Origin of the sequence: Floridaenema fluviatile BLCC-F154, assembly GCF_041929135.1 — a bacterium.
Lineage (GTDB): Bacteria > Cyanobacteriota > Cyanobacteriia > Cyanobacteriales > Aerosakkonemataceae > Floridanema > Floridanema fluviatile.
In genome coordinates, this window is the sequence record NZ_JBHFNS010000092.1 from 1 (window position 1) to 115,343 (window position 115,343).

A 115,343-nucleotide genomic window follows, 5' to 3' on the forward strand; every position below is an offset into this window, starting at 1 on the left:
AGTACCCAGTACCCAGTACCCAGTACCCAGTACCCAGTACCCAGTACCCAGTACCCAGTACCCAGTACCCAGTACCCAGTACCCAGTACCCAGTACCCAGTACCCAGTACCCAGTACCCAGTACCCAGTACCCAGTCCCGAAACTTTGTTAAGGTTTTTTATCAAGAATCAGTCTAGGATGAAAATATCGACAAAAGCACATACTAACCCGATCTAGCAAATGAGGTCTTAAGTGATGGAACTAACAGCAGATAACGTGGAAACTGTTTTAGACGAATTACGCCCTTACTTGATGTCTGATGGCGGAAATGTACAATTAGTTGAACTGGATGGCCCGATTGTAAAATTGCGGCTACAAGGTGCTTGTGGTTCTTGCCCTAGTTCTACTATGACTCTGAGAATGGGAATTGAACGGCGATTGCGGGAAGCTATCCCAGAAATTGCGGAAGTCGAACAAGTTCTCTAAAGGCAATTCGATCGTACCCTGGCAATTCTAAAAGAAAAAGGCAATCATGTACATTTTTGCATCGATGATTGCCTTTTTATTTTAATTACTGTTGATAGCCTGGACTAAAGCTTATGCCTCATCCTTTATATGTCGCCTTCTTATGGCACCAACATCAACCTTTGTACAAAAGTAGAGTTAAGGAAGAGTTTTTGGAAACAGGAGATCCAACTTTTTCTGCTTCTCTTTCTTTAGCTTCGGAGTACCGTTTACCTTGGGTGCGTTTGCATGGTACCAAGGATTATTTGGATTTAGTTTTGTTGTTAGAACGTTATCCGAAACTGCGGCAAACTGTTAATTTGGTTCCTTCTTTGATTCTGCAATTAGAAGATTATATTGCGGGAGTAGCTTTCGATCCTTACTTAGCTGTAGCTTTGTCACCAGTAGAAAGTCTGACGGAACAACAGCGGTTATTTATTATTGAGCATTTCTTTGATGCTAATCACCACACTTTGATCGATCCTAATCCTCGTTATAGCGAACTTTACGAGCAGCGTCAGGAGAATGGACGGGCGTGGTGTAAGGAAAATTGGCAAGCGCAGGATTACAGCGATCTTTTAGCTTGGCATAATTTAGCTTGGTTCGATCCTTTGTTTTGGGACGATCGAGAAATTGCTTATTGGTTGGAAAAGGGGCGAAATTTTAGTTTAGCCGATCGCCAAAACATCTATGCTAAACAACAAGAAATTATGAGCCGCATCGTTCCCCAACATCGGAAGATGCAGGAAACTGGACAGTTGGAAGTAATTACTTCTCCTTATACTCACCCAATTTTGCCATTGTTAGCAGATAGTGATGTTGGTAGAGTGGCAGTTCCTAATATGAATTTGCCGCAAAATCGCTTTCAATGGGAAGAGGATATTCCGCGACATTTGCGAAAAGCTTGGGAAATGTATGAGGAACGTTTCGGTTGCGAACCTCGTGGTTTGTGGCCCTCGGAACAAGCTGTTAGTCCGCAAATTTTGCCTTATGTTGTGAAACAGGGTTTTAAGTGGATTTGTTCGGATGAGGCGGTTTTAGGTTGGACGATCGATCATTTCTTCCACAGAGACGCATCGGGAAATGTTAGCGAACCAGAGTTACTTTATCAACCTTATCGATTAGAAACTCCTGCCGGAGATTTGTCAATTGTATTCCGCGATCACCGTTTATCCGATTTAATTGGTTTTACTTACGGGGCGATGGAACCGAAGAAAGCGGCAGCTGATTTAGTAGGACATTTGGAAGCAATTTCTCGAATTTTAAAACATCGTCAACTAGATGATACTACCACTTTAGAAAATCCTTGGTTAGTTACAATTGCCTTAGATGGAGAGAACTGTTGGGAACATTATCAATTAGATGGCAAACCGTTTTTGGAAGCTTTGTATCAAACTCTCAGCAGTCACCGAGAAATTGAATTAGTTACTGTTTCCGAGTACTTGGAAAAATTCCCCACTACTGCCACTATTCCCGCAGAAAAATTACATACGGGTTCTTGGGTTGATGGTAATTTAACTACTTGGGTAGGAGATACTGTAAAAAATAAGGCTTGGGATTTGTTAACTGATGCGAGAAAGTTTTTAGCTTCTCATCCTGAAGCAACTCCAGAAACTAACCCGGAAGCTTGGGAAGCTTTATATGCGGCAGAAGGTTCGGATTGGTTTTGGTGGTTTGGTGAGGGACATTCTTCTAATCAAGATGCAATTTTTGATCGGCTATTTCGGGAACATTTGTGTGCAATTTATCAAGCTTTAAATGCACCTGTTCCTGATAATTTGCTCAAACCTTTAGAAATTCATGAAGCGAGGGGAGATCATCGTCCAGAGAGTTTTATTCACCCAGTAATTGATGGTATTGGTGATGAACAAGATTGGGATAAAGCGGGGAGAATAGAAATTGGTGGTGCAAGGGGAACTATGCACCAAAGCAGCACCGTACAAAGACTTTGGTATGGTGTAGATCACTTGAATTTCTATTTGCGATTGGATTTTAAAACTGGAATTTTGCCGGGGAAAGGTTGTCCGCCAGAGTTGAATTTATTGTGGTTTTATCCCGATCGCCAAATGCACAACAGCCCGATTCCCTTGCGAAATTTACCTGATGAAGCACCATTAAATTACTTGTTTCATCATCATTTAGGAGTGAATTTGCTTACCATGAGTACGCAATTTCAAGAAGCAGGAGAACATCATAAATGGCATCCTCGCTTTAGTCGGGTGCAAGTGGCATTTGAGGAATGTCTAGAATTAGCCGTACCTTGGGCAGATTTGCAAATCGAACCGGATTATCCTTTGCGTTTGACGATCGTTTTATCCGATAATGAACGTTATTGCAATTATCTGCCGGAAAATGCTTTGATTCCGATCGAAGTACCATAGGGCAGGGGGGCAGAGGGGACAAGGGGAGAATTTTTATCTTCTGCTTTCTTGCTTTCTGCCTTCTGCCTTCTGCCTTCTGCTTTCTGCCTTTAACAGATTACTATAAAGACCAATGACAACAATCTGGGAATTAGATTTTTATTCGCGTCCAATTGTGGATGAAAACAAGAAAAAAGTTTGGGAAGTTTTGATTTGTGAAAGTTCCTTGGATGTCAACCAATCTGGGGAAGATATATTTCGTTATTCCCAGTATTGTTCTAATCAAGAAGTGAATTCGGTTTGGTTGGGAAATGCAATTAAAGAAGCAATGGAAAAATCTGGGCAAACACCCCAAAAAATTCGCTTCTTCCGCACCCAAATGAATAACATGATTAGTAAAGCTTGCAAAGATTTGGAAATTTCCTCTGCACCAAGTCGGCGAACTTTTAATCTAAATCAATGGTTAGCAAAAAGAATGGCAGAAGTTTATTCAACTCATCCGGGATACACTCCTGCTACTACTAATCCTTCGGTGTTAATGCCTAGTGGCGAACCGCAAAATTTGCCGGAGGCTTTGTTAGCAGAAAAGTGGGCATTTGTGACTTTAGAAGCAGCTGCTTTTGCGGAAATGCCGGAATGGGAAATTGGATTTCAGGAAGCTTTTCCGTTAAAAAGTCGGGGAGTAAATCCTGATACCCGTATTCCAGGGATGATCTTTTTCTCATCAAGGGCTTTACCTTTAGCGGCTTGGATATCTGGTTTAGAATTAGCTAGCTTAAAATTTGAATCGCTTCCCCAAACAAGTCTGTTATTAGAAACTGGGGTAAATGACAGCTGGATTCTTGCTAATATCAAGGACGCAGGGACGATCGCCGAAGCCCAAAACTTTGAAGCTGCAAAACAAAAAGCCAATGGAGTACATTTTTTAGCTGTTCAGACTGATCCCCAAGCAGAATCCTTTGCAGGTTTTTGGTTATTGCAAGAATCGGGTTCAATTTAAAGTAATTTAGAATTTAGGTTTTGAATTGAATTTAAAACCTAAATTCTAAATTAAAAAATTTGGTTTTATGGGTTCGGAAATTTGGCAGTCAGAGGCACTAGCAGAACAATTGCTGGAACTAGCAGCAAAAAGTGGAGCACAAGCAGCTGAAGTTTATCAGTCGCGATCGCTCTCAAAACCCGTATTTTTTGAGGCTAATCGTCTCAAACAATTAGAAACAGCAGAATCAGAAGGTACAACACTGCGGCTGTGGAAAAATGGTCGTCCCGGTTTAGCAGTGGCTTACGGTACAGTGGAACCAGCGGCTTTAGTGGAAAGAGCGATCGCGCTTTCTGTACTCAATCACTCAGAACCAGTAGAACTAGTCAGAGGTTCCCAGCAAACCTACCCTGATGAAGGTAGCACAGTTCCAGTAGAAAAGTTAGTCAGTTGGGGCAAAGAAGCGATCGCCTACATCCGCAAAAGTTATCCAGAAGTGCTGATAAGTAGCGAGTGGGAATGCGAAATCGAAAGTACCCGAATCGTCAACTCCCAAGGACTTGACTGTTCTCACTCAGATACTACCCTCAGTTGTTACTTAGCCGCTGAATGGATTAGAGGCGATGATTTTCTCAGCGTTTCCGATGGTCAAACTCAGCGTAACACGCTCACTCCTATCCCGTTAGCCCAACAAATCATCGAACGCTTGCAATGGGCACAGGAAAATGTTGCCCCACCCACAGGTCGAGTACCTGTATTATTTACGGCTAAAGCTGCTGATATGCTTTGGGGGACAGTTTCCGCTGCTTTAAATGGTAAACGAGTCTTGGAAGCTGCTTCTCCTTGGAGCGATCGACTTTGCCAACCCGTTACTCATCACAGTATCACCCTTTACCAACAACCAGATGTTGGCCCCTTTAGCTGTCCCTTTGATGATGAAGGTACAATCACCCAACCGATCACTTTCATCAAAGATGGCATTCTGCAACTGTTTTACACCGACATAACCACAGGTCGCTATCTAACTTCAGGAACTACTGGAAACGGCTTTCGCCCCGGTTTAGGCAGCTATCCCACCCCTAGCTTATATAACCTCCTAATCAAACCGGGAACTGGGACAATGTTAGACCTAATTGAAATCATGGAAGATGGCTTAATCGTAGACCAAATGTTAGGTGGTAGTGCTGGCATTTCTGGCGAATTCTCCATCAATGTCGAACTTGGTTATCGAGTGAAACAAGGCAAAGTAATCGGTCGCGTCAAAGATACAATGGTCGCAGGCAACGTTTACACCGCACTTAAGCAAGTCGTCGCATTAGGTGGCGATGCTGAGTGGAACGGCTACTGCTACACTCCTTCATTAATTGTGGAAGGATTATCTGTGACAGGTAAAGCAGAATAATGTTGAGTTCCAGTTCGTAGTAGCGACTTCAGTCGTTACTTTGTCAAAAAGGAACACTGAAGTGTTCACAACGAACTTTCAAAAAAGCTCTTTTTAATGCGTCAACTACTGCGTCCTACAAGACGGTTAGCAATCATTGAAGCTTCTTTAATTGGATTAGTTGCTGCTTTAGCATCAGTCTTACTTAAAGTTAGCTCAGGATGGCTGGGGGGATGGCGAGTCAGTGCTTCCTACGATTCATCTCCCTGGATTGCTTTGCCCATAATTGGTTTTTGTTTCGGATTTTTAGCTGGTGTTTTAGTGGAAAAATTTGCCCCAGAAGCTTCTGGTTCTGGGATTCCTCAAGTTAAGGCTGCCCTTGCTGGATTTCCAATTTCTTTATCATGGCGTGTGGCTTTGGTCAAGTTATTGGGCAGTATTTTAGCTTTAGGTTCGGGGATGACTGTAGGGCGACAGGGGCCAACTGTGCAAGTGGGTGCAGCTTTAGCCGCCCAGATGAGTAAATGGGTACCCACATCTCCCGAACATAGGAAACAGTTGATTGCTTGTGGTGCCGGTGCCGGATTAGCTGCTGCTTTCAATGCTCCCTTAGCGGGGGTTTTGTTTGTCGTGGAAGAACTTTTGCATGATGTTTCAGGTTTTACTTTAGGAACGGCAATTCTTGCTTCTTTTATTGGTGGTGTAGTGTCGCGACTTTTAGGGGGAGGAAGTTTAGAATTAACTACAGAATTAGCGGCAAGTAGTAGTACTTTTTCCTTTCCTGAAATTCCTTGTTTCTTGTTTTTAGGTGTTTTAGCTGGGCTGTTTTCTGCGCTATTTTGTCAAGGAATTTTTCTGGGTTTGCGGTTTTGGCGTTATAAGTTGAAATTAAGTTTGCCTTGGCGAATTGGTATTGCTGGGTTAATTTCTGGATTAGTGATTGCTACGTTACCAATTTTCTTTCGCGATAATGCAGGATTGCGGGAATTTGTGTTAACTGGTAGTGCTAATTGGTCTATTGCTACTCAAGTATTTTTAGCACATTTTGTTTTAACTATTATTGCTTTTAGTTCGGGAACGCCGGGAGGTTTATTTGCACCTTCATTGATTTTAGGTTCGACTTTAGGTTATTTGGTGGGATTAGGAACTAACCATTTTTTAGATTTGGGTACACCAACAACTTACGCCTTCGCTGGAATGGGGGCGTTTTTTAGCGCGGTGTCTAAGGTACCAATCACAGCAATTGTGATTGTGTTTGAAATGACAACGGATTTTAATTTGGTGCTACCTTTGATGATTGCGGCTTGTACTTCTTTTTGGGTAGCAGAAGTGTTGATGCCGCGATCGTTCTACGATCGCATCTTACAATGGAACGGTATTGATTTAGATAAATATAAAGAAACCCCAAAAGAAGGACTTTTAGAACAACTTACCGCTGAAGATGTGATGCAAAGGCGGGTAGAAACTCTCACGAGTAAAATGACTTTAGATGAGGTGGTGCAGGCATTTTCTAAATCTCATCATCGGGGTTTTCCCGTAGTTGATAATGGTAAATTACTGGGGATTATTACCCAAAGTGATTTAGCAAAAATTGGTCAGCGATTACTAGATTTTAATACTACTTTAGATAAAATTATGACTCCTCAGCCTATTTCTGTGGAGCCAAATACTTCTCTTGCTGATGTTTTGTTTCTACTAAATCGTTATGAGTTAAGTCGTTTACCTGTGGTAGAAGGGCGCAGATTAGTCGGAATTATTACTAGGGCTGATATTATTCGAGCAGAAGCAGATCATTTGGTGGGAGTGCAAACAGGGCCACAACCAGAACCTACTTATATAGTTTATCAGACGCGATCGCCAAGTATAGGTAAAGGGCGCTTGCTTGTCCCTTTAGCTAATCCCCAAACTGCACAATCATTGTTACAAATAGCTGCGGCAATTGCTCGCGATCGGGATTATGAATTAGACTGTTTGCAAGTTATCATTGCTCCTCGTCATACCACCCCTTCAGAAGCAAAAGTCAGAACTACAAAAAGTCGTCGTTTGTTGCGTCAAGCAGAAATTACCGCAAAAAAATGGGGAGTTCCTATACATACTCAAATTCGTGTTGCTCACGATCCCGCACAAGCAATTTTAGAAACAATTAAGACCGAACATATAGATTTAATTGTTATGGGTTGGAATCCTACTCCACCTACCAGAGGACGCATTTTTGGTCATGTAGTCGATACGGTAATTCGTCAAGCTGCTTGTGAAGTAATAGTTGTAAAACTAGGTCATTTAACTTCTGTTAATGGCTTTTTATCATTTAAAAATAAAGCTAAACTCACGCAAGACCAAGTAACATTTAATCGTTGGTTATTACCTATGGCAGGGGGGCCAAATGCTGAAGAAGCAATTCAACTTTTACCTGCTTTATGTAAACTCTCTGATGATTGCGAAGTAAGAATAACTCAGGTGTTTTCTAAATCGAAATCCTTACCCGATACCAAAGGTTTAGAAAAAGCTGCTAAATTCTTATCTAATCAAATTAATCATCCCGTAATTACAATTCCTGTCTGTGCAACTTCTGTATCGGAAGCTGTGATTGATATTGCTTGTAAAGATCAATGTGATGCAATTATTTTAGGGGCGAGTCGTGATGGTTTATTGCAACAAGTGATTAAGGGGAATATTCCAGAAGCGATCGCTCGTGGTTGTGATTGTACCGTAATTTTAGTCCGTGGTGTTTAACCCAGATTCCGCACCCAAAACTGTCGTAAACTTAATTGTTAATTACCTATGAAGTTATCTTTACTTTATTTAATCACACTTACTTAATCTTTATTTAATTTTTACATATATATTATAAATTTAACTAATTATTTATAAATTAAACTAGCAAATTCACTAAAAATAGATTAATGTATTAAATAAGAATTCACCATTGAAAGAATAAAAAATTCAGTAATTATGCAGTTGACAATTGGTAAATATTAAGCGAATGAGACCATTATTAAAGTATAGGTAAACTATCATTCTCTTACTCTTGCCAATTCAACTTTATGGGAGTGTGACACACTATACAATTTGTTGATTTCAAAGACGGAGAATGGGGTAAGTAGTAAATTAGACAAGACCTAGTTCAAATGGTGATTATTGAATCTAGGAAAAAAGTTTTTGATTTAGGGGCGCTAACACCAGATTATCATTACACCGCATAAACAGGCATTATGAAAAAGCAAAAAGTGATTATGGTTGGTCCTTCTTTAGATGAAAAAGGAGGTATGGGAGCCGTAGAAATGGCAATAATGAATACTCTCTCGGACAATTTGGAAATTCGCCATATTTCTACATGGGATGGAGAAGCTAGCCAAAAATCAAAGTTAAATATGTTGAAGGTTTTTGCTAGAGGGATACTGATATTTCTCTGGACTATATTTATACATGGTGTTGATGTAGTTCATCTCCACGTTTCTGAAAGAGGTAGTGTAATCCGCAAAAGTTTATTCCTATTAATAGCTTGGCTATTAAATAAACCTGTAATCATGCACACTCATGGTTCTGAGTTTCATATATTTCACTCCCGATTACCCAAAATAGGCAAATTAATGGTTAACTGGGTAATGCAGAACAGTGCAATATTAATTGTCCTGTCGGAAAACTGGAAAAATTTTTACATTCAAACCTGCCAAGTTAAGCCAGAAAAAGTTCTGGTACTACCTAATCCTGTGACTGTTCCTCTAGAAGTTCCCGAGCGAAAAAATAATGGAGAAATCAAAATTTCTTTTTTAGGTAAAATTAATGATCGTAAAGGAGTATTTGATTTACTATCTGCTTTCGCTTTACTTCCTCCTGAATTCAAACAAAAATCACGTTTGATCGTTGCTGGGTCTGGAGAAGAGGAAAAAGCTGACAAATTGATTAAATTGTTGAGCCTAGAAGAAAATGTAGAACTTACTGGCTGGTTGAATTCTGTGCAGCGCGATCGTTTACTAGCGGAAACAGACATATTCGTATTACCTTCTTATAATGAAGGATTACCAATGGCGCTTTTAGAAGCGATGAGTTGGGGAATTCCCGTAATCACCACACCAGTAGGTGGAATTCCTGAAGTAGTCACCCACAAACAGAATGGTTTATTAGTTGACCCTGGAGACACAGAACAACTGAAAGTAGCGTTAGAGCTATTGGTGAAAGATCGTACTTTGAGATTGTTATTAGGAAATGCAGCTAGACAAAGAGTGCTACCATTAGATATAAAAAATTACCAGTTCTCTTTGTTGACAATGTACTCCTCATTACTCCAGCAGAATAGAGCGAAAAAGCTCATGTTAGGTAGTTCAGAAACACTTTTTTGACATCTTCCTCTGAACTCAATTTAGATAATTACAGGGTAGAAAAGTAATTGTAGGTATAATTTGTCTGAGAATACCTAACCTAACAGTACAGAAATAAGGTAGTTCCGAAAATCTAGAAAGCCCATATCAACTACCTTACCTCTATTTTTTTGTATGTCATGGTACAACTTTTAGAGATGACAGAGGTAAAAATTTTGAATTTAGATAGAATAGTCCAACATAAGTAAATTATGCGGCTATAATTTAGAGAATAGCCAGTTAGTAATTTAAAGCTATTCTCTGGCAATGCGGTAAATACAAATTCAAGGTTACCAAAATTTAAAATTTAGCTATATGGAAGTTCAAGAATACACCGAAGATATTGATTTTCAGAAGTATTGGCTAATACTTAAGCGTCATTGGTTGCCAGGAACTGTTCTTTGGTCTTTAGTAGTAATGGGTTCGATATTCTCCGCTATGTCGGCAGAAAAAAGTTTTGAAGCATACGGTAAACTGAGATTTAAGAGGCAAAATACTGTTTCAGCTTTAGTGACAGAAGCAGGAGAAAAAATTGGGAAATTAGATCCATTAAATACTAAAGATACGCCTTTGGACACAGAAGCAGAAGTAATTCGTTCCGAGCCAATTATTGAGCAAACCATAAAAGCAGCAAATCTAAGAAATAAGAAGGGTAAGTTAGAAAGTTACGAAGGCTTCTTGAAAAATTTGGATGTCAAAAACATTCGAGGTACAGATATATTACTAATTTCTTATAAAAATGTAGATCCTCAAGTTGCCAAGTTGGTAGTAGATAAATTAATGGAGACATATATTAAAAATAATATATTAGTTAACCGGGCAGAAGCAGCAGCAGCAAAAAAATTTATTAATAAACAATTACCTGAGAGCCGAGAAAAGCTTCTCCAAACTGAACTGGCACTAAGAAAATTTAAGGAGAAGTTTAATATTATAGATTTGGATCAAGAGGCTAAATTAACAGTGAGCCGACTGAGCGATTTAAATAATCAAATCCAGCAAACTAAAGCTGATATTCAAAAAATTACGGGGCAAACAGTAGAATTACAAAAAAAGATAGGTGTAACTTCAGAGCAAGCAGTTTTACAAAGTAACATTACTAATTCTTCTGGTATTCAGCAAGCTTTAGCTAAGTTGCAAGAAGTAGAAAATCAGTTGGCTATTGAACGCAGTCGTTTTCTGGAAGATAGCCCAGTAATTTCTGATTTAAAAAGTAAAAAAGCTGATTTAGAAGCTCTAGTAAATCAAAGATTAAGTGAGGTTTCTGGGCAGCAGGAAGTTTCTGGGAAGATTGTGCAGAGCCAAGCAGGTAACTTACAAAACACTTTAGTTGCGAGTTTAGTTAATTATGAGTCAGAACGTAGGGGGTTAGTAACGAAATTAAGCTCTCTGGAACAACAACAAATCGATCTACAAACTCGGGCAAACTTCATCCCCAAGTTACAACAGTTATTATTAGACTTGGAGCGGCAACAAAAATCGGCTCAAAGCACTTATGAAAGTTTGATTAATAATTTACAACAAGTAGAAATTATAGAGAATCAAAATTTAGGGAATGCGGAAATTGTCAACCAAGGTCTTGCTTCAAAGTATCCAATTAATAAAAGTTCTAAAGCTGTGGTAGGAATGGGTGTAGCTTTAGGAGGAATGATTTATGTAGTGGTAGCTTTTGGACTTGAATTAATGGATAAATCACTAAAAACTACTAAAGAAATTAGGAGTATTTTTGCATATACATTACTGGGAATGATTCCTGGTCTAAAACGCAAAAATATGTTTCCTGGTATGAAAGCAGTAGAACAAGTTCCCGCGGAATATCAAGTTAGAGATCACTCCCATTCCCTAACGACTGAAACTTATAAAATGCTGCAAGCTAACTTAAGATTTTTGAACCCCGATCGAGATTTAAAAGTAATAGTTGTAACTAGTTCTGTACCTAAAGAAGGTAAATCTACTGTAAGTGCGAATTTAGCAGTAGCGATCGCTCAGTTAGATCAAAGGGTTTTGTTGATTGATGCTGATTTACATCATCCTCAACAACATCACATTTGGGACTTAACAAATGAAGCTGGACTTACAGAAGTGATAGTTAATCGTACTGAGTCAAAAAAAGTGATTAAAGAAGTAATGCCTAATTTAGATGTGCTTCCTTCAGGAGTTATTCCACCTAACTCTTTAGCTTTATTAAATTCGCAACGAATGAATTCGTTAATCAGTGATTTTCGGAAAAATTATGACTTCATTATTATAGATACTCCTCCTTTACTTTTAGTAGCCGATGCGATCACAGTCAACAAAATGACTGATGGTATTTTATTAGTTGCTAGACCAGGAGTAATTGACAAACCTAGTGCGATTGCTGCTAAAGATGTTTTAACGCAATCTCGTCAAAATGTTTTAGGTCTAGTTGTTAACGGAATATTGATAGAAAATGAACCTGATAGCTACTTCCATCATGCAAAATCATACTCAGGCATTAACGCCAATCAAAATTTAAATTTCCGATTTAAGTCCAAAGTCTAGTAATTATTATTACTTATAACCAAGAGAAGCAAAATGCTAAATAAAATTATCAAGGTAATTTCAGAGAAAATTAACCCTGGTAGAAGAAAAGTCTTTACTAATATTAGCTGGTTACTTGGGGAAAGAGTTTTCCGTATGGCGGTCAGCTTTTTGTTACTAGCCTGGACAGCACGTTATTTGGGTGTGAATGACTTTGGGTTATTGAATTATGCTATAGCCTTCAGTGATATGTTCTCTCCCTTATTTCAATTAGCATCTAGTCAAATTGTTTTTCGAGATTTAGTTACCCATCCATCAGAAAAAGAAGAAATTTTAGGTACAGCTGCTCTCCTAAAATTTATTATTGGAATTTTCGTTTTTATCTTAGCAGTAGGAACAATTTTCTTTTTACAACCCAATGATAGTTTAACAATTAAGTTAGTATTTATTATTTCGATTCCCTCCTTAATATCAGGGTTTTCTATTATTGAATCCTGGTTTCAATCCCAAGTAGAAATGAAGTATACAATTTGGGCAAGAAACAGCGTTTTTATAATCACTACCCTGATGCGAATAGTTTTACTTGAATTACAAGCGCCTCTGATATTTTTTGCTTGGCTAGTCGTTATTGAAAGTGTTTTAAATACGCTCGGGTTTATATCTATTTATCATTTAACTAAACAAAGTATTTTGGCTTGGCGTGCTAATTGGGAGCGAGCTAAAAATTTAATGAGAATTAGCTGGCCTTTAATTTTATCAAGTTTATCTATTATTGTTTATTTGCGAATCGATCAAGTAATGTTAGGACAGTTAGCTGATGCTAAAGCTGTAGGGATTTATGCAATTGCAGTGCGATTATCAGAAGTCTGGCCTTTCGCTTCTACAGCAATTGTTAAGTCGGTTTCTCCGTCAATCATAGCAGCGAGAAAAGACAGCGAAGAAGTTTACTATAAGAAAATCCAAAAGCTTTGCAATTTGCAAGCTGCTTTAGTTTATTGCATAGCAATTCCCATGACTTTCTTATCCACACCTTTAGTTACTCTACTCTTTGGTAAAGATTTTGCTCCGGCTGGAATAGTTTTGTCGATTCACATTTGGTCTGCCATGTTTCTGTTTTTAGGATATGTGAAAGAAGTATGGATTATTACAGAAGGATTAACAGGATTTGCCTTTGCTTTTAGTTTTGCGGGGGCGATTATGAATCTCATTTTAAACTTTTTGTTAATTCCGAAGTATAGAGAGGTAGGAGCAGCAATAGCTACTGTTATTTCTTATGGTTTCGCTGATTATATAATGTGCTTTTTATACCCACCTGCACGGAAGTTTGGTTTGATTATGACTCAAGCAATGACTCTGAATCTTGTCAAAGTTAGTAAAGTATAATGGGTTGAAAGTAATTTTGTAGATTAAAACTTGATTAAGAGGTCTTCGTTGTGAACAATCAACCTTTAGTGAGTATCTTAATTAATAATTATAATTATGGTCATTTTCTCGGAGAAGCGATCGATAGCGCCTTGAACCAAACTTACTCCAATATAGAAGTTATTGTAGTTGATGACGGCTCAACCGATAATTCCCGAGAGATAATTCAATCTTATAACTCGAAAGTTATTCCCATTTTCAAAGCAAATGGTGGTCAAGCTTCCGCTTTTAATGAGGGTTTTGCCACCTCTTCAGGAGAGATAATTTGTTTTTTAGATTCTGACGATATTTTTCAGCCAGAAAAAGTAACTGAAATTGTTCAGGTATTTGCCCAATACCCAAAAATAGGATGGTGTTTTCATCCTTTAAAATTTTTGAGTACCAACAGGGAAGATTTGCCTAAAGAAAATTATAGTGGCTCATCAGAAATATATGATTTAAGAACTTTTATTCAGCAAGGAAAACTTAAAGGCAAACTTCCTTTTGGTACAGCAACTTCTGGTCTTTGTTTTAATCGCTCTCTCTTAAAGCAAATATTGCCTATGCCAGAAGCAATTAGAATTACTAGCGATGATTATATTAAATATTTAGCACTTGGGTTAGAACCAGGTGCTATTTTACTCAAAGAAATAGCTATTCAAAGAATTCATGGAAATAACGCTTACACTTTCAGAAAGGATAAAGTTAACTTGAAAATTCAAATTCAAATCTTAACTGCTTATTGGATCAAAACCAATTTTCCTCAGTTGCAGAAATTCAGCAATAATATCCTAGCTCTAGGATTATACTTAGATTGGCGCTATGGAGGCAATCAGGAAGCAAATAATCAACTTGTAAAAACTTATCTAAGCTCTACTAGCCTTACAGAAATAATAGAAATTTATTTGAGAGCCATATATTACTCTATCAAGCAATGAACAAGTTATTAAATTTATTTGAAACTAAATTTACTCTTTTTTCACTTCTGTTTTTAACAGGAATGCTGCGGTTCGCGAGTTTCTATACTAGCCCAGATGCTAAAGCAGATGCAGAACCCACTTACAATCCTTTTGATAGCATTTCTTCATTAATCCAGCAATTTGTTTATTTAACTTCTCTATTTTTTCTCATAGCTAGAGGGAAAACTTCAGTTCGAGTAGCACTTAGAGATCCACTTGTTTGGACTTTACCTATATTGACGATGCTATCATTCCTTTGGTCTGATTTCCCTGATATCTCTTTACGTAAAGGTATTACAACTCTACAAACTACCTATTTTGGATTATATGTTGCCAGTCGTTTCACCATTAAACAGCAACTACAAATGTTAGGCTGGGTACTCGGAATAACCGCAGTGTTTTCTTTCTTCTTTACCTTAGCATTTCCGGGAGTGGCGATCGAAGCAGGTGCAAATGCTGGCTCTTGGCGCGGACCTTTTACCCAAAAAAATCTGTTAGCAAGATTAATGGTTTTAGGAGCAATTGTTTTCTTACTCTTAGCTCTCGATCGTCCCAAGTCTCCGAAACTTCTTTGGGGAGGATTTGGGATTTGTGTATTGATGGTTATTTTGACAGGCTCAAAAACCGCACTTTTGCTGTTATTTACAATTATAATTCTTCTACCTTTTTATAAACTTTTACGTGCTAAGGATACAATTATTATACCAGCAATTGTAGGACTTATTATTATCGGGTCTAGTGTAATTACTTTTGTTACTGAAAATTGGCTAACTATTTTGGCTGCATTAGGAAGAGATGCAACACTCAGCGGTCGAACAACATTATGGGAAGTAGCATTAGAAAAAATTTCTGAACGTTTTTGGTTAGGTTACGGTTATCAAAGTTTTTGGCTCGATGGTGGTGGAGCCATGATTATTTGGAAAATAGAAGGCTATAAACCACCTCATGCTCATAATGGATTTATTAATATGGCTCTTGATTTAGGTGTTATAGGTTTATTTTTATTTTTAACCATTCTCTTAGTCAACTATATACGCAGTATTATTTGGTTACGTATTGGAAAAACGGTTACCGATCTCTGGCCTATTTTTTATATAACTTTCTTCTTTATGTATAACCATAGTGAAAATACTATTATTGAACATAATTCAATTTTTTGGTCTTTATTAGTTACAGTTTCTTTATCAATGCGACGAGTTAAGCTTGTTAAACGCCAAATAACTGCGCCCGAATTGCTAAATAGTCAACCCCCAATTAATTCTGGATAAAATTTAATTCCACACTTAGTTTAGTTAGGCAAATTTAGACTATTTCAAAAAAGAAAGATGGTAGACTTGGCAATTTTTTTAATGGATTTAGGTGGTGGTGGTGCGGAACGGGTGATGATTAACCTGGCTCATGGTTTTGCTGAATGTAAACTAAACGTCGATCTGGTATTAGTAAAACCGGAAGGCCCCTATCTTTCCCAAATTTCGCCTCAAATTAACTTGGTTCATTTAAAAAGCTCTCGGTTAATTTTGAGCCTTCCTAGTTTAGTTAGATATTTAGAAGAAAACCAACCAAAGGTTTTACTTTCTGCTTTAGAAGATACAAATTTTGTTGCTCTATGGGCGAGAAAATTAGCGAATGTCTCTACTAAAGTAGTAGTGACTGTTCATAATCATCTTTCTCAAGAAGCAGAAAATGCTACAAGCTTTAAGCGGCGGATGACTCCAACTTTAGTTAAATGGTTTTATCCCCTAGCCGATCGCGTTATTGCTGTCTCAGAAGGTGTGGCTAAAAACTTGATTGAACTCGGTGTACCCTCAGAAAAAACTACTTGGATTTATAATCCAATCGTTAGTAAAGAAATGTTAGAAAAACTCCAAGAACCTGTTAGTCATCCTTGGTTGTTACCAAATCAACCTCCGGTGATTTTAGGAGTTGGACGGTTGACTAAACAAAAAGATTTCGCAACTTTGATCCGAGCATTTGCTCAAGTTAAACAAGAGTATCCAGCTAAATTAATAATTTTGGGAGAGGGTAACGAACAGAAAAATCTAACAAATTTAGTTCTTGAGCTAAATTTAACTGAAGATGTAGTTTTTCCTGGGTTTGTAGCCAATCCCTATTCCTATATGGCTCACGCATCAGTGCTGGTTTTATCTTCAGCTTGGGAAGGATTTGGTAATGTTTTAGTTGAGGCAATGGCTGCTGGTACACCTGTAGTTTCTACTGACTGCGAAAGCGGACCTGCTGAAATTTTAGCTCAGGGAAAATATGGGAAATTAGTTCCGGTAGGTAATGTGGAGAGTATGGCACAGGCAATCTTAACAACGTTAAAAAATCCTCCTAATTCCAATATCCTGAAACAACGATCTGAAGATTTTTCCCTAACAAATGCAATAATTAAATATCAAGAAGTGTTAAAAATCAGGTAGAAGTTAGACGAAATATTCATTAGTCAAAAAAGTTGGTTTAGAAGATGAAATTGAAAATTTTTGCTGATAAAAAGTATTTGCTTAACCAACCAAATGTTCGTCCAAATCCTATGCTTCTTCCCTTCTGGGCAGATTTTGCTGAAACAGGCTACTATTCTTGGATGAAAAATTACGATCGCTACTCAAATATTGCTAACACTTTATTTGAAATGGTATCTTTAGAGGAAGCTGATATTGCTGTTATGCCTGATGACTGGCGAACTGTGGTTGGGGAATTATGGTACGCTAATCAAAACAAATTAGCTGATAGTTTATATCGGCAATTTGCGGAAAAAGTTGCACAAGCTAATAAGAAATTGGTGGTGTTTTTTGGTGGCGATCGGTCTGATGAACCAGTGAATTTGCCTAATAAAGATATGTTAGTATTTCGCTATTCCTACTACCGTTCTCAACAGAAAGAAAATAATTTTGTTTGGCCTGTTTTTTGTGAAGATTTAGTAGAACATTACTTAGCAAATCAGCTTTCTATTCGGCAAAAATCTGCTAAGCCAGTAGTAGGATTTTGTGGGTTAGTTAAACCAAGTAACTGGAAAACAAATTTAAAAAAGCTTTCTTACTACGGATATATGCTCAGTCGCTACCGAAGACTAGGATATCCTCCTATCCAAGGTCATATTTTACGAGAAAAAGTCATCAAAAATTTTAAAAAAAGTAATTTAGTAACTACAAATTTTTTGGTTCGAGAAAGTATGGTTTTCTTGGGTCAAAAAAATCTAGTGGACATGGCAAAGCTAAGGGTCGAGTTCATTGATAATATGATAAATAGCGATTATATTGTCTGTTGTCGGGGAGCAGGAAACTACTCTAATCGCTTATTTGAAACTCTTTGTTTGGGTCGTATACCTATCTTTATTGACACGGATTGTGTACTACCTTATAATTTTACTATAGATTGGAAAAAATACTGTGTATGGATTGAAGAAAAAGAAATCGATCGCATTGCAGAAAAAGTAGCTGAATTTCATCAAAATCTTTCCGAAGAAGATTTCGTTAATCTCCAACACGAATGCAGAAGATTTTGGAAAGAGTGGTTATCAGCTGAAGGGTTTTACTCAAATTTTAATTTACATTTGCCATAAATTTAGAGAGTTTATAGGAAGGCAGTAAATGATAGTATTTATTATTCCAGTCAAGAGTCAAAAAGTAGCAACTTCTTGGCCCGATCTCTGTAAACTGTTCGATCGTTCTTTGCGTGCGGTTTGTAACCAAACTTCACCCGATTTTAAAGTTATTGTAGTTTGTAATGAAAAACCAACTACTTCTTTTGAACATCCAAGCGTTGAATATTTATGTGTTAATTTTCCGCCTCCTGGGGAAGGATATGGAGTAAAAGTAGACGATCGAGCGAAAAGAGTTGTCGCCGGACTTTTTGCAGTTAAAGACTTACAGCCTTCTCATGTCATGTCTGTAGATGCAGATGATTGTATTAGTAAACATATTGCAGAGTTTGTTAATCAAAATCCCAACAAAAATGGTTGGTATGTGGATCGAGGCTATGAATATGACGAAGGTAGTTCTAAAATAGCAGTTAGAAAAGAGGGATTTTATCGCATTTGTGGCACTTGTAATATTATTAATTATCGCCTGTTTCAACTGCCTCCACAAATGCTTCCCTACGATCAATTAACAGGTTACGATCGCTTTTTAGGCGGACATCCTTTAGCCAAGGGAGATTTAGCAGAAAGAGGTACTCCTCTGGAACCATTACCCTTTCCTGGGGTAGTTTTTGTCCGAGATCAAGCGGGAGAGAGTGTATCCATGCAAGAATCATTTTTGGAAAAATGGAAGCGAAATCCCAAAGAAACTTTAAGAGGAGTGAAAAAAAGATTATTGGCTCCATTTAACGAACAGATTTTAACAGACAATATCCGAGAAGAGTTTAGTCTTTATCCCTTGTCCAAATGAACACTTTTCAGTTTCCCAAAGTTTTCGATCGATTACCAATAGCCAATTTTTTATATCCCTAAGACTAAACTGGAGATTACAGAAATGGTGATTTTTATTATTCCTTTAAAAAGTGCTCAGCTTTCCAGTTCTTGGGAAAGAGTTTGCCAGTTATTAGAACGGACTCTTAAATCTGTGTGCAATCAAACTTCCGACAATTTTGAAGTGATTATTGTTTGTCATGAAAAACCAGAATTATCTTTTTCTCATCCTAAAGTTCATTGTTTGAGTGTTGATTTACCACTTCCCGGTGATGATTATGTGAGTAAGGAAAAAGACAAAATGTGTAAAATGCTGCTTGGAATGATCGAAGCTTGCAGCATGAATCCTTCTCATATTATGTTTGTAGATGCTGATGATTGTGTGAGCAACCGTTTAGTGGAATTTGTGGAGCAGAATATTCATAAAAATGGTTGGTTTATTGGTAAAGGTTATGAATATCGGGAAGATATTCAGCAACTTAAATATAGAAATAAAGACCTACATTTAAGAACTAATACTAGCCATATTATTAGAATTGACTTACTCAAACCCGATCTGACCATTCCCTTAGAAGAAGTTCGACGGGAAAAGTTTATTTTGTACCATCGAGATACGGCTGATATCTTAAAAAATCGGGGAACTCCCCTAGAAGAATTACCCTTTCCAGGGATGGTTTACATTACAGATAATGGGGAAAATATGTGGTGGAGTCAATCCCAAATTTCCAGTGGTAAAAAAGAGTTTAACTTGAAAAATAAGTTACAATCTTATCTGAAAAAAGTTTATCAAAGTATGATTACTCGTCCTTTAACTCCAGAAATTAAACAAGAATTTTACCTGTATTAAAAGTATAGAGATAATGTTAGAAGATTATAAAGCAGACATCGATCGGTATGTTGTGACTCAAGGCGGATCGTGGATATCGCATATATTAACAAAACAAGGATTGTGGGCTTTAGCTGAATATCGCTTTAGTCATTGGGTGAGAACGAAAGTTCATATTCCCGTTGTTCGACCTGTTCTAAAAACTTTGGGTTTTGTTTGGCACAAAATTATTGAGATTATGACCGGAATTGATATCCCGGCTAATACCAAAATTGGTAAAGGTTTTTATATTGGTCATTTTGGAGGGATTATTATTAGTTATGATGCGAAAATCGGAGAAAATTGTAATATTAGTCAAGGAGTAACAATTGGTTTCGGGGGTAGAGGAGAAAATTCCGGTTGTCCTATAATTGGCGATCGGGTATTCATCGGCCCCGGAGCAAAAATATTTGGCAAAATTAAAATTGGCAATGATGTAGCTATTGGAGCTAATGCCGTTGTTACCAAAGACTTACCCGACAAGGCTGTAGCTGTGGGCATTCCCGCTAAAATTATTAGTTATAAAGGGTCACAAGATTTTATTATATATAGGAATTTGTCAGAGATACAATCCAGAGAAAACAATCTAACAAACAACACAAATAAGACTTCCAAGGAGCCTAACTAAAAATTTTAACAAGCAATTTTATTGCTAAATATATAAATTCAAATGCTGAATTGAGCCATAAAAATTATGTAAAAGCGCATCAATCTCATACCTCCAATAGTTAAATACTTTTTAGTGAAGTCGAGGATCGCGCCGAGAAAATGGTTTTTTCAACACTGAAATAACCAACTGAGAAACACTATCCGGTAATACTCGCTTGACTAATAATTTAGTAATTAAATTTTGCGCGTATCTTTCTCGCAAAATTGGCGGATAAAGTTTCACAGCTATCCATAATTTTTCCTGAGCATATTTAAGTAACTTGGCATCTATGTTATTAGCTAAACAAAGTCCCGCACAATACCGATAAAGAAAAGCAAGACTCTTATTTCTTAGATATTGTATTTCCAGTGGGGCTGCTTGATATGCTCGTTCAATTGCACGCAAACCTTCTTTTTCCATCACATCTACTTTGGAACTCATAGATTGGGATGTTTGGCGATAAAGAATTTGCGGTTTAGGAACAACCACAAACTCACACTTAGCTGCTGCACGTAAATAAAAATCCCAGTCTTCAAAACTTTTCATAGTGGGTTCAAACTCACCAATCATTTCAATTACCGATCGACGAATCAAAATATTTGAACCACTACCAATGAAGTTACCGAGCAATAAATCTTGATAAACATTTCCTTCAAGAGTAGATGAAGCTCCTTGTGCAAAAGATACGGATTGTCCCTCATCACGCATATTCAATGTCCAGCTATAAGCAACACCAGCATTGGGATTTTGTTGCAATGCCATCAACTGTGATTCCAATTTATCAGCTGTCCATAAATCATCAGCATCAATGAAGGAAATAAATTCACCGCTAGCATTACTAATACCTCGATTTCGTGCCGTTGGCAGTCCCCCATTGTTATATGAGAATACCTTGAGTCGCGGCTCATTGATCTGATTCAGAATCTCTAAAGTTCTGTCTGTAGAACCATCATTGATTACAATTAACTCAAAATCTTGGAAAGTTTGTTGCTGAATCGACTGGATTGTTTCTAAAATTGTCCGTTCGGCATTATACGCTGGAATTATAACTGAGATTGTAGGCATTACCATTTCTCATTCATGAATTTTTATAGACTCAGAATCCAATTTCCTATGGCTTTAGTCGTTCGTTTTTTTAATCCTATTGCTCGGTATAACATAACTTTTGCCATTGACGGAGAAGCTAATGCTGATTTGTCCAGTGATTCTTCACGCCAAATCCTACTAGCAGATAAAGAATTAGAATTTAGAGATGAAATAAACTCTTCTCGCACTTCTTCAACAGCTTTAGCAGCACGAACTCGACACTCTTTGGCTTCTTGTTTTGCTGCCTCTGTCTGACAATAGTCAAAGGCTCGATCCAATTCTTGAGCGGACAGTCGATCCACAGAAAATACTATAGGCCAGCCAATAGTTTTTGTTTGACGTAAAACTTTAGCTCCTCCAGAGATTGCATCAATCGCAATTACAGGAACTCCATTTTTTAACGCTAAAACTGTTCCATGTAAACGAGTTGTAATTACCAAATCCATCCGACCAATCAAGGAATCTATTTCGGCGGCTGTGCGGAGATTACTTGTATTTGGATCTAAACCCGTATCAATTCTAACTGCCACCATTTCTCTTGATTGAATCAAGTCTTCAATTGCTTGGTTAGCAATTTCATGCTTACACTTTTCTTTATATTCTTGTTGAGGATGAACTAAAATAATTCCCACTACAGGAACTTTCGGTTGTGATGACAGAAAGGTAATATCAGGATGGTTTTGTTCAGAACTGTCTCTAGCAATAAGTACATCAAAAGGATTCCAGATGTTTACTGGCTCGATCATCGACAAATCAATGCCAATCAAACGACACTTTTTGAAGCGTTCGAGAAAATCAACTGTTAAATTCATGTAGGGGAAAGGCCCACAAACAAAAACAGCATGGGAGTAATCATCAGGATTAACCAACTGCCAATCTACACCACCCATAAGCGGAGGCGCTAATGCAACATCGTAAGGATAACCTGCGCCTTCTATCCATTCGCAGACCAAATCCTTTGCCATCAAATCCCCTGCTGTGACATTACATTTTTTATAACTAAACCACCCAGCAACCAGAATTTTCATCACTTAACTCTTCCTTTACTTTACTAATCTACTTATTTTAGTATTAAAAAATTCTCTTAGTTCATCATGAAGATGATCTTTGCTACTACCGGAATTTCGAGAAACTTCCACCTTCAATACAGATCTACAAATTATGTTTGCTGCTACCAAAATCTCTGGAAACTTGAACCTTCAATATAGATCTGTATTGTTCTATACATTAGTTATGGGTAACTTCTACTTTACCTTCATTTTCCACACACTCGGTAGCTTCCAAAGATGCCAAAGATTGACAAGGACTAGCACCCCCTTTTAAGTTGAAAGGTAAACTATGCCAGGGACAAACAACACACCCGTCTCTGAGATAACCACTAGCTAAATCTGCTCCTTCATGAGAACAGTATCGACTAAAAGCGATGACTCGTTGATCGGGTAATCGTGCGACGCACATCTTATTTGAGATTGGACGAATTGAACCTACAGGTAACTCCTTTGAATCAAATATCGTTTTGGTTTTGTTTTCTGATGGAATTTTGATAGATTCCACTGGAATATTAGTTGGAAAAGAATCGGAATTATCATTAAAAGCAACAGATTTTAAATTAGATAGTATATAGGATCTTTCACCTCTATTTAGTTTTTTCCTAAGATTACGCCCTAGATTCGCAGCAATTTCTGAAAATCTTGCTCCTATACCTTTTCTAGTGTCACCAAAGATATAGTTATCTTTATAGGGAGAGTCTTCTAAGAAATGAGGTGTTCCTATAACCATCCTCATGCTAATTACAAATCTTGTAAAATCTGTGCTATTTAATTCAGAACTATGAAGATGCTCACCATGAAAAATTAAAGCATCACCTGGTTGCAAATTAAAACTTAGGACTGGCCCGAAAGATTGTCCGGGGACTATTTTACCTTCCTGAGTACAAGGTAGTTTCTTACCATAAATTGTCGGATAGATGTTCAACCCATTTCCTACCTTGACTGGGCCAATTGCAATCCATACATTAACACAGTTAGTAGGACATTGATACCAACTATCATGATGGGGGCCGTGAGGCGTTATTTTACCATTGTACTTAAATTGGTTGAGTTCCTTTCTTCTCGATAAGGTTAAATCATAGGGAATATGAAACCTTACATTAGGTGATTCCTCAAAATAGTAATGAGTTTTTTCTTGAAATATTTCTCTTACCAATGCTTTAGCTAATTTAGATGCCAGCGGACGAATAGTTTTGTAAGTTTGATCGCTAACAGAGGTTATGTCATCGACATCAATTACTGTATGAATTTCTTCTAATCCTTTGCGACGAACTTGAGCAGCTTTTTCATCATTAGTAGCTTGTCTTATTCCTGCTAGGCTAGCTTCTTTTATTTCTTCAAAGTATCCAATCCTTTGAAGACATTCAGGAACCACTATAATTTCGCCTCGCAATAGACGCTGAGTAATCTCATTAAATGGTATTAACTCAGTACGATCAAGTCCAACACTCTTGGCAGTTTGTTTCATAAAACTCTAATAAAACCAGTTGTTTTACAATTTATTTGATGATATCATTTGGTTTGCCTGATAATTTTAATGTTATTGTAAATATTTAAGCTAAAATTCCCTGAAATATTTACAAATTATTAATAAATCAGAAACTTTTGCGATCGCTCCTCTGACATCAAACTATACTAGCTCCTACCCGCCAGAAAATTTACCTATCCATCAATTCTCCATAAATAAACCCATTGCCATCTGTCCCAAGAAAAACTCTACCAAACACATTCATATCGCCTACTAACGTTAGTGTTCCCGAAAAGTTACCATCAGGATAATCAACAATTTTCACCCAACTAGTCCCCAAATCTGTAGAACGGAAAACCCCAACCCCACCCTTAACTTTACCTTGAACAAAAATTGTTGGATTACTCACATTTGGCGCTGCTTTACCAAAACCTAAAACATTAGCTTCCTCAACCGAATCAACCTTGGTAAAATCTTGCCCAAAATTGCTAGAACGGTACAATCCCCGATCTTTGAGACTTAGCCAAATCTCACCTTTCATATTAGGTGCAGATCTTAAATTAGCTCCCCGCCATACCTCCGCAGGCAATTTTTCATTGACAATCTGCCAAGTTTCCCCGCCGTCATCGGTACGGATTAACTGCCCACGTCGATGATGATAAATGTAAAAAGTACCATCTTTAACTGAATCAGCAGCTAAAGCTTTTTGGGGATTCCATAAATCAGTGTGAACACCTCCGCCGATTTTTTCATCACTAAAAAAGTCAATTTTTTGCCAATTTCTTCCTCCATCTTTTGTAAAATAAGGTAATTTCCCTTTGGTAGGTTGCCAGACAATATTTTTCGTATTACTCGCAGATACGGCGACATTCCCAAACACTAATTCTTCAGGATGGGTTTTCTGTTCAATTGAAGGGAAGTTTTGCCAATTTTTACCATTATCTACAGAAAAGCCTGCTCTTATTTTCCAAGATTCATGATGATTGGCTCCTACGGAAACTATAAAATTAGGATTATTGCTACTATAAGCTAAGCTAGTTGTGGTGTTAAAAATCCCATTACCATGACTTTTGATTGGGATAGCATTTAAACAATCATGACGAAATCCGTCAAAATCTGCTATTGCGGTAATTAAACTCGCTCCTTTTGGCGTACTAATAGCATCAAAACTAACTGTTTCTTCAATTCCATTAACGGCAGCTGACCATTTAACATTCTGTTGATTAGCATTTTCTGTTTGCCAAACTCCAATTCCATTAGTTAGCCAAATTTGCTCTGGATGAGATCGGGAAATAGCTATCCCTCCAGTTAAGGTATAAAAACTCCAATTAGGCCACCAGTTAATGCCATTAAGAGTATTTTTTAACACTACCCAGGTTTTTCCGCCATCATCTGAGCGATAAATATCTTCTGGAGTCATGGGATAAGTAACGACAAAAATAGTATTTGGTTTATTTGGATCTACGGTGATTGCCGAATAGTTTCGCTCTTTTTTGGGTGTAATATCTTGCCAACCTGATGGTGTAAATTTCCAAACTCCTCCATCTAATTTGTTTTTGATGCCATAAAAACTGGTGATTAATTCTCCTTGATTGTTGACCACAGCTTGTTGCGGTACTAAGTCTTTTGCTGGGCCATTTGTTAATAATTCCCAAGTTGTACCTGCGTCATTACTGCGATAAATGCCTTCACCAGATACACCAGCGTAAATTACTTTTGTTTTGCCATTAATTGTGCCTGAATTAGCATCGAAAACTACGTAAGTAATACCTGCTAATTGATTAGTTTCTGGGTGGGAATTGCCAGTAGGTACTAGAGATGGATTAACCTGATTCCAAGTTTTTCCTCCATCTTCTGTTTTCCATAATCCATTCAGCCGAGAACCGAAATATACCAGATTGCTGTTATTTGGATCGATCGCTAATCGTTCTCCCGTCCAACGCCAAAATTCGTTACCTCCCATTGGTAAACTTAAGTTGAGTACTTGCCAAGAATTACCTCGATCGCTAGATTTCAGTAAATTCCCTGGATTTAAATTTTTATTTTTCTTTGTGTAAGCACCTGTGGCAATGTAAAGAATATTGGGATCTTGGGGAGCGATCGCCATACTCTCAATAGAATAAGAAATATTATTTGGCAACCGATCGGCTTTAATTAACTGCGTCCAATTTCGTTCTTCAACATTCCAACGAAAAACTCCTCCCACATCAGTCCGCACGTAAACAATATCTGGTGAATTAGGGTGAACTATCACACCAGTAACAAAACCACCTCCGCCCATTTTTACACTACTCCATTGATACTTTTCTCCTGTAGCAGTAGTAAATACACTTTTGTCTTTTGCCACTGGACATAAATCCGATTGAAGGGGAGTACTAAAAAGACTTTGGGTAAAAATAGCTAACAAGGCAAAGCTTAATGTTAAAGCTAAATAAAATAAAGTTTTCCGCCTCTTTTTAATGAATTTCATCCAAAAATTTACTAATATTTTAGCCGTTAATCTTAATTTAACAGGTTTCGATCGCACTGGAATGTTGGCTGACCGCTTCCTCAATTGATTTTCCGGGAAAAAACGGGAACAATCTCGATAAATTTTAATAAATTGCTCAAAAATTCATAGAAATTTTAAAATTTGGCTCTTCCGTACTTGAGGTGATAAAAAAATTAATCGATGCTTTGTAAAGCTGACACAAAAACAAATCGATTAGCAAAATTTATCAACCTTAGTAAGGAACAGCCAAATCTCATATCTAAAATTCCTTATTCCCCATAAGTTCCACCAGTAATTTTGCCTCGAAAGACGACATACTGATAGATGTTATAAAATAACATCACTGGAATTAAAGCACCGATGAAAATGATCATTACTACTAAAGAACTGGGATCGGCAGCAGCTTCGTAAATGGTGATTTCTGTTGGGATAATGTAAGGGAAAACTACCAAAGCTAAGCCGATGAAAGTTAAAAGGAATAGGAGAATTGTCCAGACAATCGGAGATCTTTCTTCCTTCCGCCCTAAACTTCTCAGCAACAACCCAATTAACACAACTCCCAAAACTGGAATTAAGGAAAAGATGTAAATTTGTGGTTGCTGAAACAATCTTTCCCTAGCGTATTCGTAAAATATGGGAGTTGCGATCGTAATCAAAATTGCCCCAATTAAAGTTGTAATTGCTGCAAGTCTTGCCGTTTTATAGTGAGTTTCTTGTAACTCTCCGGTAGTTTTCCAAATTAGATAAGTTGAACCAATCAAAACATAACCTTGAATCAAAGTCAAAGCTACTACTATTGATTGCCAAGTTAACCAATCCCAAGTTCCACCAATAAAATGACCCGCTGCATCTACTTTAATTCCAGCTAACACGCCACCAAGGGAAAAACCTTGACCAAGTGCAGCTAAAAAACTTCCGGCACCAAAGGCATAATTCCAAAAGAATTTGCGGGTTGCTTGTTCGCGAAATTCAAACGCTACCGCCCGAAAAATAAAGCCGAAAACCATCAACAAAATGGGAATATATAGGGCGTTGAGAATAGTTCCATAAGCGAGGGGAAATGCACCGAAAAGACCGCCACCCATGAGAACTAACCAAGTTTCGTTCGCATCCCAAATGTTGCTTAAACTGGTCATTAAAATGCTGCGCCGTTCTTCGGAAGAAGCGGTAACAGATAAGATTCCTACTCCTAAGTCAAAGCCATCTAGCATAACGTAAAGGAAGAGGAATAATGCTAATATTCCAAACCAAACTTGTGGGAGAAAATAACTGAGAGTTTCCATTTTTTACTCCGGTTTTCCAGTGAATCCTAATTCATGTAGAGACGTTGTATATAACGTCTCTACAAAGTCTCTACAAAGTTTTTTTGAACCGCAGAGACGCAGAGGACACAGAGAGAAGAAGAAGAGGAGGATTGCTATATTTCATCTGTGTTCATCTGTGTTTATCTGTGGATATCTGTGGTAAAAAAACTCTATTGTTGTGCTTCTACAGGACGTTCGTCGGGAACAAATTCTCCGGGTGTGGTTTCGATCGCAGGACGAGTAACTTCTACTCCGGGTATTGGTAAATCTAATCTTGGGCCTCGGCGGATAATTCGACTACCAAAATACAGAACTGCGACAAACAAAAAGCTATAAACTACAGCAAAACCGAGAAAAGAAGTTAATACATTACTAGCAGGAAGTTGCGAAGCTGCGTCAACTGTGCGAATTTGTCCGTAAAGTATCCAAGGTTGTCTTCCCACACAACGCACGATCCAACCAGATTCTACGGCAATGTATCCTAAAGGTGCGGCGAAAATCCAAGCGAACATTAACCATTTTTGTTTGGCTATGTTTTCTGTTGAAAGTTTACCTAACAACCAATGCAAAGTGGTAATTAACATTAGTCCAGCTAGGAAAAATCCAATTCCTACCATTGCACGGAAGGAATAATAAATTAAGCCAATTAAATGAGGACGATTTTCGGGTTGCCATTCTTTCAAACCTTTTACAGGTGCGGAGAGATTTTTCTTCAATTCCAAAATGTAACCTAAGCCATTGGGAATGGAAATTTCCCAATCATTTTTTTCGGCTTTTTGATTAGGAATTGCTAACAAACTCCAATCAGCAGGTTGTCCAGCAGGTACAGTTTCCCACTGTGCTTCCATTGCGGCTAATTTGGCAGGTTGATAGTGGAGAACTTGTTCGCCGCTTAAGTGTCCGACGTAGATTTGTAGGGGTGCAACGGCGATCGCAGCTGCTAAAGCAATCTTAAAAGCTTTGCTAAAAAAAGCAGGTTGCCGATTATTGAAAATGTACCAAGCACTAATTCCCCCAATTACAAACAGTGAAGTTTCCAAAGTAGCGAGAAACATATGGGAAACACTCACCGCCATGAAAGGATTTAAAATTGCTTTAAAGTAATCGTTGACAATAAATTTGCCATCAATTATTTCTCCACCAGCAGGAGTTTGCATCCAAGAATTAGCAGTTAAAATCCACAAAGTTGAAAGATTTGCACCAACTGCTACCAAAATTGTCGATAAATAATGAACGATCGGATTGACTCTTTCCCAACCAAACACCATTATTCCTAAAAAAGCCGCTTCCAGCATGAATGCCCAAGAAGCTTCAAAACCAATTACACTGCCGAAAAAATTACCCACAGCTTCCGAAAAAGGTGCCCAATTTGTGCCAAACTGAAATTCCATTGGAATTCCTGTGGCTACACCAATACCAAAATTGAGAATGTAAAGCTTTGACCAAAAACGAGCATGGTAATAGTAGTCAGGGTTGCGAGTTTTTAGCCACAGTCCCTCGACAACGACCAAGTATATCACCATGCCTGTAGACAGCACAGGCCAGAGCATGTGGAAAATTGCAGTCAGCGCAAACTGGGCGCGTGATAATGCAACGGTATTCGAGAAAAATTCCATCAATAGCTCCCTATTTAGTCGTTAACTTTGAGGGTTGTTACCTTTAGATTAGAATAGTTAACTTTTGATACTTGTCGTTACATTTCTTAGAAAGTCTTAAGATAGGGACTGGGAAAGTTCTGAGTTTTGAGTTTTGAATTGTAGGGCGGGTTTTGCCTTGATATTATTTGTCAGTAGCAAAAGTTGTCTACTAAACCCGCCCCTACAGAATCCCTTGTCCTCACCTACCTATATGTAAACGAATAAACTCAACTATTTTAGTTAGTCCTGCTTGGGTTTTTAAATTGGTGAATACAAAAGGTTTATCGCCGCGCATTTTTTTGGCATCGCGTTCCATTACTCCCAAGTCTGCGCCTACCATTGGGGCGAGGTCAATTTTATTGATTACCATTAAGTCAGATTTGGTAATTCCGGGGCCACCTTTGCGGGGAATTTTATCACCTGCGGCAACATCAATGACGTAAATTGTCAAGTCTACTAATTCGGGGCTAAATGTTGAGGCTAAGTTATCTCCGCCACTTTCGACAAAGATTAAATCTAGGTTAATGAATTTTTGTTCTAGTTGTTCGATCGCTACCAAATTGATCGAAGCATCTTCGCGGATAGCTGTGTGGGGACAACCGCCTGTTTCTACGCCTAAAATGCGATCGCTAGATAAAGCTTGAGAACGTACTAAAAACTGAGCATCTTCCTGAGTATAGATATCATTTGTAACTACAGCAATGCTGTAATTTTCTCGTAAATTTTTACACAAAGCATCGACTAAAGCAGTTTTTCCTGACCCTACAGGGCCAGCAATTCCTACACGAAATACAGTCATATTTATGTTCTCAATTATTGTTCAGGAGTGAAAGTTACTTGTGCTACTTTACCTGCTTCTCCGAGAGGTTTTGCTTCCTGATTATTCCTAGAAACTAACACAACCCCCGCATTACCCGCACGAATTACAATTCTTTCTTTTCCAGACCAAGATTGTTGGGTTCCCTTAGATATAATTCCTTCAAATTCTACTTTACCGTCAACGGTTACGCGCATCCACGAATCGTCTTGGAATTGGGCGGTTACTTGGAAAGGGGTATTAAGTGTGGTATTTTCAGGTGTGGCTGCAACTGGTTGTGTCGAGGTGGGAGATAGTGTAGAACTAGTAGGCGAATTAGGATTACTTTTTGGCGTGACTGATGCTACAGTATTTTCTACTTTCTTTTGTTCGGTAGTTGATGATGGTTTATTTTGAACAACAGATGGCGATGTTTGCGGACGATTTAGTAAGTATAAAATGCCCCCCAGTGCTATTAGTGTTGTTGCCAAAATGTAAGGTAAGTAGGGAATAGAAGGAATTGTCAGTTTTTCGGGTAAAGAGGGTAAAGAAAACTTTTCTGCTAATGAAGCTGACTCTTCTTTGGAACGTTCCCCATCATTATTTGCATCATATTTTTTACCGCCAATTACTTCTGCATCTAATAATTGATCGCTTAAGTCTATAGGTGGTAATTCGATCGGAAAAGTCATTGCTAAAGCGTTACCATCTAAGCCGAGAGAATCTGCATAGCGGCGGATAAACCCTTGAATGTAAACTGGTTCTGGCAGACTTTCTTCTTTTGCTTCTTCGATCGCCCTTAAAAGACTGGCACGAATGTAGGTGTTAGCAGCTACTTGTTCTAAAGAAATTGACTGCTCTTTTCTTAAACTGCGGAGATAGGTTCCTATTTCTCTGAGTTTTTCTCCTTGCTCAGTAGTTAAAATGTTCACGTTGTTACCCTAGATTTGAACTATAGTTGAGATCTTCAATAAAAGATACCATATCATCTGACTTGACCACGCGGTAAAAAATTCATGTTGTCGAAATTTGTTTTTCCTCTTCCTCCGACGTTAAATGAAATTATTGGGACTGCTAGAACCAATGTTTATGCCAGTGCTAAAGAAAAGCGGGCGTGGACAAATAGAATTGCGGTAGAATGTTTTGGTCGGAGGCAGTTTCCCGATCGAGTTTGGATTGAGTTCATTTGGAAAATTAAAAATTTTCGCCGCGATCCTGATAATATTTCGGCGGCGGCTAAGTTTGTTATGGATGGATTAGTGGAAGGCGGGATTATTCAAGATGATAGTTTAAAATTTATTATGTCTCCGGTATTACATTGGTATGAAAAAGGTGAGGATTTAGTAGAGATTCATCTTGCTGACCATCCAATTTGGAATGGGCGGATAATCGATCTGGAAAATCCGGGATTTCGGGAGACTAAGAAACAAGCGATCGCTATTTATCCAGAAGTTTTATTACCTACTAAAAGGGCGGAAGTCACGGAAATTGAGTCAGTATCAATGAAGTCGATCGCCCCAGAAACAATCGCAGAAACGCCAACGGTAACAACAGTTGTGGAAGTTCTTAAAGAAGAGGTTTCTGACTCTCAGGAGTTGTTAGAATTAGCGGAATTAATTAATCAGGAATATCAGCGATCGAAAGCTGCGCCAGCTACCGCCATGTTACACGCAAGAAATGCTGGAGAATTTTTGTTGCAAGCTCACAGTTTACTACCTGAGTCGGAATGGTTAACTTGGTTAAGTACTCATTGTCAAATTTCAGAACAGTCGGCGAAAACTTATATGGCGATCGCTAAAAGTTGGCTCAATCTCCAGAAGTCTTCTCAATTGTCACGCATTTAAGAGGTAGGGGGGCAGGGGGGCAGGGGGGCAGGGGAGGATGAGAGGAAATTTTTCCTATTGACAGATTAAAGGATTTGAATATAAAAGAAATGTTAGTTTTTAATTATCTCTAGAGTTCGCTATTTACGAGTCAGCTGTAACCATTAAAGATGAGTTGAAAAAAATACTGAGATAGAAAAAACCAGAGCAGTGGGTGTTTCCAGGGCTGAGGTTAATGAAAAGTTATGTATGCAAGCCTTGACAAATAGCAGTTATTACTGAGTTTTTTGGATATAAGTAAGTGATATGATTTCGGATGAATATCTGAACGAAGAGTGATTTAAATATGGCCCAAGTGCCCGTCTCTCCAGTGGTACTAATAATTCTAGATGGCTGGGGATTTCGTGAAGAAACTGACGGCAACGCCATTGCTGTTGCAAATACACCCGTAATGGATAGCCTGTGGGCAGCTTATCCCCACACCCTAATCAGTGCTTCTGGAAAAGCAGTGGGACTACCAGAAGGGCAAATGGGTAATTCCGAAGTGGGGCATCTGAACATTGGCGCTGGGCGGGTAGTACCGCAAGAATTAGTTCGCATTTCTGATGCGGTAGAAGATGGTTCTTTGCTGAGAAATCCAGCTTTGGTAAAAGTTTGTCAGGAAGTACAAAGTCGCAAAGGCAAGCTGCATTTAATGGGCTTGTGTTCCGATGGTGGCGTACATTCTCATATCAGCCATTTATTAGGACTGCTAGACCTGGCGAAAGTCCAAGGTATTTCTGATGTTTGTGTTCATGCGATCGCTGATGGTCGGGATACTAACCCGAAAGAGGGTGTAGAAGTAATTAAACAAATTCAAAGCCACATCGATCGCATAGGTGTGGGACGCATTGTTACCATCACCGGGCGTTACTACGCGATGGATCGAGATAAGCGTTGGGATCGAGTGCAAAAAGCCTACGAGATTATGACCCAAGATGGTCAAGGCGATGGGCGAAGTGCTGTGGAAGTAATGCTTAATTCCTACGCCGCAGACTTAACCGATGAATTTATCCTCCCAACTCGGATTGCTCCGGGAGCCGTAGAATCTGGAGATGGGATTATTTTCTTTAACTTCCGTCCTGACAGGGCGAGAGAAATTACCAGTGCTTTTGTGAGTCCAGATTTTGACGGTTTTCCCCGAAAGCAAATCACGCCGTTAAGTTATGCGACTTTTACGCAGTATGACCCGGAATTTCCGGTTTTGGTGGCGTTTGAACCGCAAAACTTGACTAACTTGTTGGGTGAAGTGGTTGCCAAACGTGGTTTAAAGCAGCTTCGCACGGCGGAAACGGAGAAGTATGCTCATGTAACTTACTTCTTTAATGGTGGTTTGGAAGAACCTTTTCCAGGTGAAGATCGGGAATTGGTACAAAGTCCAATGGTAGCGACTTACGATCGCGCCCCCGCAATGTCAGCAGCAGCGGTGACGGAAGTGGCGATCGGTGGAGTGGAAAAACGCATCTACTCGATGATCGTGATTAACTACGCTAATCCAGACATGGTAGGACATACCGGAAAAATGGAAGCAGCGATCGAAGCTGTGGAAACGGTAGATAAATGTTTGGGAAAACTGCTGGAAAGCATTAACAAAGCTGGCGGTACAGCAATTATTATTGCTGACCACGGTAATGCGGAATTAATGCGGGACGAAAAAGGCAACCCTTGGACTGCTCACACAACTAACGTTGTTCCCTTTATATTGGTGGAAGGTGAAGGGTTGAAAATTCCCGGACATGGAACTGAGGTTCCGCTGCGCGAAGATGGTCGGTTATCAGATATTGCGCCAACAATTTTGGAAATCTTGAAGATTCCGCAACCACCGGAAATGACAGGTCGATCGATGATTCTTCCGGCTGAATATCAAACGAAACCTAATCGCACCCCTGTCCGAGTTTCCTTATAATTGGGTAATGAGCAATTTTAAATTAGAGATTTTGAGTTTTGGATTGAGTTTCCGTCTTTAAAATTTGAAGTCTCGAAATTTGAGGTTCGCTGCTCACTAAATAACTCATTACCCATCACCAAATTACCAATGACCGTCATTAATGTTTTAGAAGCGATCTGGGCATTTTCCGCTTTAGGTCTGATTGTATTAGTCTTGCTGCATAGCCCCAAAGGAGATGGAATTGGGGCTATTGGTGGACAGGCTCAACTTTTTAGCAGCACCAAGAGTGCAGAAACCACTCTCAATCGCGTGACTTGGGCGCTGACTATCATTTTTATGGGGATAACCGTGGTTTTAAGTGCCAATTGGTTAGCTCCTCGTCCTCCGATCGGTTAGTAAGGCGAATTAGGATGCGTCAACTCTGGGCGATCGGCTTAGCAGTTTGTACCTGCATCCTCGTCTTAACTTTTGCGGTTTGGGGGGAAACAACCGAGAAATTACCCCCTCTGCAAGCTCATCCTCTACCACCATCTCTGGCGCAATGGCAAGATAACAGCAATAGCGGTGATTATTTTACGGAAATTAAACCAACGCCAGCAGGTTATTTAGTGTGGTCAGAATTTCCGATTAAAGTGTTTGTAGAACCGGAAAAAAATGCTGAGGAGGTTTCTTTTGATGCCGAAAAAGCGAAAAAATGGGTAAGTGCGGCATTAGAAGCTATTAAAGAATGGAATGTTTATTTACCTTTAGAAGTTGTCGAAGATTCTACTATTGCTGATATTTTAATTTGGCGTTCTGCACCAGCTTGGAAACCGAGTTTTGATAGAAACACAGGTAGGTTTCAGTTACCTCGCGCCCGGACTGCTGAGGCACGTTATGAATTTTATCGTCGTCAATCTGCCAAGGGCGAAACAGTTTTATCTCACAAGTTTACAATTAACGTAAATCCTAATAAAGTCAGCGATTACATTTTACCAACTATCCGCCATGAACTCGGTCATGCGTTAGGTATTTGGGGTCACAGTCCTGTAGAAACGGATGCGTTATATTTTTCTCAAGTTCGTGATTCACCGCCAATTTCTTCGCGAGATGTTAACACTTTGAAAAGGATTTATCAACAGCCTACTCGCTTGGGATGGAAGTTAGCCCCCATATCTTATGGCGATTGAAATCGCTGCTACACAAACAAAGTCCGCCTACGCGGACTAAAGAGTAATATCAGACTATTAAATAATCAGCTAGAAAAAAGACAGATTAAAGTGTTACTTTCTCCGTTTCGTTATCAAGTGGACATTTTAAGGAGTAATATTAAGGAAGTTAAGCATGAATTATTAACCAAAATTTCTCAACCTGATTGAGTGTATTAATCTTGGGGTTTGACAATGACTGCCAAAACTTTACCTTACCTAGCAGGGTTTACTACAATAATATTGATATTAATGGGAGTCTGGTTTTTAGCGAAAGCTGAACAAAAACAATACCGCCAAAGCCAACGTAGCGAGGTATTAAATAAACTGGATGCTGTCAGGGCAAATTTGGAAAATGCTTTGAATACCCAACTAGCGACAAAAAGTGGTTTAGCTGCTTATATCTCAGTTAATCCTGATGTGACTGCGGCTGAATTTAATCAAATTGCTAAAGTAGTTTCCGAACAAGAAGAAGATATTTATTCGATCGGTGCAATTAAAGGTAGTGTAATAGCTTTTGGCTATCCCCCGGAATTAGCTAAATCTTTAGTTGGGATCGATCTAAAGAAAATTCCCGGACGTTGGGAAGCAATGCAGCGAATTATTGATACTAAAAAAACTATGATTACTGGCCCGGTTAAATTAATAGAAGGAGGTACGGGATTAATTAGTTATACTCCAGTGTTTGTAACTCCGCCAAATGGTAAACCTGCTAGCGGCGAATTTTGGGGATTTATAGGAATTGTAATTAAGCCAGAAGATTTATATAAGAAATCGGGAATTTTAGCGGAAAAAATTACTTTAAAATATGGTTTGCGGGGGAGAGATGGATTGGGAGAAAAAGGGGAGGTATTTTTCGGAGATGCGGCAATTTTTCAAGAAAATCCGGCGATCGTAAAAGTTAGTTTGCCTAATGGTTATTGGCAGTTGGCTGGGATTCCGAAACAGGGATGGGAGACGATCGCACCAAACAATGTTTTAATTAGTATAATTGGTGGAGTTTTGGCAGTAGTTAGTGGAATTCAAGTGTTTATTTTAATGCGCGATCCGAGTCGGTTGCGAGAAGCGATCGCCAAAACTAAAGAAACAAATGCGATGTTGCAATCAGAAATTGAAGATCGCAAAAGAATCGAAGCAGAATTGCGACTTTCGGAAGAGAAGTTTTCTAAGGCTTTTTTAGCTTGTCCTGATGTAATGGTGATTACTAATCCTAGCAATGGATTAATGATTGAAGTTAATGATGCTTTTCCCAAGATTATGGGTTATTCTAGACAAGAAGCTTTGGGTAAAACTTCATTAGAATTAAACATTTGGGTAAATCCTGAACAACGTTCTCCGTTAATTAAAAAAGTCCAAAGTGGCGAGTCAGTTCGCGATCGAGAGGTGTTATTTCGGCGGAAATCTGGGGAAATTTTTACGGCATTAATTTCGATCGAACTAATTGATATTGGAGATTGGCAGCGATCGATTTTTGTGATTCGGGATATTAGCGATCGCAAACGCGCCGAAGCTGCCTTAAAAGAATCAGAAAGAAAATATCACAGTATTTTCGATCATGCCACTGAGGGAATTTTTCAAACTACAATTGATGGAGTTTTTATTAGTGCTAACCCAGCATTAGCCCAAATTTATGGTTATGATTCACCGGAATCGTTAATGGAAGATCTCAGTGCAAAAAGGCTTTATGTTGATTTAAAAAGTCGAAAAGATTTTATTGAAAATTTAGAAAAACATGGAATCTTATTAGAGTTTGAAGCGGAAATTTATCGCCAAGATGGTAGCATAATTTGGATTTCGGAAAACGCTCGTGCTGTCAGAGACAAAAAAGGCAATTTACTTTACTATGAAGGCACCGTTAAAGATATAACTCTTCGCAAAGAAACAGAAGAAGCATTGCGAAAATCAGAAATGCAACTTCAGCAAGCAAAAGATGCCGCAGAAGCTGCAAATCGAGCCAAAAGCCTGTTTCTTGCTAACATGAGTCACGAACTAAGAACGCCATTAAATGCGATTTTAGGTTTTACACAGTTGATGGCAAAAAATCCGGCTTTTGCTTCAGGAACTAAAGAATTAGACATCATTAGTCGTAGTGGCGAACATTTATTATCATTGATTAATGATGTTTTAGATATGTCAAAAATTGAAGCTGGAAGAATTATTCTTAATGAAAATTGGTTCGATTTATATTATTTACTGGATACTTTAGAAGGGATGTTGCGATTGAAAGCGAAAGCTAAAGGTTTGCAGGTAATATTCGATCGCTCTCCTGAAGTTCCCCAATACATAAGAACCGACGAAAATAAATTACGCCAAGTTCTAATTAATCTTTTAGGAAATGCGATCAAATTCACCGAAGAAGGCGGTGTTACTTTACGAATTAGTAGCAAAAAACCTGTTAATTATTCAAGTTTAATAACTTTTGAAATTGAAGATACTGGTACGGGAATTGCAGAAAATGAAATAGAAAAATTGTTCGATCCATTTGTGCAAACTGAAACCGGAAGAAAATGCCAACAAGGTACAGGTTTAGGACTAGCGATTAGCCGAAAATTTGTGCAATTAATGGAGGGAGATATTATTGTTAAAAGTAGATTAAATGAAGGTAGTATTTTTAGATTTGATATTCGCGTAAAACTTGGCAGTGCTACAGATATTCCCACAGATAAACCTATTCCTAGAGTAATTGATTTAGCACCAAATCAACCCAAATATCGCATTTTAATAGTTGATGAAGTAGAGGATAATCGGTTACTCCTGCATCAATTATTGGCACCTTTGAAATGGGAGATTAAAGAATCAGAAAATGGGTTGGAAGCTGTAAAAGAATGGGAAATTTGGCAACCTCATTTAATTTGGATGGATATGCGAATGCCTGTAATGGATGGTTACGAAGCAACTAAAATAATTAAAAGCAAACCAAAAGGAAAAAATACAATTATTATTGCCGTTACTGCTAGCGCCTTAGAAGAAGATCGTTCTTTAGTTTTAGCAGCAGGATGCGATGATTTTGTCAGGAAACCTTTTCGAGAAGCAACAATTTGGGAAACGATGGCGAAACATTTAGGATTACGCTACATTTATGAAAATGAAAAAGTAAATAACAAAAATGAAATCTCAAATCCCCAATTTAATTTAACTTCTGAAGCTCTACAAGTCATGCCATTAGCATGGATTTCACAATTACACCAAGCATCTGTCAGCGGTGATGATACTGTCGCTGATGAGTTAATTAAACAAATTCCTGAAAATTATGCTAGTTTGGCAAATGCTTTATCAAGTTTAATTGATAAATATCGCTTAGATACAATTAGCGATCTTACTAAGGCTGCACTTATTTCATAGTAGAAAGCTTGCACCAGATTTAGTTTTTAAGGATAAACTGGTTAGTAGTTAGTTGAATTTCACCTACAGCTAACCTTTAGCTAATTGTTAAAACAGTTATACTCTGTGCTGATGAATACATCTCAAGCTGTCTCTGCCGATCTTTTATTAGTTGATGATACCCCGGATAACTTGCGTCTGTTATCTCTGATGTTAACTGAAAATGGATATAAGACGAGAAAGGTGATTAATGGAGAAAGAGCATTACAAGCTGTAGAGATAGTGACACCGGATTTAATTTTACTTGATATTAATATGCCAGATATGAATGGCTATGAAGTTTGTCGTCGCTTGAAAAAAATAGATAGAACTCGCGACATTCCGGTGATTTTTATTAGTGCTTTAGATGATGTGTTTGATAAAGTCAAAGCTTTTCAAGTTGGAGGAGTTGATTATATTGCCAAACCTTTTCAGGTAGAAGAGGTTTTAGCTAGAGTTAATACTCACGTAAATATTAGGAAGTTACAAAAACAATTACAACAACAAAATTCTCAATTGCAAGAAGAAATCCGCCACCGCTTATCAACAGAAGAAGCAAATGCTCAATTAAAAGCTTTGGAAACTCAATTACGCCAACAACTAAATGTATTTCTCCATGCAGTTTCTCATGATTTAAGAAATCCGGTAATTGGGACGAAAATGGTGTTAAATAATTTAACTAATCAAGTTGGAGAAACAATTCAACTTCCACGTAAAATTTTAGAAAGAATGCAAGAGAGTAATGAGCGACAGTTAGGGTTAATTAATTCCTTAATTGAAACTCATGCAGCAGAACTTTGGGGACTTAAGTTAAATTACAAACCTACAGAATTACACAGTTTGGTAAAGTCGGCATTGGTAGATTTGCAGCCAATGTTAGAGAAGGAACAAGTGGTATTGTCCGATCGCATTTCCCCCAACTTACCCTTAGTTAAAACCGACACACTCCACTTAGTTAGAGTTTATCAAAACTTAATCGGCAACGCCTTAAAACACAATCCACCAGGATTTCGTTTAACTTTAGATGCTACAGTAGAAAATGGATGGTTACGTTGCACAGTTGCAGATAATGGCGTAGGTATCAGTCAAGAACAATGTAAAAATATCTTCGATCTCTACTTTCAAGGAAGCCAAAAACGCCAATCAGTAGGTTTAGGTTTAGGACTGTATCTTTGCCAGCACATTATTCAAGCACATGGCGGTGCTATTGGAGTCGAGAGTGAATTAGGAGTAGGAACTACCTTTTGGTTTACTTTACCATTAGCTTGAACTCCGAAAAATTAATTTTGATTGAGCTTGATACAAAACTAAATACTTATGCTAAGACTCATTACCTATTTAGAGGTTATTCACTTTAATTTGCTAAATTAAGTTGTGAGTCAAAGTATTGAGTGTTTTTACTCAGAATTGTTGAGCCAACCTGGAGACAAACTTATGATTACGACAATTCGCTATGATATAAATCTGATTCAAGAAGAAGCAAGAGAACTAGTCAGAAAAGGAACAGTTAGCCGTAATCAGCCAATTTATACCCTTTGTCAATTTATTCCAGTGCGGGAATGGGTTTATGTAGAACGAGAGTTAGAATTAAATGGGTATTTGTTGCGCGATCGCATCATTGATTTACTAGGTCGAGAAGATTGGTCAGAAGATTAATAACCACCAAAAAAACTAACGCTATAAAAGTAAAATCTAGTTAGCGAGGTAAAAGAAATCACAATGGAACTGAAAGCAATCCCAGTGGAAATTCCTGAAGGAAGTAACATCATTATTGGTCACAGTCATTTTATTAAAACCGTAGAAGATTTGTATGAAATAATGGTGGGAACTTCGCCACAGGTGAAATTTGGTATTGCTTTTTCTGAAGCCTCTGGGCCATGTTTAATTCGAGTAGCGGGAAACGAAAAAACTTTAGAAGAAACTGCTACTAAAAATGCACAGGATATTGCCGCCGGACACAGTTTCGTCATTCTTTTAAAAGAAGCTTTTCCGATCAATTTTTTAAATGCAATTAAACAGTGTCAGGAAGTTTGTACGATTTATTGTGCCACCGCAAATCCTGTGCAAGTAATTATTGCGGAAACCGAACAAGGAAGAGGAATTTTAGGGGTTGTGGATGGCTTTTCACCCAAAGGTGTGGAAAGTGCAGATGATGTAACTGCAAGGAAAGAGTTTTTGCGAAAGATTGGGTATAAGCTTTAATTGGTGATTTGTTATTTGTGTCAGAAATCGGATTTGTTAGCAATTAATCAAGGTTTTTTGTTAATAAATCCGGTTTTTTAAATATTGCTAACGAAGATATGACTGATAATTTTACAGCAGAATTAGAATTTGCGACTAAGCTTATCAAAACATCTGCTTGCTTGCATATAAAAGTGCGATCGACACCAACGAATGTCTATCAAAAAGGCGAATTCGATCAGGTAACTTCTACGGACTATGCAATTGAAAAATTTCTGGTTGATGAGTTATTGAAGGAATTCCCCAACGATCGAATTATTTCGGAAGAAACATATATAACCGAAATTACTGATGAGAGAACTTGGGTAATCGATCCTTTGGATGGAACTAGTAATTATGCGCGAAAGATTCCGATTTATGGAATTCAAATGGCGCTGTTAATTAACAAAAAACCTGTGGTTGCTGTTATTTATTTACCGGAACTTGAGGAGATATATTATGCTGCGGTGAATCAAGGGAGTTATTTAAATGGTGAGAGAATTTATGTTAGTTCTTGTGGGGAATTGAGTCAGGCGATCGCATCGATGGGAGATTTTAGTAAGGGAAGCGATCGCACTGAGAAAAACCGAGTTAGATTGGGGGGAGTTTGTGCGATCGTAAATCACATAAATCGATTAAAAATGTGGGGTGCAGCTTGTTACGATTTAGCTGCTCTCGCCTCTGGAAAAACCGATATTTACCTGGTTTATTCCTATGATATTTGGGATATTATGCCAGGATATTTAATCGCCAAAGAAGCGGGAGCAGTATTTCAACAACTAACAGGTGAAGCTTTTGATTATACTGCTACCACTTTAATTGGTGCGGCTAATGTTAAATTGATGAATGAGTTATTGGAAATAATTAATTCCCGTTAATTTCCATATAACTCAACAACCAATTAGCCGCCGTTGCTCTCCTAGTTTGTTCTGGGCCAAATTCCCCAATTTTATAGCCTTTAAAACCCAATTTTTGCTTTAACAACTGTTTATTTTCTTGGGGAATAGAACGAGTTAATTTTACTGTTGGGGGACGACAACCGATAAAATCTGGGGGGTTAGGATACTCGCTTTTCCAGTCATCAGCGACAGCGGAATTATCCCATTTTCCGGTTGCTTCGTCGTAGCGGTATCCTAAGTAATACCAAAGTAATTGGTTAACTGTTTGGGTGTCAATTTCTTCTTTGACGATCGACCAAATTGTGTCTGTATTTAATGGTGGGAGGTTGGACATTTTTTTATAAACCGCAGATGAACGCAGATGAACGCAGATGTTTATGAGAGTTTTTGGCTTCGGTTTTAATCTTGGTTTTTCAACGCAGATGATTTGTTTAGAGGAATTCGCCTTTGGCTATCATAATGGATTTTCCGCCGACAAATACTTCAATTCCTGTGGTACTTCTTTGTGATTTTAATAGTAGCAAAGAAGGTCTACCAATTTCATAACCTTGCTCAACTCTTAAGTCAACTGGTTTTTCACCAAAGTAATTATACTCTACTAAGTACCCAGCTAAACAACCATTTGCGCTACCTGTTGCGGGGTCTTCTGGTACACCCATATAATCAGCAAACATTCGCACACTCAAATCATTTTCCGGTTTGTTCGTTTCAGGACAAAAGACCAAAATTGCCTTCGCTATTGTATTATTTACTAACTGAAAGTACTTATCTTTATTGACCTTAATACGTTTCAAAGCGGCGTGACTTTTCAAAGGTACAATAATAAAAGGTACACCTGTAGAAACTTCTTCGATCGGATACCGAGAATCAATTTCCTCAACTTCTAAATTCAACACAGGTGCAAGCTGATTAGGCGAAAAACCCTGACCAAAAGTAGGAGTTTTTTGCTGCATCCATAACCATTCTACCGCCTCACCCTGATAATTCAGTGTAACCGGAATTTGTCCCACCTTTAAATTTAAAACTACCCTTTCCACCGAACCTTTAATGATTTCCTGCTGTAAAATAAACGCAGTTCCCAAAGTCGGATGACCAGCAAAAGGTAACTCTTGTCCCGGCGTAAAAATCCTCACATTGTAACCACCATTTATCGCCTCATTAGAAGTAATAAAAGTAGTTTCCGAAAAATTCATTTCCTTAGCAATCTTCTGCATTTCCGCATCAGAAAGACGCGCCACCCCATCACCAGTAAAAACAGCCAACTGATTACCAGCGTACCTTTCCTCAGCAAACACATCAACAATATAAAACCGTAACATCACACCCTCTCTTTCTTCTCTTTCCTTCGTGTCCTTCGTGTCTTCGTGGTTCAAAAAAAACTTACCGCAAACAACGAATAGCCTCCAACAAACCCCGCGCCTTATTCAAAGTTTCCTCAAATTCTTTTTCCGGGACAGAATCAGCAACTAAACCCGCGCCTGCTTGCACAGAAACCGAATGTTTACCATTTCCCTCACTACGAACAACCATAGTTCTGATTGCGATCGCACTATTCAGTTGACCCTCAAAATCATAATAACCATAAACCCCAGAATAAGGCCCCCGACGACAACCTTCCAACTCATAAATAATCTCCATCGCCCGAATTTTCGGCGCACCACTAACAGTTCCCGCCGGAAAACAAGCCTTCAACAAATCCCAAGCCGTCTTATTATTCCCCAATTTTCCGATCGCATTACTAACGATGTGCATCACATGAGAATAACGCTCAATTACCATCAATTGATCGACAGTAACCGTCCCACTTGTACAAACCCTACCTAAATCATTTCTTCCCAAATCCACCAACATAACGTGCTCGGCAACTTCCTTGGGATCTTGCAGTAGTTCTTCCGCCAAAGCCACATCCTCAGCAACAGTTTTTCCCCGCTTTCTCGTCCCTGCAATTGGTCTTAAAGTTGCCACTAATGCACCTTCGGCATCAAGTTCCGCCTTCACCATTACTTCAGGACTCGACCCAATAATTTGCCAATCACCAAAGTTAAAATAAGCCATATAAGGCGAAGGATTAATTAACCTTAAAGACCGATAAAGTGCAAAAGGATCGCCTGAATATTCCGCCGTTAATCGCTGAGAAAGTACTACTTGAAAAATATCTCCCGCTTTAATGTAATCCTTAGCTTTTTGCACATTCGCACAGAAATCTGCTTGAGAAATATTGCTAGTATAAGTAATTTCTCCCTCGCCAGTTCCGGGAGGTTTCCAAGCAATTAAAGTGCTTTGCTGGGATAAAGGAGATTGTAATTTATTGACTAGCTGGGAAACGCGATCGCAAGCCTGTTGATAAGCACTTTCTAAATTTACATTAGGATCTCTTAAATCAGCATAAGCGATCGCCCAAATCTTTCGTTTCACCTGATCGAAAATTAACAGATTATCGACCTGCATAAACAACCCATCAGGCAAATCTTTTTCCGAAGCAGCATACACCGGAACCCGCGGTTCAATCCACTTAATTAACTCATAACCCCAAAAACCAAACAACCCACCAATTCCCGGAGGTAACTGCGGTAATTTTACCGGACGAACTTGTTTTAAACAATAAGTTAAAGCTTGAAAAGGATCGCCTTCAAAAACTACACTTCTCCCATCTCGATAAGTTTGCGTAGTTTTTTCTCCCTTAGCTTCCAAAATCCACAAAGGATCGCAACCTAACAAACTATAGCGACCAATATTTTCGCCACCTTCCACAGATTCCAACAAAAAACTATAATTTTGTCCCGCACAAACACGATACCAAGCGGAAACCGGAGTATCTAAATCAGCCACCCATTCTTGATAAACCGGGACAAAATTTCCTTGTTTAGCTAATTCGGAAAACTGTTGAAAATCTGGAAATATCATAACTTTTAAACAACTCGACAATTTTACCTTTTGGATGGTAAACCATCTCGACAACCTGAAGCCTTAAATTTTTGTACCATCACCGCTATATCTGGTCGATTCATACTAGCCCTACTCATAAATTCACTCATTGCCAGAGTAATTCTGGGATTCATAAAAGGAGGTGTAACAAAGATATCTGGTTGATTATTTCTCACACTAGCTACTGCTAAATAATCTCCCTCTTTAATAATTGTTTGTTTTTCGTCGGTGCGAATTTCTCCATTCACGACATTGCCAAAATATAATTCATTTTCCCCTAAACCTTCATAAATTATACAAACACGACCTTTAGTATTTGCCGGATAGATTAATAAACTTTCCTCATATCCTGACCAATATCCCAAGAAAGGTGCAACAATTGGATCGACTTTTGCCCATGCGGAAACCAAAGAAGCGAGACGTTGCTTATCAGCTGAACTGCGAAAATCTTTGAATTCATTCTCATTTTCTAACTTGCGAATTTGCGATCGCAACTTTTCCCGCAATCTCACTAATTCCGTAGTTGTAGGGTATCTTTCCGAAGCTGATTGGGCAAGAACTTGCAGAGAGCATACCTTTAACGCAATTATACTCAACCCCAAGCCAATTATTACTTTCCCATTTACCAACTTTTTTTTCATGTCCGTCATCAAATCCCCTCACAGCCATTAATCAAATATTAATCACCAATGACTAATGACCATTGACCAATCACACTAATAACTCAAGCCTTGGAAAGAATTTCCCCTCCAAGACTTGAGTAAATTAAGGGTAATGGACTATTGCCAATTTATTTGGACATTCCTCACAGAAAAACTCCTGCAAGATTCTTGGTTCTTCAGGTTTGTCAACCTAATTTCCCAGCATTAACCAGATTAAAAACCTGGAGGTTTCCGTTTGTCCTCCGGCACCTTTTCCTAAAGCAGTTTTAGCCCAACTAGGCGTTGTAAGGAGTTACACCGCTAAATTTCAGTTTTGCAGGTTCGGGATTTTCACCGATACTGCGGTCTTTCTTCCCGTTGTATGGACGACCTGCATTCACTTTTTCTGGGAACACGCCATCCGCAGGATGTAGGTACTCGATTTCACCGTTGGGGAAAACGCGGTAAATCTTGTAGTTGTTGATTTTAAATTTAGCGCGGAGTTGCTGACCGCCCAAAGCGATACATTGTTCCTTGCGAGACAAGTAAAGCAAGTTATCGCCTTCACGCATTACAGCAGCGCCACCAGTAGGCATTTCAAATACCTGTTCCTTGGGGCTAGTCCAAGTGATGGCGTACTTTTCTTCGGTTTCTGCTTTGCTCAGTAAGCCGCCAGTGCAGCCACCGAACAGGGGTGCTTGTCCTTTAAGCTCTTCTGCCATAGGTTCCTTTCTGAACGTTTTAGGGAATCCTATCACTCACTTAGGTCTACTATTGCTACTCCGATACGAACTGTAACAGTTCTTTAGGGTTGGGGACTGGGGACTGGGGACTGGGAGGTGGGGAGGTAGGGAGGTGGGGAGTTTTAAAAACCTTAATTTTTGAATTAATATTCTTTCTCTGCTCCTAGTCCCTAATCCCCAGTCCCCAGTCCGCAGTCCCTAGTCCCCTGTCCCTCTAGCCTGGTTCTGCGATCGGCACTGTAAAATGAAACTGACTGCCTTGGTCTTTACCTGCGGACTCGGCCCAAATTTGACCGCCCCAAGCGGTGACGATTTGGCGGCAAATGGCTAGTCCTAAGCCTGTACCGCCTGTGCTGCGCCGTAATGCGCCTTCTTCTTGGTAAAAGCGATCGAACACCCTCTCCAATCGATTTGGTTCAATCCCCCTTCCGGTATCTGCTACTGTCACTTCCAGCATTTGATTACCGTTCCTTTTGGCTTGAATTGTTACTTCTCCTTCGGCAGAGGTAAATTTACAAGCGTTGTCTAACAGTTTGGCAAGTACCTCCACTAACCATTCCCCGTCAGCTTGCACCAAGGGCAATTCTGGCGATACTTCGGCAGTAATTTGCGGTAATTGTTCGCTGCTACTGCGGACGCGAGTACTGCTGAGGGCTAAATCTACGCATTCTTGGACTTGTAAGGCTTCGGGATGCCATTGTATGCGACCGCTTTCTAATTGGGAAAGGGTGAGAAAGTCTTGAATTAGTTTCCGCATTCTCTCGCCGTCAGATAATGCTGTGTTCAACATTACCTGTCGCAGTTCGGGGGGCATATCTGGTTCGCTGGCTAAACTTTCTAGGCAAACTTGAATCGTAGATAATGGTGTTCGCAGTTCATGTCCGGTAATGGCAATTAAGTTGCTGCGGGTACGTTCTAATGCTTCTAGTTGTTCGTTGAGGTCTTCTAAGTTAGCGTAAGCTTCGGCTTGAATTAAGGCAACTCCTAGTTGTGATGCGATCGCTTCTGTTAACTCTAACGCCTCTTCTTCCCATTCATGCGGCACTACCCCGCAATGATGTAATTCCACCATTCCCAATAACCTACCTTTATCCAACACTGGCACCAACAACCAAGAAATAATCCCAAAGCGTTGCACCAAATTTTGCAGCACTAACGAATTTTGTACTCTCTCATCTGTCTGGGTATTTACTATATAAACTCGTTCTTGCTTGGCTACTACTTCCTGAAACAAAGGATTATTTTGTAATGGCCAGTTTTCTCCCGATAAAGAACAAACATCATGACTTAAAAATTCATGCTGATTTGTGGCAAATTTGTCTGTCTGTTTACAGCGATAAATCAAACACCGACAAACCTGCATTGCTTGCCCCAACTCCTCTGCGGCTTTTTTTAATATTTCATGGGTGTTCAATGATTGGCGAATTGCCGCTGTAATGGAATTAACTAAGCGTTCTTTGCGTTCCTGCTCAGTAATTGACTTATAAGCTTTCAATAATTTGTATTGACCTGCTTGCAAATAGGTAACTAAACGCTGCACAAAAGGATCGGGATTAAGAATTGGACATTCAGGTGCTTCATTGGATTTCAATGTTGCTTCTTTAACCTGTAAAAATTGTTTTTGTGCCCGCTTAATTTTACTTTTTAACTCCGGTCGGTAAGCTAAAATCCGCTTTAGCAGTATTTCCGCAGCTTTCCGCGTCACTTGGCGATCGAACGTCCAGATCCCTTCAAATCGGCGAGAAGTATCTATATCTATTAAATTTTCCTCCGATTCCGGCAAAGTTGACATTAGGCGTTCCCGACAGACTAAACAGCTGGCGTACTGCTGTCCTATCACTACCAAATGCCACTCTTCAGTTAAGCTATCCTCTGGCTCAAAAGCTATCATCTCATAGCGATCGTAACCACTAGTAAAGCTGGTTTCCGGTGCCGCTAGCACGTAAATTTGATCGCTTTTTTGGGCGATTCTCTGATAACGGTGCGCTTCCTGACGGTAAAAGCGTTCTCGCTGAAAACTGGCAATCACTAAAGGTGGGTCTGCACTCGCTAATACTTGGTCTTCCATTGCGTGCGAAAGCGCCGTTAAGGAAGACTTAAAGTACATTTGAGGCCGCAAATCGGGTAGTTCTTGCAGCAAATCTGCTAGTACAGAATTTTTAATTATCATGGATTTTTTCGCTCAAATCCTAGCGAAGTCAGTTGCTTCCGGTTGCGGAAATCGTCTCCACCTAGAGATGCTTTCAGATTTTAACTCAAAAGAAATATCGGTTTGCACAATTTTTTCGCTCGGTAACACTAACTGACTCATCTCTATTTTGAGTCAGAAGCGCCCCTCTGTGAAGTTGACAACCAGGAATTAAACTTGCTATCTTAAATGTAGTCATAACGAGTATGAGTTAGCAACAATCAATCTGGGGACTGATTAAGTGAAGTGAAGTATTGTTGCTTTTGTTAAAGAGTGTCTTGACAAATAAGAGAGAACAGTATGGTAAAAATAGTTGGCATCGGTGGTAGTTTACGAGAAGACTCTTACAGTCAGCTAGCGTTAAAATTAGCCGCCCAAAGAATCGAAGCTTTAGGTGCAGAAGTGGAAATTCTTGATTTAAGGGAAATGCAATTACCTTTCTGCAATGGAGAGGATAAATATCCAGACTATCCCGATGTGGAAAAATTGCGGAATGCGGTGCAACAAGCTGATGGTTTAATATTAGCAACACCGGAATATCATGGCAGTGTTAGTGGTGTGATTAAAAACGCCTTAGATTTGATGAGTTTCGATCAACTTAGTGACAAAGTTACTGGCTTAATTAGTGTTTTGGGTGGTCAATCCAATAGTAATGCTTTGAATGATTTAAGGGTAATTATGCGTTGGGTTCATGCTTGGGTGATTCCTGAACAAATTGCGATCGGACAAGCCTGGAAAGCTTTTACTAAAGATGGCAAAATTGTCGATGAAAAACTCTCACAGCGATTCGATAAATTTGCTGAAAGTTTAGTCGAAAATACACGCAGACTCAGAGCAATTACCTAACCTTTGCCTGAAACTATCGTAATTTCAGTAAAAAGACGTAGAGCTTTGTTTTATGCTCTGCGTCTTTTTTAGCGATCAATACATAAAAACATTTAAATTAACAAGTAACTAGTATGTATAAACCGAAAAAACCAAATACCCTGTATAAATAAGTTATGATATTTTCGGTAATCAAAAAATACTAAAAATCCGCACAAGCATTGCTATGCAGAGATTTTAAAGATTAAAATTATTATTTCTTTATTAAGTAGTTACAGGTTTTAAGATTGCATGAAGTTTAGCATTTTAGTCTTGCAATCAAACTGAAAACCCAATAAAGTAGTCGAAATGAGCAAAGTTTAAACCCTAAATTACTGAGTAAAATGAATATGAAAATTAAACAATTGATCCCAAAAATGCAGTTAGTATTTCCTCTAGCAGCTAGTTTAGCAATAGGAATTTCAACACAAGCAACAGCCGCGAGTTTAGGCGTAGCCTCTGATTACAACGTCTTTACTTTAGGAGATTACAACCAAGTAAGTACCGATGTTGAAGGTAAATTAGCTGTTGGAGGTAACGCCACTTTTACAGGCGGCTTTGGTGTTGGTTCAAGGCTGAGTTCTGGTAGCGGTAATGTACTAGTAACAGGGGGTAATTTGACTCTGAATAACGGTCAAGTTAGCAACGGTAATACTGTCTATGGTGGAACTGCTAATGTATCAGGAGTAGGTTTTCCTAATGGTACACTTAGCCAAGGTAATCCGATCGATTTTAATGCTGCCGGAACTTACCTCAAAGACTTATCCTCTTACTTGGCAGATTTAACTCCCACTGGTAACACCACAGTTCATTCTTGGGGTGGCATTAATCTTTTTGGCAACAGTTCTTCCCTAAACATTTTTAATCTTTCAGGAGCAGATTTATCAAAGACAAACTACTTCGAGCTTAATGCAAATAATAGTTCAACTGTAGTAGTAAATGTCAGCGGTCAAGAAGTCTCAATGAAGAACTTTGGCTTCAACCTGATGAGTACCAACAGACAAAAAGTTCTCTATAACTTCTATGAAGCAACAAGCTTAGATATTAGCGGAATTGGCATTGAAGGTAGCATTCTTGCTCCTCTAGCTAATGTCAAATTTAACAACGGTCAGATCAACGGTAATTTAATAGCAGGTTCATTAGTTGGAACAGGTGAGTCTCACAATTATTTATTTAACGGTACTTTGCCAGATATGCCTGCTAAGGAAGATATTAGCAATATCCCAGAGAAAAGTGTTCCAGAACCATCAACTTTGGTAGGTTTAGGTTTAGTTGGAACGCTGTTAGGAATGTCGCGCCGTCAACGCAAGCAACAAAAAAATTGTGAATGCTAATATAAGCTTTGTAATTGCTGCAAATACAAGAATGATTCTCTCGTTAGTGCTAGCACTAAAAAGCGTTACTCTAAGTAAATAGAATCTCCCGTCAAGCTAACGCTGTGACGGGAGATTGTCAATGTAGGGTTCGTTGTAGGGACTTAAGTCATTAAAAACGAACTTTTGTTTCAATGATGATGATGGTGATGATGTCCATCATGATGGTGATGATGAGCGTGATTGTGATGATGATGGGTAGCTGAATGCAAATTCACTGCTAATGCTTGTTCTGATAACAAAGCTTCAATTTGGGGATTTGCCCATTCTGCTGCCATTTGTAAAAACTCTGGATGGTCGTTGACACAAGCCATTTGGACAAAGTTAACCTCTGAGTTTTGACTTTGTAAACCATGAATAATATGATCTACATCTAGTAGAGTTTCGTGGTTTTCAGTAGCAAAACCAATGGGCATAAATACGATCGCCTTAGCACCCAAATCAATTAAGTTTTGCGCCGCTACAGTAGCATTCGGTTGTGTCCATTCAATTAATGGCGTGTCATGGTTTAACCAACCCACAGAAATTAAAGGATAGCGGTTAATTAATTTCTCCCGGACTAATTCATAAAGTGCCTCACTTTCCATAATTCCCGAAGTGAAACCTTTGGCTTTATGGGGACAACCATGATTCATTAATACAATGCCAATTTGCGAAGGCAAATAAGCGTTTGCTAACTCTTGAGCAATTTTTTCTTCTACTAATTTAGCCATCAAATCAATGTAAGCTGGCTCATTGTAAAAAGAGGGAATGTAACGCTGTCCTTTTACCCAATGTTCCTCGCCATCTGTTAATTTTGCCAGAGCTTTGTTAACTTGCTCAACAGCAATCCCACTGGTAAAGATAGAATCAACTACTAATAAAGGATAAATCAGAATTTTGTCGAATCCTTCCTCTTTAATTTGGGCGATTACTTGTTCTGGTAAGAAGGGAGCGCAAAAGTTAAAAGCTTTAAAAACTTTGATTTTGTCGCCCCATTTTTCTTGTAAATGTTTTTCAATTCCGGCTCTTTGTTGCTCAAAAATCGCGTTGTGGGGAGAAATAAATTGGTCGTGTTGATGTCCCCATTCATGGCGATCGAAAATTGCCAACAATTTAGCTAATGGCGGATAAATCCAGGTTGGTACCGGAGCAAATTTAGCCGTAAGTAAATTTAATGCTTGTTCGTTGTAGTTAGCAAAGTCTTCGTAACTTTCGACTTCACCGTAACCCATCAATAATACAGCAACCCGATCGTTAGCATTTGACTGTAAAGATGAGTCTTGAAGCTTTTCCGGGGTAGCAACCATGTTGGATTCCTCTAGAAAAATGATGTAAATCAGAGTGCGATTTGGTTCTAGCCTTTTTCTGTGGCTAATATGCCAATCAAACACCTCTCATCTCTCTAGGTTAACATCCCCTCCCCCAGGATAGGATATGCGATCGTTTTTTAAGACAGCAGGGAACTCTCCGAGATGGGGAATTTTACCTTTTGCTTAACTGGCGACAATGACGCGATCGCGTCCTTGCGCCTTAGCTTGATACAAAGCTGAGTCAGCTGCTTGAATTACCATTTCACCTGTCATTCCATTTTCCGGAAAAATTGCTACTCCTAAAGATAGAGTTATTGTCCCCAATTGTTGTTGACGACTGTGTAAATTGATATGCTTAATTCCTTCGCGAATTTGTTCGGCTCTTTGCATAGTAACTTCTAAAGAAGCTTCTGGTAAAATTACTAAAAATTCCTCTCCACCAAAGCGACAAGCTATGTCAGAACCGCGAATATTTTTCTTAATAAAAATTCCCAGTTCTCTGAGTAAAGTATCTCCAGCATCATGACCAAAAGTATCATTAAAGCGTTTAAAGTGATCGACATCTAACATGATGATACCTACACTTTGTTGCTTGCGTTGGGCACGACTCATTTCTCGTTCTAAAGATTCTTCTAGATAACGCCGATTAAACAAACTGGTGAGAGGATCGCGAATACTTTGTTGTTGCAAAGCTTCGTGTAATTTTAAATTAGCAAAGGCTAAAGCAATTTGTTCGGCTACGGTAATAGCTAATTGTTGTTTAGCTTGGGTAATAACTCCGGTTTCAGTTGCACTTAAATATAATACGCCTAATGCTTCTCCTTGTGCCATCATTGGTACACAAAGAGATTCAACATTTGGGCTATTGTGGTGGCTATGTTTGCAGTTAATTGGATTATGAGAAGATTCCATTAAATGCGATCGTCCCCGGCGCAATCCCCAGCATTCATTAGGTGTAAATAACATTTCAGTAGTGGCGCTAGCATCTCCCCAACTAGCAACAGCAGAAACTAGTTGTTTAGAGTTGCTAATCACAAATACTGCTCCTGACATATTAGGAAATAACGGTTCAATTAACTGAGCGACAGTATTGTAAGCTTCTTCTGTTGTTAAACAAGCTTGTAAAATATTACTCATTTCACCTAAGAGAATTATTTCTTGGTTACGAGCTTCAAGTTCTTTGACCCAACGAGTTAGTTTTTCATTAGTTTTTTCCAGATTTTCTTGGGATTTCTTGCGATCGGTAATATCCTCAATCAGGTAACAAAATAAACGTTTATTCACCGAAGATTCAGAAAATTTAGAAGTCAACTTAGCTACAGAAAGAATTAATTCATAGTGTTTATTTCTGACTAGTTTACTAGTTTCTTTTTGAATCGGACAAACAGTAACAGAAACCCATCTTAAGCCTATACTAGTATTTTGTTGATATTCAAAACAAGCTGGGTTCCCAGTTTTTTCGCTTTCATAACAATGCTGAATCCATGTATTAATATGTTGGCTGGAGATGGAAACATCACTCGCCAACTGATTTTGCATTGCTTCAGGTGTCGTACCAAAAAACTCTGCTGTAGCTGCATTATCAGAAATATGCAAAATATTATCATCCACAATTTCGATAATTCCCATCATCATCGGCGCACTATGATAGAAACTGCGGAGAATCAATTCATCTTCATGTAAAGCTGCTTCTGTTTGCTTGCGCTCTGTAATATCATGAATTACCGAATAAACTAATTCTTGTCCTTGCCTAGTAATTGGACTGGAATAAATTTCTACATCACGAATTTTTCCAGAAGCAATTCTATGACGCGAATAAAAGCAATCTTGTTTTTCTGAATTATTTTGGGGACTATGAGCAAAAAGTTTTTCTGGTGGTAGTAAAGCTAAGTCTGTAACCTTCATTTGCTTCAATTTATCTGGATGATATCCATAAAAACTGTAAGCAGCTGAATTAGCATCAACTATTAAACCTGTAACAGGTTCAATTATTAACATAATTGCTTGATTTGCCTGAAACATTTGACGGTAAATTTCTTCACTTTGCCGCAATGCTTCTTCTGCTTGTACGCGCTGAGTAATATCTCGCAAAATTAAGGTAAATACTTTTCCGGTGACTAACTCTATCTGAGAGACTGAAGCTTCGATCGGAAATTTGCTACCATTTTTATGCTTCCCAAAAACCAAGCCATTTTCTAGTAACTTTTTTGTTAATTGAATAAAGTTATAAAAATTATTGCTTGACTGATATTTTTCTAATGATTCAAAAGAAATTAGTAAGTCAATTGATTTACGCAGAACTTCTGCTGCACTATAGCCGAAAATCTTCTCGGCGCTTTGATTAAATAAAGTGATTTTACCCTGTTCATCTATAGAAACGATCGCATCTTTAGCACTATCTAAAATTCCTGCCAACCTCACGCCAACAGCAAATAATGCTTCTTCTGTGTCTTTAGTGACTGTAATATCTTTATTAATTTCGATAATTTCTTGCGGTTGATTTTTTGCATCTTTCCTCAAGATCCAACGACTACAAACTGCTATTTGTGTACCGTCAGATTTGGTATGAATTACTTCTCCTTCCCAACACCCTTTTTGGAAAACTTCGGCTTGAATTTCGGATAAAGGTCTAGAATATTGAACTCTTAGAAGACTATGATAAGATTTAGCTAATGCTTCATATTTTGGGAAACCATACATTCTTTCTGCACCCTGATTCCAAAAGCTAATTATGTTATTAAGGTCTCGAATCAAGATAGCATCATGAACTAAATTGAGTAATTCTGCCTGCTCTTCAATTAGTTTTTGGGTACGCTCATTTTCAATAATTTGTAATTGAATTTCTTGATAAGCTTGCCGCAATTCTAGAATACTATGAGCAAGTTGTGTTTCTAGCTGATTTTTAGCTGCTAGCAATTTCGGTTTTACTTTTCCCTGGGCAACCAAGGTTTCTTTTACTGATAATTGTTGATTTAGTTCGCCAGATTGAATAACAATTTTTTCCAATAATTGCAGTTCTTCTGGTTGGTGATTGTAGTTAGGTTCCATTTGATTTGTACGGGTGCTGTTTACTAGATGCCATCTTCTAAGAGAATCTTGATAAAGCAGTTTAGGAAGCATATCTCAGTTATGGTAAGGTTAAGTTCCACCAATTTGTCAATCAGTATTGTTAACTGATTTTAATGCTGATTTAATTGAGTAATTATTTGGCAAATAACGTAAACTTATTAACTGGATAGAACTGAGAGTAAAGTAAAATATTGCTTCAGGCAGGACTGATTAATATTTTATTTTTATCGCTGAACTACCCATGAGGATCGCTATTAAATTGCCAATTTCATTGTTACTACCTATGACTAGTTAATGCGAGAGGAAACTTTTTAAGGTTAGCTTCTGGTATTTATGTTAATTTTAAAATTATCTGGCATCACCAAGCTTAGGTAAATATAATTTAGCAAAAACGATCGACATATTTGACAAATAAAAGAATAATTTAAGAGTTTTAAAAAGAATTTTTTAGTTGTAAAATAAGTTAAAAAAAAGTAAAGAAAATCAATCTTTTGCCTATTGCCCAAGAGCAAGTTTCTGGTAGATTTTACCAGAGAATATTTACGATAATCTTAGTAACATAACTAACTCAATGGCTGATACTAACGCGATCGCGCCCTTGCTTCTTCGCTATATATAAAGCAGCATCAGCCGCTTGAATTAATTCTTCTCCAGTAATTCCATGTTCTGGATAAATTGCCACTCCGATCGAAAGAGTAATCCCACCTAAATACTGGCTATGATATTGCAAATTCAAACATTTTACGCCTTGACGCAAATTTTCGCTTCGTTCCTGAAGATCTGCCAAGCTAACATCTAGCATAATCAAGGTAAACTCTTCACCACCGTAACGACAAGTAATATCACTCACCCGGGTATTTTTCTGCAAAAATATGCCCAACTCCCTTAATACTAAATCGCCTGCATCGTGACCAAAAGTATCATTAAATTTTTTAAAATGATCGACATCTAACATCATTACACCTAAATTTTGTCGGGCTTTAGCCGATCGATGTAACTCTCTTTCTAAAGATTCTTCTAAATAACGACGATTAAACAAACCTGTTAAGGGATCGCGAATACTTTGATTTTGTAACGTTTCGCGTAACCGCAAATTTGCTAAAGCCAAAGCAATATGTTCGGCAACTGTTGCGGCTAATATTTGTTTAGCTTCAGTAATTTTATTCGGCTGTTGCGTACTTAAGTAAAGTATTCCTAAAGCTTCTCCTTGCGCCATCATTGGAACACACAAAGATTCTGCTGGGCGAGTATGGATATGCTTGCAAACTAAGCCACTATTTTTGCTACTCGTAAAATGCGATCTACCACGCCTTAAAGACCAACATTCATGAGGTGAAAATAGTTGCTGACTGGGAAAAGAATCAGGAAAGGAAATTTGTCTATAATCAAGAGAATAATCTATTTTTCTTACTGTTTCGATCGAGAAATTCTCCGATTCTTGCTCCCAAACAGCCACAGCTTCCACTAACTTGCGAGAGGAACTAGTAATAAAAATCCCCCCAGACATATTAGGAAACAAAGGTTGTAGCATTTGAGCAATTACTTTGTAAGCTTCTTCAACTGTTAAACAAGCTTGTAAAACATCACTAAGTTCCCCCAACCTAATAATCTCTTGATTACGTTGTTCTAATTCATTTACCCAACCTTTAAATTCTTCATTGGCTTGATACAATGCTTCTTCCATTTGCTTACGCTTAGTAATATCAGTAGCCGTACCTAAAATTTGCCAAGGTTTTCCCTCTGGACTCCGAGAGAAAATGGTATCACGACTGTAAAACCAACGCCATTCACCCCAGCGATGTTTTAAACGATATTCAGTTTCAATTACTTCGCCATCTTTAGCTTTGTCAAACCGTTTTATTCGTTCCGATAAAGCTGCTAAGTCATCTGGATGCCAGAGTTTTTCAAATAACGATTCCTTTGTGTTTTGAATTTCTTCCGGTGTGTAACCAAGAATTACGGAAATTTCGTTATTAACATAAACATTCCGGTTTTCTTTCAAATCGTAAATATACAAAATACTGGGAGTTGCGTCGGCAATTCTTTGAATAAAATGTTGGCTTTCTTGTAAAGCTTTTTCGGAATGTTTGCGATCGGTAATATCAGTATGAGAACCTGCCATTCTAATCGGATGACCCTTTTCATCCCAAAGTACTTGACCTCGATCTAAAATCCACTTGTAATTTCCGTCTTTACAAAGAACTCGGTGTTCCGAAATATAAAACGGTGCTTCTTTAGCAAAATGCGCTTGAATTAGTTCCTTAACTTCAACCAAATCATCCGGGTGTACTCGCTTTTCCCACTCACTCAAATGGTTAGAAATTTCATCATCTGCATAACCTAACATTTCTTTCCAACGGCTAGAAAAGAACACTTCATTAGTTTTAATATTCCAATCCCAAATTCCATCATTATTACCTCGTAATGCTAATTGCCAACGTTCTTCGCTTTCTTGAAGTGCGCTTTGAGCTTGTTTGTAGGCAGTAATATCAATCATTACTCCCCGGAGTTTTACTAATTTATTATCTTTGATAACTACATTGACAATATCTCGCAACCAAACAATTCTACCATCAATTGCAATCATGCGATATTCAAATTCGTAATCTCGCTTTTGTTGGGAATTAATTAGACAAAATTCTACTGCCCATTCTCGATCGTCTGGATGGATATGATTATTCCAAAAATTTGGTTCTTTAATCCATTTTTCTAGGGGATAGCCTAGCAATCGCTCGGCTTTTTGGCTGACAAAAGTAAACTGAAAAGTCTCTGCATCAACTTCCCAAACAATTCCCTCAATCCAATTTACTAAAGATTCATACTGTTTTTGAGATTGCAGAATTTTTTCACTAGACTTTAGTCGTTCAGTAATTTGCTGTTTTAGCTGCTGATTAATTTGTTCTAGTTGTCGCTTTCTAGTTTGGGTTTTCTGAGCTAAATAAACAGTAATTGCCAATAGGAAAGCGGTTAACATTCCAGCAATTAAAGCTACTTCAGGCAGCGAGGATTGTTCTGTAGCTAATAAATTATTGCTGGGTCGAACTTGCACATCTAAGGTTAAACCACTTAAATTAATTATCTCTTGTTTTATCCACTTATTATTGACAGATCTCCATTGGGATAAAAATTCCTGCTTGGCTTTTTTATCTCGATCGGATCGCCAGTAAATTAGTTCCTCGTTGTCGAAAATAGCAACTTCATAACCTTGAGTAATATTCGGATGTAAAATCTTATCGAAAAGCTTTTGGTTATGAAAAACTCCCACAATAAATCCTTCAAATTTCTCCTCTCGGAAGAGTGGTACACAAACTAAAAAACCCTTACCACCTTGTACTAGAGTTACTGTACCTGTAATTTTTGCTTGGCGCATTTGTAAGGCTGTTAAAACCACCAAATGTCTGTGCTTGTCAAAGGTAAATTTAAGATTTTGTGCAGCTTCATTCCCCGATTTTGGTACTATCCAACGAACAACAAATTCAGAGTCTACCCACTCTATTGCCTGATAACTACCAAAATGTCTAATATAAAGTTCTGTGTCTTTTTCCCATTCCTCTTGAGTTGGCTTTTCTCTACTTTCCCAACGTTTTCCAGTGCGAACTAATGCTAATATTCGCTCTTGAATTTCATTGTTGAGTTCAAACTTAATCGTTGATGCTTCTAATTCGGTTTTTCTGTGTATTTGATTCTGTTCATGTAATTTTAGTTGATGCCAGAGTAATAATGCCGCTAAAGAAAAAGTCAGACTAATCAATAAGGGCATCTTCTGCAATAGGAAGGAAATTCCTCTGCTCAAAAAGATGTCGATCGATTGATGATTGTGTTTCAATAGCTTAGCTTTACTCATGATCTCGTGACATCACCGTTTGTTATAAAAACTTGATTATTTGCAACAAAGCTCTATTCCCCAATAATTTGAGTATCTATTGTAGCTAAATGTATTCAGATATACAAATTATCAACCAACTAGAGGCAAAATGTCTAATAATATTTGCTTTTAGAAACATCTAAAGAGATTTTAGTTAAATTTTGTAATTAGTAAGATGATTTTCTTAACAACTGATGAGCTTAATTATTTGTCCGGGGATTCACGAACCAAATTTAACAGAGAGTTTTTTGGCGGGACTAAGATCGTTACCCACGAATCAAAAACCAGAAAATATCCTGATTTTCCCAACTCAAGATTATCCTGCTTACTCATCTGGAGATATTTTGCAGTTTTTGCGGCAAAATCATTCTCTATCTGTACCGATCGCATTCATTAGCTTCAGTGCTGGAGTAGTAGGAGCAATAGCAGCAGCTTGGGGATGGCAACTTTTAGGCGGTCAAATCACAGCTTTTATCGCCTTAGATGGTTGGGGTGTACCTCTCATAGGCAACTTTCCCATTCATCGACTTAGCCATGATTACTTTACCCATTGGAGTTCCGCTTTACTCGGAAGTGGCGAAGACAGTTTCTATGCAGCACCGTCAGTGGAACATTTAGAACTTTGGCGACAACCACAAATAGTTTCCGGGTGGTGGATACATTCGTTAAACGGGAAAACTGAACAGAAAACTAGGATAACAGCCGCCCAATTTTTAACTATTCTATTAGAGAGATACCATTCGTAACAGTTTTCGCTAAAATTTCATTTAAGGTGAATTCCCGAAAAACCTACGTAAAAAGTGTAGTCAAGAGGAAAATTTTTGTAGCAGTATGATACTTATTGCCAGGTAAAACAGGTCAATTACCTTTTCGGTAAGCATTTTAGGCAATTACTCGTGAGGTAGTCTCCGGTCAATTTCCGCGAAGGGATTCCACAAATATTAAAAAGATGGGTATGTTTAGTTTTGAGTAAAAAAATCCGTATAAAAATTGTAGGTAGCAACACAAATGAGGAGAGCTAATCGTAAAGTATTATTAGATACAAATTGGCTGGAAAAATTTAGTCGTCCTTTATAGAGAGGTGTGTTATCCGTGTCTACTCAAACATTGACTTCCCAAGAATCTAGTGGTGGGGAGGAATTATCCGCCCCTCATGCGATACGCGCCACAGGCGCTTTCGCTCTGCTTGATAGTCTGAAACGTCATGGTGTCAAGCATATTTTCGGTTATCCAGGTGGGGCAATTCTGCCAATTTATGATGAAGTATATCGTGCGGAAGCAGCAGGCGATATCAAGCATTTCTTGGTCAGACATGAACAAGGTGCGGCTCATGCTGCTGATGGTTATGCGCGAGCAACGGGTAAAGTTGGTGTATGCTTCGGGACTTCTGGACCGGGAGCAACTAACTTAGTAACTGGGATTGCTACGGCTTATATGGATTCAATTCCGATCGTAGTAATTACCGGACAAGTACCACGGGCGGCAATTGGTACAGATGCTTTCCAAGAAATTGATATTTATGGAATTACTCTACCAATTGTTAAACATTCTTATGTAGTCCGCGACCCAAAAGATATGGCAAGAATGGTAGCAGAAGCATTCCATATCGCCAGCACAGGTCGTCCGGGACCAGTGTTAATTGATGTGCCTAAAGATGTAGGATTAGAAGAATTTGATTATTTGCCAGTAGATCCGGGTTCGGTGAAGTTGCCCGGTTATCGACCTACGTTTAAAGGTAATCCACGGCAAATTAACCAAGCAATTAGTTTAATTCGGGAAGCCCATCGTCCATTATTATATGTGGGTGGTGGTGCGATCGCAGCTAGCGCCCATTCCGAAGTTAAAGAATTAGCCGAATGTTTCCAAATCCCTGTTACTACCACTTTGATGGGTAAGGGTGCTTTCGACGAAAATCACCCCTTGGCATTGGGAATGTTGGGAATGCACGGTACCGCTTATGCTAACTTTGCGGTGACAGAATGCGACTTGTTAATCGCTGTCGGTGCGCGTTTTGATGACCGGGTAACAGGTAAATTAGATGAGTTTGCCTCCCGTGCGAAAGTGATTCACATCGATATTGACCCCGCAGAAGTTGGTAAATGTCGTGCTCCTGATGTACCCATTGTTGGTGATGTGCGCCAAGTTTTGATGGAGTTGCTGCGCCGTTGTCATGAAACTGGCGTTTGTGGATATCTCGATCAAACTAAGGAATGGTTGGAACGGGTTAATCGCTGGCGACATGAGTATCCTTTAGTAGTGCCTCAGTATCCTGATGTGCTGTCTCCACAAGAAGTGGTTGTAGAATTGTGGAAACAAGCTCCAGATGTTTGCTACACCACTGATGTTGGTCAACACCAAATGTGGGCGGCGCAATTCTTGAAAAATGGCCCCCGGAAGTGGATTTCCAGTGCTGGTTTAGGCACAATGGGTTTCGGAATGCCTGCGGCTATGGGTGCTAAGGTGGCGCTAGGTGATGAAGAAGTAATTTGTATTGCTGGAGATGCCAGCATCCAAATGAATATTCAGGAGTTAGGAACTCTGTCTCAGTATGGCATTCATATCAAAACCGTGATTATTAATAACGGTTGGCAAGGAATGGTGCGCCAGTGGCAAGAAACTTTCTATGAAGGGCATTATTCGGCATCGAATATGGAAGCGGGAATGCCTGATATTGAGAAGTTGGCAGCAGCTTACGGCATGAAGGGGATTGTGGTTCGCAAACGGGAAGAGTTGAAAGATGCTGTTGCTGAAATGTTAGCGCACAATGGTTCTGTGTTGCTGGATGTTCATGTGAAGCGCGATGAAAACTGCTATCCAATGGTAGCCCCCGGTAAGAGCAATGCACAGATGCTCGGTTTGCCCGAACGTCCGAAGAGCGATCGAGCCGCTGAGTTAATTTACTGTCATCATTGCGGTGCAAAAAATGTTTCTACTAACCATTTCTGCCCCGAATGTGGCACAAAATTGTAAGTTGACTTTCCATAATTAATGTTAGTTTAGAGGCGTGAATTTTCACGCCTCTTTTTTCAGTTAGTAGTATTAGCGGGATGGTTGTCCTAAGACTCCTGAAGATTGGGCAAAAGTCCCGGAGTTAATTGAGGAACAGATTAAGAAATTAGAAAAATAAGGTTTTCGATGGTTTGGGTGAGAAAGGTCGATATGCTGTAGATATATCGCTCTTTGTTAATCATTTGACTGCTAAATGAGAAGGGTTGGGGTTAGGGCGATCGCTAATAGCCAAAGTTTAAGATAAAATATTTCTAGAAGTGATCGGCTAGAATAAAAATGACTAAACAAGTAACGATCGATTTTGATGATGAAGTTTTGGTTTTTCTCGATCGACTTTCGGGAGGGAATCGGAGTGAGTACATCAATAAGCTGTTAAGAAAACAGCTAATAGAGAGTTCAGAAATGGCTAAAAACCCTAATAATATAACCGATCCCCGCGCTTTTATAAAATTACCTGTAGAAGAACGCCGTCGCTTATTGGCAAAACAAAGTGAAGCAATGTTATCCCATTATCAGGAAGATAAAGAATGGCAGGAATTACAAACTTGGGATTTGATGGATGACTAATTTAGTGGCTCCAAAAAGGGGCGAAATTTGGCTGGTTAATTTTGACCCAACAATGGGAGCAGAAATCCAAAAGATTCGACCTGCTATAGTGGTAAGTTCTGATGGAGTTGATCAACTTCCTATTAAGTTGATTGCACCGATAACTGATTGGAAAGAGTATTTTAATGGTGATGTTTGGCACATCAAGATTGAACCGGATAGTATTAATAATTTAGTGAAAGTTTCGGCTGTTGATGTGTTGCAATTGCGCAGGATGGATGTGCAAAGATGTATCCGTAAAATTGGAGATTGTACAGCTGAAACTATGGAAATGATTGCAGCTGCGATCGTCGCTGTTGTCGAGTATCAATAGACCTCTCCAACAAAGAATCTCAAAGGCAGGCAGGATGCCTACCCCACAAGAGTTTTTGGAGAGGTCTAATGAGTATAAAAGTTGATGATAAAGGTGCATTGGCGTAGCCTGCCAAGATTGCATATCGCTAACCACCAAAGTTTAATATATAGTTGTAATCAAGCTGTAAAATATTAAAAAAAGGAGCGAATATTCTTCCAACTACAGAACAAGGTTTAACCTGCATTAGGCTATGTCAAGCTTTGACTAATTTTTACCGATCGATCGAAATATTACGTTTGGATGAGCGGGATGGATCGATATTCATCTTTGCAGGGGAAGAACTTCAAATCCAAGTTTATCGTGATGGAACATGGGAGTTTTTGATATGAAACCAGATTTTGAAACGATGAGCAAGGCTGAATTACGAAGCTATGTAATTGCTCATAGAGATGATAATGAAGCTTTTTATATGTTGGTTGATCGTTTGAAGGCTGATAATAAAGATGCAGTCAGATATCCATGTCCTAAGACTCCTGAAGATTGGGAAAAAGTACCGAAATTAATTGAGGAACAGATTAAGAAATTGGAAAAATAAGGTTTTTGATGTTTTGGGTGAGAAAGGGCGATCGCACAGATTTTGGGTAGGGTGCGATCGCTTATCCGAGATAGAAAAACAAATAATTCGTAGAGTTGCTGAAGAAAACGAAGCTATTGCTATTTCTCAATTGTTGTCACATTTACAATTACCTGCTTCAGAATTGATTAATGCAATGCAATCTTTGGGTAGGCGTTCATTAATTAGCAAAATTAACCAAGGTAATGAAACGCTTTTAAACTTGCAACCTGTGGTGAAACAGTATGTTAAAATAAGGATTAATGAAGGATAATAGAGAAGTAAAATAGTTGTTATTACTCAAGATTTTATTATGGATATAAAGGCGATCGCATCTTCCCCCCAAACTCCCAACCTCTACGAAACAGACTTCTATGCTTGGACGCAGGAACAAGCGAAACTCCTGCAACAAGGAGTATGGGAAAGTTTAGATATTGTCAATTTAGTTGAGGAAATTGAATCTTTGGGAAAACAAGTACGTCAGGAATTAAGAAATCGCTTGGGAGTGCTACTCGGTCATTTATTAAAATGGGAATTTCAGCCTAACAAAAGATCGAAAAGCTGGTTTTTTACCTTGAGAGAACAGCGTCGGGAGATTGGTTATCTATTGAATGAAAATCCCAGTTTAAAACCTTATCTTCCAGAAGCATTACAAAAAGCTTATCTAGCTGGAATTGATTTAGCTGCCAAGGAAACATCTCTGAATGATGAACATTTCCCTGCTGAGTGTCCTTATACGATCGAGCAAGTTTTAGATGCTACTTTTTTTCCCGGAGAACCCCTGGAATCAGGTCAAAACTGGGTGGTGGAAAATTAGTCCTTATCCCCAGAAATTTCAAATAGTTATTCTTACCTCAGATTAAATTATGGATAGAAAAGCGATCGCTTGTCATAAACCCAGAAGCATAACTTGCGGGAAAAATGCCTTTTCTGTTATCCTAACATTAGCCCTTCAATCCCAAATTTTATGGTGACACTTCAACTCACACAAATTGATATTCCACCTGGACAACGAGTGTTGCTACACAATATTAGCTGGTCAGAATTTGAAGCTATTTTATTAGAATTAGGAGAACATCGCACTGCGAGATTAGCTTATAGTCAAGGAACATTGGAGATTCAAATGCCTTCGCCAGAACATGAAGTAGACAAAGAATTAATTGGCGATATGGTAAAAATATTATTAGAAGAATTAGAAATGGATTGCGAGTGTTTTGGTTCAACTACATTTAAACGCGAAACTAAAAAAGTAGGTGTTGAACCAGACCAATGTTTTTACATCCAAAATCATCAATTGATGCGAGGAAAAAGGCGTGTTGATTTAGCAGTCGATCCACCGCCTGATTTAGCAATTGAAATTGATGTAACTTCTAAAACTCAATTAGAAGCTTATGAAACTTTGCAAGTTCCTGAATTATGGCGATATGAAGATAATCAATTACAAATTAATGTTTTGCAAGGGGGAAAATATATAACATCCCCAATTAGTCCAACTTTTCCTAGTTTACCAATTATTGAACTAATCACTGAGTTTGTTAACCGAAGCATCACCGAAGGTCGAAGTCCGACTTTAAGAGCATTGCGATCGCAAATCAAACAATTAATTTGATATCATCTAAAATATGAGAATTATCCTGCGATTATGCCATCTACAAAACCTTATCAACCCCTAGTTCTCCGATTATTACACGGCATTACCGCTTTAGTTGTAATTAGCGCCGCGATCACCGGATTTTTAGTATATGATAGCTGGGACGGTCGCTTTGGTCGCCTTGCACTTACTTTGAAAAATCGGGAATTAATTGATATTCATGGCACTTTTGGCTTTTTCTTGTTGCCAACTTTGATAATTTTGACAATTTACAGTATTCGAGTTGGTTATCGCCGTTTAATTCAAGCTGATTCCTTTAGTAAACTTAAAGAAGTTGGTAAACCAATTTGGTGGTACACTCTGCAACGTTTCGCCAATACTTTAATGTTAATTTCTGCCTTATTTGCCTTACTTACTGGAAAATTTCAAGACGAAAATTGGCTACCCCAAGGAATACTCACTCAACCTTGGTATTATGCACATTTGCTTGCTTGGTGTGGCGTTGTCGTTGCTTTAGCATTGCATTTATTGATGAGTGTAAAAGTTGGCGGCGTTCCTCTGCTAATTTCTATGTTTGATGCTAAAATTCGTGCAGAAGATAGCCCGAAATTATGGTCAGAAAAAATGAAAAATTGGCTGCGTAATCCACATTTGTAATTTAACTAATTGGTGGGAAAAATACAATGGTTTCGCCTTTCCCTGGAATGAATCCTTATTTAGAAGATCCAGAATTATGGTCGGAAGTTCATCATCGGTTAATTACTGCGATCGCGATCGCCATAGCACCAGCTTTGCGTCCTAAATATCGCGTTGCTATTGAAAAACGCACTTATTTAAGCGATGTCGAAGATAGTGTTTTAGTCGGAATTCCCGATGTAGCAGTATACAGTAAACGAACCAGTATTAATGAACCCAGATCGACTCTGACAATCCCTTCTCAAACAGAAGCAATTACAGTTACAATACCACAAATTGAAGAAATTAGAGAAAGTTATTTAGCAATTAAAGAAGTAGCAACAGGTAGAGTCGTTACTGTTTTAGAAATCCTTTCTCCGAAAAACAAACGCTCAAAAGAAGGAAGAGAAGCATATCAACGTAAACGCGATCGAGTTTTAGCCAGCTTAACTAATTTAGTAGAAATTGACTTACTTAGAAGCGGAAAACCAATGCGAATTATCGAGAAAATTGAATCAGATTATCGCATTTTAATTAGTCGCAGCGATCGCCGTCCTAATGCAAGTCTATATGCTTTTAACTTGCCCGATCAAATTCCTTCATTTCCTTTACCTTTGCAGTCAAGAGAAACCGAACCATTAATCGATTTGCAAAGCTTATTAAACGAAATTTACGACCAAGCATCATTTGATATGGCAATAGATTACAATCAGGAACCGATCGTAAAACTAAGCCCAGAAGATGCCGTTTGGGTAGATGAATTATTACGAAATCAAGGATTACGGGGTGCAGTTGAAGAATAAATTTTTTGCTGAAATTACTACATTGATAAATCAATTTGTTGCCCAATCGTATCTAAAAACTTTGTGCCATAATGTTGAATTTCTAGAAAACTTGCCTGTTGCGGTATGGTTTTATAAACCAAAAAATGCTTCATAATTCCTAAAGTAGCAGCACTTTCCAGAGAGCCAATAAAACTGGAATCCCGATCGAGAAAATCCGGCTTACTAGCCCAAAGCTTCATTTGATTAGCATTCAAAAAATAGCAACCAGAATGGGGATTTAAAGCCCGACGAAAAACCATCGGTACACCCATAATTTTGCTTTGTAATTGCGGACGATCGCTCAAATTTTGAAACTTCTCAGTCGCTTTCGGATTTATATCACCATCAATATATGCTTTATAAGAAAGCCCGTGAGTAGAAATTTCATAGCGATTTGGTTGCAACAAACAGCGATCGCCAGCTTCCTTATTAAACCAATATAACTTCACAAAAAACCAAGGATCGTGTATGATTAAATCATCTTCCAAAAAACAGTAATAATCATACTTACCTAAAGAATCTCGCAACACCCCTTGACACTCAAACCCCAAAAACATCGGTTTAGCTTCTGTTGGATAATGCTGATAAAAATGAGTAGGTACAGTCAGCCGATCCAAAAGATGACAATCTTGAGTTGTACAAATCACAATATCCAAATCATTCGCTAACGGTTGATTAGCCGGAAAAGCTAATTTTTCTTTAATATTAATAATGCTTTGTGACTTACTAAATAGTTGATGTAAAGCAGCAAGACTCTGACTTAATGCAGCCAAACGAGGCTGAGGATCTTTGCGTCGAGAATCATGCCGACTATTATCTTCCGGTTTAAAAAAGTGAGCAATTGTAATTAAAATTTTCATGGATAGTAAAAGGCTACAGAAATCAGAAAACTTTGTAGGGGCGGGTTTAGCAGATAATTCTGTACTCGCAACCGAAGAATTAAAACAAAACCCGCCCTTGCACAGTTGTATGGGCGGGTTTTGAAACTAATTTCTTGGTTAAGAAACTAAAATAACTTACTAAACCCACCCCTACCATTTAAAATTTTATCACCGACCCCTATTTTTAACTAGCAATTAATTGCAATCGAGCAGTTTTTTTCATTTGTTCTTTGAGCCAATTATCGAACAATTCATCGAGTAATTTTTGCTGCATTTCTTCATCGAATTGTGCCGGAATAATCTTTTCAATTCGGACAATTACCCAAATATCTTCGATCGCACTCGGAACACTTAATTCCCCTAGTTCACTAGTTTGCAAAATTTGCGCTAACTTAGGATGAGATAAACTCAATGGTACAGGGCCAATTAAACCACCAGTCTTAGCTTCTGGGCCTTCGGAATATTGTTTGGCAAGTTCGGTAAAAGTTTCTTTTCCTGTTTGCAAACGCGAGTAAAGTTCCTGAGCAAAAGCACCATCCCGCACTCGAATTAATGAATAAACATATTGATCGAGTTCTGATTTACGTTGGAGAAAGTAGTTTTCTAAATTCTTACCCCAAGTCGCTTCTTTAAACTTTTCAATTCTGAGTTGACGAGTTGCCAGATTGATTAATTGAGCTTCTGTCATCCCTTGTTCTTGTAACCATTTCTCACGTAAAACCTCAGTATTTAATTGACGTTGTTTGTAGAAATCTAAGCAGCATTCCGCTTGCTCTTTTGGCGTACAATCAAAAGGTGCGATCGCTTTATCAATTGCCATCTCTTCCCGAAGCTTTGGCAGCAGTTCGTATTGCTTCAACAAAGTAACTAAATCTGTTCCATTAACTGCGTGATTTCCTGCCCCATTCCCCACAGCAGAATTGCCAACTTGTAAAAGAGTTGGTTCTATATTACTATCAGCGATCGCCACTAAATGCGATTTCTCATCTTTCCCATTTGAATTGTTAATTTCACTCTTCGCCATTCTCATCCACAACGGCACCGAATTACCGCCAATTCCTGACTGAATCCAATTTAAATGATGCGGTAATAACAGCGATAAATCGTAATTTTCCAAAATTGTTTGTCTCGCTTTCGCCCGAATTTCACTCATTTTTTCCGGGTGATTTAAAGCTTCCTCAATCCGCGAAGCAATTTCTTCAGGAGAGAAGAACTCAGCTAATAAACCATTGACTCCATCTCGTATCATCTCAGTTACCGGAGCAGTATTAGAACCAACAACTAAACAACCAGTAGATAAAGCTTCCATCATTGACCAAGATAAAACAAACGGGCGAGTTAAATAAACATGAGCCGAAGAAGCTTGTAAAACTTGCACATATTCATCATAAGGCAGATGTCCAGTAAAGTGAACCCTCGACAAATCTAAAGGGAACTTTTCTAACATTAACTGCTTATAAGTTTTCCCATCCGGCAAAGTTTTACCATAAGCAACACGATCTTCCCCAACAATGACAACATGACATTGAGGGCGACGTTGTTGCAGCAAATAAATTGCCTCAATAAATTGGGGAAAACCTCGGTAAGGCTCCATACCTCGACCGACATAAGTCACCAGTTCTTCAACATGAGAAAGGTCAAGATTTAAGCGAGGTAAAACTAACTTTGCTCCCGGTTTAGGACAAAAGAAATTAGTATCAATCCCATCATGAAGAACTTTAATTTTATCTTGATATTCATCAGGGAATTGTTGCTTCTGCCAAGATGTCGGAGAAAGACCCCGATCGCAACTATACAAATCTAATAAAATCGGCGAATTTTTAATTCTAATTCGCGCTTCATCATCAGCACTTAAGCGATCGCTAGGATCGAAATCCGCATCAGAACCATGAGCATGATAAAACCACTCGAAATAACATAACAATTTAGCCTTTGGAAATATATCTTTCATTAATAAAGTTGGCCCCCAACCCGAATGACCATACACCACATCGGGAACAAAACCCCTAGCCTTAAGTTGATCCGCCATCCGATACACAGCTTGAGCTTGAATCACCGCACTTTCCAAAGGACGGACATAGTGGTGAGTTTCCGGTTGTACTTCTCGTTTTGGTTGATAAATCATTTTGCTCACACCAGGGAGACTACCTTCCCGGCGAGTAGTACCGAACACAACTTGGTGACGTTTATCTTTGGCTAATGCCCCAGCAACATGACGGAATTGAGCAGGAAAATTAGGATGTAAGAATAGGAAACGCATGGTTTTGTTTTGTAGTAATTTCCCACTGTCTCTTTACCCAGAGACAGCAGGAGATGAACAAAATTAATCTGAAACTAGCTCAGTGCGATTGAGCGATCGAGTGTGTGTATTTGGTTGGCCCCAGTACACACCCATTTTTTTAGATAGACTCAATGAAATCTGAAGCATCGAAAGCACCTCGATTTACCCCAGCCACAAAAGCGAGTTGTTCCGATTGAACCGGAGTTACTCCATCAGTGAGAACGTAGATCCGAGTTCCTGACACACCACCAATAGTAGCGTTCTGGAATCCTAGATCCTCGAATTCTAGAACCTCAAGTACGAAGTAGTCAGTACCATTTTGGAAGTCAGCGATCCAGTCACCCACCGGAGGAGCGATAATTGGCTCACCTGGATCGATCGGTTCAGGAACAAATTCGCTGTAAAGCAGTTGGAAGAAATCAGTACCAGCGCCGCCAGTCAGAGTATCGCGTACAGTTTGGGTTTCTGCGTCTTCACCACCAAAGAGAATGTCATTGCCACCGCCACCGATAACGCGATCGGCACCAAAGCCACCATCAAGGAAGTCATCGCCATTACCGCCATTGAGGATATCATTGCCAGCCAGAGATTCAGCTACACCAGCATCCCCATAAATGGTGTCATTACCAGCGAGTCCATTCAGCCTATCAGCACCCTCACCACCATCAATGTAGTCACCTTCAACCCCGCCATTGATGGTTTCTATGCCAGCGCCACCCAACAGTGTACTTGGGCCAGCACCGCCATCTAGGAAGTCGTTGCCGTCGCCACCATCGAGGGTATCAGCACCATCGCCGCCCAGGAGGGAGTCATCACCCGCATAGCCATAGAGAGCATCATCGCCACCTTCGCCTAAGATGGTGTCGTTGCCGCCGTTAACTGTCTCGTCACCTTCACCATAAAGGCTGTCATTGCCATCGCCACCTACGATCGAGTCAGCACCACCCGAAATAGAATCATCCTTAGTACCGTCGCCGTACAACTCGTCATCAAAGGCACTGCCAATCACGGTGTCATTTCCCGCACCGCCTTTGGCAGTATCCTCGAAGCCGCCATAAACCCAGTCAGCACCAGCACCACCATCAAGCAGGTCTTTGCCATCCTGAGTATCGCCAGCATTTGTCCCACCAAAGAGGGTGTCATTGCCAGCTTCACCATATAGCTCGTCTTCACCTGCATCCCCAAACAGTCTGTCAGCGCCACCGCCACCAAACAGGGTGTCTTTATCGAGTCCACCTCGGAGCAGGTCATTACCGCCTAACCCAAATAGCTCGTCATCACCAGCATTGCCGCGCAGCGTGTCGGCACTATTAGTACCTGTTAACGTATCAGCTTCTGCTGTTCCATTTCTTACAGCCATGATTTACTCCTCTTTCCAAATTGAAGTTATCTATGCGATCCGAAGATGATTAATGCAGTAAAAAAACTAAACGATTAGTTGCTTTTGTTTGCTCATCTCTCCCCCTCTCCCAGATTTAGGAGAGGGGTGCCAAAGGCATAGAGAGAAGCTTTAAAATTTGAGTAATCATCAAAAAAAGACTCCTTGTATCTCGATAAATTGGTTTAGGAGAATAGGAAAGTTGTGTTGGGTGAGTTAGTAATGTTGCTGCTGATATTCGCTTGGGTAAAGTTAGTCCCAACTAAAACCATTAAAATTTCGCCTGTTCCAAAGCCTGCATTTCCAGCGATGCCGTCTCCCACTCGGAACTGAGTATTAGTCCCATTTGCCGTATTGACCGTCCGCACATCAATTGCGGGAATACCACTAAAAGAAAGTAAATCTCTTCCTGTTCCTGTTCCGGTAACAAATCCATTAATCCGGTCTTGACCATTACCACTGCTGTAGCGAATCGTATCGCTGCCTGCACCGCCAGTAATGGTGTCATTGCCTGCACCGCCGACTAAAACATCAGCACCGCCACCGCCATCGAGGATATCATTGCCTCCACCACCCAAGAGGGTATCATTACCTGCTCCTCCGTCTAGATAATCATCTCCTCCAAGTCCGTTGAGGTTGTCGCTACCAGCAAAGCCGAAGATGTTATCTTTACCGCCTGTGCCGCTGATGGCGTTATTAGTTTCATCTCCAAGGGTTAGACCAAGGGCATCAACTGCGATCGCACCCGTCAAATCCGCACCCACAAAGGTAGCATTAGTAAAGTCACCTTTCGACAAATCAGCATTCCGCAAATTCGCATTAGTGAAATTCGCACCAATCGCCAGTCCGTTGATAAATACCCCTTCTGCACTAACTTGGGTAAAGTTCGCTCCACTTATATCTGTGTTATTAAAATTAGCGCCAGTCAGGTTGGTGACAGTATTCCCCAAAGGACTAAAATCAGCCCCCGTCAAAATCGCATCATCAGCAACAAAGTTGCTCATCAGAGCACCACGAAAGCTAAGATTACTCGATTGCCCAGGATTAAGTAGAACATCGCTGAGAGTAACTTCAGTAAAATTAGCTCCGTCAAAAATCGAATTTTGCAGCGTTACATCTGTGAAGTTTGACAGCCGAAAATCAGCGCCCGTTGCATTCACATTCACCAAGATGGTAGCTTCTAAGGTCGCTTCTTGGAAATTGGTATTGACTAAAGTCGCACCTGTAAAGTCAGCCGCTTTTAAGTTGGCGCTGAATAAATTGGCATTAGTAAAGTTCGCCCCTCTCAAATTCGGGCGTTCCGACTGTTCCCCACTGAGATTCGCTTCTTGCAAATTCGCACTAGTCAAGTTGGCATTTGACAGGTTGATCAATTTTGTATCGATCAGCGACATATTAGCCTGTCTCAAATCTGCGCCACTGAGATTGACATTCTCTAATGTTGCCAAGGATAAATCAGCAGGACCAAAATTAGCATTAGGCGCAAAGATTGCTAAACGTGCATTAACATTAATCCAAGTAGATTCCGAAAAATTCGTGCCTCTGAGTTGGGTGCGAGTCCCCGCAGCGTTGGGATCGAAGCGAACGTTTTCTAGTCGAGCTTTGAAAAATGTTGAGCCGTTAAGGTTTTGACCTCTAAAATTATTTCCAACTAAGTCTTGTTCTGCAAAGTTTAATGCTGGCATGATGCAATCCTCACAAAAAATTCCCTGGTTCCGAAACCCCTAGATTTAGATGCAAATTTAAAAATGCCGACTCTTGTTAACAATTAAGTTAAGGAATTAGTTTTGCCAAATTATTCCCTAATTTGTGTGGATGCACCCTTGAATTTGGCGTAGTCTGCCCTTTCAATTACGAGAATTGGAACGTAGTCCCAGCCGAGTCGATAATGTTGGTAGCAATATTTGCTTGGGTAAAGCTAGTACCAACTAAAACCATTAATATTTCCCCTTGTCCAAAACCTGTGTTTCCAGCAATGCCATCCCCAACTCGGAACTGTGTATTAGTACCATTTGCCGTGTTCACGAGACGCACGTCAATGTTGGCAATACCGCTGAAGGAAAGGAAGTCTCCACTCGCACCTGTGGTAAATCCGTTAACTCTATCTTGCCCATCACCACTGGCATAGCGAATCGTATCGCTTCCTGCACCTCCTGTAATCGTGTCGTTACCTGCTCCACCAACTAGGTAATCAGCACCAACTCCGCCGTTGAGGTTATCATTGCCGTCACCGCCATCCAGGGTATCGGCACCACCTGCTCCAGTCAGAATGTCAGCACCACCATTGCCAAATAAAATATCGTTGCCACCTGCTCCATTCAGGTCATTACCGCTTTGGTTGCCTGTAATGCTATTGGCGAGTTCGTTACCTGTACCGTTGAGCGCGGTGTCTGTCAAGACTAAGTTTTCCAGGTTGCTGCCCAAAGTGTAGTCAAGACTGGAAAAAACTGTATCTTCACCTGCGTCAAGATCTTCGCTGATTACGTCGCTGGCACTATCAATAATATAGGTGTCGTTGCCTACACCTCCCGCCAAGCTATCATTACCTGTGCCGCCGTCGAGAGTATCATCTCCACCAGCGCCACTTAAGGTATCGTTTCCGGCTTCGCCTTTCAAGTTGTTGTTGTTGGCGTTACCTGTAATGGTATTGGCGAGATTGTTGCCAATACCTTCTATAGCTGCACCTGTAAGATTTAGTCTTTCTATCTGGTCGCTTAAGGTGTAAGTTGTAGCGGTAGATTGGACAGTATCAGTTCCTTGACTGGCAAGTTCAATAATGACATCGCCAGCAGTGTTGACTGTGTAGGTGTCGTTTCCTGCTCCACCTTTCATGGTGTCATTGCCAGCGCCGCCGTTGAGATTGTCGTTGCCTGCGCCGCCGTCGAGGTAATCGTTTCCGCCATTGCCGTTGAGGTTGTCGCTACCACCAAAGCCGAAAATGTTATCATTCCCTGCTGTGCCGTTAATGGTATTATTGGCACCATCTCCAAGGGTTAGACCTATGGCATCAGCTGCGATCGCACCCGTCAAATCCGCACCCACAAAGGTAGCATTGGTAAAGTCACCTTTCGACAAGTCAGCATTCCGCAAATTGGCATTTGTGAAATTTGCACCGATCGCAAGTCCATTAAAAAATAACCCTTCTGCATTCGCTTGCGTAAAGTTGGCTCCACTCAAGTCAGTATCATCAAATTTCGCACCGACAAGATTTGTCACCGTGCTCCCAGAAGGACTAAAATCAGCACCCGTCAAAACTGCGTCATCTGCCAAAAAACCGCTTAAGTTAGCACCGCGAAATTTGACATTGCCTGTCACACCTGGATCTAGTGGCGCATCACTCAGAACTACTCCACTGAAATTAGCTAAATCAAAGGTAGCGTTTTTCAGGGTAATATCTGTTAATTTGGCTAACCGGAAATCTGCTCCTGTAGCATCCACGTTGACTAAAAGAGCAGAATCTAGATCGGCTTCTTCAAACTTGCCATTCGCTAAAGTAGCTCCAGTAAAGTCAGCTGCTTTCAGTTTCGCTTTAAAGAAGTCTGCTCCTGTAAAGTCAGTACCTCTGAGATTTGGTCGATCGGTTTGTTCCCCACTCAGATTCGCTTCATGCAAAATTGCATTAGTTAGATTAGCGTTTGACAGATTAATCCATTTCGTATCAATCAAAGATAGATTAGCCTGTCGCAAGTTTGCGCCGCTGAGATTGACATTCTCTAACTTTGCCTTGAATAAATTCGCTGGCCCAAAGTTGGAATTAGGGGCAAACATCGCTTGACTTGCATTAACGTTGTACCATTCAGACTCAGAAAAGTCAGTGCCTCTAAGTTGGGTGCGAGTCCCAGCAGCATTGGGATCGAAGCGAACGTTTTCTAATCTGGTTTTGAAAAAATTGGAACCGTTGAGATTTTGACCTCGGAAATTATTTCCAACTAGATTTTGTTCGCTAAAGTTTAGAGCCGCCATTCCAAATTATCTCCAATTGAGCCTGTAAAAAACATGAAAAAACTTGTAACAAGCAAAACTTTGCTTGCACAAATAGATTGAAATGTACAAAAGCATTTGTGCCGTATCACCAGACCCACAATTGAAGTCAGTGTTACGTAATTTAATCTACCTAGAAACTAGTAGCAAACCTGAGAGCTATCTATAGAAACAACATATTAGTAGTGCTTTCGACATCGCTGAGTTATCCACCAACTTTGTTAATTTAATTTAACAATACTAAAACAATGTTGCTGTTGTCAATCGAAAATACATAGGCAGATTCCCCTACTGAACTGAATTAGCATTGAAAATTTCATAAGTAGCTTTACGTAATTTTCATATTTGGCTTGATTTAATTTGTTAAGAAATAATAAGCAATACCTTTGTCTCAAGCCGATAGGTAAATTGATAAATCCTTGCCCCATCCAAGTTTCCGGCTAAGATTAATTGGCAATTAAAGAATTTTTTTTGGATGAGTTTCGTATTATTTATTACTAGAGTTTTTTTTGAGTACGTAACCAAATTGAATCGCGATTTATAGAAATTTTACAGAGAGAAAATAATTTTAGAAAAAAAAACTATCTTAAGCAGTAAATTTAGTAATTATTTTTTCCTAAAAATCCCTATCTTTCGATAGGTGTCTAGCCTTATCCGAAGCAATATGTTAGAATAAATTTTCTGCTAAATTTTCCGTATTTTTATATAGGTAATTAATTAGCACTCTTAAAGTATGCCACTTAAAAGATCGGGTGCGATGCTTTAGGCAAGTATCGAGAACCTTACGTTAACTTTTGTTAAACAAAGTTTTCTTGGGTAGCGAAGTATAATAAATTACTTACAATTAAGTAAATTTGTGGATCTCAGGTTGTCACTGAGAATCGCGTCCGAGAAATTGAAGAAATGGAAAGAACAAAAGTTTTTGGAATGATACCTGAACAAGGTAGATGGTTGTACGTTCCATTAGGGTTAATAGTGTTACTGTGTTTGGGTACAGTTTACTCCTGGAGCATTTTCCGTAAGCCTTTAGAAACTGCATTAAATATCGGAGCGACGGAAAGCTTATTACCATTTACAGTATTGTTGGTAGTTTTTGCGATTTTAATGCCAGTGACTGGCTTTTTTATTGATAAATATGGCTGTCGTACAGTAACAGCTGTTGGTGGTGTCGTCACCGGACTGGGCTACATTTTATCGAGTTTTGCTACCGACATTTCTACGTTAGTTTTTACTTATGGAGTAATTGCTGGTGCAGGGGTAGGAATTGCTTACGGAGTACCTTTAGCTGTGGCTGCTCGATGGTTTCCTGATAAAAAAGGGTTAGCAGTTGGCTTAACAGTAATTGGTTTTGGTTTATCGCCTTTAGTAACTGCACCAATTGCTAAAAGTTTGCTGGGAACCTATCAAGTAGGACAGAGTTTTTTGATTTTAGGTATTGCTTTTACGATCGTTATTTTGTTAGTTTCTGCGACTCTAAGTTTTCCGCCAAGTGGATGGAAACCCGCAGATTTGGCGACTTCTCAATCAATCAAATCAGCGACAAATGATGATGATGTAAGAATGTTGCAAAGTTCATCATTTTATGGACTGTGGATTTGTTATACTATTGGCACATTTGTCGGACTGTCAGCCATTGGTATTTCTAGTCCAGTTGCCCAAGAAATTATTAAACTGGATGCCGGAACCGCTGCTGCAACAGTTTCACTTTTCGCGGTTTTTAATGGTTTAGGTCGTCCTTTATTCGGTTGGTTAGCAGATAAGTATAAACCGAGAAATGCTGCCATTATTAACTATGTTCTCATCTTGATTGCTTCAATTTTAATGAGCAGTGCTGGTGAAGGAAATGTCGTCACTTATTTGGTAGCTTTTTGTTTATTTTGGTTGTCCTTGGGTGGTTGGTTAGCTATTGCGCCCACAGCAACTTTAACACTGTTTAACCCGACTAATTATGCCCAAAATTACGGGATTGTGTTTACTGCTTACGGTGTTGGTGCTTTGTTTGGTACGATCGTAGCTGGCAGAATTAGAGATATTTTTGGCAGTTACACATTAGCCTTCTATGTCACCGCTATTCTAGCAATTGTAGGAATAATCTGTGCTTGGTTTTTACTCAAACGATCTTGGAAAATTTCATCAAAAATGAATCTTTCCTAAAAGTTGTTGCGCTTTATACCAAATCCGGGTCAGTTATCCCCTTTATCATTGGGCGATTGAAATACGTGCTACGCACACGCTACGCGAACGCTACTACATAAACAAAGTCCGCCTACGCGGACTAAAGAATAGCGGGGGTATTTAAACCGGATTTGGTATAACCCCCCTTACTTAAGGGGGGGACAGGAAAGAATTAATAACTAGCAACTTGCGTTATTTAGTATTAAATCCCTAAACAAAGCTTCCAGGAGGGAGGTCAACAGGGAGTTGCTCAAGAACGACGTGACGAGGAGGAGTTGGCGGCGCTTCCTCTGGAGAGAGGTATGGAGGAAGGAAGTGCGGCGCTACGGTTCCTGGAGCGACTTGTGGATTTTCTCTTAGTCTCCTTACTTCTTCGAGCACATCTGGATTGAATATCAACTGGTCAAAACTCAATCCTTGGTTGGGAATTAAGCTATTACTCATAACATTCATTCCTAAACTGTCAGAAATCACAAATTGTTCTGCACTTTCACCGCTAATTAAAGCACTACTTCTTATACCACCATCGAGTAATTCATCTCTTACATTTGCCGTCATTGGATAGGTGCTACCTTCCGCAACACGATTTATAAAATTGATTGTGCCATCTGATTCTCCAATGAAAGCATCGAGAAAACCATCAGCGTTAATATCAGCTAAAACAGGTGTGGCATTTGTACCCACATCCGGTAAAGGGTTAGGTAACTGAAATGATGTAAGTGTATTAGAAGAATCAGAAGAAACTCCATTTGCAAATCCTGAAGTAGAGGTATTTATAAACTTTGGTTTTGTTGGCGTTCCCACATTTACAAAGTAGGTTGTTGTGCCATCTGATGTACCAATAAAAGCATCAAAATCTCCATCATTTTCTACATCTACAAAGTTAGGTGCTGCTGCACCAACCACAGCGTCTAACCCAAAAGGATTATTATCACCGCGAACAAAATTAGGATTAGTGCTAGTTCCAGTATTGCGGAAGAAAAGAGTTGTTCCTGTGGCAGTTCCGACAAACAAATCTCGATCGCCATCGCCATCAATATCTACAAAATCAGGATTAGCTAAACCGCCTCCACCACTAATTCCAAAAGGATTAATAATTGGAGGAGCAAAACTGGCACCATTCACACTTCCCCGATTGCGATAATAGTGAATTCGACCAAAGGTATCACCAGCAAATAAATCTCGATCGCCATCCCCATCAATATCAACAAAAGTAGGAGTGCTACCGTTTCCTAAATCTCGAATAATAACTGGGGTAGCAAAATTAGGATTAGTCGCTGTACCTTGGTTATGAGCAACACGAATTGTGCCATCACTCGCACCAATAAATAAATCGAGATCTCCGTCGCCATTCTCATCTATGAAAGTCAAATCACTGTTAGCACCGACATCAATATTGCTCAAAGAACCGAAATTTGCGGGGGCAATAAATGTGGGAATAGTATTACTAAAAGGATCGCCATCCGTAGCTGTATTGTTCTGATTACCTAATTGTGTATTAGTGAATTGGGTTGCACGACCATTTGGGTCAACAAAAAATGCCCCTCCCCTCGTAGCAGAATTATCAAAAAATAAAGCTGACCTGTCACGCCCAAAGTTAACGGTTCCTCCTTGAGAGACAAAAATCCCACCACCTAAACCATCAGCTTGATTACCCTGAAAACGCGCTAATGCTTCCGGATCAAAGTTGAGAGTTGCTCCCTCGGAAACAAAGATTGCACCTCCTGAACCACGGGAACGATTATTTATAAAATTCGTCGCTAATTCACGCGCACCCTGTCTGATCAAAACATCCGCACCAGGTCTAAGATGAAGTGCTCCCGCGTTTACGCTGCCTTGAGCAAAGCCATTTTGCAACAATACTCCTTCAAAGACCACATTTAAACCGGGATCTTGTTGCTCAATAATAAACAGTGAAGTGTTTCCCCGACCGTCAACACCAACTCTCTGTGTTGCAGAAGCAGATGGACGGAAAAATAAGCTATTACCTTGAAGGATCTGAATCGGACTGTTGATTGTAGCAATTTCGTTTAATTCAATGAAATCAGGGCCAGGAAATGCGCTGGTTGCAGTGAGTGCTACGGCTTCTCGTAGGGTGATCAGCCCATCATTAGGATCGTTAACATCATCGTATCGAGTAACTTGTACCGTTTGCATGAAGACACCTCTTAATACATTATTAATTGCTTAGATTTAGGTCTTTGTAAGTTACATTTTCACAGCTAGAATTCGCCCTAAATTTAGGGTTGGTTGCGATAACTTTATGTAGTTAATGCAATTTGTTTAACTCTGACCTTGTTCTATTTATAAATTAATAAAATGTTCTGGTCGATACAGAAAAGTTAAGGATTTAGCTCATCTATAAACTTAACTTTGGCGATCGCGTTAAGTACGTTGTTGCGCTTGAGCGCCAATTTTCGCGCCCAAGCGCAACAACGTACTGTTAGACATTTAGCAAGTTCCACAAAAATGGAGCATTAAAATCCGGGATAACTTCAAACGCCCCAAGATCGTAAAGTTTTTGCGGATCGTGAGTTGAAGAAATGCCAATTGTGCGAATTCCGGCACTGACAGCAGAACGAATTCCTGAAGGTGAATCTTCAAAAGCTAAAGCTATCTCCGGGGTAATATTTAACCGTTCCAGCGCCAGTTTATAAATAGCCGGATCGGGTTTTCCTTCGGTGACATCTTCTTCAGCGACAAATACAGCATCAAAGATTTCCGCTAATTCTAAAATTTCTAACATGAAATCTACATTTTTCCGGGGTGCATTAGTAACTAATCCAGTTTTTAACCCATATTCTTTTGTCCAATCAAGGATTTTTTCCAATCCAGCGAGAGGTTTTAATGATGGTGCTAAATCCCGAAAACGTGCTTCTTTATCTTCAGCAAACTTTTCGCTTTCTTCTAAGGTTAAATGAGGTAATATATCTTGAATAATAATTGGATTTAACCGCCCGCTAATCCGAGTTTGGTAGAAATTTATATCAATTTCTAATCCCTGTTCTAATAACATTTCTTGCCAAGCTTGAAAATGCAAAGGGTCAGTATTTACTAAAGTTCCGTCTAAATCAAATAAAATTCCAGCTAACATAATTTTTCAATTTTAGATTCGCAACTCATCATATCACGGTTCGTTGTGAACACTTCAGTGTTCCCTTAGTTTAAATTAAACGACTGAAGTCGATACAACAAACAATAAATATCATCTTTAAGGGGGAAACGATCGCCAACCCGACCAAGATAACCTGAATTAATAACTTTTGTAATCTCACAAACATTAACTCATGAATAACCCATTAATCCGAATTGTGCTGTTTGCTTTGTTACTCTTATTTCTGATTTATCCCTTTGGTGCTTTAAGCGGTGTCATGCTTTTATTGATTGGAGCAGTTTTTCTGTGGACAGTTTGGGGTATAGTAGAAGCGATCGCAGGTAATAAAACTTCGGACGATCGATCCTAAACAAGGAGTTAATTATGGGCTTGGGTTTACTCGCTGACGGTCGATGGATTTCAGAACGAGAACAAGAAGACTCACAAGGCAAATTTATTCGTCCGGCAACTACTTTCCGCAACCAAATTACAGCTGATGGTTCAAGCGGTTTTAAAGCAGAAGCAGGACGTTATCATTTATATATTTCTTGGGCTTGTCCTTGGGCGCATCGTACCGCAATCATGCGGAAATTGAAAGGTTTAGAAGATGTAATTAGTCTTTCAGTTGTACACCCAGTAATCGATCAAAATGGTTGGGAATTTTCCGAAGAACCGGGATGTATTCCTGACACTGTTAATGGTACAGATTATCTCTGGCAAATCTATCTTAAGGCAGATGAAAAATACGAGGGACGAGTGACAGTTCCCGTACTTTGGGATAAGCAAACAGGGGCGATCGTCAATAATGAATCCCGTGAAATAATCAAGCTATTTGATACACAATTTCAGGATTTGGCTAAGTCAGATTGGTACTTTTATCCTGAGAATTTGCGGGAAGCGATCGAGCAAACGATGGACAAGATTTACCAACCAATTAATAATGGTGTTTATCGTGCCGGATTTGCCACTAGTCAAACCGCTTATGAAGAGGGAGTAACCGATTTATTTAACGCCCTCGATTATTGGAATGAAGTGTTAGGAAAACAAAGGTATTTGTGCGGCGAACAAATCACCGAAGCTGATTGGTGTATGTTCACTACTTTATTGCGGTTTGACCCAGTTTACTACGGTCATTTTAAATGTAACTTACGCCATATTTGGGATTATCCAAACCTCTGGAATTACCTAAAAGAACTTTACCAAATTCCCGGAGTTAAAGACACTTGCAATCTTGACCACATCAAACGGCATTATTACATTAGTCACAACAAAATTAACCCGACTCGCATTGTTCCCAAAGGGCCGATAATTGATCTTGACTCACCGCACGATCGCGGATAGGGTGCAGGGGAGCAGGGGAGAGAAAAATTCAAAACTCTCTCCAGGGCGGGTTTTGTTGTTAATTCTTCTGCTGTGAGTCAAGAATTTTCTGCTAAACCCGCCCCTACAACTCAAAACTCAGAACTCCCTTAACCCCCAATCCCGCACTTTACAAGGTATACTCCTAAAAAGAGAGCCTTTATTATTTGCTGGTAATTTCCTGGGGCTGGAATTATGACATCCTATGTAACCTCCTCTGCTAGATCCGAAATGAGTGAATTGCGGCGTTTGAAGAGTCTGTTGCCGCCTGAAATGCAGAGTTGGGTGACGGTTGAGGGAACGACTGAAATCAATCCACCCCTGATCCGCTGTGAAGAAATCGGTAAAGATCAGGTAGAGATTCAAATTGATTTGGTGCGCTGGGATCAGCTGGCGTTAGATCAGCGCAATTTGGTGTTTTGGCACGAAGTTGCTCGGATTCAAAATGATACTATTCCGAAAGATGGTTGGGAAATGGCGGCGTTAGCGATCGGTTTAGGTGGCGCTGTCGGTGAACTTTGGGTGCAAGATGGGTTGCTGTTATTGTTAGCGTTGGCGCTGTGCGGTGTTTCTGGTTGGAGATTGTATCAGAAGAACAACGGAGAACGCACAATAAAAGAAGCGATCGATGCTGATGAAAAAGCGATCGCCCTCGCCGTCCGTTTTGGTTACACTCTCCCCAACGCCTACAAAAGTTTAGGTAGTGCTTTGAAAACTCTCCTCGATCAAAGCAACAACAAACGCCAACGCAGTCGCTACGAAGCAAGATTGCAAGCTTTAAAACGTAGTGCAAACAAAGCAAAAGCTAAAGCAAAAGCTGAACGTGGTGAAGAATTTTAGGGGACTGGGGACTGGGGACTGGGGACTAGGGACTGGGAAAGTTTTGGGTTGTAGGGGCGGGTTTAGCAGGTAACTTTTCCTTCTCACAGACAATCTTTCAACAAAACCCGCCCTTACACAGTTTTTTGCCCCCCTGCACCCCTGCACCTCTGCACCCTTTCCAAATACCTGAACATTTACTGAACATTAACAGAACTTTCCTGTAACGACAAAGACTCCTGCATCAAAGAAACTGAAATTAGTTGCAAGGAGTCTTAATTATGTCACTACTTATTGATAAGCAAGTTGCCAATTCATTAAACGGTAAAAATACTAAATCCAGCCTCAGCCAATATTTGCAAGGAGTGCAACATTTTGGCATTACCGTTGATGATATGGAAAAAGCTTTGGAATTTTATGTGGGAATTTTAGGGGGGAAAGTTGCGATCGGGGGTAATGGATTTTACGGCGAAGACTTGCAAAATTTGATGTTCCAAAAAGAACAATTAGAAGCCCTAGAAAGAGGCATTAGTCCCAAATGTATTGGCGTTCCAAACATTCTTGATGGTGCAGAAGAAGCTTTAGATGTGCGATTCATTTCTTTTGGGAATACCTGTGTTGAAGTGATTCATTTTCGGGATGCCAAACTAAACTATAAAGCGCCAAATATTTTCGCCAAAGTCCCTTCTTCTGTCGGTTATGCTAACGTACCGCACATTTCTTTTCACGTCAAAGATGATGTGGATTTGAATGAATTTGCTAAGTTGTTGGAAGAAGAATGTCAAAAGCGAGGTTTAACTGAAGTAGTAGTTAACAAAGTCATCACAGTTAACTCGGAAGCAGAGAGAAAAAAAGCCGGACTGCACTACGCTAAAACCGTTTTTCCTCCGGGAGAATTCGACGGTTGGGCATTATTTTACTGCAAAGGGCCAAATGGCGAACAATTAGAATTTAACCAAGTAACTCGGACAACTTTGGCTAATTTTAAAAGAGCGCAAAAAGAGTACAACCAAGAAGTTGACCGAAGCTTTATTTGGGCTTCTGATGCTTTACCAGGTAACGCTTCTGTTAATAATAATAATGGTAATTGGGAATGGCCTCATACAAAGAAATGGCCTAAATTCTCTGGTTCTAAAATCGACATTCTCAAGCAATTATTCCTGGCTGGAGAAGCGATGAATATTAACAACTTCGTGCAGTTTTTTACTGAAGATGCTGTTTACCAATTTGGTAATTTTTCCGTAGTTTACGGACATCAAGGAATCAAAGATTCTTCTATGGCATTTTTGGAAAATTGCGAAGGTTTGCATCATCATTTAACGAATATGTGGCAACTTTCGGAAGAGTTGGTAATTGTAGAAATGATCAATACTTATGTCCGTCATGATGGCAAAATTATTACTTTGCCTTGTGGTGACACGGTACGTTTCCGAGGTGACAAGATTTGTGACATGAGAATTTACATGGATATTGCACCTCTATTTTCCGAATAAATTTCAGTTCGTTGTATCGACTTTAGTCGTTATAGGACTGAAGTCCCTACTACGAACTTGCTTTTTTTACGAGTGATTTAACCATGAAAAATAAGCAGCTATCTTACCAAGAATTAGAGTTGATTGAAATCTCTCAAACTGGATTTCAAAACTTTAAGCTCAAATGCTTTTCTTGGTTAGTAAAATTCTGGGGTTTTCTAGTTGAAGTTTGCACAAAAGAACCAGAATTAAAGATTGTTGAACGAAAAGATCGCGCAGGTAATACCTTTTATTACATTGACGATCCAATGACAGATCGATCGTTTTACTGTGCTTCAGAAGAAGAGGTGTTGATCTGGTTGGAACGACGCTATTATCAACAAAACAACAAAGGTCTTTAATCAACTAGTTACGCAATCTAATCTACTTCATAAATCAGGAGAAAAACCAATGAATGCAACACAAAATATCACAGACGTAGCTTTTGAAGTTCGCGATCGATTAGAAATAGCTGATGCTGTATATCGATTTGTTGCGGGTATTGATTTCCATGATGATGAATTATTTGTTTCTGCATTTGCGCCGGATGCTGTTGTTGATGTGACATCAAATAATGAGATGTGGGGGCTGAATTTTCCAGTTTGGGAAGGGCGTGATACTATTCTGGAAGTCTTTAAAAATTCAGTCTTTTTTCTGGATACAACGCACGCTGTCAGCAATCCTCGCACAGAGATAAATGGTGATATTGCAACACTTCATACTGTTACGGAAGCACAACATTTTCCGCCAAATGACCATAGCAGACATTGCTTGATCAAGAGTCATTATCATGTAAATCTTGTGCGCGATCGCACTCGCTGGGTAATCACTAAGTTAGTAATCAATAGTGTTTGGTTTACTGGCGATCCAAAGATTTTAATTGGCGAATAATCTGTCTTTTGATAGATGCGATCGCCAATCTAATAATTAAGCAAATAAATTTGCGCCTAGACTCAACTTTAGCCATAATGACGGTACGACCAGTTAAATCGTAATTATGGAAATCCTCGACCCATGATGGAATTTGAGGAAGGATTAAAAGTTGCAGACGAGGCGCTTTTTACTAAGGTTGGGAGAAGATTAACAGAAGTAGAAATTGCCATTTTACAAGGTTCTTGGCAAAGTCTAACTTATGAACAAATTTCCGATGTTAGTAGCTATTCTGTAAGCTATCTCAAGCGAGATATTGGGCCAAAATTGTGGAAATTGCTTGCAGAAGCGTTGGGTGAAGAGGTGAGTAAAAGCAATTTTCGACCTGCTTTAGAACGGAAATGGCGATCGCTTTTAACCACACAAACAGTAACAACTGTTCCTGTTACCAATCGTCATCAAGATTGGGGAGAAGCAATAGATGTGTCTATTTTTTATGGTCGAACTTCGGAAATAACCACATTATCGCAATGGATTTTACAAGATAATTGCCGATTAATTTGTTTATTAGGAATGGGAGGAATCGGAAAAACGGCTTTATCAGTAAAGTTAGCCCAGCAAATTCAAAATGAATTTGATTATGTAATTTGGCGTAGTCTTCGCAACGCGCCGCCTTTAGAAAATTTGTTGAATGAATTAGTTTTGTTTCTCTCCAATCAGCAAGATAATAAAGCAGAATTATCTCAATTAGTGCAATATTTGCGTTCTCATCGTTGTTTGGTAATTTTAGATAATTTAGAAACAATTTTAAATGCTAATCGGGCTGGATATTATCGATCGGGATATGAAAACTATGGCGAATTACTGCGAGTTGTTGGCGAAACTGCACATTCAAGTTGTGCGATCGTTACTAGTCGAGAAAAACCTGCGGAAATTGCTACTTTTGAAGGAGTAGAATTAGCAGTACGTTCCTTTAGATTGGGTGGATTACAAGCAGAAGCGGAACAATTATTTGCTGCAAAAGGGTTATTTGGTTCTGATGCTGATAAACAAAGATTAATTGAATGCTATGGGGGAAATCCTTTAGCTTTAAAAATAGTTTCTACTTCGATTCAAGACTTATTTGATGGGAATATCAGCGAATTTTTAGCCCAAGATACACCGCTTTTTAATGGTGTGCGACGGCTTTTAGATCAACAATTTAGCCGTCTTTCCCCTAATGAACAAACGGTAATGTATTGGTTGGCAATTAATCGAGAATGGACAACTGTTTCCGAGTTGTATGAAGATATTTGTCCGCCAATTTCTCGTGCTAAGTTGTTGGAAACATTGGAAGCTTTAAGTTGGCGAAACTTAATTGAAAAACAATCAGGTAGCTATACGCAACAACCTGTAGTTATGGAGTATGTTAGCGATCGCCTAACCGAAACTATAGCCGAAGAACTCCTCACCAAAAAACTCTCTCTATTTATTAATTACGCACTGTTAAAAACTAACGTCAAAGATTACATCCGAGAAAGCCAAATTCGCATTGTTTTAACAGCGATCGCAGATAAAATTTCTGCATATTTAACCAATAAAACAGCAGTAAAACAACTCTTAAATCAAATCCTTGAATTACTTAAATCCCAAGAAAAAGGTTCGTTTGGTTATAGTTGTGGAAATTTAATTAACCTGTTTCGTCACTTAGAAACTGATTTAACAGATTATGATTTTTCTAATTTAGAATTTCGCCAAGCTTACCTTTTAGATATCAATTTACACAACGTTAATTTTAGCAATAGTAACTTTCATAAATCCAGCTTTAATCAAGCTTTTGGTAGTATTGTATCGGTTGATTTTAGTCCGAATGGCGAACTAGTAGCGAGTGGCGATGCTACAGGGGAACTTTATCTTTGGTCTTTGGATCATGCGCTAAATTCTGCTAGTAGTATTTGTCAACCATTGTTAACTTTAAAAGGACATAGTAGCTGGGTTTGGTCAATTAATTTTAGTCCTTTAGGACAAGTAATTGCTAGTGGTTGCGAAGACCAAACTATTAGAATTTGGGATGTTTCTACTGGCGAATGTTTACGAATTTTACAGGGACATACAAGTGTGGTTTTGTCAGTTAATTTTAGTCCTAATGGTCAAATTCTCGCTACCAGTAGTGGAGATGCTACTGTAAAAATTTGGGATATTAATACAGGAAATTGTTTGCACACTTTTTCGGGAAATACTAATCAAAATCGTACTGTTTCTATTAGTCCTAATGGTCAATTAGTCGCTAGTGGTAGCGCCGACCAAACTATTAGAATTTGGGATATTAATAATGGTGGACTGATGAAAGTTTTAACCGGACATCAGGGACAAGTTTGGACGATCGACTTTCACCCAAACAGTCAATTAATCGCTAGTGGTAGTCACGATCAAACTATTAAAATTTGGGATGTTAATACAGGTGAATGTTTAAAAACTTTGACTGGACATCATAGCCAAATTTGGTCAGTTGCTTTTAGTCCAGATGGCAAAACTCTTGCTAGTGGAAGTGGCGATCGCACAATCAAAATCTGGCAAGTTGAAACAGGTCAATGTTTAAAAACTTTCCAAGGACATACTAACTTAGTTTGGTCGGTTGCTTTTAGTCCAGATGGAAAGACGATCGCCAGTGGTAGCGAAGATCAAACAATGAAACTTTGGGATGTACAAACAGGTCAAGCATTAAGAACTTTTCAAGGTTATGCTATTCAAATTTGGTCAGTTTGTTTTAGTCCCAATGATGAAATCTTAGCTAGTTGTGGCACAGATTCAACTATTAGAATTTGGGATTATAATACAGGTGAATGTTTGAAAACTTTGCAAAAGAAATATACTAGTTGGATGGTATCTCTTGCTTTCAGTCCTAACGGTCAAATAATGGTTAGCGGTAGTGCTGATTGTCATATTAGAATTTGGGATATAAATACAGGTGAATGTTTACATAATTTGCCGGGACATACTGGTTGGGTAACATCTGTAGCTTTTAGTCCCGATGGTCAATATTTAGCTAGTAGCAGTATGGATAAAACCCTTAAAATTTGGGATATTGCTACTAATAAATGTGTTAAAAATTGGCAGGTACACACAAATTGGATTTGGTCAGTTTCTTGGAGTCCTGACGGTCAAAAATTGGCTACTGCTAGTCTAGATAAAATAGTGAAAATTTTGGATGCAAATACAGGTGAATGCTTGAAAACTTTTTCCGGTCATACTAATTGGGTATGGTCGGCTGTTTTTAGTTCAGATTGTAAAATGTTGGCTAGTAGTAGCAGCGATCAAACTGTCAGAATATGGGATATAAATACGGGTGAAACTTTAAAAGTTTTTCATGGGCATACTAATCAAATATTCGGGGTAAGATTTAGCCCTGATGGTAAACTAATTGCTAGTGCTGGGACCGATCAAACAGTAAGAATTTGGGATCTAAATACGGGTGAATGTATGAAAGTTTTACCTGGACATACTAATCAAATACGTACTTTGGCTTTTTCTTTGGGGGGAAATGCGATCGCCAGTGGTAGCGCCGACGGAACTATTAAAATTTGGGATGTGCAAACAGGCGAATGTTTACGAACTTTACAGGCAAAAAGACCTTATGAAGGGATGAATATTACCGGAATTACTGGTTTAAATGAAGCAGAAAAAGCGACGTTAAAAGCGTTAGGTGCAGAAGTTTATTCTGCACCTAAAAAAAGTTTTACTTAATTTCGCCCAAAAAACTAGAATTGGACAACTTTATAAACCGTAGAGCCATTTTGAAAGACTGGCTGATAATAGATGCCACTACAGTTATAGTATGTGACATTATTTTGCTGAACAGCTTTGCAACCATCTGGTAAGTAGGTCACGACTGCATTTACAGGTGGAGCGACGACAGTATAAGAGCTACCACTAGACTGAAGGAAAACACCATCTGAATAAATGTAGGGATTTGACCCGACATACACAGTGTTGTAGTAGGGAGGAAGGCTGGAAACCGCAGAACCAATCACTAGTCCGGTTGCGAACCCTGCCCAACCCCATCCGGGCGGAACATAGTAGCCACCGCCGTACCAACCACCGCCGTACCACCGATTATCATAGTTGTCGTCAATATAGTCCTGGCGGTTTTCTTGGCGATTTCTGGCCTCTTCTTGCCGATTTCCCTGATTTTCATTAATTTGCTCTTGTCGGTTCTGCTGGTTTGTTTGCCGATTTCCCTGATTCTCATCGATTTGCTGTTGTCGATTCTGCTGGTTTGTTTGCCGATTTCCCTGATTCTCATCGATTTGCTGTTGTCGGTTCTGCTGGTTTGTTTGCCGATTCCCCTGATTCTCATTAATTTGCTGTTGTCGGTTGTCCTGAATATTGGTGCGATCGGTCTGCCAATTTTGTTGAGTTTGAGAGCGGTCTATAGAAGGTTGAGGTCTGTTGAAGTTTTGTTGTGAGCCACTAAAATTTCCTCGGTTCTGCATATTTGTGCTGCTATTGACACGGGGAGATGCGCCTCCTCCGCGACCCCCTCCGCGAGCACCCCCACCTCTTCCAGCTAGAGCATTTTCCAAAGGTAACAAGCTGGCTAGAATCAGGATGCAGATAACAGAGAGGTAATGTAAAGCGTGTTTCATTTTCATAAACTAGATATCTCCTGGGTGACGACATTTATTTGGTAGAAGTATTGTTATTGAGTTAAGGGGACAAAAACTCTATTTCGATCGCATCTTTAGGAGGTGTAAACGTAAAGGTGTTATCTGAAATTTGGGGATTGAAGTTCCAGTTAGATAGCAAGACTGTATACTGCGGAGATCCTGGCAAGGTTTTGTAAGTAATGATGGCTTTCCGAAGTAAGGGTTGTTTATCTTGTGTCACCCAGATTTGAAAATCGCGGTCTTTCCCAACCATGAGAATTTGATACATCGGTGTCCGGTTCACCATATTTGTGCCGATAAAAACCGATTTCTGCAATTGGGATTTGATATTTGCACAGGTGTCACTGGCTACCAAATTAGACATAGGAATGGCGATCCCATATTTCTGCTCAAATTGCTCTAAAGCCGCATCAATTGTTTCGGGTGCCGTTTTAGTTGCGTAAAAATTGGCATCGGGCGATTCTAGGGTGAAGGTTTTACCGTTGTAATAAAAACTGGTGTTGCGTTCATCGCCTACATAGTCCGATCGCAAACGGTTCGGTTTTTGCACCCATAATTTCTGATAAGCACTGTATTGCACCTTTTCGCCCGTTTCCAGCACATCGTCATAGGTGATATCCATATCAACCGTAAAAGATTTTTGGGCTTCGAGAAAATTACAGACCTGATCGATAAGCTCAGTAGTAGATCTCAAACCAGTAGTAGGTTGTCTGGATGGTGATGGCGGTGTTTGGGCAACAGCCCGAGTTTGCTCAATCAGTGGGACTGTGCAGGCTAATAGACAAGAAGAGAGCAAAAACGCTTTTAACATAGGAAATCTCTGCTGTTTCATAAAAGGTAAAATATCTAAACAACAATATTATTCTGTCCACTCATGAGTCGTATTCCTTTGACTGCTTAGGAATCCTAAAATTTTTATTCCTTCGCTAAAATTGTAGTTTCTGATGCCACAAACCAGACTACAAAATTATCCAAAATTAATAACTAGCAACGGGAGTTAATTAGCTATCAGATCTAAATTACCATAAAATTCTTTCCATAGTAATATAGGACTTAAACAATTGTTACACGCGATCGCATACCCCTAATTAATTACAGGTACTATCTATGTCTTGGAGTCGCAGAAATTTCCTTTTTTCCGCAGGTTTAGGCGCAACTGTTACCACTCTTGCTAACAGCATTCACAGCGAAAAAACATCAGCAGCAGAGAGTGTTGTCAGTTGGCAAAATGTTCGCAGTTACTTCAATCTTGACCCAAATTACATTCATGTTGCGGGACTTTTAATTGCTTCCCATCCTTTACCAGTTCAGAATGCGATCGAACAACATCGTAGCGCCCTTAATGAAAATCCCGCTGTTTATGTGAAAGAAAATAACCCTGGTTTAGCCGCAGCAGTACGCCAAGCAGCAGCAAATTATATGGGAACACAACCGAATGATATTGCTATTACCGACAGCACCACAATGGGAACGGGATTAGTAATTAATGGGTTGGAAATTCGCCCAGATCAAGAAATGCTAACTAGCGAATCTGATTATTATTCAACTCGTGAATCATTGCGTTACAAAGCGGCGAGAACTGGCGCAACAATTCAAACAATTCCGCTGTTTCGAGATATTAATACAGTTTCGGAAGCGGAAATAGTTGATAGTTTGATTAATGCAATTCGTCCGCAAACAAGGTTAGTAACAGCAACTTGGGTGCATTCTAGTACTGGATTGAAAGTACCAGTAAGGCAAATTGCCGATCGATTATCTGAAATTAATTCTAACAGGGAAGAGAGCGATCGCATAATTTTCTTCGTTGATGGAGTGCATGGTTTCGGAGTAGAAAATGTCACCATGAATGACTTAAATTGTGATTTCTTTAGCGCCGGAACTCATAAGTGGATGTTTGCGCCTCGTGGTACAGGAATAATTTGGGGAAATCCTCGCAGTCAAGCAGCAGTTACCCCAACAATTCCTAGCTTTTCTAGAGGTGCAGGTTGGGGCGGTTTAATGTCACCTGGAGGATACAAACCTTTTGAACATTTATGGGCAATGGCGCAAGCTTTTGAGTTTCATCAACAATTAGGAAAAGCTCAAATTACCGCCCATATTTACCAACTTAGCCAACAATTAAAAGCAGGTTTGGCGAAAATGTCTCACGTCATTCTTTACACTCCAATAAGTCAAAATCTTTCCGCCGGAATAGTCTGTTTTGATATTGATGGAATGACTCCCGCCCAAGTAGTAGAACAACTGCGACAACGTAATATAATTGCCACTAAAACGCCTTATTCTCCATCTCACGCCCGTCTAACTCCGGGAATTTATAACACTCCCGAACAAATGGAACGGGTATTAAAGGCAATTTCTGAATTAAAAACCGCAGTTTAATCGGAAATCACCTTTAACTAAATTCATCCTACCAATTAAGACTCTTCTAAAAACTTTTTCACTCCCGGATGATAATTTAATCCGGCTTTTACCTGACTTTTGGCTTTGGCAATACTAAACTCATTCCAAAAACTATCTTTAGCTTTTAAATCCGCACCTTTAGGATAAACAGCTTTAGCTAAATTGTAAGCTTTTTGGGGTTCAAGAGATTTGTTGACATAAAGAAAAGAAGAAGTAGAAATAGTATCAACTTCTTGCTCTTGCCAAGGATAGGTTTTTGCCGTAATTTTGGTTGGTGTATATAAAACAGTATCTCCCACTAACTCTTTTTGATTCTCTTGAAAAAATTGTCGATCGATCGAAAGTAATTTAATTTTTGCACCTTGTTGAGCATTAATTTGTTTCAGCAAAGGTGCGCCGACAGCAGCAGTGTAAAAAGCCGCATCATATTCTCCGTTAATTACCTTCTCAATGCCTTCAGTCACTTCCATTGGCATAATTTGTTCAGTAGTTACATCCAAATCGCTAATTTGATAAATCAAAATTGCACTAATATAAGTTCCCGATTTTTCCGGCCCCACTGCTACTCGTTTACCAGCTAAATCTTTCACATCTTTGATGTTAGAATTAGGATTAACAATTATGTGAATTACTTCATTGTTTATCGGAGCAAAAACATTAATGTTATTTGCTAATTGAGCTAAGTTTTGATCGGTTAGATTGCGGAGTAATAACATAGCATCTTGTTGGGCAAATGCTAAATCAGAAGTACCTTTTCCTAGTTGTTCCAGATTTTCTGAGGAACCAGAAGATTCCTTAATATTCAGAGAAAAACCGCTATCTTTGAGACTATTTTGCAATTCACTAGCAGCTTGATAGTAGAAACTATCTTTACCTGCTGTGAGAATAGATATCGCTTCCTGTGCAGTCACAGATTTTTCTAGCACTGAATTTCCCAATATTACCATTAACGCAGTTAATAGCGTTACAAAGAAAAGCCCGAACAATTTTTTCATTAGAAAAACCCTGCTATTGAAATAATGAAATACAATATATCATATAGTTAATATTTTCAATGACTCGCGTACTAATTTAGCTTTTACAACCTGGAGACTGCAAAACCTTCAATATTTCCCTAACGCGCCTCCCTTGATCCAAAGCAATACAATTCCAGCGCCATTCTTCACTAGAAGGAACTAATCCCGTTAATTGTTTTTTGTAATATTCCTCCCGTCTACAAATGCCAAACAAACCGCTAGCGTCTAACTGGTTTTGAGAATTGCGAAAACTTTCTACCCTTGCCCAAATATATGCTTTTTCCCCAATTAAACCTTTTTCCCAAACCGCAATTTTAAACTTTTCCGCAAATTTTGGCCCCGCCGAATTAGACTGATTCCATAAATCTGTACCCATGACGATCGCCTTTCGATTCCCCCCCGGATTAAACCCCAAATAAAAAAGATTATTCTCAGTAAAAACCGACTGTCTCAACAAAGCATTTAAACACAAAAAATCCGCCTCCTCAACCGAAATTTTAGTAGACTTATTCCAACTACAAAACCCCCGATTAACAGCAAAATTACCCGGATCGATATGCCCTTGATAAATCGCCGTCGCCCGACAGTCAGGAGTCAAATTTCCCTCCGCTACCCCCACCGACACACTACCCGGAGAAAACTTATTTTTAAACAAATAACGAACACTAATTGGAATCTCACCCGTAGGTTGCAAAACTTCAGCAGACAATCCCCAAAATTCTCTGAATAGAGGTTGTATAATCTCAGGAATAATCACAAAAAACAGGGTACTAACAAAGAAAAAACTCAACCCAAAAAACCAACCACTAACCTGATTAATTTGTTTCATTCTCTCAACTCCTCTGCGCCCTCTGCGTCTCTGCGGTTAATAAATCCAACAATTCCTCACTAGATCATGAAATCAATCACCTACAGAATACAAAAATGGCTGATTATTTGCACAGCAACTCTGTTCTTAGTCTGGAATTTACTAGGAATACCCAACGCTTTAGCAGCAACTAACCAAGTCAAAACTAACAACGTTCAAACACAATTAATTAGCGAAAATAAAGCCATTCAACCGGGAAAACCTTTCTGGGTAGCACTACAAATGAAAATTCGCCCAGGTTGGCATACCTACTGGCAAAACCCCGGCGACTCTGGTTCAATTACTAAAATTAATTGGCAGTTGCCAGCAGGATTTAAACCTGGGAAAATATTATGGCCCTATCCTCAAAGATTCCCCTTTGGGCCTTTAGTAAATTTTGGCTACAAAAACGAAGTTTACCTATTAACTCAAATCACGCCTCCAGCGAATTTACCCACAAATAAACCCGTCTTACTTCGCGGTAAAGCTGATTGGTTAGTTTGCGAAAAAGACTGCATTCCCGAAAGTTCTAACATCAGTTTAACTTTACCCATTACCTCAACAACTCCCGCCAAAGATGAAAGATGGATAACAGCATTTGCTAAAACTCGCCAAGCAATTCCTAAACCTGCACCTTGGCAAACTACCGCTACCGCAAATGATACTAATTTAACTCTCAAAATTAACGCCCCAGAATTACAAGCTGGGCAAATTCAAGAAGTAAGTTTCTTTCCTTTCAAAGATGGAGTAATTAACAACCCTGCGCCGCAAAAACTCAACTTTACTAAAGATGGGTTAACTCTAAATATAGAAAGAGGATATCAACCCAAACTCTCTAGTGTTGATGGGGTTTTGGTAATCCAAGAAAAGCTGGATAATCAATCAGCAACTCAAGCTTTTAACATTCAAGCGAAAATCGGCGCAACAGCACCAACCCCACCAAAAGCAGCAACTACAACTAGCAGCATTTCGGTTTGGCAAGCAATCTTTTTCGCTTTAATAGGCGGGATAGTTCTTAACTTAATGCCTTGTGTATTTCCGGTGTTATCTTTGAAGGCTTTAAGTATTGCCCAAACTGCTCAAAAAAGTGCTAAAGAAGCGCGAATTAGTGGGGTTGCTTTTACTGCGGGAGTGTTAGTTAGTTTTGCGGTTTTAGCGATCGCACTCCTCACCCTAAGATCTTTCGGGCAACAAATAGGTTGGGGTTTTCAACTCCAATCACCCATCATTGTCATGCTGTTAGCATATATCTTATTCGCCGTTGGTTTAAGTCTTTCAGGAGTCTTCGTTTTTGGCGCTTCTTTAATGGGAATTGGACAGAATTTAGCGGCGAAAAATGGTTACACAGGCGAATTTTTTACCGGGATATTTGCTACAGTAATGGCAACTCCTTGTAGTGCGCCATTTATGGCAACTGCGATCGGAGTTGCACTTATTCAACCTCCACCCGTTGCTGTAGGGATTTTATTAGTTTTAGGATTTGGTTTAGCACTACCTTATTTAACTATTTGTTTTGTGCCAGCTTTGCGCCGCAAATTACCAAAACCAGGCGCTTGGATGGAAACATTTTCCCAGTTTCTCGCCTTCCCCATGTATGGCGCTGCTGCTTGGTTAGTGTGGGTGTTAACTTTGCAAACGGGAAGCGATGGTTTAGCAGCGGTTTTAACTGGTTTCGTATTAATTGGTTTCGCTGCTTGGTTGTATCAAAAAGCGCAAACATCGGGGAAAGTTTGGCGAAGAATCGGAATTTTTGGGGCGTTAGTTGCGATCGTACTCGCCCTAACTTTAGCACCCCTCGCCGGAAATTCCACCCTCAAAACCGCCCAACAAACTACCCAAAATTCTATTTGGCAACCTTACACCGCAGAGAAATTGACGGAAATTCGCCAATCTGGTAAACCTGTATTTGTCAACTTTTCTGCCTCTTGGTGTATCACCTGCTTAGTCAACGAAAGAGTCGCCCTTAGTCAACCAGAAGTACAACAAGCTTTTCAACAAAAAGGTGTCACATTGATGAAAGCAGATTGGACAAATCGTAACGCTACAATTACAAAAGCATTAAGTAGTTTTGGGCGCAGCGGAGTTCCCCTTTATGTGTTGTATCCTTCTGGTACAAAATCTCAGGAACCAATTGTGTTACCACAAGTCTTAACTCCTGATATCATCCGTAATACTTTGAATCAAATCTAACATTACTTCCCCAAGGAGAATCAACCAAAATGAAAGCAACTAAAAGTTTATTGGGTATCACCACCGGAATTTTCCTGCTTTTTACTGCTTCTAATAATGCTATTTCTAATGCTGGAAACTTGACAAATACCACCAATAAAAATGGTATTCAATCATCATCGGAAATTAAAGTAGCAGCTGCCCGTGTTAATAATGCTGCACCCAATTTCGTCGCTGTAGATACTAACGGCAAAAGACATCAATTAACCGATTTTAAAGGTAAAGTCGTAGTTTTAGAATGGACAAATCACGACTGTCCTTTTGTTCGCAAACATTACGGTTCTGGTAATATGCAAAAATTGCAAAAAGAACTCACTGGCAAAGGTGCAGTTTGGATTTCTATTATTTCATCTGCGCCCGGAATGCAAGGTTATGTTAGTAATAGTCAAGCCAATCAATTAACTAAAAGTCGCAATGCTGCACCCACCGCAGTTATCCTCGATCCAGAAGGTAAAATTGGCAAACAATATGGAGCCCGTACCACACCCCACATTTTTGTAGTTGGTAAAGATGGCAACATTGGATATATGGGTGCGATCGACAGTATTCCTACCCCCGATCCCGCCGATATTGCCAAAGCAAATAATTATGTTCGTGATGCCGTCAATTCTTTAATTAGCGGTAAGCCAGTTACTAATTCTGTCACTCAACCTTACGGTTGCAGCGTCAAATATGGTAGTTAAATGCGATCGGATTTAACTATAAAGAGATTGTCTAAGTAAGAATTAAAACATCTTCATCAGACAATCTCATTTTTTCTAGCCTAAATATAAGCAATATTACCTAAGTTACCTGCGTAAGCACAAGTATGTTTTTTGACTTGTTGCCTGTCTCTCTAAATCTACTCTTGACGACTGATTAGATAAAGCTAAGATTGTGAGGAATGATACGGCAAATCCACAGTCATCTAATTTTAGTATCCACTACTCCCGGCAGTTGCATAAGTTAGTGCTTACTAGACATATATAAGAGATAACTGAGGCAAAAATGCTGTAACTTTGTTAACTAAATATTCGTGATTTACCAGGTATCAGAAGGTGCAGTACTAACATGACGACAATAAAGCATCAAAACACTGAATTTACTGGCAACTCTGCAAAAGATGAGTCAGTAACCCTCATCTCATCTCTGGAATTAAATACTCAAACACGCCGCAGCCTTCAAGAAGATCAACAAATCATTTATAATTTTCTTTTTAAATTAGTCAGAAGAAGTTCCCCGGAATTAGTTTTACAAGAGTTTAGAAAAATGTTTATTGAGCCTGTATATGATTTAAATTCACAAGCTTTACAAGCTCTTTACAGAATAGTTTTGCTAAATAATGAAACCGAGTTTATTAACACGCTAAAACGTTGCTGTTATATTCTAATCAACAACTGGGATTCTACAAGACAACATCAAGCTATTCGTCATTTAGTAGAAATATTTCCGACAAGAATCAGTCATCATGCTGTACCTTTAAAACTTTACCGAATTAGTAACTGGATGAATAAGTTTGTCAATAGTAAAGACTATGAGGATTTAAAGGTTTTTGCTTTTCGGAATGACTCAGGTAAGGCAGTACATTGGAGCGATCGCTATACCTCCTATCTCCTAGTTCCCCAATATATTGAATGCAATAACCCCATAGAACAAAGACAAGCCGCTAAAACCTTAGCCCAACAATTGAAAGACAAATTTAAATTCGATTTAGCTATGTACACTGCCCGTTCTATCTCCCGAACAGCTACAGAAAAACCTGCGGTAAATCCCACTGGTTTAGGAGAAAAACTAGTAGATGTGATTAAAGTTTTGGTGGCTAGACAAGGAGAATTTAAATACAACGAATTAGCCCGAATTTTCCTCAGACAAACTCACAATTTAAACTACGAAGACTTTAAATTAAGCTTACATAAATATTTGACTTTGGGCTTTGCCGAAACTCCAGTAAATACAAGTATTAATAATAAGCTAACCGAAAAATTAAAAGCCATATATCCAGAATTTATTGGACAAAAGATTAATCGGCTATCCCTACTCAAAACCAGCCAATTTTTAATCGAAAATTTAACAATTACATATCAAGAATATCCCTCAGAATTATTTATTTTATTATTATCTCACAAGAAGACAATTACATTAGTAATTCTCCTGTTAAAAATTGTCTTGATTTGTCCCCATTCTCGAACGCATTTAGATACCTGCATTGCTGACTTAATTCACCATTATAAAAAATTACCAGAACAGGAATGTGAGTGGGTAATTAACTTTGTAGAAATCTTCAACATCGCCTTTACTATTTATACTGAAGATGTAGAATATAACTTAGTTAAATTAGATGAACATGGAAATAGTGAATCAATCATGCCGGGGGAAAATTACCGACTTTTTTCTCAAGTGAGACTAAATAGTAAAATTGAGCAAATTAGATTCGGACAAGAAATTTACTAATCACTTTTCAGGGTTTTAACTATTTAGGTTTAACTGATTTGAGCAAATTTGAATGATATGCTGACAGAGGTAAACTGGTTTCATCGATCGCAGAATTTATCATGTCTCTGAAAAAAGTTCTTTCCTACGCTTTGTTAATCTTCATCCCAATTTCCCTAGCCGCGGAATACCTAGAATGGAATTCTTTAGTAGTCTTCATCACTTCCGCTTTAGGCATTGTACCATTAGCAATTTGGTTAAGCACAGCAACCGAAGAAGTAGCGGTTATTTCTGGCCCTTCTATTGGTGCTTTGTTAAATGCAGTATTTGGCAATGCCACTGAATTAATTATTGCCGTAGTTGCCTTAAAATCAGGTTTAGTTGACATTGTTAAAGCCAGCATCACCGGAACTATCATAAGTAACTTACTCCTAGTTATGGGACTTTCCATGTTATTAGGAGGACTGCGTTACAAAGAACAGGAATTTCAACCAGTGATCGCACGGGTGAACGGTTCGACAATGACTTTAGCAGTAATTGCGATTCTGTTACCCACAATGGTAATTTACACATCTAACGGCGTAAAAGAATCTGCAATTCTCAATCTCTCCATCACAGCCGCCGCCGTACTAATATTAGTTTACGCTTTAACTTTACTCTTTTCTCTGAAAACTCACAGCTACCTTTATGATGTTGGTTTAGTAGAATTAGAATCCGAAACCAATAAAGATTCGGAAACTGAAGAAACCACTCACAAACCAAATTTGTGGCTATGGTTAGGGATTTTAGCAATAGCAACAATTGGCGTAGCTTTTGAATCCGAAATTTTTGTTGGCGCAGTGGAAGAAGCAACCGCAGGTTTAGGTTTAACTCCTTTATTTACAGGTGTCATTCTGTTACCTTTAGTGGGTGGTGCAGCTGAATATGTGACCGCAGTTGGTGTAGCTATCAAAAACAATATGGATCTCTCAGTTTCCGTAGCAATGGGATCTAGTTTATTAGTCGCTTTGTTAGTAGCACCAATTTTAGTTTTAGTCGGGTTAGTAATTCATCAACCAATGGATCTCAACTTTAATCCTTTTGAAGTTGTCGCTGTTGCCGTAGCAGTAACAGTTGCTAATTTAATCAGTTTAGATGGACGTTCTAACTGGTTGGAAGGTGCATTACTTTTAGCAACTTACACAGTTTTGGGTGCAGCTTTTTATTTCCATCCAGCTTAGTTCATAAGGGGCAGGGGGCAAAAAAACTCTGTAGGGGCGGGTTTTGTTGTTAACTCTTCTGCTGTGAATACAGATTTATCTGCTAAACCCGCCCCTACAAACTCAAAACTCCACCCTCGGAAGCTTTTAATCACTCTAGGGATGGATGAACCATGTCAGAGAAATCTAACTTTTGGTTGAAAAAACGAGAAATAGTATCTTAATATACAGAAATTTACAAAAATTGTTCTTTTTTGTGGTGAGGATCACAGCAAAAGTACGGAATAAAGCGTTATTGTAGATAAGCAAGCGATCCCGGAGGGACGCGATTTTTTAAACCCCGATTGACATAACTTTTTAAATGGAGGCCCAATTTATGGAATTCAGCTATCGCGGTGTTAAATATGAAAAAGACTTACCTACCCTCGACATGACTGAAGGTGAAATTGGCGGGATGTACCGGGGTCAAGCTTGGAATTATCGCTATCCCAGACATATTCCGGTACCAAACTCAACACCTCAGTTAAAATATAGAGGCGTTAACTACTGTGCTAATCCTCGCGCTACAGCAGAAGCTTGCTATGCAGCACCAGCAGCAGACAGAATTGATGCAAAAGTTGGATCGGATTCTCCGAAGTGTCCAGAGTTCGAGCAACAAGTAGAAGAAACTCACTACCGCAATATTTGCCGTCGCTTGGAACATAGATTGGAAGTTGCTAAACAAAATGGCGATCGCCAACTCGTCAAAATGCTAGAAGCAGAACGAGAATTGATCGGCGATTACTGTTAATTTCCAATGTAGGGGTGGAGGGAAACCACCCTATTTTTTTGGACATTTGCAGCCATGAGTCTTTAACTAAGTTTTCATAGTTTTGCATATTTCTCTCACTTTATCCCAATCCTAAATTGGATGCGTTAAAAGTGAGAGTCACTACTATGAAAATAGTACGAAACATTATTGATAACCCGCTAGTTCGTTTTCTCATTCTTTCCTCCCTGGCAATAGTCGCTACTCTTCTCTTCAACCAAAACTTAATTCAAGCTTCTAGTTCTCCGCCTTTCTATTGGGATTTTATTAACGTAGAAATGCAGGTTCAGGAAAATGGAGATATGCTGGTTCAAGAAACGCAAAAGTATGTCTTCACTGCGCCTCATACCAATCAACGATATCGATATATCCCGCTTGATAAAGTGGATCAAATTACCGATGTAGAAGTTCGGGAAAATGGGCAAAAAATTCCTGTACAAACGGGAGTTAGCAACAATCAGTTTTGGATCAGATGGCAACATGAACTGAATGCACCACAAGCTCATACCTTTGTGTTGAAATACCGAGTTATCGGGGGATTGCATATCTATCAAGAAGGCGATCTGGTTTATTGGAAAGCGATATTTCCCGATCGCCAAACCGCGATCCAAAAAGCCAATGTAATTGTTACTTTACCTGACTCCCTAGCCGGAAAAATTTCCAGTTTTCAGAATTTTGGCGTACCAGCAAAGGCGAGAAAAATCGATTCCCAGAAAGTAGAATTTATTGCTCTCCAACCAATCCCACCTCAACAAGAACTAGAAGTAAAAATAGCTTTCCCTCATGGCATTCTTCAAGTTCCCATTCCTAACTGGCAAAGTCAGCTTAACACAAATTTCTCGTTTGATTGGCTGTGGAATATCTTTATTATTTTGATTCTGCTAATTCCGTTTTCTTTACTTTTTTGGGGAGACAGAAATAACCATCGTTCCAGAAGCAGAGGTGGTAGTGGTGGCACATCCAATCGCACTCGGAGTACCTACTACTATCACAGCGATAGTAACCACGGCGGCGGCGACTACGGCGGCGGTGGTGGCGGTGGTGGTGGTGGTGGTGGTGGTGGTGGTGGCGGCGGCGGTGGTGGCGGCGGTGGCGGTGGTGGCTAAAGCCCGCCTGCGAATCAATTCGCAGGCGGTTGAGGACTGGTGCAATATTTAAGTAAAAAATACAGTTGATTTCTGGCCTCTTTTACCTTTTTGTCCCCAGTCCCCAGTCCCCAGTCCCCAGTCCCCAGTCCCCAGTCCCTAATCCCCAATCACTCACTATAATCTGACATTGGTAGACAAGAACAAACAAAATTTCGATCGCCAAAAGCATTGTCAATTCTGCTAACTGGAGGCCAATATTTCTGCTCTTTTAACCAAGGTGCTGGGTAAGCTGCTTGAGTGCGAGAATAGGGGCGATTCCAATCATCAGAAATTAACGTTTCGGCGGTATGAGGTGCATTTTTCAACACATTATTTTCCGCATCAGCTTTGCCTGTTTCAATCTCGGCAATTTCCTGATGAATGGCAATCATCGCATCACAGAAACGGTCTAATTCTGCTTTTGATTCGCTTTCGGTTGGTTCTACCATTACTGTACCTGCAACGGGCCAAGAAACGGTAGGGGCGTGAAAACCATAATCCATTAATCGCTTAGCGATATCATCTACTTCTATGGCAGCAGATTTTTTGAGCGATCGCAAATCCAAAATACATTCATGCGCCACAAAACCGTTATTTCCCTTGTATAAAACCGGGTAATAATCTTGCAAACGACGCGCCATATAATTAGCATTAAGAATCGCCACTTTTGTCGCTTCTGTTAAACCTTTCGCGCCCATCATTGCGATATACATCCAAGAAATTGGCAGGATACTAGAACTACCCCAAGGTGCAGCAGAAACCGCCCCAATTCCCGCTTTCTCTCCCATTTTCACCACAGAATGACCGGGGAGGAAAGGTGCTAAATGAGATGATACTGCGATCGGACCCATTCCCGGCCCACCACCGCCATGAGGAATACAGAAAGTTTTGTGTAAATTCAAATGGCAAACATCAGCGCCAAAATCTCCCGGACGACACAAACCAACTTGGGCATTCATATTAGCCCCATCCATATAAACTTGTCCGCCCTGAGAGTGAACTATTGCACAAATTTCTTTAATTTCTGACTCAAAAACCCCATGAGTAGAAGGATAAGTTACCATTAAAGCGGCTAATTCTTGGCGATGTTTTTCCGCTTTATTTTTCAGGTCAGTAATATCAATATTACCTTGTTCGTCGCAAGCGATCGGCACAACTTTTAAGCCACACATTACCGCACTTGCTGGATTTGTCCCATGTGCAGACTGCGGAATTAAACAAACATTGCGATGACTTTCTCCGCGACTTTCGTGATATTCTCGAATTACTAAAAGTCCGGCATATTCACCTTGAGAACCCGCATTTGGTTGCAAAGAAACAGCCGCAAAACCTGTAATTTCCGCCAACCATTCTGCTAATTGTTGGAACATTACTTGATAACCCCTAGTTTGATCAAGAGGTGCAAAGGGGTGAATTTTGCCAAACTCTGCCCAAGTTACGGGAATCATTTCCGCTGTTGCGTTTAACTTCATCGTACAAGAACCCAAGGGAATCATTGAAGTTGTCAATGATAAATCTTTCGCTTGCAAACGATGAACATAACGCAATAATTCAGTTTCCGAATGATACTGATTAAAGACGGGGTGAGTTAGATAATTACTAGTCCGGGTTAAAGAGTTTGGAATTTGTAGGGGCGGGTTTGGTTCAGAGGTTGTTTGTAAGTCACCAAGGTTATCTACTAAACCCGCCCTTACTTTCATCAATTCTTCGGCATTGAAAGGTAACTCTTCTCCTAGTGCAAAGATTTTCCAGAGGTTTTGTAAATCTTTGAGGGTAGTAGTTTCATCTAGGGAAATACCCACTGTTTGCTCATCAAAAACCCGCAAGTTAATTTGCTGAACTTCCGCAGCTTGAAGAATTTCGGTTAAACTGCGACTTCCCAAATCTACGCAAATCGTATCAAAGAAAAATTCCCCAGTAATTTTGTAACCTAACTGCTTTAAACCTTCAGCCAAAATCACCGTTAACTGATGAATATTTTCCGCAATTCGCTTTATTCCTGCCGCCCCATGATAAACCGCATACATACTAGCAATTACGGCAAGTAAAACTTGAGCAGTACAAATATTACTGGTCGCTTTTTCCCGACGAATATGCTGTTCGCGAGTTTGCAAAGCTAAACGTAAAGCGGGATTTCCATTAGCATCTTTGGAAACACCAACTATTCTGCCTGGAACTTGTCGTTTAAACTCTTCTTTGGTGGCGAAATATGCCGCATGAGGGCCACCATAACCTAAAGGTACGCCAAAACGTTGGGTATTTCCTACGGCAATGTCAGCACCGAATTCCCCTGGAGGAGTGAGTAAAGTTAAGCTTAAAATATCTGCGGCTACTGTGACTAATGCGCCGACTTTATGAGCTTGGGCAATGAAATTTCGGTAATCATAAATTCTGCCATCGGTTGCGGGATATTGTAATAACGCGCCGAAAATTGATTGGTCGAAAGCGAAAGTTTCATGGTTGCCAACAATGACTTCAATTCCTAAAGGTTTGGCGCGAGTTTGGACAACTTCAATAGTTTGAGGGTGGCAATCTTGAGAAACGAAGAAAGCTTTAGCTTTATTTTTAGATGCGCCATAACTTAAGGTCATGGCTTCAGCGGCTGCGGTAGCTTCATCTAATAAAGAAGCGTTAGCAATTTCCAAACCTGTTAATTCGATAATCATAGTTTGGAAATTTAATAATGCTTCCAATCTTCCTTGAGCAATTTCTGCTTGGTAGGGAGTGTAAGCAGTGTACCAACCGGGATTTTCTAAAATGTTTCGTAGAATAACAGGCGGGGTAATGCAATCAGAATAACCCATGCCAATAAAAGAGCGAAATACCTGATTTTTGGAGGCTATTTCTTTTAAATTGGCGAGGGCTGTATATTCACTTTGGGCGGGTGGTAATTGTAACGGATGAGAAATGCGAATTGCTTGCGGAATAGTTTTTTCTATTAGTTCATCTAAACTGGAAAGCCCCAGCAATTCCAGCATTTGTTTAATTTCTTCCGCGCTAGGGCCAATATGCCGACTAGCAAAACTATCTGTTTGTCCCGCTTGAAGGCTGGACTTGGTAAAAGGGCTAGAAGTTGTCACTAATGACTCTCCACAATTGACTTAATTTAAGTTTTAACAAGTATTTCTGATCTGGGCAGGGGAGCAGAGGGGCAGAGGGGCAGGGGAGCAGAGGGGCAGGGGAGATAAGGGGACTCTTTAACTCAAAACTCTGTAAGGGCGGGTTTTGTTGTTAATTCTTCTGTTGTGAACACAGACTTATCTTCTAAACCCGCCCCTACACCTGAAAATTTCTCTAGTCCCCAGTCCCCAGTCCCCAGTCCCCAGTTCCCAGTCCCCAGTCCCCAGTCCCCAGTCCCCAGTCCCCAGTCCCTATTCCCCTTCTACTTGGGCGCGATACTCGTCAGCGGATAGGGCATCATTTATTTCGTCGGGGTCGTCGATGCGGACTTTGAGTAACCATCCTTCGCCGTAGGGGTCTTCGGCTATTTCTTCTGGTGCTATAATTATTGCTTCGTTGCGTTCGATGACTGTACCGCTAATAGGGGCTTTCAGGTCTTCGACTGCTTTGACGGACTCAACAGTTCCGAAGTTTTCTCCTCTGCTGATTGCGTCGCCAATTTCTGATACTTCCAAAAATACAATATCACCCAATTGGTCTATGGCGAAGGCGCTAATGCCGATCGTCGCAATTTCGCCGTCAAGACGGACATATTCGTGGGTGTCGAGGTATTTCAGATCTTCGGGATATTCGAGGGACATTTAATTTCCTCACTAGGTTAAAGAATTTAATGATTTTGCAGTTGCATTTTGGGCAGAACTGACAGATCGTGGATATAGGTACAAAATCGGGTAATTTCCCCTGAAGGCTAATTTTATCAGCCTTGTTGTTAGCTACTCATTATGAATAAGCAAATTCTGAAAAAACTGCTAATAGGTGAATTTTCTTTTTTACGAATTATGCGATCGCTCCTTTTTATCTATGCTTGTCTTTGCTTATATGCCTATTTTTTTACCGATCGAATGATCTTTCTACCCCAACCATCGAGTTACGAAGATACTAATAATATTCTCAAGTTAACTACTAAAGATGGGGTAAAAATCTCAGCAGTTTACTTACCTAATCCTCAAGCTAAGTTTACCATTCTCTACAGTCATGGGAATGCGGAAGATTTAGGGGAAATTTCATTTGTATTGGAAGAGTTACGAAATTTGGGATTTGCGGTATTTGCTTATGATTATCGAGGATATGGTACGAGTCAAGGAAGCCCTACAGAAAAAAATGTTTACAACGATATTGATGCTGCTTATAATTACCTCACAGAAAAATTAGGTGTAGCTCCAGAAAAGATTATACTCTATGGTCGTTCTGTTGGTGGTGGGCCATCTGTAGATTTAGCAAGTCGGAAACCTGTGGGAGGGTTAATTTTAGAAAATACTTTTGTGAGTACTTTTCGAGTGGTAACACAGGTGACGCTGTTTCCTTTTGATAAGTTCAATAATATTGAAAAAATTAAGAAAGTGCGATCGCCAGTTTTAGTAATGTACGGCAAAGCAGATACAGTAATTCCATTTTGGCATGGAGAAAAATTGTTTGCGGCTGCCAATGAACCAAAGATGTTTTTAGCCATTGAAACTGCGGGACATAATAATTTTCGAGAGACCGGAAGTAAAGAATACGATCGAGCTTTGCAAGAGTTTACCCAACTAGTTTCTCAGCATCAACAAAAGGGACTGGCGACTGGGGATTAGGAACTGGGGACAAACATTTTCGATACTAACCAAAAACTTGAAAAAGGCTACGCCTACATCTGTGTTTATCTGTGGACATCTGTGGTTAAAAATAAATCTAGTTTTTTTAACCGCAGATGAACGCAGATAAACGCAGATAATTACACTTTATTTGGAGAACGATAAAAAGGTTTTTTGACTACTTTAGCGGGATAAAATTTGCCACGAATTTCCACTTGTAATTCTTGACCAATTTTAGCTAAGTTTGTGGGGAGGTAAGCTAGAGCGATCGCAGATGACAAAGTAGGCGACCAACTCCCACTTGTCACTTCTCCCAACGTTTCCCCTTCAAAGCTTATCGGATAACCTTGACGGGCAATATTACGCCCTTCCATTTGCAAAGCTACCAGTTTTCTTTCTACTCCCGATGCTTTTTGTGACTCCAATATTTCCCGACCAATAAATTCGCCTTTTCTATCTAAATGAACCAACCAACCTAAACTTGCTTCTAAAGGCGTTGTTCCTTCATTAATATCCTGTCCATAAAGTGCCATTGCTGCTTCTAAACGTAAAGTATCTCTCGCACCTAGTCCACAGGGAACCACACCTTCAGCTAATAAATTACTCCATAATTCTTTACCCGCATCTGGGTCTAACATCACTTCAAAACCATCTTCTCCAGTGTAGCCAGTTCGAGCAATAAAAGCAGGTTTCCCTAAAACTGTACCAGACAAATGACCAAAAGATTTGATCGAATTTAAATCCTCTTTAACAAATTTTTGTAGCTGGCTAACTGCTTGTGGCCCTTGAACTGCCAGCAAAACTTTATCTTGGGAAATATCTTGAAAATCTATTTCTGATGTTTCTAAATTTTTTAACAACCAGGCTTTATCTTTCGGCGTAGTTGCCGCATTAACTATCATTACTCCCCGTTGAATTCCTGCGGTTTCACCCTGATAATAAAAAATGATATCGTCAATAATTCCCGCCTCAGAATTTAATAAAACAGTATACTGAGCTTGACCTGGTTGTAAACTACTTAAATCTGAAGGAACTAACTTTTGTAATTCGGAAATTAAATCTTTTCCTTGCATGGTAAATTTGCCCATGTGGGAAATATCAAACATTCCCGATGCTGTTCTGACTGCTTGATGTTCCTGTGCTATTCCGCTGAATTGAACAGGCATTTCCCAACCAGAAAACTCTGTAAAACGAGCTTTTGACTCTACAGCTAAGTTAAAGAGAGGAGTGCGAGAAACACTAGCAGGTGTTGTTGATTGATTACCCATTTTTTTAAATTCAATTATTAGTCTTAACTAAGTGATTAACAAAAATCATGAGTTATGAGATGGAGTTTTTTTATCTACAACCCATAACTCATAATTTAGCTTAAAAGCACAGAATCAACAATTTTTCTGCTGCTAGCTAGGGAAATTACTCAGTGACAAACTCTTCAGCGACTTTATCAGTTTTTGCTGCCATAATAAAATCATTGATGTGTAGTCCGCCGATCGAATGAGTCCACCAACTAACAGTTACTTTGCCCCATTCTGTGAGTAAAGCTGGGTGATGTCCGGCTTTTTCTGCTTTGTCACCCACCTTATTAGTGAAGGTTAAAGCTGTCATAAAATCGTGAAATTTGTAAACCCGCTTCAGACGTGCTTCACCTTCTTCTTCGACAATAGCCCAATCAGGAATTTGCGGCTTTAGTTCAGCAATTTCTGTGTCACTTATGCGCGGTGAATTACCTTCACAAGCAACACAACTTCTTTCTGCTAACTGTTGCATTTTTGTTTGTCCCTAGTTTCAGTTTTGGCACGGCTTAAGCAGTTACTTCTTCCCCACCAACGAACATTTAGTAATAAATTAAGGTAGGTTTTAGAAGCAGACAAGAGTGTAAGCCATCTTCAGGCAGGAGGCGGTTAATTCCGCTATTCGCCATTGTTTAGCTAAAACGTATCTCTTGTTACTTTACCACAATTAGTTACTTCGCTGAATCACTAAACGCTGTATTGGTTCATAAGTAATAGTTTGCTCTTTTTGCTTAGTTTCTTGCAGACTCATTTCTACACCTAAAGCATCAGGATCAACTTCAAAATCACTCCGAAAATAAACAGTTTTTCCTGGTTGAATCGGACTGGCAAGAGTTAAACTACTAATTCCGCCACTAAATTTGCTGTTTTCTGGTGGGAATTGCACAGTATAACTTACCGGAAGTTGCTCTATAGTTTTCTGAGAATTATTAGTGATACAACCTACAATATATTCCTTTTTTTCTGGATCAGATTTATCTCGATAAAATTGCACTTTACCAAAACCAAATGGTTTTTGAATGCCTTTATTTTCTCCAGTTTGACACCAAGAAGCAGCATCAACATTGTCACTGCTTGATACTTTGATTGAGAACTGAGGAACAGAAGCTTGTTCCGCAGAAATAACTGGCAGTTTATGACATCCCAGGAAACCTAGTAAACAAGTCACTCCCAAAAAGAGAACATTGCTTTTTTTGACCATACGAATTCATCCCTAGACTTTATCTATTACTACACAATACTATGTTTCTACTCCAATAGGTATTAGACTTTTTCCCGAAGTCGCGTTAGTGTCAAAACAAGTTTTGTTAACCTCAATCAAATTATGCCGGAACCTTTACTTATTGTTGATGTCCAGTGCGGTTTTATCAATCAATTTACTCATCATATTCCACAAAGAATCGTTAGTTTGATTAAGAAAGATGAGTACGCACCGCTTTTGTTTACTCGGTTTCTTAACTCTACAGACAGCCCTTATCAAAGACTGCTTGATTGGCATAGTTGTTCCGATAAACCAGAAACAAATATTGTCCCGGAATTAGAAGCTTTTGCTAAACCTGAATTAATCTTTTGTAAAACTGGACTTTGTGGAATGCCAGATAATTTATGTAATTATTTCTGTAATGAAGGTATTGAACGAGTTTTTATTGTCGGTATTGACACTGATATGTGTGTTTTGAAAATAGCGATGGATATTTTTGATATTGGCATTGAACCAATAATATTTACCGATTGTTGTGCTAGTACTGCTGGTTTACAAGCACATTTAGCAGGGTTAGCCGTACTCAGTCGAAATATTGGTGCGCCTCGACTTAGAGATGCTGGTTTAAGTGATGGTTTTTTGGCTGCACCTTAATGGGGAGTGGGGACTGGGGACTAGGGACTGGGAAAGGTAGAAGGTAGAGAGGTGGGAAAAGTTGTTGATGTAGTTCAATTATTCCCCTTGTCCCCTTGTCTTATTCAGCTTCTCCTATTAAGGTAAATGCTGCCCAATCTTTTGGATTTGGATGTTTTTTCATGGTGGATAACATGGCATTTCTTAAGGCTTGGGCTTTGTCTGAATTTTGTTGAAAATTGTGATAAAATTCGGTCATTAATGTTGAGGTGGGAGCGTCGGGAACTGACCAAAGAGATACAATTACGCTGCTTACTCCGGCGGAAATTAAGGAACGAGATAAGCCAATTACGCCATCTCCGGTAATTGTACCTCTGCCAGTATCACAAGCACTTAAAATTACTAATTCGGCGTTTAATTCTAAGTCTAAAATTTTTCCGGCTGTGAGTAATCCGTTATCATTTTTGGCTGGGGTAAGTGCGATCGCACCCGGTATCCCATCCCCAAAATCATCTAACAAACCATGAGTTGCTAAATGAATTATTCTCGCTTTCGGCATTTGAGAAACTACTGCTTGTTTAGTAGCTTCTTTGCCAATTAAAGCCTTAGTATTGAGGATTTGCGCGATCGCCTTTGCTTCCTGTTCCGCCCCTGGTAAACTTTCTAATTGTTGTGGTGGTTCTCCCGGCGCAGGTGGCACAACTGGCATAACTGGATTTCCCACAACTAACGCTTGTTGATTGCGAATATTGCGGCGTTTTTGCTGAGTTAATTCTAATACTTGAATCGCTGGAGTTGTGAGAATTGTATGTTTTTCAATCAGGAATTTATCCGCCTCATCAACTAAGGCTGGAAAAGGTACTAAAAACAGCGCATCTTGTGGGACAAAAATTACTCTGGCATTGGGATCTTTTGGCAGTAAATCAGCGATCGGTTGAATTAAGATTTGATGTAGTTGTTTTAACTTTTCCGTTGAAGTTGTGTTTTGTACAGGTTTCGCCACAGCAAAACCTAAACCTCTGACACCGATCGATTCTCGACTAGTAGTTACCAAATCTTTCAAAGGTGTTTTTAAATTTGTAATATCACTGCGGCGAAAGCTAATTTCTCCTGTAGGTTTCACCACCCAAATATAAATTTCTGCCCCTAAACCTCTTAATTTTCCTTGTGATAAGAAATCTTCGGGAATAATCGAGTATTCGACTAAGGTAGCATTTTGCTGTTGAGCAATTTTTTTAATTTCTGCTAATGTCGGAGGTTTAATCGTCGATGCAGTTTTTGATTGTGAAGATAACTGTTTAGCTAATAATGCTATAAATGCCCGACTTCTGCCATGTTCGGACATTTCTAAAGCTGCTTCTGGTTGATTTTGAGCAACTAAAACTTGTTGTAATAAATTATAAGTTAAAACCTGGGTATCAAACAGGGAAACTTGTTCGGAATCTGCCAAATTATAACGGAGAGAATCTAAAATTTGAATTGCTATTCTTAATTGTTTTTCTGCTTCTTTTAATTGACCTGATTTTAACAGAGTGTGCGCCAAATTATTCAGCGCCATTGCTTTTTGTCTGGGTGCTTTTAGGGAATCTGCGATCGCCAAAACCTGTTGATGATATTTAATAGCTTGGGCAAAGTCGCCTTGCTGTTCGTAAACAATTCCCAGATTTCCTAAACTATCAATTTGCATTTGGGGATTGCTTAGGGATTTGGCGATCGCTAAACTCTGTTGATAATAACTAATTGCTTCATCTCTTTTCCCCAAAGCATGATAAGCAGCACCCAAATTTTGTAAAGCAAAACCTTCCCCTTGTCGATCGTTAATTGACTTCGCCAGCGTCAAACTTTCTTGGTAAAATTGCATTGCTTTCTGATAATTACCTTGAGTAGCATAAATCGCACCCAAATTTCCTAAAGCGGCGCTTTCCGCTTGCGGATTTTTCAGTTCTCTGGCAATGGTCAAAGCTTGATTTTGCAAAGTCAAGGCTTTATCATAGTAACCTAAAGCTTCATAAGCATTAGCTAAATTAATTAAGATGTTTCCTTGATTTTGGCGATCGCCTATTTCCTGCATAATTGCCAAAGCTTTTTGCTGAGAATCGATCGCTTGATTGTAATTTCCTAAAACTCGGTAAGCAATACCTAAATTAGCAAAAGCTTGGGCGGTGCTTTGGCGATCGTCAGTTTCTTGAGCTATCTTTAATAAAGCTTGGGAAACCTCGATCGCTTTCTGATTATTTCCCACAATTAAATAAGCCGCACCTAAATTTCCCAAAAGCATTTTTTCTTGCTGTTTATTTGACAAACTTTGGTAAATTTTTAGTGCCGCTTCCCAAGATTTAATAGCCTCAAAAAATTGACTACTTCGATACTCCTGAATCCCCCTTTGTAACAACTGATCTGCTTGGCTTCGATCGTTTTGAGATCGTGCAAGTGTCACCGGAATAGATAAAAAAGCAGCCGATAAATCAACCGCAGTGACTAACATTGCCACCAGCAAACTACTAAATAAAGAAATCCCTATCTTGTAACCTTGCATAGTTACTTCCCTGCACCTGAATTTTCAATTTGCACCCCAGAACCCCGGAATTCTACCTCACCGCCATTAGTCCTAACCTCGGTAGCATTTCTCCCCTTTCCACCAGTTAACAACTCTGGCAAAAATTGAGGATTAGATTGACCATTCTCATTAGTTTGTCGTTTCGGTTCCAAACGTAATATTCCCTGCTGTTGAGAAATTGGTAACTCCTCACATTCTTCCTCCTGAGAACTTTCATTTTGATTATTAGCATTCGACCTTTCTCGCGGTTTCTGGCATTTTTCAGGAAGCGGTTTTGGATTCGATTGAGTCGAAGATTGTTGATTTTGTCGTTCTGTAGATTGAATAATCTCCGAACCGCGAGTAACTACCTCGTTAATATTAGGATTGCTAGCTACCAATTCGCCTGTATTATTTGTTGGGGGTGATTCCACTGCAACTGGTTGCGTTGCAGGCGGTTCCACAACCGCAACGGGTGGCGGACTCACAGGCGGAGTCACTGTTGCAGGCGGTTCCACAACCGCAACGGGTGGCGGACTCACAGGCGGAGTCACTGTTGCAGGTGGTTCCACAACCGCAACGGGTGGCGGACTCACAGGCGGAGTCACTGTTGCAGGTGGTTCCACAACCGCAACGGGTGGCGCACTCACAGGCGGAGTCACTGTTGCAGGCGGTTCCACAACCGCAACAGGTGGCGCACTCACAGGCGGAGTCACTGTTGCAGGCGGTTCCACAACCGCGACTGGTGGCGCAGTAGTTGTAGGAGGATTATTAACAACAGGCGGATTTGTATTTCCCGGTGGATTAGGATTAGTAGTTACAGGTGGATTTACATTTTCCGGTGGATTTACATTTCCCGGTGGTTCAGGAATTGTAGTAATAGGTATATTCCGAAAAGATGAGTACAACTGTCCATTATTAATGTCATTCCCAACAACAATACCTCCACTAGTACCGCTAACATTTTCTGGGAACTGACTAGGAACATCTAACAAACTATAAGTAGCATTTCTGAATAGGGTAATTTCAGCCTCATTATTACTGGGGTTGAAACCTTCAAGTTTTCCATTAAACTCTTCACCTTTAACAGGAGTAACATTCGGACCAACTATAAAACCGAAACCTTCTCCTCTTCCAGAAATTTGGATATAATCATTACCTTTGAGAGATTGACCACCATGTTGAATTCTCACATTACCGGGTCCAGAAGGCCCTCCAGAATAAACAATAATACTTGCCGGAATACGTTGAGTATTCTTAATAGTAATTGTTGCTTCCGAATTTTCTAACTGTTCTCTAGCAAAACCTTTAGTTTCCAGGAAATCAATTACTTCAGGAAAATCTTTGAGCGAGCCTATACTTTCTATTTGATTGTCATTTTGAATAGTCCCTAAAGAGAAGCCTTGAGATGATTTCGTAGCTCTAAACAAACCATAAGCTTTAATGTCAATTCCAGCAGCACCCCCTCTGATTAAACCAACTTCTATGTCACCTGTTTTTGCTTCCAACTTAACAGAACCTTCATTAGGATCGCCAGAAAAGTTACTGTACTGATAAAAAGTCACGATATCTTTTGCTAAAATGCTCGATCCGGTAATGTTTAATGCTCCGCCGCCAGTCGTAACAGCTTCAACTTTAATCTCCCCTGATGTAGAAATTTCTACAGAGCCTCCCCGGTAAAAAATTGGGGGATCTGTATTAAAGCCGCTTCCTTTATAACCTGTTTTAGTATTAATATCTCCTGTGGTAATCTTGCCAGTAGCAGATAAATTCACAGCACCGCCATCTTTCTTAGTACCACCATCTGCTTCTAAAACCGAAGTATTAATATTTCCTACAGTAATGCTATAACCCGAAATATCTACTTTCCCACCTTTCGTTTGAATAGTATCATCCGAATTAGTAGATACCGCACCATTTCCATTATTATCAGCATCCGCTTTAATCGTGACAGCTTGTTCATTAGTATTAATACTTCTAGTACTAATATTTCCTCCCGCTATCAGATTAATCTCCGCTTCTTTCGTTACGTTAATTGTGCCATTTGCTTTAATCGAACCTGACTCTTTTGGAGATTGAATTGTTACTGAATTGTTAAAAGTAATATCACCAGCAATGGTAATAACACCTTTACCATCTTCCCGTCCAATCATTACAGATTTAAACCCAGCTTTTAAAGAATCAAGGTCTGTATTAGTTAAATCTAACCGATTAGAATTTTCTGCATCACCCAAAGTAATTTCTAACTCTGGAGTAACAGGTTGCAATGTAATTGTATTCGTACCAATTACAGATTCAGCACCTCCGAGAAAATCAATTTCATCTGCTGTAATAGTAAATGCTTTGTCTCCCGTATCAACATCTTTACCGAAGCTAATTGTACCTTTGCCAGCGTTCAATTCCACATCGTTAGTTAGAGTAACTGAACTCTCTAATTTGATATCTTTGTTTTCCGTTTTAATATCGCCTGCTATTTTTAAACTTGTCGCTTTAAAAGTAATTGCTGTTTCCCCAGTTCCCGTAATTATTCCCTTGGTAATAATTGAACCTTCAGGAGATTGAATAGTAACAGAGTTTTTCAAAGTCACAGGGTTAACAGTAACGACACTTTTGCCATCTTCTCTGCCAATGATTACAGATTTAAAACTATTTTGTAAAGCATCAATATCACTGTTTGTTAAATCTAAACCTGTGGTTTCTTCAGAATTGGCAATAGCAATATCTAACTCAGGTGTCGCAGGTTGCAATATTAGCTTATTGCTGCCTGTTACAGATCCAGCACCTCCAGTAAAATCAATTTCATCTGCTGTTAAAGTCAATGCTTTGTCACCAATTTTTAAAGTGTTTCCAAAGGCAATTGTTCCTTCACCAGCATTAATTACAGCATCTTCTAACAAAGTAACAGGACTATTTGTAAAGTCAATATTACCTTTAGGAGTTGTGATATCTGCCGCTACTTCAACTTTGGTTGCTTTCAAGGTAATTGCAGCATTATCTGTTCCTGTAATCTTTCCTTTGGTAATAATTGAACCTGCGCCAGAGGGAGATTGAATTATTAGTGGGTTGTTGAAGGTAATTTCATCAATGTTAATTTTACCACTACCGTTTTCTCCTCCAATTGTAACTGCTTCAAATCCACTAGCAAAAGCTGCAATATCATCTTTGGTAATGTCTAAAGATGGTTCGGAATTACTCGTTCCACCAATTACAATATCTTGTTCTGCTGTTCCTGGTTGTAAGGCAATTTTTCCAGTACCAGTAACCGAAGCATTACCACCAAGAAAATCAATTTCCTCGGCGATTAAGGTAAGTGCTTTATCAGTTATATCTACTTCCTTACCAAAGCTAATTAAACCTTTACCAGCTTTCAAAGTCACATCATTTGTCAGAGTGACTGGAGTATCTTTAAATTCAATATTGCTGTTATTAGTAATGATATCGCCACCTAATTCTACACCTTTGGCAATTAAAGTAATTGCCGCGTCATCGGTTCCGCTAATTGTACCATCGGTGATAATTGAGTTATTTGGTGATTGAATAGTTACTGGATCTTTAAAGGTAACTGAAGTAATATTAACTTTGCCACTACCTGCATCACTGCCAATAGTAATTGAGGCAAAACCATCTTGCAATTGATTAATTTCTGAGGAGTCGAGATTAAAATTTCCCGTTGCTGTATCTCCAATACCAATTGATTGATTGGCGCTTTTTGGTTGGAGGATTAAATTACCAGTTCCGCT

General features: G+C 39.3%; 89 protein-coding genes and 1 pseudogene (1 of these 90 running past the window's edge). 54 read left to right on the forward strand and 36 right to left on the reverse strand.

Going from position 1 to position 115,343, the window contains the following annotated elements; all coding sequences use genetic code 11:
• Window positions 1-235: 235 nt before the first annotated feature.
• The 15 genes from ACE1B6_RS25715 to ACE1B6_RS25785 all read left to right on the forward strand — a co-directional run bounded on the left by ACE1B6_RS25715 (window position 236) and on the right by ACE1B6_RS25785 (window position 20,319).
• On the forward strand, window positions 236-466 hold the full coding sequence (locus tag ACE1B6_RS25715; protein WP_413260141.1) for a NifU family protein: 231 nt from the start codon (window positions 236-238) through the stop codon (window positions 464-466).
• A 113-nt stretch (window positions 467-579) separates the two neighbouring features.
• Window positions 580-2,865: a glycoside hydrolase gene (locus ACE1B6_RS25720; RefSeq protein ID WP_413260142.1), complete on the forward strand. Its 2,286-nt coding sequence runs from the start codon at window positions 580-582 to the stop codon at window positions 2,863-2,865.
• A gap of 112 nt (window positions 2,866-2,977) precedes the next feature.
• Window positions 2,978-3,844, forward strand: coding sequence for a Tab2/Atab2 family RNA-binding protein (locus ACE1B6_RS25725; RefSeq protein WP_413260143.1), 867 nt, complete (start codon window positions 2,978-2,980; stop codon window positions 3,842-3,844).
• A 67-nt stretch (window positions 3,845-3,911) separates the two neighbouring features.
• Complete coding sequence (locus ACE1B6_RS25730) at window positions 3,912-5,225, forward strand: TldD/PmbA family protein (RefSeq protein WP_413260144.1); 1,314 nt, start codon at window positions 3,912-3,914, stop codon at window positions 5,223-5,225.
• A gap of 96 nt (window positions 5,226-5,321) precedes the next feature.
• Window positions 5,322-7,937 (forward strand): chloride channel protein, encoded by a 2,616-nt coding sequence (locus ACE1B6_RS25735; RefSeq protein ID WP_413260145.1) that lies wholly within the window; start codon window positions 5,322-5,324, stop codon window positions 7,935-7,937.
• A gap of 479 nt (window positions 7,938-8,416) precedes the next feature.
• The gene (locus tag ACE1B6_RS25740) at window positions 8,417-9,544 is read left to right on the forward strand and encodes a glycosyltransferase family 4 protein (RefSeq protein WP_413260146.1); all 1,128 of its coding nucleotides are present in this window, start codon (window positions 8,417-8,419) and stop codon (window positions 9,542-9,544) included.
• Between the two features lie 333 nt (window positions 9,545-9,877).
• Window positions 9,878-12,082: a GumC family protein gene (locus ACE1B6_RS25745; protein ID WP_413260147.1), complete on the forward strand. Its 2,205-nt coding sequence runs from the start codon at window positions 9,878-9,880 to the stop codon at window positions 12,080-12,082.
• A 33-nt stretch (window positions 12,083-12,115) separates the two neighbouring features.
• Complete coding sequence (locus tag ACE1B6_RS25750; RefSeq protein WP_413260148.1) at window positions 12,116-13,444, forward strand: flippase; 1,329 nt, start codon at window positions 12,116-12,118, stop codon at window positions 13,442-13,444.
• Between the two features lie 50 nt (window positions 13,445-13,494).
• Window positions 13,495-14,400 carry a glycosyltransferase family 2 protein gene (locus ACE1B6_RS25755; RefSeq protein WP_413260149.1) on the forward strand — a complete coding sequence of 302 codons (906 nt, stop codon included), beginning with the start codon at window positions 13,495-13,497 and terminating at the stop codon, window positions 14,398-14,400.
• Window positions 14,401-14,462: 62 nt separating this feature from the next.
• Window positions 14,463-15,689 (forward strand): O-antigen ligase family protein, encoded by a 1,227-nt coding sequence (locus tag ACE1B6_RS25760; protein WP_413260150.1) that lies wholly within the window; start codon window positions 14,463-14,465, stop codon window positions 15,687-15,689.
• Window positions 15,690-15,746: 57 nt separating this feature from the next.
• The gene (locus ACE1B6_RS25765; protein WP_413260151.1) at window positions 15,747-16,841 is read left to right on the forward strand and encodes a glycosyltransferase; all 1,095 of its coding nucleotides are present in this window, start codon (window positions 15,747-15,749) and stop codon (window positions 16,839-16,841) included.
• 44 nt (window positions 16,842-16,885) lie between these two features.
• Window positions 16,886-17,980, forward strand: a complete 1,095-nt coding sequence (locus ACE1B6_RS25770) for an exostosin domain-containing protein (protein ID WP_413260152.1) — start codon at window positions 16,886-16,888, stop codon at window positions 17,978-17,980.
• A 28-nt stretch (window positions 17,981-18,008) separates the two neighbouring features.
• Window positions 18,009-18,806, forward strand: a complete 798-nt coding sequence (locus ACE1B6_RS25775; RefSeq protein ID WP_413260153.1) for a glycosyltransferase family 2 protein — start codon at window positions 18,009-18,011, stop codon at window positions 18,804-18,806.
• An 84-nt stretch (window positions 18,807-18,890) separates the two neighbouring features.
• The gene (locus tag ACE1B6_RS25780; RefSeq protein WP_413260154.1) at window positions 18,891-19,673 is read left to right on the forward strand and encodes a glycosyltransferase family A protein; all 783 of its coding nucleotides are present in this window, start codon (window positions 18,891-18,893) and stop codon (window positions 19,671-19,673) included.
• A 13-nt stretch (window positions 19,674-19,686) separates the two neighbouring features.
• Window positions 19,687-20,319, forward strand: a complete 633-nt coding sequence (locus ACE1B6_RS25785; RefSeq protein WP_413260155.1) for a serine O-acetyltransferase — start codon at window positions 19,687-19,689, stop codon at window positions 20,317-20,319.
• Between the two features lie 111 nt (window positions 20,320-20,430).
• Here ACE1B6_RS25785 and ACE1B6_RS25790 read toward each other — a convergent pair whose 3' ends face one another.
• The 8 genes from ACE1B6_RS25790 to ACE1B6_RS25825 all read right to left on the reverse strand — a co-directional run bounded on the left by ACE1B6_RS25790 (window position 20,431) and on the right by ACE1B6_RS25825 (window position 31,103).
• On the reverse strand, window positions 20,431-21,405 hold the full coding sequence (locus ACE1B6_RS25790) for a glycosyltransferase family 2 protein (RefSeq protein WP_413260156.1): 975 nt from the start codon (window positions 21,403-21,405) through the stop codon (window positions 20,431-20,433).
• A 23-nt stretch (window positions 21,406-21,428) separates the two neighbouring features.
• Window positions 21,429-22,454, reverse strand: coding sequence for a polysaccharide pyruvyl transferase family protein (locus ACE1B6_RS25795; protein WP_413260157.1), 1,026 nt, complete (start codon window positions 22,452-22,454; stop codon window positions 21,429-21,431).
• A 199-nt stretch (window positions 22,455-22,653) separates the two neighbouring features.
• Window positions 22,654-23,943 carry a Rieske 2Fe-2S domain-containing protein gene (locus ACE1B6_RS25800; RefSeq protein ID WP_413260158.1) on the reverse strand — a complete coding sequence of 430 codons (1,290 nt, stop codon included), beginning with the start codon at window positions 23,941-23,943 and terminating at the stop codon, window positions 22,654-22,656.
• A 190-nt stretch (window positions 23,944-24,133) separates the two neighbouring features.
• Window positions 24,134-26,497, reverse strand: a complete 2,364-nt coding sequence (locus ACE1B6_RS25805) for a WD40/YVTN/BNR-like repeat-containing protein (RefSeq protein WP_413260159.1) — start codon at window positions 26,495-26,497, stop codon at window positions 24,134-24,136.
• Between the two features lie 206 nt (window positions 26,498-26,703).
• Window positions 26,704-27,717 (reverse strand): cytochrome d ubiquinol oxidase subunit II, encoded by a 1,014-nt coding sequence (locus ACE1B6_RS25810; protein ID WP_413260160.1) that lies wholly within the window; start codon window positions 27,715-27,717, stop codon window positions 26,704-26,706.
• Between the two features lie 191 nt (window positions 27,718-27,908).
• On the reverse strand, window positions 27,909-29,354 hold the full coding sequence (locus ACE1B6_RS25815) for a cytochrome ubiquinol oxidase subunit I (protein ID WP_413260161.1): 1,446 nt from the start codon (window positions 29,352-29,354) through the stop codon (window positions 27,909-27,911).
• Between the two features lie 220 nt (window positions 29,355-29,574).
• A complete protein-coding gene (gene ureG, locus ACE1B6_RS25820; protein ID WP_413260162.1) occupies window positions 29,575-30,174 on the reverse strand; it encodes an urease accessory protein UreG in 600 nt (199 codons plus the stop codon).
• Window positions 30,175-30,188: 14 nt separating this feature from the next.
• Window positions 30,189-31,103, reverse strand: coding sequence for a helix-turn-helix domain-containing protein (locus ACE1B6_RS25825; protein WP_413260163.1), 915 nt, complete (start codon window positions 31,101-31,103; stop codon window positions 30,189-30,191).
• Window positions 31,104-31,187: 84 nt separating this feature from the next.
• Here ACE1B6_RS25825 and ACE1B6_RS25830 point away from each other — a divergent pair, with 84 nt between their 5' ends.
• The 9 genes from ACE1B6_RS25830 to ACE1B6_RS25870 all read left to right on the forward strand — a co-directional run bounded on the left by ACE1B6_RS25830 (window position 31,188) and on the right by ACE1B6_RS25870 (window position 41,566).
• Complete coding sequence (locus ACE1B6_RS25830) at window positions 31,188-32,015, forward strand: RusA family crossover junction endodeoxyribonuclease (RefSeq protein ID WP_413260164.1); 828 nt, start codon at window positions 31,188-31,190, stop codon at window positions 32,013-32,015.
• 325 nt (window positions 32,016-32,340) lie between these two features.
• A complete protein-coding gene (gene gpmI, locus ACE1B6_RS25835) occupies window positions 32,341-33,939 on the forward strand; it encodes a 2,3-bisphosphoglycerate-independent phosphoglycerate mutase (RefSeq protein WP_413260165.1) in 1,599 nt (532 codons plus the stop codon).
• A 129-nt stretch (window positions 33,940-34,068) separates the two neighbouring features.
• Window positions 34,069-34,317 carry a preprotein translocase subunit SecG gene (gene secG, locus ACE1B6_RS25840; protein WP_413260166.1) on the forward strand — a complete coding sequence of 83 codons (249 nt, stop codon included), beginning with the start codon at window positions 34,069-34,071 and terminating at the stop codon, window positions 34,315-34,317.
• A 14-nt stretch (window positions 34,318-34,331) separates the two neighbouring features.
• Window positions 34,332-35,090: a peptidase gene (locus ACE1B6_RS25845; RefSeq protein WP_413260167.1), complete on the forward strand. Its 759-nt coding sequence runs from the start codon at window positions 34,332-34,334 to the stop codon at window positions 35,088-35,090.
• A 213-nt stretch (window positions 35,091-35,303) separates the two neighbouring features.
• Window positions 35,304-38,450, forward strand: a complete 3,147-nt coding sequence (locus ACE1B6_RS25850; RefSeq protein WP_413260168.1) for a PAS domain S-box protein — start codon at window positions 35,304-35,306, stop codon at window positions 38,448-38,450.
• 111 nt (window positions 38,451-38,561) lie between these two features.
• Entirely contained in the window at window positions 38,562-39,737 is a 1,176-nt protein-coding gene (locus tag ACE1B6_RS25855) for a hybrid sensor histidine kinase/response regulator (RefSeq protein ID WP_413260169.1), read from the forward strand.
• 165 nt (window positions 39,738-39,902) lie between these two features.
• Complete coding sequence (locus tag ACE1B6_RS25860) at window positions 39,903-40,124, forward strand: DUF4327 family protein (protein WP_413260170.1); 222 nt, start codon at window positions 39,903-39,905, stop codon at window positions 40,122-40,124.
• Window positions 40,125-40,187: 63 nt separating this feature from the next.
• On the forward strand, window positions 40,188-40,670 hold the full coding sequence (locus ACE1B6_RS25865) for an adenosine-specific kinase (RefSeq protein ID WP_413260171.1): 483 nt from the start codon (window positions 40,188-40,190) through the stop codon (window positions 40,668-40,670).
• A gap of 98 nt (window positions 40,671-40,768) precedes the next feature.
• Window positions 40,769-41,566, forward strand: coding sequence for an inositol monophosphatase family protein (locus ACE1B6_RS25870; protein ID WP_413260172.1), 798 nt, complete (start codon window positions 40,769-40,771; stop codon window positions 41,564-41,566).
• Here the strand turns inward: ACE1B6_RS25870 and ACE1B6_RS25875 are convergent.
• The 6 genes from ACE1B6_RS25875 to ACE1B6_RS25900 form a co-directional block, all read right to left on the reverse strand.
• Window positions 41,553-41,921 (reverse strand): DUF1823 family protein, encoded by a 369-nt coding sequence (locus tag ACE1B6_RS25875; protein ID WP_413260173.1) that lies wholly within the window; start codon window positions 41,919-41,921, stop codon window positions 41,553-41,555. The two genes, ACE1B6_RS25870 and ACE1B6_RS25875, sit on opposite strands and share 14 nt — an antisense overlap.
• 97 nt (window positions 41,922-42,018) lie before the next feature.
• Entirely contained in the window at window positions 42,019-42,906 is an 888-nt protein-coding gene (locus tag ACE1B6_RS25880; RefSeq protein WP_413260174.1) for a PhzF family phenazine biosynthesis protein, read from the reverse strand.
• 61 nt (window positions 42,907-42,967) lie between these two features.
• Entirely contained in the window at window positions 42,968-44,491 is a 1,524-nt protein-coding gene (gene trpE / locus ACE1B6_RS25885) for an anthranilate synthase component I (RefSeq protein WP_413260175.1), read from the reverse strand.
• A 23-nt stretch (window positions 44,492-44,514) separates the two neighbouring features.
• Complete coding sequence (locus ACE1B6_RS25890) at window positions 44,515-45,162, reverse strand: hypothetical protein (protein ID WP_413260176.1); 648 nt, start codon at window positions 45,160-45,162, stop codon at window positions 44,515-44,517.
• 287 nt (window positions 45,163-45,449) lie between these two features.
• Window positions 45,450-45,875, reverse strand: a complete 426-nt coding sequence (psaD, locus tag ACE1B6_RS25895) for a photosystem I reaction center subunit II PsaD (protein WP_413260177.1) — start codon at window positions 45,873-45,875, stop codon at window positions 45,450-45,452.
• 235 nt (window positions 45,876-46,110) lie between these two features.
• Window positions 46,111-48,066: a DICT sensory domain-containing protein gene (locus ACE1B6_RS25900; RefSeq protein WP_413260178.1), complete on the reverse strand. Its 1,956-nt coding sequence runs from the start codon at window positions 48,064-48,066 to the stop codon at window positions 46,111-46,113.
• A gap of 318 nt (window positions 48,067-48,384) precedes the next feature.
• Here ACE1B6_RS25900 and ACE1B6_RS25905 point away from each other — a divergent pair, with 318 nt between their 5' ends.
• Entirely contained in the window at window positions 48,385-48,930 is a 546-nt protein-coding gene (locus ACE1B6_RS25905) for an NADPH-dependent FMN reductase (protein ID WP_413260179.1), read from the forward strand.
• Between the two features lie 368 nt (window positions 48,931-49,298).
• Entirely contained in the window at window positions 49,299-50,282 is a 984-nt protein-coding gene (locus tag ACE1B6_RS25910) for a choice-of-anchor A family protein (protein ID WP_413260180.1), read from the forward strand.
• 170 nt (window positions 50,283-50,452) lie between these two features.
• Here the strand turns inward: ACE1B6_RS25910 and ACE1B6_RS25915 are convergent, their stop codons facing one another.
• The 3 genes from ACE1B6_RS25915 to ACE1B6_RS25925 all read right to left on the reverse strand — a co-directional run bounded on the left by ACE1B6_RS25915 (window position 50,453) and on the right by ACE1B6_RS25925 (window position 58,526).
• The gene (locus ACE1B6_RS25915) at window positions 50,453-51,610 is read right to left on the reverse strand and encodes a ferrochelatase (protein ID WP_413260375.1); all 1,158 of its coding nucleotides are present in this window, start codon (window positions 51,608-51,610) and stop codon (window positions 50,453-50,455) included.
• 186 nt (window positions 51,611-51,796) lie between these two features.
• Window positions 51,797-54,661 (reverse strand): diguanylate cyclase, encoded by a 2,865-nt coding sequence (locus ACE1B6_RS25920; protein ID WP_413260181.1) that lies wholly within the window; start codon window positions 54,659-54,661, stop codon window positions 51,797-51,799.
• A gap of 589 nt (window positions 54,662-55,250) precedes the next feature.
• Entirely contained in the window at window positions 55,251-58,526 is a 3,276-nt protein-coding gene (locus ACE1B6_RS25925; RefSeq protein ID WP_413260182.1) for a PAS domain-containing protein, read from the reverse strand.
• 215 nt (window positions 58,527-58,741) lie between these two features.
• On the opposite strand from ACE1B6_RS25925, the gene ACE1B6_RS25930 reads away from it, so the two are divergent.
• From ACE1B6_RS25930 to ACE1B6_RS25980, 11 genes are all read left to right on the forward strand, one after another.
• Window positions 58,742-59,293, forward strand: a complete 552-nt coding sequence (locus tag ACE1B6_RS25930; RefSeq protein ID WP_413260183.1) for a hypothetical protein — start codon at window positions 58,742-58,744, stop codon at window positions 59,291-59,293.
• 361 nt (window positions 59,294-59,654) lie between these two features.
• Window positions 59,655-61,517, forward strand: coding sequence for a biosynthetic-type acetolactate synthase large subunit (gene ilvB / locus ACE1B6_RS25935; protein WP_459563104.1), 1,863 nt, complete (start codon window positions 59,655-59,657; stop codon window positions 61,515-61,517).
• 315 nt (window positions 61,518-61,832) lie between these two features.
• The gene (gene mazE, locus ACE1B6_RS25940; RefSeq protein ID WP_413260184.1) at window positions 61,833-62,123 is read left to right on the forward strand and encodes a type II toxin-antitoxin system MazE family antitoxin; all 291 of its coding nucleotides are present in this window, start codon (window positions 61,833-61,835) and stop codon (window positions 62,121-62,123) included.
• The gene (locus ACE1B6_RS25945) at window positions 62,116-62,475 is read left to right on the forward strand and encodes a type II toxin-antitoxin system PemK/MazF family toxin (protein WP_413260185.1); all 360 of its coding nucleotides are present in this window, start codon (window positions 62,116-62,118) and stop codon (window positions 62,473-62,475) included. Before mazE ends, ACE1B6_RS25945 begins: the two co-directional genes overlap by 8 nt.
• Before the next feature lie 191 nt (window positions 62,476-62,666).
• On the forward strand, window positions 62,667-62,846 hold the full coding sequence (locus ACE1B6_RS25950) for a DUF6888 family protein (RefSeq protein ID WP_413260377.1): 180 nt from the start codon (window positions 62,667-62,669) through the stop codon (window positions 62,844-62,846).
• Window positions 62,843-63,052, forward strand: coding sequence for a DUF6887 family protein (locus tag ACE1B6_RS25955; RefSeq protein ID WP_413260186.1), 210 nt, complete (start codon window positions 62,843-62,845; stop codon window positions 63,050-63,052). Before ACE1B6_RS25950 ends, ACE1B6_RS25955 begins: the two co-directional genes overlap by 4 nt.
• The gene (locus ACE1B6_RS25960) at window positions 63,021-63,344 is read left to right on the forward strand and encodes a hypothetical protein (RefSeq protein ID WP_413260187.1); all 324 of its coding nucleotides are present in this window, start codon (window positions 63,021-63,023) and stop codon (window positions 63,342-63,344) included. The genes ACE1B6_RS25955 and ACE1B6_RS25960 overlap by 32 nt, the downstream gene beginning before the upstream one ends.
• Before the next feature lie 39 nt (window positions 63,345-63,383).
• The gene (locus ACE1B6_RS25965; protein ID WP_413260188.1) at window positions 63,384-63,887 is read left to right on the forward strand and encodes a DUF29 domain-containing protein; all 504 of its coding nucleotides are present in this window, start codon (window positions 63,384-63,386) and stop codon (window positions 63,885-63,887) included.
• Window positions 63,888-64,037: 150 nt separating this feature from the next.
• On the forward strand, window positions 64,038-64,679 hold the full coding sequence (locus ACE1B6_RS25970) for a Uma2 family endonuclease (protein WP_413260189.1): 642 nt from the start codon (window positions 64,038-64,040) through the stop codon (window positions 64,677-64,679).
• Window positions 64,680-64,712: 33 nt separating this feature from the next.
• Complete coding sequence (locus ACE1B6_RS25975) at window positions 64,713-65,318, forward strand: cytochrome b/b6 domain-containing protein (RefSeq protein ID WP_413260190.1); 606 nt, start codon at window positions 64,713-64,715, stop codon at window positions 65,316-65,318.
• Window positions 65,319-65,344: 26 nt separating this feature from the next.
• Window positions 65,345-66,139 carry a DUF4058 family protein gene (locus ACE1B6_RS25980; RefSeq protein ID WP_413260191.1) on the forward strand — a complete coding sequence of 265 codons (795 nt, stop codon included), beginning with the start codon at window positions 65,345-65,347 and terminating at the stop codon, window positions 66,137-66,139.
• Between the two features lie 17 nt (window positions 66,140-66,156).
• Here the strand turns inward: ACE1B6_RS25980 and ACE1B6_RS25985 are convergent, their stop codons facing one another.
• The 6 genes and pseudogenes from ACE1B6_RS25985 to ACE1B6_RS26010 form a co-directional block, all read right to left on the reverse strand.
• Entirely contained in the window at window positions 66,157-67,020 is an 864-nt protein-coding gene (locus ACE1B6_RS25985) for a calcium-binding protein (protein ID WP_413260192.1), read from the reverse strand.
• Window positions 67,021-67,225: 205 nt separating this feature from the next.
• A complete protein-coding gene (locus tag ACE1B6_RS25990; RefSeq protein WP_413260378.1) occupies window positions 67,226-68,071 on the reverse strand; it encodes a peptidylprolyl isomerase in 846 nt (281 codons plus the stop codon).
• A gap of 33 nt (window positions 68,072-68,104) precedes the next feature.
• A pseudogene (locus tag ACE1B6_RS25995) lies at window positions 68,105-69,301 on the reverse strand (glycosyltransferase family 4 protein); the annotation flags it as partial.
• Window positions 69,302-69,440: 139 nt separating this feature from the next.
• The gene (locus ACE1B6_RS26000; RefSeq protein WP_413260193.1) at window positions 69,441-70,682 is read right to left on the reverse strand and encodes a calcium-binding protein; all 1,242 of its coding nucleotides are present in this window, start codon (window positions 70,680-70,682) and stop codon (window positions 69,441-69,443) included.
• Between the two features lie 203 nt (window positions 70,683-70,885).
• The gene (locus ACE1B6_RS26005) at window positions 70,886-72,385 is read right to left on the reverse strand and encodes a pentapeptide repeat-containing protein (protein ID WP_413260194.1); all 1,500 of its coding nucleotides are present in this window, start codon (window positions 72,383-72,385) and stop codon (window positions 70,886-70,888) included.
• A 166-nt stretch (window positions 72,386-72,551) separates the two neighbouring features.
• The gene (locus ACE1B6_RS26010; protein ID WP_413260195.1) at window positions 72,552-74,663 is read right to left on the reverse strand and encodes a pentapeptide repeat-containing protein; all 2,112 of its coding nucleotides are present in this window, start codon (window positions 74,661-74,663) and stop codon (window positions 72,552-72,554) included.
• Window positions 74,664-75,584: 921 nt separating this feature from the next.
• Between ACE1B6_RS26010 and ACE1B6_RS26015 the strand changes: the two genes are divergently transcribed.
• Window positions 75,585-76,835, forward strand: a complete 1,251-nt coding sequence (locus ACE1B6_RS26015) for an L-lactate MFS transporter (protein WP_413260196.1) — start codon at window positions 75,585-75,587, stop codon at window positions 76,833-76,835.
• 231 nt (window positions 76,836-77,066) lie between these two features.
• Here ACE1B6_RS26015 and ACE1B6_RS26020 read toward each other — a convergent pair whose 3' ends face one another.
• Window positions 77,067-79,013 (reverse strand): FG-GAP repeat domain-containing protein, encoded by a 1,947-nt coding sequence (locus ACE1B6_RS26020; RefSeq protein ID WP_413260197.1) that lies wholly within the window; start codon window positions 79,011-79,013, stop codon window positions 77,067-77,069.
• A 286-nt stretch (window positions 79,014-79,299) separates the two neighbouring features.
• On the reverse strand, window positions 79,300-79,950 hold the full coding sequence (locus ACE1B6_RS26025) for an HAD family hydrolase (RefSeq protein ID WP_413260198.1): 651 nt from the start codon (window positions 79,948-79,950) through the stop codon (window positions 79,300-79,302).
• Between the two features lie 193 nt (window positions 79,951-80,143).
• On the opposite strand from ACE1B6_RS26025, the gene ACE1B6_RS26030 reads away from it, so the two are divergent.
• The 7 genes from ACE1B6_RS26030 to ACE1B6_RS26060 all read left to right on the forward strand — a co-directional run bounded on the left by ACE1B6_RS26030 (window position 80,144) and on the right by ACE1B6_RS26060 (window position 88,232).
• The gene (locus ACE1B6_RS26030; RefSeq protein ID WP_413260199.1) at window positions 80,144-80,320 is read left to right on the forward strand and encodes a hypothetical protein; all 177 of its coding nucleotides are present in this window, start codon (window positions 80,144-80,146) and stop codon (window positions 80,318-80,320) included.
• A 14-nt stretch (window positions 80,321-80,334) separates the two neighbouring features.
• Window positions 80,335-81,291, forward strand: a complete 957-nt coding sequence (locus ACE1B6_RS26035) for a glutathione S-transferase family protein (protein WP_413260200.1) — start codon at window positions 80,335-80,337, stop codon at window positions 81,289-81,291.
• A 213-nt stretch (window positions 81,292-81,504) separates the two neighbouring features.
• Window positions 81,505-82,149 (forward strand): DUF3318 domain-containing protein, encoded by a 645-nt coding sequence (locus ACE1B6_RS26040; protein WP_413260201.1) that lies wholly within the window; start codon window positions 81,505-81,507, stop codon window positions 82,147-82,149.
• Between the two features lie 260 nt (window positions 82,150-82,409).
• Window positions 82,410-83,621, forward strand: coding sequence for a nuclear transport factor 2 family protein (locus ACE1B6_RS26045; RefSeq protein WP_413260202.1), 1,212 nt, complete (start codon window positions 82,410-82,412; stop codon window positions 83,619-83,621).
• A gap of 83 nt (window positions 83,622-83,704) precedes the next feature.
• Entirely contained in the window at window positions 83,705-84,001 is a 297-nt protein-coding gene (locus ACE1B6_RS26050) for a hypothetical protein (RefSeq protein WP_413260203.1), read from the forward strand.
• 49 nt (window positions 84,002-84,050) lie between these two features.
• Window positions 84,051-84,530, forward strand: a complete 480-nt coding sequence (locus ACE1B6_RS26055; protein ID WP_413260204.1) for a nuclear transport factor 2 family protein — start codon at window positions 84,051-84,053, stop codon at window positions 84,528-84,530.
• Between the two features lie 123 nt (window positions 84,531-84,653).
• Window positions 84,654-88,232 (forward strand): WD40 domain-containing protein, encoded by a 3,579-nt coding sequence (locus tag ACE1B6_RS26060; RefSeq protein ID WP_413260205.1) that lies wholly within the window; start codon window positions 84,654-84,656, stop codon window positions 88,230-88,232.
• A gap of 14 nt (window positions 88,233-88,246) precedes the next feature.
• Here the strand turns inward: ACE1B6_RS26060 and ACE1B6_RS26065 are convergent, their stop codons facing one another.
• Entirely contained in the window at window positions 88,247-89,134 is an 888-nt protein-coding gene (locus ACE1B6_RS26065) for a DUF6515 family protein (RefSeq protein WP_459563105.1), read from the reverse strand.
• A gap of 61 nt (window positions 89,135-89,195) precedes the next feature.
• Window positions 89,196-89,966 (reverse strand): DUF2092 domain-containing protein, encoded by a 771-nt coding sequence (locus ACE1B6_RS26070; protein WP_413260207.1) that lies wholly within the window; start codon window positions 89,964-89,966, stop codon window positions 89,196-89,198.
• 296 nt (window positions 89,967-90,262) lie between these two features.
• Between ACE1B6_RS26070 and ACE1B6_RS26075 the strand changes: the two genes are divergently transcribed.
• A complete protein-coding gene (locus tag ACE1B6_RS26075) occupies window positions 90,263-91,534 on the forward strand; it encodes an aminotransferase class V-fold PLP-dependent enzyme (protein ID WP_413260208.1) in 1,272 nt (423 codons plus the stop codon).
• 35 nt (window positions 91,535-91,569) lie between these two features.
• Here the strand turns inward: ACE1B6_RS26075 and ACE1B6_RS26080 are convergent, their stop codons facing one another.
• Complete coding sequence (locus ACE1B6_RS26080) at window positions 91,570-92,550, reverse strand: TAXI family TRAP transporter solute-binding subunit (protein ID WP_413260209.1); 981 nt, start codon at window positions 92,548-92,550, stop codon at window positions 91,570-91,572.
• A gap of 76 nt (window positions 92,551-92,626) precedes the next feature.
• Complete coding sequence (locus tag ACE1B6_RS26085; RefSeq protein WP_413260210.1) at window positions 92,627-93,400, reverse strand: hypothetical protein; 774 nt, start codon at window positions 93,398-93,400, stop codon at window positions 92,627-92,629.
• A 66-nt stretch (window positions 93,401-93,466) separates the two neighbouring features.
• On the opposite strand from ACE1B6_RS26085, the gene ACE1B6_RS26090 reads away from it, so the two are divergent.
• From ACE1B6_RS26090 to ACE1B6_RS26115, 6 genes are all read left to right on the forward strand, one after another.
• A complete protein-coding gene (locus ACE1B6_RS26090) occupies window positions 93,467-95,608 on the forward strand; it encodes a protein-disulfide reductase DsbD family protein (protein WP_413260211.1) in 2,142 nt (713 codons plus the stop codon).
• Between the two features lie 29 nt (window positions 95,609-95,637).
• Window positions 95,638-96,330: a redoxin family protein gene (locus ACE1B6_RS26095; protein ID WP_413260212.1), complete on the forward strand. Its 693-nt coding sequence runs from the start codon at window positions 95,638-95,640 to the stop codon at window positions 96,328-96,330.
• 367 nt (window positions 96,331-96,697) lie between these two features.
• Window positions 96,698-98,077 carry a hypothetical protein gene (locus ACE1B6_RS26100; RefSeq protein ID WP_413260213.1) on the forward strand — a complete coding sequence of 460 codons (1,380 nt, stop codon included), beginning with the start codon at window positions 96,698-96,700 and terminating at the stop codon, window positions 98,075-98,077.
• Between the two features lie 101 nt (window positions 98,078-98,178).
• Window positions 98,179-99,276 (forward strand): calcium/proton exchanger, encoded by a 1,098-nt coding sequence (gene cax / locus ACE1B6_RS26105; protein ID WP_413260214.1) that lies wholly within the window; start codon window positions 98,179-98,181, stop codon window positions 99,274-99,276.
• A gap of 355 nt (window positions 99,277-99,631) precedes the next feature.
• On the forward strand, window positions 99,632-100,045 hold the full coding sequence (gene pirA, locus ACE1B6_RS26110; RefSeq protein ID WP_413260215.1) for an arginine synthesis PII-interacting regulator PirA: 414 nt from the start codon (window positions 99,632-99,634) through the stop codon (window positions 100,043-100,045).
• A 146-nt stretch (window positions 100,046-100,191) separates the two neighbouring features.
• Window positions 100,192-101,169, forward strand: a complete 978-nt coding sequence (locus tag ACE1B6_RS26115; protein WP_413260216.1) for a DUF2207 domain-containing protein — start codon at window positions 100,192-100,194, stop codon at window positions 101,167-101,169.
• 149 nt (window positions 101,170-101,318) lie between these two features.
• Here ACE1B6_RS26115 and gcvP read toward each other — a convergent pair whose 3' ends face one another.
• Window positions 101,319-104,168 (reverse strand): aminomethyl-transferring glycine dehydrogenase, encoded by a 2,850-nt coding sequence (gene gcvP, locus ACE1B6_RS26120; protein ID WP_413260379.1) that lies wholly within the window; start codon window positions 104,166-104,168, stop codon window positions 101,319-101,321.
• A gap of 393 nt (window positions 104,169-104,561) precedes the next feature.
• The gene (gcvH, locus tag ACE1B6_RS26125) at window positions 104,562-104,951 is read right to left on the reverse strand and encodes a glycine cleavage system protein GcvH (RefSeq protein WP_413260217.1); all 390 of its coding nucleotides are present in this window, start codon (window positions 104,949-104,951) and stop codon (window positions 104,562-104,564) included.
• 141 nt (window positions 104,952-105,092) lie between these two features.
• Between gcvH and ACE1B6_RS26130 the strand changes: the two genes are divergently transcribed.
• Complete coding sequence (locus tag ACE1B6_RS26130; protein WP_413260218.1) at window positions 105,093-105,941, forward strand: alpha/beta hydrolase; 849 nt, start codon at window positions 105,093-105,095, stop codon at window positions 105,939-105,941.
• A gap of 140 nt (window positions 105,942-106,081) precedes the next feature.
• Here ACE1B6_RS26130 and gcvT read toward each other — a convergent pair whose 3' ends face one another.
• From gcvT to ACE1B6_RS26145, 3 genes are all read right to left on the reverse strand, one after another.
• Window positions 106,082-107,209 carry a glycine cleavage system aminomethyltransferase GcvT gene (gcvT, locus tag ACE1B6_RS26135; protein WP_413260219.1) on the reverse strand — a complete coding sequence of 376 codons (1,128 nt, stop codon included), beginning with the start codon at window positions 107,207-107,209 and terminating at the stop codon, window positions 106,082-106,084.
• A gap of 145 nt (window positions 107,210-107,354) precedes the next feature.
• The gene (locus ACE1B6_RS26140) at window positions 107,355-107,708 is read right to left on the reverse strand and encodes a 4a-hydroxytetrahydrobiopterin dehydratase (RefSeq protein ID WP_413260220.1); all 354 of its coding nucleotides are present in this window, start codon (window positions 107,706-107,708) and stop codon (window positions 107,355-107,357) included.
• 192 nt (window positions 107,709-107,900) lie between these two features.
• Window positions 107,901-108,434: a hypothetical protein gene (locus tag ACE1B6_RS26145; protein ID WP_413260221.1), complete on the reverse strand. Its 534-nt coding sequence runs from the start codon at window positions 108,432-108,434 to the stop codon at window positions 107,901-107,903.
• A gap of 123 nt (window positions 108,435-108,557) precedes the next feature.
• On the opposite strand from ACE1B6_RS26145, the gene ACE1B6_RS26150 reads away from it, so the two are divergent.
• Entirely contained in the window at window positions 108,558-109,088 is a 531-nt protein-coding gene (locus ACE1B6_RS26150; RefSeq protein WP_413260222.1) for a cysteine hydrolase family protein, read from the forward strand.
• A gap of 100 nt (window positions 109,089-109,188) precedes the next feature.
• Here the strand turns inward: ACE1B6_RS26150 and ACE1B6_RS26155 are convergent, their stop codons facing one another.
• Window positions 109,189-111,603, reverse strand: a complete 2,415-nt coding sequence (locus tag ACE1B6_RS26155; RefSeq protein WP_413260223.1) for a CHAT domain-containing protein — start codon at window positions 111,601-111,603, stop codon at window positions 109,189-109,191.
• Window positions 111,604-111,605: 2 nt separating this feature from the next.
• A protein-coding gene (locus ACE1B6_RS26160) for a two-partner secretion domain-containing protein (RefSeq protein ID WP_413260224.1) crosses the window boundary here: on the reverse strand, window positions 111,606-115,343 show its 3' portion. Its footprint extends 1,767 nt past the window's final position; the window shows 3,738 of its 5,505 coding nt (coding positions 1,768-5,505); its start codon lies beyond the right edge, outside the window — the gene reads right to left on this strand; its stop codon occupies window positions 111,606-111,608.

What these genes read in the sequence shown, in the direction of transcription:
- cax (WP_413260214.1), top strand. Translation starts at nt 98,179, where the DNA reads ATGTCTCTGAAAAAAGTTCTTTCCTACGCTTTGTTAATCTTCATCCCA.
- ACE1B6_RS26020 (WP_413260197.1), bottom strand. Translation starts at nt 79,013, where the DNA reads ATGCAAACGGTACAAGTTACTCGATACGATGATGTTAACGATCCTAAT.
- ACE1B6_RS25810 (WP_413260160.1), bottom strand. Translation starts at nt 27,717, where the DNA reads ATGGAAACTCTCAGTTATTTTCTCCCACAAGTTTGGTTTGGAATATTA.
- ACE1B6_RS25750 (WP_413260148.1), top strand. Translation starts at nt 12,116, where the DNA reads ATGCTAAATAAAATTATCAAGGTAATTTCAGAGAAAATTAACCCTGGT.
- ACE1B6_RS25740 (WP_413260146.1), top strand. Translation starts at nt 8,417, where the DNA reads ATGAAAAAGCAAAAAGTGATTATGGTTGGTCCTTCTTTAGATGAAAAA.
- ACE1B6_RS25915 (WP_413260375.1), bottom strand. Translation starts at nt 51,610, where the DNA reads ATGGTTGCTACCCCGGAAAAGCTTCAAGACTCATCTTTACAGTCAAAT.
- ACE1B6_RS25965 (WP_413260188.1), top strand. Translation starts at nt 63,384, where the DNA reads ATGGATATAAAGGCGATCGCATCTTCCCCCCAAACTCCCAACCTCTAC.
- ACE1B6_RS25870 (WP_413260172.1), top strand. Translation starts at nt 40,769, where the DNA reads ATGACTGATAATTTTACAGCAGAATTAGAATTTGCGACTAAGCTTATC.
- ACE1B6_RS26075 (WP_413260208.1), top strand. Translation starts at nt 90,263, where the DNA reads ATGTCTTGGAGTCGCAGAAATTTCCTTTTTTCCGCAGGTTTAGGCGCA.
- ACE1B6_RS25775 (WP_413260153.1), top strand. Translation starts at nt 18,009, where the DNA reads ATGATAGTATTTATTATTCCAGTCAAGAGTCAAAAAGTAGCAACTTCT.
- pirA (WP_413260215.1), top strand. Translation starts at nt 99,632, where the DNA reads ATGGAATTCAGCTATCGCGGTGTTAAATATGAAAAAGACTTACCTACC.
- ACE1B6_RS26040 (WP_413260201.1), top strand. Translation starts at nt 81,505, where the DNA reads ATGACATCCTATGTAACCTCCTCTGCTAGATCCGAAATGAGTGAATTG.
- ACE1B6_RS26155 (WP_413260223.1), bottom strand. Translation starts at nt 111,603, where the DNA reads ATGCAAGGTTACAAGATAGGGATTTCTTTATTTAGTAGTTTGCTGGTG.
- ACE1B6_RS26055 (WP_413260204.1), top strand. Translation starts at nt 84,051, where the DNA reads ATGAATGCAACACAAAATATCACAGACGTAGCTTTTGAAGTTCGCGAT.
- gpmI (WP_413260165.1), top strand. Translation starts at nt 32,341, where the DNA reads ATGGCCCAAGTGCCCGTCTCTCCAGTGGTACTAATAATTCTAGATGGC.
- ACE1B6_RS25790 (WP_413260156.1), bottom strand. Translation starts at nt 21,405, where the DNA reads ATGCCTACAATCTCAGTTATAATTCCAGCGTATAATGCCGAACGGACA.
- ACE1B6_RS25910 (WP_413260180.1), top strand. Translation starts at nt 49,299, where the DNA reads ATGAAAATTAAACAATTGATCCCAAAAATGCAGTTAGTATTTCCTCTA.
- ACE1B6_RS25735 (WP_413260145.1), top strand. Translation starts at nt 5,322, where the DNA reads ATGCGTCAACTACTGCGTCCTACAAGACGGTTAGCAATCATTGAAGCT.
- ACE1B6_RS25970 (WP_413260189.1), top strand. Translation starts at nt 64,038, where the DNA reads ATGGTGACACTTCAACTCACACAAATTGATATTCCACCTGGACAACGA.
- ACE1B6_RS25800 (WP_413260158.1), bottom strand. Translation starts at nt 23,943, where the DNA reads ATGAAACAAACTGCCAAGAGTGTTGGACTTGATCGTACTGAGTTAATA.
- ACE1B6_RS26010 (WP_413260195.1), bottom strand. Translation starts at nt 74,663, where the DNA reads ATGGCGGCTCTAAACTTTAGCGAACAAAATCTAGTTGGAAATAATTTC.
- ACE1B6_RS26045 (WP_413260202.1), top strand. Translation starts at nt 82,410, where the DNA reads ATGTCACTACTTATTGATAAGCAAGTTGCCAATTCATTAAACGGTAAA.
- ACE1B6_RS26005 (WP_413260194.1), bottom strand. Translation starts at nt 72,385, where the DNA reads ATGCCAGCATTAAACTTTGCAGAACAAGACTTAGTTGGAAATAATTTT.
- ACE1B6_RS25945 (WP_413260185.1), top strand. Translation starts at nt 62,116, where the DNA reads ATGACTAATTTAGTGGCTCCAAAAAGGGGCGAAATTTGGCTGGTTAAT.
- ACE1B6_RS26095 (WP_413260212.1), top strand. Translation starts at nt 95,638, where the DNA reads ATGAAAGCAACTAAAAGTTTATTGGGTATCACCACCGGAATTTTCCTG.
- secG (WP_413260166.1), top strand. Translation starts at nt 34,069, where the DNA reads ATGACCGTCATTAATGTTTTAGAAGCGATCTGGGCATTTTCCGCTTTA.
- ACE1B6_RS25720 (WP_413260142.1), top strand. Translation starts at nt 580, where the DNA reads ATGCCTCATCCTTTATATGTCGCCTTCTTATGGCACCAACATCAACCT.
- ACE1B6_RS26015 (WP_413260196.1), top strand. Translation starts at nt 75,585, where the DNA reads ATGGAAAGAACAAAAGTTTTTGGAATGATACCTGAACAAGGTAGATGG.
- ACE1B6_RS26000 (WP_413260193.1), bottom strand. Translation starts at nt 70,682, where the DNA reads ATGGCTGTAAGAAATGGAACAGCAGAAGCTGATACGTTAACAGGTACT.
- ureG (WP_413260162.1), bottom strand. Translation starts at nt 30,174, where the DNA reads ATGACTGTATTTCGTGTAGGAATTGCTGGCCCTGTAGGGTCAGGAAAA.
- ACE1B6_RS26145 (WP_413260221.1), bottom strand. Translation starts at nt 108,434, where the DNA reads ATGGTCAAAAAAAGCAATGTTCTCTTTTTGGGAGTGACTTGTTTACTA.
- ACE1B6_RS25715 (WP_413260141.1), top strand. Translation starts at nt 236, where the DNA reads ATGGAACTAACAGCAGATAACGTGGAAACTGTTTTAGACGAATTACGC.
- ACE1B6_RS25980 (WP_413260191.1), top strand. Translation starts at nt 65,345, where the DNA reads ATGGTTTCGCCTTTCCCTGGAATGAATCCTTATTTAGAAGATCCAGAA.
- ACE1B6_RS25890 (WP_413260176.1), bottom strand. Translation starts at nt 45,162, where the DNA reads ATGACGGACATGAAAAAAAAGTTGGTAAATGGGAAAGTAATAATTGGC.
- trpE (WP_413260175.1), bottom strand. Translation starts at nt 44,491, where the DNA reads ATGATATTTCCAGATTTTCAACAGTTTTCCGAATTAGCTAAACAAGGA.
- ACE1B6_RS26050 (WP_413260203.1), top strand. Translation starts at nt 83,705, where the DNA reads ATGAAAAATAAGCAGCTATCTTACCAAGAATTAGAGTTGATTGAAATC.
- ACE1B6_RS25860 (WP_413260170.1), top strand. Translation starts at nt 39,903, where the DNA reads ATGATTACGACAATTCGCTATGATATAAATCTGATTCAAGAAGAAGCA.
- ACE1B6_RS25905 (WP_413260179.1), top strand. Translation starts at nt 48,385, where the DNA reads ATGGTAAAAATAGTTGGCATCGGTGGTAGTTTACGAGAAGACTCTTAC.
- psaD (WP_413260177.1), bottom strand. Translation starts at nt 45,875, where the DNA reads ATGGCAGAAGAGCTTAAAGGACAAGCACCCCTGTTCGGTGGCTGCACT.
- ACE1B6_RS26080 (WP_413260209.1), bottom strand. Translation starts at nt 92,550, where the DNA reads ATGAAAAAATTGTTCGGGCTTTTCTTTGTAACGCTATTAACTGCGTTA.
- ACE1B6_RS26060 (WP_413260205.1), top strand. Translation starts at nt 84,654, where the DNA reads ATGATGGAATTTGAGGAAGGATTAAAAGTTGCAGACGAGGCGCTTTTT.
- ACE1B6_RS25730 (WP_413260144.1), top strand. Translation starts at nt 3,912, where the DNA reads ATGGGTTCGGAAATTTGGCAGTCAGAGGCACTAGCAGAACAATTGCTG.
- gcvT (WP_413260219.1), bottom strand. Translation starts at nt 107,209, where the DNA reads ATGGGTAATCAATCAACAACACCTGCTAGTGTTTCTCGCACTCCTCTC.
- ACE1B6_RS25780 (WP_413260154.1), top strand. Translation starts at nt 18,891, where the DNA reads ATGGTGATTTTTATTATTCCTTTAAAAAGTGCTCAGCTTTCCAGTTCT.
- ACE1B6_RS25785 (WP_413260155.1), top strand. Translation starts at nt 19,687, where the DNA reads ATGTTAGAAGATTATAAAGCAGACATCGATCGGTATGTTGTGACTCAA.
- ACE1B6_RS25765 (WP_413260151.1), top strand. Translation starts at nt 15,747, where the DNA reads ATGGTAGACTTGGCAATTTTTTTAATGGATTTAGGTGGTGGTGGTGCG.
- ACE1B6_RS25930 (WP_413260183.1), top strand. Translation starts at nt 58,742, where the DNA reads ATGAGCTTAATTATTTGTCCGGGGATTCACGAACCAAATTTAACAGAG.
- ACE1B6_RS25845 (WP_413260167.1), top strand. Translation starts at nt 34,332, where the DNA reads ATGCGTCAACTCTGGGCGATCGGCTTAGCAGTTTGTACCTGCATCCTC.
- mazE (WP_413260184.1), top strand. Translation starts at nt 61,833, where the DNA reads ATGACTAAACAAGTAACGATCGATTTTGATGATGAAGTTTTGGTTTTT.
- ACE1B6_RS25900 (WP_413260178.1), bottom strand. Translation starts at nt 48,066, where the DNA reads ATGATAATTAAAAATTCTGTACTAGCAGATTTGCTGCAAGAACTACCC.
- ACE1B6_RS26100 (WP_413260213.1), top strand. Translation starts at nt 96,698, where the DNA reads ATGACGACAATAAAGCATCAAAACACTGAATTTACTGGCAACTCTGCA.
- ACE1B6_RS25865 (WP_413260171.1), top strand. Translation starts at nt 40,188, where the DNA reads ATGGAACTGAAAGCAATCCCAGTGGAAATTCCTGAAGGAAGTAACATC.
- gcvP (WP_413260379.1), bottom strand. Translation starts at nt 104,168, where the DNA reads ATGCTGGAATTGCTGGGGCTTTCCAGTTTAGATGAACTAATAGAAAAA.
- ACE1B6_RS26140 (WP_413260220.1), bottom strand. Translation starts at nt 107,708, where the DNA reads ATGCAACAGTTAGCAGAAAGAAGTTGTGTTGCTTGTGAAGGTAATTCA.
- ACE1B6_RS25920 (WP_413260181.1), bottom strand. Translation starts at nt 54,661, where the DNA reads ATGGAACCTAACTACAATCACCAACCAGAAGAACTGCAATTATTGGAA.
- ACE1B6_RS25725 (WP_413260143.1), top strand. Translation starts at nt 2,978, where the DNA reads ATGACAACAATCTGGGAATTAGATTTTTATTCGCGTCCAATTGTGGAT.
- ACE1B6_RS25830 (WP_413260164.1), top strand. Translation starts at nt 31,188, where the DNA reads ATGTTGTCGAAATTTGTTTTTCCTCTTCCTCCGACGTTAAATGAAATT.
- ACE1B6_RS25815 (WP_413260161.1), bottom strand. Translation starts at nt 29,354, where the DNA reads ATGGAATTTTTCTCGAATACCGTTGCATTATCACGCGCCCAGTTTGCG.
- gcvH (WP_413260217.1), bottom strand. Translation starts at nt 104,951, where the DNA reads ATGTCCCTCGAATATCCCGAAGATCTGAAATACCTCGACACCCACGAA.
- ACE1B6_RS26090 (WP_413260211.1), top strand. Translation starts at nt 93,467, where the DNA reads ATGAAATCAATCACCTACAGAATACAAAAATGGCTGATTATTTGCACA.
- ACE1B6_RS25990 (WP_413260378.1), bottom strand. Translation starts at nt 68,071, where the DNA reads ATGAGAATGGCGAAGAGTGAAATTAACAATTCAAATGGGAAAGATGAG.
- ACE1B6_RS25770 (WP_413260152.1), top strand. Translation starts at nt 16,886, where the DNA reads ATGAAATTGAAAATTTTTGCTGATAAAAAGTATTTGCTTAACCAACCA.
- ACE1B6_RS25745 (WP_413260147.1), top strand. Translation starts at nt 9,878, where the DNA reads ATGGAAGTTCAAGAATACACCGAAGATATTGATTTTCAGAAGTATTGG.
- ACE1B6_RS25760 (WP_413260150.1), top strand. Translation starts at nt 14,463, where the DNA reads ATGCTGCGGTTCGCGAGTTTCTATACTAGCCCAGATGCTAAAGCAGAT.
- ACE1B6_RS26070 (WP_413260207.1), bottom strand. Translation starts at nt 89,966, where the DNA reads ATGTTAAAAGCGTTTTTGCTCTCTTCTTGTCTATTAGCCTGCACAGTC.
- ACE1B6_RS26065 (WP_459563105.1), bottom strand. Translation starts at nt 89,134, where the DNA reads ATGAAACACGCTTTACATTACCTCTCTGTTATCTGCATCCTGATTCTA.
- ACE1B6_RS26130 (WP_413260218.1), top strand. Translation starts at nt 105,093, where the DNA reads ATGAATAAGCAAATTCTGAAAAAACTGCTAATAGGTGAATTTTCTTTT.
- ACE1B6_RS26150 (WP_413260222.1), top strand. Translation starts at nt 108,558, where the DNA reads ATGCCGGAACCTTTACTTATTGTTGATGTCCAGTGCGGTTTTATCAAT.
- ACE1B6_RS26025 (WP_413260198.1), bottom strand. Translation starts at nt 79,950, where the DNA reads ATGTTAGCTGGAATTTTATTTGATTTAGACGGAACTTTAGTAAATACT.
- ACE1B6_RS25925 (WP_413260182.1), bottom strand. Translation starts at nt 58,526, where the DNA reads ATGAGTAAAGCTAAGCTATTGAAACACAATCATCAATCGATCGACATC.
- ACE1B6_RS25955 (WP_413260186.1), top strand. Translation starts at nt 62,843, where the DNA reads ATGAAACCAGATTTTGAAACGATGAGCAAGGCTGAATTACGAAGCTAT.
- ACE1B6_RS25855 (WP_413260169.1), top strand. Translation starts at nt 38,562, where the DNA reads ATGAATACATCTCAAGCTGTCTCTGCCGATCTTTTATTAGTTGATGAT.
- ACE1B6_RS26085 (WP_413260210.1), bottom strand. Translation starts at nt 93,400, where the DNA reads ATGAAACAAATTAATCAGGTTAGTGGTTGGTTTTTTGGGTTGAGTTTT.
- ACE1B6_RS25795 (WP_413260157.1), bottom strand. Translation starts at nt 22,454, where the DNA reads ATGAAAATTCTGGTTGCTGGGTGGTTTAGTTATAAAAAATGTAATGTC.
- ACE1B6_RS26115 (WP_413260216.1), top strand. Translation starts at nt 100,192, where the DNA reads ATGAAAATAGTACGAAACATTATTGATAACCCGCTAGTTCGTTTTCTC.
- ACE1B6_RS25875 (WP_413260173.1), bottom strand. Translation starts at nt 41,921, where the DNA reads ATGTCCAACCTCCCACCATTAAATACAGACACAATTTGGTCGATCGTC.
- ACE1B6_RS25850 (WP_413260168.1), top strand. Translation starts at nt 35,304, where the DNA reads ATGACTGCCAAAACTTTACCTTACCTAGCAGGGTTTACTACAATAATA.
- ACE1B6_RS25880 (WP_413260174.1), bottom strand. Translation starts at nt 42,906, where the DNA reads ATGTTACGGTTTTATATTGTTGATGTGTTTGCTGAGGAAAGGTACGCT.
- ACE1B6_RS25975 (WP_413260190.1), top strand. Translation starts at nt 64,713, where the DNA reads ATGCCATCTACAAAACCTTATCAACCCCTAGTTCTCCGATTATTACAC.
- ACE1B6_RS26035 (WP_413260200.1), top strand. Translation starts at nt 80,335, where the DNA reads ATGGGCTTGGGTTTACTCGCTGACGGTCGATGGATTTCAGAACGAGAA.
- ACE1B6_RS26030 (WP_413260199.1), top strand. Translation starts at nt 80,144, where the DNA reads ATGAATAACCCATTAATCCGAATTGTGCTGTTTGCTTTGTTACTCTTA.
- ACE1B6_RS25985 (WP_413260192.1), bottom strand. Translation starts at nt 67,020, where the DNA reads ATGAAAATTTTAATTACAATTGCTCACTTTTTTAAACCGGAAGATAAT.